This is a genomic window from Sphingobacterium sp. ML3W, from assembly GCF_029542085.1.
GTDB lineage: Bacteria > Bacteroidota > Bacteroidia > Sphingobacteriales > Sphingobacteriaceae > Sphingobacterium.
Genome location: NZ_CP107036.1, coordinates 4,843,324 through 4,958,666 on the forward strand (window position 1 = coordinate 4,843,324; position 115,343 = coordinate 4,958,666).

The 115,343-nt window shown below is 39.2% G+C and carries 93 protein-coding genes and 1 tRNA gene (1 of these 94 running past the window's edge); 63 read left to right on the forward strand and 31 right to left on the reverse strand.

Translation table 11 applies throughout. The features are described from left to right. Positions 1–901: 901 nt before the first annotated feature. Entirely contained in the window at positions 902–1,288 is a 387-nt protein-coding gene (locus OGI71_RS20460) for an SRPBCC family protein (RefSeq protein ID WP_120260523.1), read from the reverse strand. 88 nt (positions 1,289–1,376) lie between these two features. Here OGI71_RS20460 and OGI71_RS20465 point away from each other — a divergent pair, with 88 nt between their 5' ends. Continuing rightward, positions 1,377–2,744 carry an RNA methyltransferase gene (locus OGI71_RS20465; RefSeq protein ID WP_282251538.1) on the forward strand — a complete coding sequence of 456 codons (1,368 nt, stop codon included), beginning with the start codon at positions 1,377–1,379 and terminating at the stop codon, positions 2,742–2,744. A 43-nt stretch (positions 2,745–2,787) separates the two neighbouring features. Here OGI71_RS20465 and coaBC read toward each other — a convergent pair whose 3' ends face one another. The 3 genes from coaBC to bamD are packed head-to-tail and all read right to left on the reverse strand — an operon-like array spanning position 2,788 to position 5,253. Next, entirely contained in the window at positions 2,788–3,996 is a 1,209-nt protein-coding gene (gene coaBC, locus OGI71_RS20470) for a bifunctional phosphopantothenoylcysteine decarboxylase/phosphopantothenate--cysteine ligase CoaBC (RefSeq protein ID WP_282251539.1), read from the reverse strand. A gap of 14 nt (positions 3,997–4,010) precedes the next feature. Then, positions 4,011–4,340, reverse strand: coding sequence for a DNA-directed RNA polymerase subunit omega (locus tag OGI71_RS20475; protein WP_075990346.1), 330 nt, complete (start codon positions 4,338–4,340; stop codon positions 4,011–4,013). Then, a complete protein-coding gene (gene bamD, locus OGI71_RS20480) occupies positions 4,324–5,253 on the reverse strand; it encodes an outer membrane protein assembly factor BamD (RefSeq protein WP_282251540.1) in 930 nt (309 codons plus the stop codon). The genes OGI71_RS20475 and bamD overlap by 17 nt, the downstream gene beginning before the upstream one ends. A gap of 241 nt (positions 5,254–5,494) precedes the next feature. Here bamD and OGI71_RS20485 point away from each other — a divergent pair, with 241 nt between their 5' ends. Both OGI71_RS20485 and OGI71_RS20490 read left to right on the forward strand, forming a co-directional pair. Then, entirely contained in the window at positions 5,495–5,770 is a 276-nt protein-coding gene (locus tag OGI71_RS20485) for a NifU family protein (protein ID WP_028070934.1), read from the forward strand. 57 nt (positions 5,771–5,827) lie between these two features. Further along, complete coding sequence (locus OGI71_RS20490; RefSeq protein WP_282251542.1) at positions 5,828–6,478, forward strand: hypothetical protein; 651 nt, start codon at positions 5,828–5,830, stop codon at positions 6,476–6,478. On the opposite strand, the gene OGI71_RS20495 is transcribed toward OGI71_RS20490, so the two are convergent. The 11 genes from OGI71_RS20495 to polA all read right to left on the reverse strand — a co-directional run bounded on the left by OGI71_RS20495 (position 6,475) and on the right by polA (position 19,955). Continuing rightward, complete coding sequence (locus OGI71_RS20495) at positions 6,475–7,704, reverse strand: FtsX-like permease family protein (protein ID WP_282251543.1); 1,230 nt, start codon at positions 7,702–7,704, stop codon at positions 6,475–6,477. The genes OGI71_RS20490 and OGI71_RS20495 overlap by 4 nt on opposite strands. 3 nt (positions 7,705–7,707) lie before the next feature. After that, a complete protein-coding gene (locus tag OGI71_RS20500; protein WP_282251544.1) occupies positions 7,708–8,349 on the reverse strand; it encodes an MBL fold metallo-hydrolase in 642 nt (213 codons plus the stop codon). A gap of 43 nt (positions 8,350–8,392) precedes the next feature. Next, the gene (locus tag OGI71_RS20505; RefSeq protein WP_282251546.1) at positions 8,393–9,136 is read right to left on the reverse strand and encodes a shikimate dehydrogenase; all 744 of its coding nucleotides are present in this window, start codon (positions 9,134–9,136) and stop codon (positions 8,393–8,395) included. A 108-nt stretch (positions 9,137–9,244) separates the two neighbouring features. Then, a complete protein-coding gene (locus OGI71_RS20510; RefSeq protein WP_282251547.1) occupies positions 9,245–10,657 on the reverse strand; it encodes a tetratricopeptide repeat protein in 1,413 nt (470 codons plus the stop codon). A gap of 181 nt (positions 10,658–10,838) precedes the next feature. After that, entirely contained in the window at positions 10,839–12,215 is a 1,377-nt protein-coding gene (locus OGI71_RS20515) for an OmpA family protein (RefSeq protein ID WP_282256153.1), read from the reverse strand. A gap of 238 nt (positions 12,216–12,453) precedes the next feature. Next, complete coding sequence (locus OGI71_RS20520) at positions 12,454–13,464, reverse strand: inorganic phosphate transporter (RefSeq protein WP_282251549.1); 1,011 nt, start codon at positions 13,462–13,464, stop codon at positions 12,454–12,456. Positions 13,465–13,501: 37 nt separating this feature from the next. Then, a complete protein-coding gene (locus OGI71_RS20525) occupies positions 13,502–14,149 on the reverse strand; it encodes a DUF47 domain-containing protein (RefSeq protein ID WP_104383452.1) in 648 nt (215 codons plus the stop codon). 90 nt (positions 14,150–14,239) lie between these two features. After that, entirely contained in the window at positions 14,240–15,277 is a 1,038-nt protein-coding gene (locus OGI71_RS20530; RefSeq protein ID WP_282251555.1) for an ATP-binding protein, read from the reverse strand. Positions 15,278–15,339: 62 nt separating this feature from the next. Continuing rightward, entirely contained in the window at positions 15,340–15,993 is a 654-nt protein-coding gene (locus OGI71_RS20535) for a phosphatidylserine decarboxylase family protein (RefSeq protein WP_282251557.1), read from the reverse strand. A 24-nt stretch (positions 15,994–16,017) separates the two neighbouring features. After that, positions 16,018–17,148, reverse strand: a complete 1,131-nt coding sequence (locus tag OGI71_RS20540) for a hypothetical protein (protein WP_282251559.1) — start codon at positions 17,146–17,148, stop codon at positions 16,018–16,020. Positions 17,149–17,156: 8 nt separating this feature from the next. After that, positions 17,157–19,955, reverse strand: a complete 2,799-nt coding sequence (gene polA / locus OGI71_RS20545; RefSeq protein ID WP_282251561.1) for a DNA polymerase I — start codon at positions 19,953–19,955, stop codon at positions 17,157–17,159. Positions 19,956–20,061: 106 nt separating this feature from the next. Between polA and rsgA the strand changes: the two genes are divergently transcribed. Continuing rightward, positions 20,062–20,982 (forward strand): ribosome small subunit-dependent GTPase A, encoded by a 921-nt coding sequence (gene rsgA, locus OGI71_RS20550; RefSeq protein ID WP_282251563.1) that lies wholly within the window; start codon positions 20,062–20,064, stop codon positions 20,980–20,982. Between the two features lie 55 nt (positions 20,983–21,037). Here rsgA and OGI71_RS20555 read toward each other — a convergent pair whose 3' ends face one another. Beyond that, on the reverse strand, positions 21,038–23,494 hold the full coding sequence (locus OGI71_RS20555) for a hypothetical protein (protein WP_282251564.1): 2,457 nt from the start codon (positions 23,492–23,494) through the stop codon (positions 21,038–21,040). Beyond that, a complete protein-coding gene (locus OGI71_RS20560) occupies positions 23,454–24,311 on the reverse strand; it encodes a hypothetical protein (protein WP_282251566.1) in 858 nt (285 codons plus the stop codon). The genes OGI71_RS20555 and OGI71_RS20560 overlap by 41 nt, the downstream gene beginning before the upstream one ends. Before the next feature lie 275 nt (positions 24,312–24,586). Between OGI71_RS20560 and OGI71_RS20565 the strand changes: the two genes are divergently transcribed. The 5 genes from OGI71_RS20565 to OGI71_RS20585 all read left to right on the forward strand — a co-directional run bounded on the left by OGI71_RS20565 (position 24,587) and on the right by OGI71_RS20585 (position 32,244). Next, positions 24,587–26,482: a hypothetical protein gene (locus tag OGI71_RS20565; RefSeq protein ID WP_282251568.1), complete on the forward strand. Its 1,896-nt coding sequence runs from the start codon at positions 24,587–24,589 to the stop codon at positions 26,480–26,482. Positions 26,483–26,606: 124 nt separating this feature from the next. After that, positions 26,607–28,397 carry a potassium transporter TrkG gene (locus OGI71_RS20570; protein WP_282251569.1) on the forward strand — a complete coding sequence of 597 codons (1,791 nt, stop codon included), beginning with the start codon at positions 26,607–26,609 and terminating at the stop codon, positions 28,395–28,397. Between the two features lie 109 nt (positions 28,398–28,506). Further along, a complete protein-coding gene (locus tag OGI71_RS20575; protein ID WP_282251570.1) occupies positions 28,507–29,193 on the forward strand; it encodes a TrkA family potassium uptake protein in 687 nt (228 codons plus the stop codon). Positions 29,194–29,197: 4 nt separating this feature from the next. Beyond that, complete coding sequence (locus OGI71_RS20580; protein ID WP_077437339.1) at positions 29,198–29,515, forward strand: YbjQ family protein; 318 nt, start codon at positions 29,198–29,200, stop codon at positions 29,513–29,515. Between the two features lie 248 nt (positions 29,516–29,763). After that, positions 29,764–32,244, forward strand: a complete 2,481-nt coding sequence (locus tag OGI71_RS20585) for a YfhO family protein (protein WP_282251573.1) — start codon at positions 29,764–29,766, stop codon at positions 32,242–32,244. Between the two features lie 30 nt (positions 32,245–32,274). On the opposite strand, the gene OGI71_RS20590 is transcribed toward OGI71_RS20585, so the two are convergent. Next, positions 32,275–32,871: a ribonuclease HII gene (locus OGI71_RS20590; protein WP_282251575.1), complete on the reverse strand. Its 597-nt coding sequence runs from the start codon at positions 32,869–32,871 to the stop codon at positions 32,275–32,277. Positions 32,872–33,094: 223 nt separating this feature from the next. Between OGI71_RS20590 and OGI71_RS20595 the strand changes: the two genes are divergently transcribed. The 3 genes from OGI71_RS20595 to fabD all read left to right on the forward strand — a co-directional run bounded on the left by OGI71_RS20595 (position 33,095) and on the right by fabD (position 38,436). After that, positions 33,095–35,932, forward strand: a complete 2,838-nt coding sequence (locus OGI71_RS20595; protein ID WP_282251576.1) for an outer membrane beta-barrel protein — start codon at positions 33,095–33,097, stop codon at positions 35,930–35,932. 284 nt (positions 35,933–36,216) lie between these two features. Further along, complete coding sequence (locus tag OGI71_RS20600; protein WP_282251577.1) at positions 36,217–37,446, forward strand: pitrilysin family protein; 1,230 nt, start codon at positions 36,217–36,219, stop codon at positions 37,444–37,446. Between the two features lie 99 nt (positions 37,447–37,545). Continuing rightward, positions 37,546–38,436, forward strand: coding sequence for an ACP S-malonyltransferase (gene fabD / locus OGI71_RS20605; protein WP_282251578.1), 891 nt, complete (start codon positions 37,546–37,548; stop codon positions 38,434–38,436). Between the two features lie 221 nt (positions 38,437–38,657). Here the strand turns inward: fabD and OGI71_RS20610 are convergent, their stop codons facing one another. Continuing rightward, positions 38,658–39,389: an RDD family protein gene (locus tag OGI71_RS20610; RefSeq protein ID WP_282251579.1), complete on the reverse strand. Its 732-nt coding sequence runs from the start codon at positions 39,387–39,389 to the stop codon at positions 38,658–38,660. A gap of 29 nt (positions 39,390–39,418) precedes the next feature. On the opposite strand from OGI71_RS20610, the gene OGI71_RS20615 reads away from it, so the two are divergent. From OGI71_RS20615 to OGI71_RS20640, 6 genes are read left to right on the forward strand one after another with little or no spacing between them, the layout of a single operon-like run. Next, complete coding sequence (locus tag OGI71_RS20615) at positions 39,419–40,381, forward strand: stage II sporulation protein M (RefSeq protein ID WP_282251581.1); 963 nt, start codon at positions 39,419–39,421, stop codon at positions 40,379–40,381. Then, entirely contained in the window at positions 40,372–41,283 is a 912-nt protein-coding gene (locus tag OGI71_RS20620; RefSeq protein ID WP_282251583.1) for an ABC transporter permease, read from the forward strand. The genes OGI71_RS20615 and OGI71_RS20620 overlap by 10 nt, the downstream gene beginning before the upstream one ends. Further along, on the forward strand, positions 41,276–42,157 hold the full coding sequence (locus OGI71_RS20625; protein ID WP_282251584.1) for a DUF4129 domain-containing protein: 882 nt from the start codon (positions 41,276–41,278) through the stop codon (positions 42,155–42,157). The genes OGI71_RS20620 and OGI71_RS20625 overlap by 8 nt, the downstream gene beginning before the upstream one ends. After that, positions 42,154–43,347 (forward strand): DUF4350 domain-containing protein, encoded by a 1,194-nt coding sequence (locus OGI71_RS20630; protein ID WP_282251585.1) that lies wholly within the window; start codon positions 42,154–42,156, stop codon positions 43,345–43,347. Before OGI71_RS20625 ends, OGI71_RS20630 begins: the two co-directional genes overlap by 4 nt. Further along, positions 43,344–44,333, forward strand: coding sequence for a MoxR family ATPase (locus OGI71_RS20635; RefSeq protein ID WP_120260493.1), 990 nt, complete (start codon positions 43,344–43,346; stop codon positions 44,331–44,333). Before OGI71_RS20630 ends, OGI71_RS20635 begins: the two co-directional genes overlap by 4 nt. Next, positions 44,333–45,661 carry a DUF58 domain-containing protein gene (locus OGI71_RS20640; protein ID WP_282251587.1) on the forward strand — a complete coding sequence of 443 codons (1,329 nt, stop codon included), beginning with the start codon at positions 44,333–44,335 and terminating at the stop codon, positions 45,659–45,661. Before OGI71_RS20635 ends, OGI71_RS20640 begins: the two co-directional genes overlap by 1 nt. Here the strand turns inward: OGI71_RS20640 and OGI71_RS20645 are convergent. Beyond that, entirely contained in the window at positions 45,654–46,058 is a 405-nt protein-coding gene (locus OGI71_RS20645; protein WP_282251588.1) for a Dabb family protein, read from the reverse strand. The two genes, OGI71_RS20640 and OGI71_RS20645, sit on opposite strands and share 8 nt — an antisense overlap. Positions 46,059–46,143: 85 nt before the next feature. Then, positions 46,144–47,397, reverse strand: coding sequence for a methionine adenosyltransferase (gene metK, locus OGI71_RS20650; RefSeq protein WP_282251589.1), 1,254 nt, complete (start codon positions 47,395–47,397; stop codon positions 46,144–46,146). 307 nt (positions 47,398–47,704) lie between these two features. Between metK and OGI71_RS20655 the strand changes: the two genes are divergently transcribed. From OGI71_RS20655 to OGI71_RS20770, 24 genes are all read left to right on the forward strand, one after another. Further along, a complete protein-coding gene (locus tag OGI71_RS20655) occupies positions 47,705–48,583 on the forward strand; it encodes a diacylglycerol kinase family protein (protein ID WP_282251590.1) in 879 nt (292 codons plus the stop codon). A 5-nt stretch (positions 48,584–48,588) separates the two neighbouring features. After that, positions 48,589–48,939, forward strand: a complete 351-nt coding sequence (locus tag OGI71_RS20660; protein ID WP_259179496.1) for a translation initiation factor — start codon at positions 48,589–48,591, stop codon at positions 48,937–48,939. A 432-nt stretch (positions 48,940–49,371) separates the two neighbouring features. Then, the gene (locus tag OGI71_RS20665; protein ID WP_223581285.1) at positions 49,372–50,196 is read left to right on the forward strand and encodes a MotA/TolQ/ExbB proton channel family protein; all 825 of its coding nucleotides are present in this window, start codon (positions 49,372–49,374) and stop codon (positions 50,194–50,196) included. A 101-nt stretch (positions 50,197–50,297) separates the two neighbouring features. Continuing rightward, complete coding sequence (locus OGI71_RS20670; RefSeq protein ID WP_120260486.1) at positions 50,298–50,960, forward strand: biopolymer transporter ExbD; 663 nt, start codon at positions 50,298–50,300, stop codon at positions 50,958–50,960. Between the two features lie 24 nt (positions 50,961–50,984). Then, a complete protein-coding gene (locus OGI71_RS20675; protein WP_120260485.1) occupies positions 50,985–51,542 on the forward strand; it encodes a biopolymer transporter ExbD in 558 nt (185 codons plus the stop codon). 33 nt (positions 51,543–51,575) lie between these two features. Beyond that, a complete protein-coding gene (locus OGI71_RS20680; RefSeq protein ID WP_223581287.1) occupies positions 51,576–52,466 on the forward strand; it encodes an energy transducer TonB in 891 nt (296 codons plus the stop codon). 331 nt (positions 52,467–52,797) lie between these two features. After that, on the forward strand, positions 52,798–53,724 hold the full coding sequence (locus OGI71_RS20685) for a substrate-binding domain-containing protein (RefSeq protein ID WP_282251592.1): 927 nt from the start codon (positions 52,798–52,800) through the stop codon (positions 53,722–53,724). A gap of 25 nt (positions 53,725–53,749) precedes the next feature. After that, positions 53,750–55,561, forward strand: coding sequence for a tetratricopeptide repeat protein (locus OGI71_RS20690; RefSeq protein WP_282251593.1), 1,812 nt, complete (start codon positions 53,750–53,752; stop codon positions 55,559–55,561). A 119-nt stretch (positions 55,562–55,680) separates the two neighbouring features. After that, positions 55,681–56,055, forward strand: a complete 375-nt coding sequence (locus OGI71_RS20695) for an NADH-quinone oxidoreductase subunit A (RefSeq protein WP_120260480.1) — start codon at positions 55,681–55,683, stop codon at positions 56,053–56,055. A gap of 61 nt (positions 56,056–56,116) precedes the next feature. Further along, positions 56,117–56,668, forward strand: coding sequence for an NADH-quinone oxidoreductase subunit B (locus tag OGI71_RS20700; protein ID WP_046673075.1), 552 nt, complete (start codon positions 56,117–56,119; stop codon positions 56,666–56,668). Between the two features lie 3 nt (positions 56,669–56,671). Further along, on the forward strand, positions 56,672–57,166 hold the full coding sequence (locus tag OGI71_RS20705) for an NADH-quinone oxidoreductase subunit C (RefSeq protein ID WP_282251594.1): 495 nt from the start codon (positions 56,672–56,674) through the stop codon (positions 57,164–57,166). Positions 57,167–57,176: 10 nt separating this feature from the next. Further along, positions 57,177–58,412, forward strand: coding sequence for an NADH-quinone oxidoreductase subunit D (locus tag OGI71_RS20710; protein WP_282251596.1), 1,236 nt, complete (start codon positions 57,177–57,179; stop codon positions 58,410–58,412). Further along, on the forward strand, positions 58,405–58,926 hold the full coding sequence (locus OGI71_RS20715) for an NAD(P)H-dependent oxidoreductase subunit E (RefSeq protein WP_282251597.1): 522 nt from the start codon (positions 58,405–58,407) through the stop codon (positions 58,924–58,926). Before OGI71_RS20710 ends, OGI71_RS20715 begins: the two co-directional genes overlap by 8 nt. A gap of 1 nt (position 58,927) precedes the next feature. Beyond that, positions 58,928–60,283, forward strand: a complete 1,356-nt coding sequence (nuoF, locus tag OGI71_RS20720; RefSeq protein ID WP_282251598.1) for an NADH-quinone oxidoreductase subunit NuoF — start codon at positions 58,928–58,930, stop codon at positions 60,281–60,283. A gap of 30 nt (positions 60,284–60,313) precedes the next feature. Further along, positions 60,314–61,333, forward strand: coding sequence for a 2Fe-2S iron-sulfur cluster-binding protein (locus OGI71_RS20725; protein ID WP_282251599.1), 1,020 nt, complete (start codon positions 60,314–60,316; stop codon positions 61,331–61,333). A gap of 9 nt (positions 61,334–61,342) precedes the next feature. Next, positions 61,343–62,386, forward strand: a complete 1,044-nt coding sequence (gene nuoH, locus OGI71_RS20730; RefSeq protein WP_077437309.1) for an NADH-quinone oxidoreductase subunit NuoH — start codon at positions 61,343–61,345, stop codon at positions 62,384–62,386. A gap of 12 nt (positions 62,387–62,398) precedes the next feature. Then, entirely contained in the window at positions 62,399–62,908 is a 510-nt protein-coding gene (locus OGI71_RS20735; RefSeq protein ID WP_120260474.1) for an NADH-quinone oxidoreductase subunit I, read from the forward strand. Between the two features lie 11 nt (positions 62,909–62,919). Then, positions 62,920–63,417: an NADH-quinone oxidoreductase subunit J gene (locus OGI71_RS20740; RefSeq protein ID WP_120260473.1), complete on the forward strand. Its 498-nt coding sequence runs from the start codon at positions 62,920–62,922 to the stop codon at positions 63,415–63,417. After that, positions 63,417–63,746 (forward strand): NADH-quinone oxidoreductase subunit NuoK, encoded by a 330-nt coding sequence (gene nuoK / locus OGI71_RS20745; protein WP_282251603.1) that lies wholly within the window; start codon positions 63,417–63,419, stop codon positions 63,744–63,746. Before OGI71_RS20740 ends, nuoK begins: the two co-directional genes overlap by 1 nt. A 19-nt stretch (positions 63,747–63,765) precedes the next feature. After that, positions 63,766–65,688 carry an NADH-quinone oxidoreductase subunit L gene (gene nuoL, locus OGI71_RS20750; RefSeq protein WP_282251604.1) on the forward strand — a complete coding sequence of 641 codons (1,923 nt, stop codon included), beginning with the start codon at positions 63,766–63,768 and terminating at the stop codon, positions 65,686–65,688. 15 nt (positions 65,689–65,703) lie between these two features. Then, entirely contained in the window at positions 65,704–67,146 is a 1,443-nt protein-coding gene (locus OGI71_RS20755) for an NADH-quinone oxidoreductase subunit M (RefSeq protein ID WP_282251605.1), read from the forward strand. An 18-nt stretch (positions 67,147–67,164) separates the two neighbouring features. Continuing rightward, positions 67,165–68,541: an NADH-quinone oxidoreductase subunit N gene (locus tag OGI71_RS20760; RefSeq protein ID WP_282251607.1), complete on the forward strand. Its 1,377-nt coding sequence runs from the start codon at positions 67,165–67,167 to the stop codon at positions 68,539–68,541. A gap of 126 nt (positions 68,542–68,667) precedes the next feature. Then, positions 68,668–71,208 (forward strand): DUF5686 family protein, encoded by a 2,541-nt coding sequence (locus OGI71_RS20765; protein ID WP_282251609.1) that lies wholly within the window; start codon positions 68,668–68,670, stop codon positions 71,206–71,208. Positions 71,209–71,212: 4 nt separating this feature from the next. Then, on the forward strand, positions 71,213–71,995 hold the full coding sequence (locus OGI71_RS20770; protein ID WP_282251610.1) for an enoyl-CoA hydratase-related protein: 783 nt from the start codon (positions 71,213–71,215) through the stop codon (positions 71,993–71,995). A 241-nt stretch (positions 71,996–72,236) separates the two neighbouring features. Here OGI71_RS20770 and OGI71_RS20775 read toward each other — a convergent pair whose 3' ends face one another. Next, positions 72,237–73,130, reverse strand: a complete 894-nt coding sequence (locus tag OGI71_RS20775; protein ID WP_282251611.1) for an AraC family transcriptional regulator — start codon at positions 73,128–73,130, stop codon at positions 72,237–72,239. A gap of 126 nt (positions 73,131–73,256) precedes the next feature. Here OGI71_RS20775 and OGI71_RS20780 point away from each other — a divergent pair, with 126 nt between their 5' ends. The 8 genes from OGI71_RS20780 to OGI71_RS20815 all read left to right on the forward strand — a co-directional run bounded on the left by OGI71_RS20780 (position 73,257) and on the right by OGI71_RS20815 (position 89,654). Then, positions 73,257–74,645, forward strand: a complete 1,389-nt coding sequence (locus OGI71_RS20780; protein WP_282251613.1) for a sugar porter family MFS transporter — start codon at positions 73,257–73,259, stop codon at positions 74,643–74,645. A gap of 71 nt (positions 74,646–74,716) precedes the next feature. Further along, positions 74,717–78,085, forward strand: coding sequence for a DUF5107 domain-containing protein (locus OGI71_RS20785; protein ID WP_282251615.1), 3,369 nt, complete (start codon positions 74,717–74,719; stop codon positions 78,083–78,085). A gap of 8 nt (positions 78,086–78,093) precedes the next feature. Then, entirely contained in the window at positions 78,094–80,883 is a 2,790-nt protein-coding gene (locus OGI71_RS20790; RefSeq protein ID WP_282251617.1) for a sugar-binding domain-containing protein, read from the forward strand. A 246-nt stretch (positions 80,884–81,129) separates the two neighbouring features. Further along, a complete protein-coding gene (locus OGI71_RS20795) occupies positions 81,130–81,708 on the forward strand; it encodes a sigma-70 family RNA polymerase sigma factor (RefSeq protein WP_282251619.1) in 579 nt (192 codons plus the stop codon). 83 nt (positions 81,709–81,791) lie between these two features. Continuing rightward, positions 81,792–82,961, forward strand: coding sequence for a FecR family protein (locus tag OGI71_RS20800; protein ID WP_282251620.1), 1,170 nt, complete (start codon positions 81,792–81,794; stop codon positions 82,959–82,961). A gap of 180 nt (positions 82,962–83,141) precedes the next feature. Next, a complete protein-coding gene (locus OGI71_RS20805; RefSeq protein WP_282251621.1) occupies positions 83,142–86,438 on the forward strand; it encodes a TonB-dependent receptor in 3,297 nt (1,098 codons plus the stop codon). 8 nt (positions 86,439–86,446) lie between these two features. Beyond that, positions 86,447–88,288, forward strand: a complete 1,842-nt coding sequence (locus OGI71_RS20810; protein WP_282251623.1) for a RagB/SusD family nutrient uptake outer membrane protein — start codon at positions 86,447–86,449, stop codon at positions 88,286–88,288. 25 nt (positions 88,289–88,313) lie between these two features. After that, complete coding sequence (locus OGI71_RS20815; RefSeq protein ID WP_282251625.1) at positions 88,314–89,654, forward strand: DUF1735 domain-containing protein; 1,341 nt, start codon at positions 88,314–88,316, stop codon at positions 89,652–89,654. A 781-nt stretch (positions 89,655–90,435) separates the two neighbouring features. Here OGI71_RS20815 and OGI71_RS20820 read toward each other — a convergent pair. Together OGI71_RS20820 and OGI71_RS20825 are read right to left on the reverse strand one after the other, a co-directional pair. After that, a tRNA-Glu gene (locus tag OGI71_RS20820) sits at positions 90,436–90,507 on the reverse strand. Between the two features lie 110 nt (positions 90,508–90,617). Further along, positions 90,618–91,259 (reverse strand): 4'-phosphopantetheinyl transferase superfamily protein, encoded by a 642-nt coding sequence (locus OGI71_RS20825; protein ID WP_282251627.1) that lies wholly within the window; start codon positions 91,257–91,259, stop codon positions 90,618–90,620. Positions 91,260–91,427: 168 nt separating this feature from the next. On the opposite strand from OGI71_RS20825, the gene dcd reads away from it, so the two are divergent. Then, a complete protein-coding gene (gene dcd / locus OGI71_RS20830; RefSeq protein ID WP_282251628.1) occupies positions 91,428–91,964 on the forward strand; it encodes a dCTP deaminase in 537 nt (178 codons plus the stop codon). A gap of 1 nt (position 91,965) precedes the next feature. Continuing rightward, entirely contained in the window at positions 91,966–93,075 is a 1,110-nt protein-coding gene (locus OGI71_RS20835) for an MBL fold metallo-hydrolase (RefSeq protein ID WP_282251629.1), read from the forward strand. Between the two features lie 2 nt (positions 93,076–93,077). On the opposite strand, the gene OGI71_RS20840 is transcribed toward OGI71_RS20835, so the two are convergent. Continuing rightward, positions 93,078–94,316: a glycosyltransferase gene (locus tag OGI71_RS20840; RefSeq protein WP_282251630.1), complete on the reverse strand. Its 1,239-nt coding sequence runs from the start codon at positions 94,314–94,316 to the stop codon at positions 93,078–93,080. A 121-nt stretch (positions 94,317–94,437) separates the two neighbouring features. Here OGI71_RS20840 and OGI71_RS20845 point away from each other — a divergent pair, with 121 nt between their 5' ends. The 6 genes from OGI71_RS20845 (at position 94,438) to OGI71_RS20870 (ending at position 101,431) form a co-directional block, all read left to right on the forward strand. After that, positions 94,438–97,032 carry a phosphatidylglycerol lysyltransferase domain-containing protein gene (locus tag OGI71_RS20845; RefSeq protein ID WP_282251631.1) on the forward strand — a complete coding sequence of 865 codons (2,595 nt, stop codon included), beginning with the start codon at positions 94,438–94,440 and terminating at the stop codon, positions 97,030–97,032. 39 nt (positions 97,033–97,071) lie between these two features. After that, on the forward strand, positions 97,072–97,740 hold the full coding sequence (locus OGI71_RS20850) for an AcvB/VirJ family lysyl-phosphatidylglycerol hydrolase (protein ID WP_282251633.1): 669 nt from the start codon (positions 97,072–97,074) through the stop codon (positions 97,738–97,740). A 76-nt stretch (positions 97,741–97,816) separates the two neighbouring features. Beyond that, positions 97,817–98,857, forward strand: a complete 1,041-nt coding sequence (locus OGI71_RS20855) for an Atu2307/SP_0267 family LLM class monooxygenase (RefSeq protein WP_282251635.1) — start codon at positions 97,817–97,819, stop codon at positions 98,855–98,857. A 72-nt stretch (positions 98,858–98,929) separates the two neighbouring features. Further along, positions 98,930–99,511, forward strand: coding sequence for a tRNA-(ms[2]io[6]A)-hydroxylase (locus tag OGI71_RS20860; RefSeq protein WP_120260452.1), 582 nt, complete (start codon positions 98,930–98,932; stop codon positions 99,509–99,511). 108 nt (positions 99,512–99,619) lie between these two features. Beyond that, positions 99,620–100,687 carry a 23S rRNA (adenine(2503)-C(2))-methyltransferase RlmN gene (rlmN, locus tag OGI71_RS20865; protein WP_282256154.1) on the forward strand — a complete coding sequence of 356 codons (1,068 nt, stop codon included), beginning with the start codon at positions 99,620–99,622 and terminating at the stop codon, positions 100,685–100,687. 42 nt (positions 100,688–100,729) lie between these two features. Next, complete coding sequence (locus tag OGI71_RS20870; protein WP_282251637.1) at positions 100,730–101,431, forward strand: phosphoribosyltransferase family protein; 702 nt, start codon at positions 100,730–100,732, stop codon at positions 101,429–101,431. An 84-nt stretch (positions 101,432–101,515) separates the two neighbouring features. On the opposite strand, the gene OGI71_RS20875 is transcribed toward OGI71_RS20870, so the two are convergent. Next, positions 101,516–101,899 (reverse strand): VanZ family protein, encoded by a 384-nt coding sequence (locus OGI71_RS20875; RefSeq protein ID WP_282251638.1) that lies wholly within the window; start codon positions 101,897–101,899, stop codon positions 101,516–101,518. A 155-nt stretch (positions 101,900–102,054) separates the two neighbouring features. On the opposite strand from OGI71_RS20875, the gene OGI71_RS20880 reads away from it, so the two are divergent. From OGI71_RS20880 to OGI71_RS20890, 3 genes are all read left to right on the forward strand, one after another. Continuing rightward, positions 102,055–102,426, forward strand: coding sequence for a PadR family transcriptional regulator (locus OGI71_RS20880; protein ID WP_282251640.1), 372 nt, complete (start codon positions 102,055–102,057; stop codon positions 102,424–102,426). Continuing rightward, complete coding sequence (locus tag OGI71_RS20885; RefSeq protein WP_282251641.1) at positions 102,419–104,089, forward strand: PspC domain-containing protein; 1,671 nt, start codon at positions 102,419–102,421, stop codon at positions 104,087–104,089. The genes OGI71_RS20880 and OGI71_RS20885 overlap by 8 nt, the downstream gene beginning before the upstream one ends. A 149-nt stretch (positions 104,090–104,238) precedes the next feature. Next, positions 104,239–106,647, forward strand: coding sequence for a TonB-dependent receptor (locus OGI71_RS20890; RefSeq protein ID WP_282251642.1), 2,409 nt, complete (start codon positions 104,239–104,241; stop codon positions 106,645–106,647). 79 nt (positions 106,648–106,726) lie between these two features. On the opposite strand, the gene OGI71_RS20895 is transcribed toward OGI71_RS20890, so the two are convergent. From OGI71_RS20895 to uxaC, 5 genes are all read right to left on the reverse strand, one after another. Continuing rightward, positions 106,727–108,346, reverse strand: coding sequence for an NADP-dependent glyceraldehyde-3-phosphate dehydrogenase (locus OGI71_RS20895; protein WP_120260446.1), 1,620 nt, complete (start codon positions 108,344–108,346; stop codon positions 106,727–106,729). Positions 108,347–108,418: 72 nt separating this feature from the next. Next, a complete protein-coding gene (locus OGI71_RS20900; RefSeq protein WP_282256155.1) occupies positions 108,419–109,858 on the reverse strand; it encodes an MFS transporter in 1,440 nt (479 codons plus the stop codon). Between the two features lie 33 nt (positions 109,859–109,891). Continuing rightward, on the reverse strand, positions 109,892–110,536 hold the full coding sequence (locus tag OGI71_RS20905) for a bifunctional 4-hydroxy-2-oxoglutarate aldolase/2-dehydro-3-deoxy-phosphogluconate aldolase (RefSeq protein WP_282251644.1): 645 nt from the start codon (positions 110,534–110,536) through the stop codon (positions 109,892–109,894). Next, positions 110,533–111,558, reverse strand: coding sequence for a sugar kinase (locus tag OGI71_RS20910; RefSeq protein ID WP_282251646.1), 1,026 nt, complete (start codon positions 111,556–111,558; stop codon positions 110,533–110,535). The genes OGI71_RS20905 and OGI71_RS20910 overlap by 4 nt, the downstream gene beginning before the upstream one ends. Before the next feature lie 5 nt (positions 111,559–111,563). Beyond that, the gene (gene uxaC / locus OGI71_RS20915) at positions 111,564–112,964 is read right to left on the reverse strand and encodes a glucuronate isomerase (protein ID WP_282251648.1); all 1,401 of its coding nucleotides are present in this window, start codon (positions 112,962–112,964) and stop codon (positions 111,564–111,566) included. 314 nt (positions 112,965–113,278) lie between these two features. On the opposite strand from uxaC, the gene murF reads away from it, so the two are divergent. Together murF and truA are read left to right on the forward strand one after the other, a co-directional pair. Further along, positions 113,279–114,580: a UDP-N-acetylmuramoyl-tripeptide--D-alanyl-D-alanine ligase gene (murF, locus tag OGI71_RS20920; protein WP_282251649.1), complete on the forward strand. Its 1,302-nt coding sequence runs from the start codon at positions 113,279–113,281 to the stop codon at positions 114,578–114,580. A gap of 242 nt (positions 114,581–114,822) precedes the next feature. Next, positions 114,823–115,343: the 5' portion of a tRNA pseudouridine(38-40) synthase TruA gene (truA, locus tag OGI71_RS20925; RefSeq protein WP_282251650.1), read on the forward strand. The gene runs 235 nt beyond the window's last position; only the first 521 of its 756 coding nucleotides appear in the window; its start codon is at positions 114,823–114,825; the stop codon falls past the right edge of the window.

Here is a 115,343-nt window from a genome sequence, read left to right on the forward strand (position 1 = left end):
CGTTTAGTTACTTCCCAAAAGGTTCCAGAGGACAAGGGTGTCGACAAAGAAGCCACACAAAAGACTTAGCTCAGGAATAGTACTATCTAGTACAAACCTTCAAAAGATTCTAGAGAAACAATGGTTCCCCCACAAAAGCTCCAGGGATCCGGTTTCGAAATGATACTATAAAATACGGTTCTGCCGGGTACTGATCTAAGGTACTGCACTATTATGTTTTTTATATATTTCCCAGGGATTACTGACTCCGTAGCGAAAATGCAGTTCTGGGATCGTGCTCTATCATGACGGTGTATACCTGCTTGCCGCCTAAGCCCCTATCTTAGCCATTTTTATTGCAGCTTTTACCCTAGTGATCTTAAATTGAATATACCTGCTATTATGTGAATCTTTCCTGAATAAAAGTAAACTTAGAAGGCGTCTTATTTTCTATAATAGCTAATCTTGCTATAGGCTGGAAAATTTTTGGAGCACAACTTCGAATATATTCCCAGTCACATGCTATGCGAGGATAAGGTTATAGGATATATTTTTGAGGACTAAAGATATGAGATTAAAATAGGAAATTGATAAGAACCGATAAGATTTGTTGTTACAAATTATTTCTTCGAGCTTAAACCAGGCAAAAAAAAAATGTAACACTTAAACAATGGAAATGCATTACATTATCATATGATGTGAGGATTACTCTGCCGATATATAAATGAAAAACAGCTTCTCTAAATTGTCGTTACGTCTGGAGAAGATTTAATAAAGTTCAAAAAATCTATCATGAAAAATCCCCGCATTTAAGATATGGAATGGTTAATTCAGGGATAATTTAGGAATTCTTTGTTAAATAGCATAACGATTAAGAGCCTAGTTTCTAAAAACTAGGCTCTATGTTGATCTTGTATAAAAATTAATCTTCTTCAGTATAAAAATCAATAAGAGAAGATATATAGGGATCTTCCCAACCTTCAGCAATATTTTCATAATCTTCATCTGGTATATTGGTCTGTCTAATCTCTAATGAAGTTCCTTTTTTGTGTTCATGTAGCTTTAATGTAACAATGGAAGGGCTGTCAGTTTCTCCAAAATACCATTCTTGCACAATTTTGGTTGAAGGTTCCAATTCCAAGAACCGACCAGTAATTGCACCATCCCACAAAGAAAATTCACCATTTACAGTTGCATCTATTGATACAAGATCGCCAGTCCAAAGGCGGGCCGTAATTTCGGTTGTTAAGGCGAGATACAGTTCTTCTGGTGTCGCCGGGATAATAGCGTATTTCTTGAGATCTTTCATAATGCAAATTTACTCTTTCCCGTAATTTACTAGTTATTTTGACTTCATTTTTATTTATATTATTTTTAGCACAAACTATTAGGACGACATGAGTAATTTTCTGCCAAATTCATTAGTGAAAAAATTAGGTGTAAACCCATTATTCGATACTGCTGAATTTATAAAAGTACATGAGGAAGGCAAGCGAGCAACAGCGATACGGTTAAACCCTCGCAAATTGAAGGAATGTCCATTTTCCAGCGGAGGAACGGTGCCATGGTGCGAGAGCGCTTTTTATCTCAAGGAACGCCCTGTATTCACGCTTGATCCTTTATTTCATGCTGGAGGCTATTATCCCCAAGATGCTTCTTCTATGTTTATAGATCACATTATCCATAAGCTGGAAATAGGATCTAAACCAGTTTATGCATTGGATCTCTGTGCAGCTCCTGGAGGAAAGTCTACTTTGCTAAACAGTAGCTTACATCCTGACAGTCTACTTGTCGCCAATGAGATAATCAAGACCCGCGTGAATATCTTACAAGATAATTTAACAAAATGGGGAAACGTAAATACGGTGGTGACAAATAATGATCCTTCGGCTTTTGACCGATTGCCGGGATATTTTGATATCATGGTGGTAGATGCACCTTGTTCTGGATCAGGTATGTTTAGAAAGGATGCAGATGCAATAGATGAATGGTCAGAAGCAAATGTCAAACTTTGTAGCGAAAGGCAACAAAGAATATTGGCAGAAAGTATTGCTTCATTGAAAACAGGTGGATACCTCCTTTATTCAACCTGCTCATATTCGGAGGAGGAAAATGAAGATATTGCAGATTGGCTAATAGAAACGGGAGATTTTGAATCTATTGAAATTGCCATTGATGATAATTGGGGGATTGAGCATACAGAGTCGGGTGGACATGCGGCACATGGCTACCGCTTCTATCCACATAAGTTAGGCGGGGAGGGTTTTTTTATTACAGTTTTAAGGAAAGTTGCAGAGCAAGGTACATTTAATAGAAAAAGGATAAAACCAGAGAAATCGGATGTGCCGAAGGGAATTCTGGACACTTGGATATTGAACGTTGATGAGTTTTTTCCATTTATCCATCATGATGACCTATATATATTCCCCAAAAAGTATGAAAATGATTTGAAATACCTTCAGAATGTACTCTATCTCAAAAATGCTGGAATCAATATTGGAAAACTTAATCGAAAGGAACTCATTCCAAGCCACGCATTGGCTTTAAGTAACGTATTGAATCCTAGCTTCCAAAGCCTTGAACTTTCGCTTGAGGATGCTCAAAACTATCTTAGAAAGGAGAATGTAATACTAGAGACTATTCCTGCTGCTATCAAAGGTTGGACACTGGCGAGATATAAAGGGCTATCATTAGGCTGGATAAAGGTCTTACCAAATAGGATCAACAATTACTATCCCAAGGAACTAAGAATAGTGAATCTCTAAGAGGTAAGAGAAATTACATACCACTTCGAATTCCAAGAATAAATTATTTTTTCGAGGGAATATGCTGTAAGATAATCGAACAAATATCTTTTGCAACATCTTCCTTCGATTTCAAAGGGAATACGTTGCTTTCGCCCGAACGATTGATAATTGTGACTTTATTTGTATCGGTAGCAAATCCTGCTCCCTGATCCTGCATGGAATTGAGAATGATAAAATCAAGATTCTTTCGGACCAATTTGTCTTTCGCATTTTCGAGCTCGTTGTTTGTTTCTAAAGCAAAACCGATCAGTAATTGTTCTTTCTTCTTTTTGCTTCCTAAAGTGGCAAGAATATCTGTCGTTTTCTTTAACGCAATAGAAAATTCATCCTCTTTCTTCTTTATCTTCTGAGATGCGACTTCAATAGGGGTATAGTCTGCAACTGCAGCACTCATGACAATTATCGTAGCATGATCAAAGTATTTTTCACAAGCTTGAAGCATCTCGGCAGCTGAAGTGACAGGAACAACAGTTATTTGATCAGGATTCGCTAGTGCAGTAGGTCCGGAAACTAATGTCACATCCGCGCCAAGATCTTTTAATTGTCGGGCAATAGCATAGCCCATTTTTCCACTAGAATGATTTCCAATAAAACGTACAGGGTCTATTGCCTCGTAAGTGGGGCCTGCTGATACAAGCGCCTTTTTACCTAATAATGGGAGCTTTTGGTTGGAATAGTTTTCCAGGAAGTGGAAAATTTCCTCTGGTTCAGCGAGACGTCCTTCCCCTATTAATCCACTAGCCAATTCACCTTTTTCAGGAGGGATGATAATATTACCATAAGCTCCTAGTTTAGCGATATTCGATTGCGAGGAGGGATGCTTCCACATATCCAAATCCATTGCAGGGGCAAAGAAGACGGGGCATTTTGCAGATAAATATACTGCCATCAGTAAGTTATCACAAAGACCATTTGCCATCTTGGCGATGGTGTTTGCTGTTGCTGGGGCTATAAGTATATAATCTGCATTTAAAGCTATTTCCACATGGTTATTCCATTCTCCTGTATCGGGTTGATAATAGTCAACCAAAACAGGGTTTTTGGAAAGTGTAGAAAGTGTAAGCGGTGTAATAAAGGCTGTAGCTTCCGTTGACATAATCACTTTAACCTGGGCATCCGCTTTTACGAGCAGACGAATTAAAGTTGCAATCTTGTATGCGGCGATACTACCGCATACAGCAATTACAATATTTTTCCCAGCTAAAGCCATCGTTTATTTTGCGATTAGTCTTGCTCTTTCGATGGATTTCTGTAGTACACTTTATCGTGTAAAAACTCATCGATTGCTACCAAAGTAGGTTTTGGCATACGCTCGTAGTGTTTAGAAATCTCTATTTGCTCGCGGTTTTCGAATACCTCTTCTAAGTTATCGTTATTACTTGCAAACTCAGCAAGTTTTCCGTTTAGTTCTTCCTTAATATCTACTGCAATTTGATTCGCGCGTTTAGAAATAACTACAATGGATTCATAGAGATTGTCAGTTCCTTTGTCCAATTGTCTTAAGTCACGTGTAACTGTAGAATTTGGAATTGAATTATTATTTTTTTGACTCATCTTTTTGGGTATTTTCTTTTTCTTTTTTCGCCTTTTGTTCTTTGATATATGCTTCTTGCTCAGCAAGAGCTTTATTATATTCTTTCATGTGCGAAACGGCCGTCTTAATTCCTTTTTCAGAATCTTGACGAATAGATTCCGCTTCTTTTATATGTTTGCTATTGGGATAGTTACTCGCAAAGCTACGGTAGTAATCCAATGTTTCGTCATATCTGCTTTCCTGCTTTTGCAAAATACTTTTTGAAGCAAATATATATTGTGCCTTTAGCGTCAAAAATTCAATTTCTTCAGCATATTTGGTGTCGGGATATTCTTTCAGTACATTTTGTAACGCAATTACAGCTGCTCTATAATCATCATTCAACCCCATATCATAATAGAGCCTGGCATTGGCAAAAGCTTTAAGTTCGAGTTTATCTCTTAACTTTTGAATGAGGTCTGAGGCCTCTTTAGAACGTTCTGATTCTGGATAGAGATTGACGAAAAGCTGTAGGGCATCGATTGCTTTCTTCGTATTTGCCTGATCTAAAGTTGACCGAGGTGAATCCAAATAGTAACAATAAGCATGCATAAAACGACATTCTTCTGCCCGTGGACTGTTCGGATAAACATCTGCAAAGTCCTTAAAGTGATATGCTGCTGAAGTATAATCTTTCAAACGGTAATTGGCAAATGCCAAATAGTAGTAGATATTTTCTGCCTCAGCTTGTCCGCGGAATTTCGTCCGCAAGTCATCAAACAAAACTAATGCCTTTGTATATTTCTTTTTCTCATACAGCTTTACGGCTTCTTCGTACTTTTGAGCGATATTATTGCTTGCGCGCAATTTCTCAAATTTACTCTTGCAACCAGTAAACACCAATAGAAACATCATGCCGGCACAGATAGCCGCTATACGCCTATTTAAAAACATTTTACAAAGATAAGTGAATTTGTTATACTAATCAATTAAATTTTACTGCGCAATATAGTTTAATAATTATTTGATCCCAAAAACAACATTTTTTATTAACATTCTTTAACTCGTTGGATGCAATTTTGTGGCAGTATTGTCATGGACTTGTTGTTTTTCCATTACGCAAGGAGAGGAAAAATATAGATTTTAAAATATTTGATTATCTTTACATGTACAATCATTGAATTTAATAAAGAGTATGACTTTAAAAGAAAAAGTGGAGCAAGCATTGGATACCTTGAGACCTTATTTGGAAACTGATGGCGGAAATGTAAGTGTTGAAGAGATTACTGCAGATAATGTCGTGCGATTAAAACTATTGGGCGCTTGCGCTTCATGTTCAATGAGCATTATGACTTTTAAAGCAGGATTGGAACAAGCTATAAAAAAAGCTGTGCCAGAGGTAACAGCGGTAGAAGCGATTAATCTAACCGATCCAGATTCTCCTGATGCGACCTTGCCGTCGGCCAATTAGTTTATCTATTAACACAATTTAACGGCTAACCCAGCTGCTTTTGTGTAAATTTGTTCTATGAAGTTGCTGATCCCTATATTATTAGTTTTATCTGTATTTTTTGAGTCTTCGACTTTAAAGGCGCAAGAGAGGAAGATTGTCCAATATTCCGGTATTGTAACTACTGTGGGGTCTGGACTTCCTGTTGGTTATGCTACAGTAACCAATTTATCTTTCCGTAACGAGGCCATTGCGGCGAATAATGAAGGCTATTTTTCTTTCGTAGCTCATGTGGGAGACACACTTCGTTTTTCCTCTATAGGATTCGATCCGCTCATTGTAACTGTACCTGAAGTTGCTGGCGACAAATTTACAGCTAGTATCGTAATGCAAAATTTGGTAACTGAACTGCCAATGGTGACTCCGTATCCCTGGGCAAGTATTGAGGAATTTAATATAGCATTTATGAATTTAGATGTATCTGAGGATCATATTGTACGGGCAAAAAGAACACTTTCCAACGAGTCTTTATCAGCAATGGCTGCCGTAGTACCTCGCGATGGCAACGAGATGCGTTCGATCAATAATGCACAAAGCTTCAATACAATGAATAATAAAGTCATTAACCAACGTTATGCAAATCCGCTATTAAATCCTTTTGCATGGGGAAGTTTAATACAGCAAATAACGAAGGGAAGTCAAAGCCGTTCCAAAAGCTCCCGCTATTAATCTGTTGCTTTGAGCTTGTTCAGCTCTTTTACACTTATCTTTGCTGAAAAATAAGATACTAATCCTGAAATACTGGTAACGGTCAGGAATACCAACATGTAATCGCTCCATCTGCTCACCATAGGATAGCTGTCTAAAATTGCATTTGCACCGTCTTCAACACGTATAATACCATAGGTGGATTGGACGTAATTGAATATAGCACCAATGAATAAACCTAAAATGCAACCAATAATTGCAATCATCAACCCCTCATAGAAGAAGATGCGTTGAATTAAGCTATTGTTACCACCTAAGCTTTTTAGGACTGTCATATCCTTTTGTTTATCCAATACTAACATCGTCAATGACCCTACTATATTAAAAATTGCGATGATACTAATCAATGTTAAAATAAAAAACACAACCCATCTCTCTACACGTACATTTTTGTATAAAGTTGGATTTTGCTCCTCTCTATTTTTAACAACATAATCTGTGCCCAGCTTGTGTTGAAGATCTTTTTCAAATAGTTTAGCGTCAGTACCTTCCTTGAGATAGAATTCAATAGCAGAAACTCTGTCATATTCGCCGAGTACTTCTTTGGCAAATGAAATTGGTGTAATAACGAAATTGTCAAAGTCCTGTTGGTATCTGAGAACACCTCCTGGACTGATAGCTCTAATATTAAATTCTTCAGCAGGATTAGATGTGTTTTTGACGCCTTTTCTTGGTGAATAAACTTGGATTAAATCTGGGGTATTCTGCATAGAAATACCGAGATTAGCCTGGACACTTGCTCCAAGTATAGCCAGATTAGTTGAATCACGTAAGAGTTTATATACTCCATCCACAAGAATACTATCACCAATACTCTTATTAATCGATTTGGGCTCGATTCCCTTGATAGTTGAAATATACTGTCGATTTGCATATTGAAGTAATACCTTCTCTTCTAGTACTTCTGTATAATGGATAACATTAGGATTTTTTCTCAACTCATTAAAGACTGATTTATTTGTTGTAAAGAGCTTGCCTTTTTGTGGCTCTATCTTTAGTTCAGGAGCAAATTTGCTATACATAGATATAATAAGCTCCTCCATCCCATTGAAAGAGGACAGGAGTATGATTAATGCGGCACTACTTACCATAACACCTATCACACTAATTGAGGAGATGATATTAATAGCGTTGACCGATTTTTTTGAAAACAGGTATCTCTTGGCAAATAGAAAAGGTAAGTTCATATCTTATCCTTGTATAAATGGATTGGAGTTTTTTTCAAAACCTATTGTCGTTGAAGGGCCATGACCTGGGTAGACAACGGTGTCATCTGGTAAGGTATAAAGTCTTTGCTTAATATTATCTAAAAGCTGCTGATGATTTCCTCCTGGTAGATCAGTGCGGCCAATACTGTTACGGAACAAGACATCTCCACCAATTAGGAATTTTTGAGAAGCGGAGTAAAAACAGATATGCGCCGGTGAGTGGCCGGGTGCCAATATCACTTCCAATTCGTCATTGTCTATTTGTATTTTGTCTCCATCTTTTAGAAATACTTCTCCAATAGGAGAGATGTCATAGCGGAATCCCATTTGCGGAGCATAGTTCTGAACTGCAACCAGCGTAGATAGTTCTCCTTCGTGAAATTGAGGAAGTAGATCAAATTTCTCATGAATAAAATAATTGCCCAAGACATGATCAATGTGACAATGGGTATTCAGTAACAATTGTGGAGTGAGATTATGAAGATCGACGAAGGTTAAAAACTCCACTTGCTCTTTTTCCCCATACATCCCTGGGTCGATAATTAAGGCATTTCCCTCTTCGTTATACAACAAATAGGTATTTTCTTGGTATGGATTGAAAGTGAATGTTCTGATCGTTAGCATAAGGTAAAATTACATTTTTTATTGTTTTCTAAATAGAGAAAGACTAGCTATTCCAAATTTCCCAATTCTTCTCTGCCTGAAGCAGCAACATTTCATACCCATTTTTAGTTCGAGCACCTTTTTCTTTGCCTTTCTTTAGGAATGTTGTCTCTTCTGGATTATAAATAAGATCATAGAATAGGTGCTTGGCATTGATATGTTCGTACGGTAAAGTCGGAGACTCTGCTATATTGGGAAATGTTCCCACTGGTGAACAATTGATAATTAATGTATATTCAGCTAAAATCGTTTCATCTAATTCCTCATACGTGTAGTTGTCCGTTTGTTTGGTTCTGCTGACGAGCTTGTATTTTATCCCTAATTTATCTAATGTATAGATCACTGCTTTTGCTGCTCCTCCGTTTCCTAGGATTAAAGCGTTTTTGTCATTCTGGTTCAAAAGTGGTTTCAGTGATTCTTCAAATCCATATGCATCCGTGTTATAGCCTTTCAAGTATGGAACGCCGTTTGCGAGATGCGTAATGCGGATACAGTTTACAGCTTGTATTACTTTAGCTTCTTCCGATAGTTCGTTTAAATAATCCATGACCTCTATCTTATATGGAATGGTCACATTTACCCCATAAAAGTCCTTGTTCGTAAATATAGATGGAAAATCCGATATACGTTCAATTGGATATAGGTCATAATCTACATGTTGAATATTTTCTTTCTGAAACTTTTCTAAATAATATTTCTTGGAAAAGGAGTGTCCTAACGGAAATCCTATCAGACCTAATTTTTTCATTGAATGGTTTAATACTTCTTTGGGTGAAAAGGTAAGCTTAATCTAAATGCATTTTATACTCCCAGGCAAGTCTGAAAGATTGCCTGGGAGTATAAAATGCCGTCTACTTTAATTTTTTGGTTTGGTATATTTTTTTACAATTTCAGTGATAATTTGATTTCCTTGCAACTGAGGAAGGTAATCAAAGAGAATGTGATGTTTTTCCGGATTTGTAGCTAAGCCTAGTTCTAAGAAGTTTAAAGCTTCATTGTATTGTCCATTTGCAAATAGATAGGCCACTACACGATAATATAGTTCCGCCGCTTCAGGGTTTTGCGTAATTCCATCTGACATGACATTGATGGCTTCATCAATTTTGCTCTGCTCAAATAGGATTGAAGAGTAATCGAGCCAAGCATCTATATCTGATGGATTTAATGCCACTACTTTTTTATATGCTTCTTCAGCCTGATCAATTTGCTGTAACTTATATCGAGCATCTGCGATTGCAAACCAGTAATCCGGATTTGTGTCTTCTAGTTCCAAAGCCTTTTTGTAGAAATGAAGCGACTCAAAGTAACGTTCTTCAAAATCCAATGTAACACCAATACCAAACCATGCGTCTGCAAGCTCGGCGTCTAACTTTACAGCTTTTTTATAGTAGTTTCGAGCTTCTTCCATTTGTTCAAGCTTCTCGTAACACTCACCTATAGCACAATAGGTATCCGCACTGGGTTGTTCGTATTCAAAGGTCTGTTTGTATACGTCCAATGCCTCCTGATAGCGATCTAAGTTGACCAGTGCATTTCCTTTATTGAAATAAGCAGATGAGAAGTCTTCCTTGATTAATATGGCATAGTCATATGCATCTAATGCTTCTTCGAATTTGCTTATTTTATGATAGGAATTACCTAGATTATACCAAGCATAATACGAATAAGGGTCTGAGTCAATATATTTTTTATAGAAAGATATACTTTCTTCTTGCCTGTCAAGTACATCATAGCAATAAGCTAGCTCATAGAGTGCTTCTTGATAGTCCATATTGAGTTCAAGCGCCTTCTTTAAATAGACAATAGCTTTATCATAGTTCATTTGCGCTTGAAAAATCATGGCAATATGAAAATAAACCTCATCTTTATTGTCTAATAAGGGTAATGCTTTGAATAATTGATCTAATGCTTCATCAAATTGTCCTATGCTCCCCAAAATACCGCCTCTAATTAAGAATATATCTCCTTCTGAAGCTTCCAGTAGTTCTGCTTTATCCAAGGCCGCTAAAGCATTCTGATACTGTTGAATTGTTGAAAACAATTGTGCTTGCTTCAACAAAAAAGTAATATCAAAGGGATGCTGGCTGATTGCAAATTCGGTCACTTGTAGTGCCTTTACAGGATCATTTTTTTCAGCATAGTAGTCTATTATTCCTTCGAAAGCCTTGGAGTCAAAAAAATACTGATCCTCGTTTCGAAGCATTTCCTCATATCTGTCCACCGAGATTTTTCTTTCTTCGGGGTTTTCAAATTCAAAATCCTCTTCCATTCTCAAAAGTTTAAAACCAGTATTCTGTTCCTTAAATCAAAATACTAATTTCTTATCTAATTTGCTTTAATAAATTTTCCACAAATTGGATATCATCCACAAAGTTAAGGATAAATACTGTCAAAATAAAAAAGCCGGCTCTAGAGCCGGCTTTTAATATAATGGTATAAGTTATATACGATTATTTTTTGATCTCAACACGACGGTTTTGAACACGACCTTCTTCAGTTGAATTAGACGCGATTGGGTTTTTCTCTCCGTAACCGTTAGCAGTGATGCTTGATGAAGAAACACCAGCATTTACTAAGTATTGTTTTACAGAGTTAGCACGGTCTTTAGACAAAGTCACGTTGTAAGCTTCAGAACCTTCTGCAGATGCATAACCGTCTAAAGTTACAGATGAATTATTGTCACGTACTTCTTTAGCCAATTTATCCAAAGTTGAGTAAGAAGAAGTTTTCAATACTGAGCTATCAAATTCGAATTGAATTGGAGCATAGTAACCGTTAGAAGCGATGTTTTCAACAACTGGCTCTGGGAATTTGATTGGACATCCTGAACCATCTACTGGAGTACCAGCAGGAGTACCAGGACATTTGTCAAATTTGTCAGATACACCATCACCATCAGCATCAGCGCTTAATGTGTTAACAGTACCTTCTAAAGTGCTTACGCGTTGTTTCAAAGCTTCAACTTCGTTTCTCAATGAAGGATCTTTCAACTCATCATACATTGTAGCTACTGGGTTAGCAAAAGTCAAGTTTTGTTTGTCTTTTGAACCTAAAGTGAACTCTAAACCACCGTATACGTTAGAGAAACGTTGTTTTGTAGTATTGTTTCTGCCAGGTCCGTACAATAATGCTTCATCAGTGAAGTTCATTGTGTAACCTAAATTCAAGGCAACAACTTCAGATAATTTGAATTTAGCACCAACACCTACAGGAACGATCATACCTAAACGGTAATCTTTGTCGCGTGGGTTAGAAGGTGAACGATCACCGAATACATCTTCACCCCATTTTTGATCGTAAACAGGTTGTCCTGAAAAGTCATTAGTTCCGAATTGAACTGGGTTGTAAGCAAAAGCACCAATACCTACTTTAGCGTAGAAGTTAACAGCATTTTCTCTTCTTAAGAAATCAATAGTACCCAATTGGAAAACACCGTTTAAGCTAGCTGCCCAGTTTACTTTTGTTTCAGCAGATTGAGCGCCATATTTGTTTTCAACTGCAGGACCAGACTCGTCATGATTGTAAGTCTTGATCTTACCACGGTTTGCTTCAACTTCTAAACCGAATAGGTGCGAGAATTGCTTGCGTACTGTCAAACCATAGTACTCACCCACTTTGTTTTGGAAATAACCAACTTTTTGACCAAAGTTATTGTTACCACCAATTAAAGCATTAGGCGTAGTGATACCACCTTGAACTCCGATAGACCAAGTTCTGTATTGTGATCTACCACCGAATACTTGTTGAGCTTGTGCTGTATCAGCGAAACCTAAAGCGGCAACTAATGTAGCAGCAACAGCTGTTTTTTTAATTGTAGAATAGTTCATACTCTTGTTTTTAAGGTTATTATTAATTTTAATTGTTTTCAAACTTTGTTATCATTTAATATCTGGAACAGTACAATTGCCGTGCCAAAGTCTTAAAATTATGTTAAATTTTTAAATTTCTGATATTTCGTACTAAATTAAGTATTTAATGTGAAACAACAAAACAAAAATTCGGTACGAAAGTACCAAATTTTTGTTTTGTTTCAATAGCTTTTAGAAAAAAATTAAGAAATTCTTTCTAAAGTAAATAATGTACAATGACTAAAGAGAGTCCTCCAAGCAGAGCCGATACTGGAATTGTCAAGACCCAAGCCCATAATAAACTAATCGTTACCCCCCAGCGCACTGCTGAAACACGCTTAACAACTCCGACACCAATAATGGCTCCTGTAATGGTATGTGTTGTTGAAGCTGGGATTCCGAAATGCTCAGTTATACCTAATGTTACCGCTCCTGCAGATTCCGCACAAACTCCTTCTAATGGTGTCACTTTCGTAATTTTAGTACCCATTGTCTTAACAATTTTCCAGCCTCCACTCATTGTTCCAGCTGCAATAGCTGCGTAACACGTTAAGGGAATCCATTCGGGCATATGTTCGGTATTTTGCATGTAGCCACCAGCTACCATAGCTACAAGGATAATACCCATTACTTTTTGTGCATCATTACCACCATGCGCAAAACTCAAGGCTGCAGATGAAACTAATTGCAGTACTTTAAACCATTTTTCAGCAACACTAGGCCGTGAGTTTTTGGCTAAATTGATTACAATGAGTGTAATGATAATAGATATGGTCATACCGATGATCGGTGCAAACACGATGAAAGCAATAATTTTTAATGTTGCATCGATATTGATTGCGTGTATAGGATCTGCACCAAGAATAAAGGCATAAGCCATTCCTGATCCGGCAAAGCCTCCAATCAAGGTGTGTGAGGAACTTGATGGTACTCCATAGTACCAAGTGAATAAGTTCCAGCCAATTGCTGCGAGCAAGCCCGCAAAGATAACCTCTAAGGTAATATATTCTTCCAATACCGTTTTGGCAATGGTGTTGGCTACTTTGTGATCTGTAAAGTAGAAATAAGCAGCAAAGTTGAATATGGCAGCCCATAATACAGCCATTGCTGGTGTTAGAACTTTTGTTGATACAACTGTCGCAATAGAGTTGGCTGCATCATGGAATCCATTGATGTAGTCAAATGCAATTGCTAAGACAATCACAACAACGAGTAATGTTGACATCATAATCTCGTAGAATTTTTATGCACTTATGATCGAATGATTATGCGTTTTTAACTAGAATACTTTCTAATACATTAGCAACATCCTCGCATTTGTCTGTTGCATCTTCCATTGCGGATAACACTTCTTTGTGTTTGATCAATGAAATAGCGTCTTTTTCAAATTCAAAAAGATCGGCTACTGCCTTATCAAAAATATAGTCTGCTTTATTTTCTACACTATTGATACGCACACAAGAATCTGTGATATTGCGAATGTTTTTTAAATCCCGAAGTTCGTGGATTGCTTTTGAAACATGTTCAGTAGCTTCCACCAGTAGATCCGCGATTTCTATCATTGGTTCTGTTGCTTTTTCTACCTTGTATAAGTCCATTCTATTAGCCGCACCGTGGATAAAATCGGCTACATCGTCCAAAGAACTTGCTAAGGAGTGTATATCTTCGCGGTCAAAAGGTGTAATGAAATTTTTACCTAGCTCCAAGTGAATTTGATGTGTGATGTTGTCGCCTTTGTGCTCCAAGTCTTCCATCTTACGTGTGAACTCTTTCTTCTTTTCTGGATTGTTTGAGTTAACAATATCTTTTAACAATTGAGACATTTCGATCAAATTGTTGCCGGCTTGTTCAAACAAAGGGAAGAATTTTTTGTCCTTTGGAACGAAGTATTGAAAAATGCTATTTAAAGACATATCTTAAATTTATTTTTGCAAAAATAACACCCTAATGTTAAGTTAATGTTAACATTGGTTTTGTTTAAACACAAAAGTGTCATCAATTGTTTAATCTCCGACCTGAACTTTTTGCAAAGTAAAGCCAAAAGTGGTTCCAATGCCCTCTGTACTACGGACATTAACATTCTGTTGATGCGCTTCAACAATATGTTTGACAATCGCAAGACCTAAGCCCGATCCGCCAATATCTCTTGAGCGACTTTTATCTGTGCGGAAGAATCGCTCGAATACCCGGCTCAGATTTTTTTCTTCGATACCATAACCGTCATCCGTGATTTCTATGAGTACTTGCTCAAAAAGCGGGAAAATCTTGATTTTCGTTGTCCCGCCCACTTTTCCGTATTTGAGTGAGTTATCGATAAGATTATACAATACCTGATGTATTTTATTGCGATCGGCTTTAACCCAATGTGGTGTGCCGGTTTTAGGTTTGAACTCGATCTTAATATTATGATGTTTGGCTTTGTCTTCCAATGAATATGAGGTGTCTTTGATAAGATCTACAATGTCAAATTTTTCAATATTCAATACCATTTTACCTGATTCCAGTTTGGATATTTCATCTAAATCTTGAATTAGATAATTCAATCTGTCAAGGTTTCGAGCAGCTTTATCTAAGAAATTCTTTGCCATTTCCATGTCTTCTTCCATCAGCCCATCTTGTAATGTCTCGATGTATCCTTGTGTAGCGAAGAGGGGCGTTTTGAACTCATGGGATATATTGGAAAGGAATTCACGCCTAAATTTTTCCTGCGATTTCAATTGTTCAATTTCATTTTTTTTATCTTTTGCCCAGGCCTTTACGTCATTTTCTGCATCTGTAATGGGATCTTCACTGACATGTTCACCAATCGCATCTTTTAGATCTTTGCCAAGTTTGAGGTTATGAATCAACTTATACATGGTATTAAGACGACGGTAGATGTATTTCTCGAATAAATAGTTGAATAGAAGAAAACAGATAACCAGTGCAACAAAAAATATAATCAGTGCAGTCTGGAGATCATGTTTATAATAAAAGCTGATAGTGGATATTGCAATGCCAACTCCAGCAGAGTTTGCCAATAATAATTGTCTGAAATTCATCTGTTGAATAAAAAAGGCCCCTAATTGGAGCCTAAGTTACTTATAATGATATTAATAAATTGTTAAAATTTTCCGATAACGGTTTTAGCTCCGGTAACTTTATCGCCAATATTCACATTGATCTCTGTTCCTAAAGGCAAGAATAGATCCACACGTGAACCAAATTTGATAAAGCCGAACTCGTTGCCTTGAACAACCTGATCATTTTCTTTTACATACCAAACAATTCGGCGGGCCAATGCGCCAGCAATTTGACGGAAAAGAACTTCTCTGCCTGCGTTGTCTTTTACTACGACAGTTGTTCTTTCGTTGTCTGTCGATGATTTTGGATGCCAAGCGACCAAGAACTTCCCTGGATGATATTTGAAGAAAGTTACCAAACCGCTGATTGGATTTCGATTCACATGTACATTGATAGGAGACATGAAAATAGAGACCTGTATCCTTCTGTCATGAAAATATTCATTTTCTTCGGTTTCTTCGATGACCACAACTTTTCCGTCAGCAGGACATAAGATCGTGCCATCTTGTGGAATCACTACTTTCTTAGGACTCCTAAAAAACTGGACAACTGTAATGAATAGGAATGCTGAAAGGGCATAAATAAACCATTTTACAAACTGCGGTGCATCATAATAATCCGCAACAGCATTGATGATAAAGATAAAAAGTACAGCAATCGCTAATGTGGTATATCCTTCTTTATGGAATTTCATATCTATTTATTTCTGCAAAGATAATTATTTACTCGAATTGTCTATTTGTCTTTCGATTTTAATTGAATGGGTATAGACTTTCCCATCACTTCCCGTGGCAATACTTCCAGAAACTTTAATCGTATCGTCTTGAGGTTGATCTTGTTTGTAGGTAGGAAAATAAAAATCTATACTTTTGGCAATTCGATTCAAAATGGTGTGATCATTTTCATTATTGGAGTCTACATTCAATTTCAGACTTCGCAAATTGGCCAAGCCCGTTTTTTTGACTTCAACTTCATAGGAGAAATTTAGTTGGGTTGCAACTTCGAACCCGCTTTTATTGATCCTATCTGTAAACCGTTTAGCAAGGAAGGCATAGAAGTTTGAAAAGTCATCAAAGCTACAAGATTTGCTGTTTAATAGTTCAGCTCGGATAAAATAATCGTAGGGTAGAACGCTTAACACTTGAAAATCTTCACTTTGAAGTTCTCCATTATCATCATAAGTAGCAACTATTTTTCCATCAACAAAGCGTTGTGTCATTGCGTAAATGGGCTGCTGTCCGACATTGTAAAAATAAGTGTTCCAGTTCCCCTGTGGTTTACCTCCTTTTACTTTGCCCTTACGTAGATAAAAATCATAACCGAATTCTGTGAATCCTTCGAATGGAATAGCGAATTCATAGTTCCCTTCACCACCAACGATTTCCTGTTTTCCTCGGTTATCCCAATAATCTTTAATGAAATAACCATAATCACCATAGGTCACCGTTAATAGCGGTTTACCGTCGGGATAATAATATTTGCAATCACCAACTGGATAGTTATCCTTAAAATTTATTTCCCATTTTAACACTCCATTCGGATGAAAAGCTTGAAATACACCTTCTTTTTTACCACCCTTATAATTGCCGATCAGTATACGGTTGCCATTGGGTGCGAAATCACGAAACTCCCCTTCGAAAATTTGCTTTGTGAAATCAAATTTGCTTACACGTTCAATTGATTTGAATTCGCAATCTTTTGCCGCCAGATAATAATACTTATCAAAATAGAAACGAATTAAGCCTTGATCTAATTTCTCGTAAAATACAGGCTTATCCTCTTGCGCTTGAATAGGTTGGCAGCAAAACGAGGATAACAACAACAGTATAGAAATGAATTTTTTAGTCATAACAAAAATTAATGTGCTTCAAGCCAATTTTTACCTTCTCCGATTTCAACAATCAACGGAACATTTGTTTTTATAGCATTTGTCATTTTGTCCAAGATAATTGTTTTGAATGCTTCGACCTCTTGTTTCGGAACATCAAACACCAATTCATCGTGTACTTGCATAATCATTTTACCTGCCAGTCCCTGTTGCTCGATTTCCTTTTGTATTGCAATCATGGCAATCTTGATTAAATCTGCTGCCGAACCTTGAATCGGGGCATTGATTGCATTACGTTCAGCAAATCCCCGAACAGTCATGTTTGCTGAATTAATGTCTCTCAAATAACGTCTACGCTTTAAAATTGTTTCAACGTAGCCTTTCTCTTTCGCGGATTCAACGGCATCGCTCATATACTTTTTTATACCGGTATATTGGTTGAAGTATTCGTTGATGATGTCAGCAGCTTCTTTGCGTGAGATGCCTAGATTTTGAGATAAACCAAAGGCGGATTGACCGTATATAATACCAAAGTTTACTGCTTTTGCATTACGCCTTTGTTCCGATGTCACCTCTTCAAAAGCCATATTATAGACTTTTGCTGCAGTGGCACGATGGATATCATGTCCTTGACTAAAGGCTTCCAACATATTTTGATCTTTGCTCAACTCCGCTATTAAGCGTAATTCGATCTGTGAATAATCGGCTGATAAGATCACATGATCTTTCGAACGTGGGATAAATGCTTTCCTCACTTCACGGCCTCTTTCCGTACGGATCGGAATATTCTGCAGATTAGGATTTGTAGAGCTCAAGCGGCCTGTTGCGGCGACAGCTTGATTATAGGAAGTATGGATCAACCCCGTTTCTGGATTGATCAATTCAGGTAATGAATCTACGTAAGTTGATTTTAATTTCTGTAACTGCCTAAAATTCAAAATATCCTGAACAATATCTGATTTGTGCGCCAGCGCCAATAGAACATCTTCACCAGTTTTGTACTGCCCTGTTTTTGTTTTCTTTGCTTTCGGATCCAGTTGGAGTTTGTCGAATAAGACTTCGCCTAACTGTTTTGGTGAGGCAATATTAAAGTTCACGCCTGCTTTTTCAAATATGGCATTCTCTAGATCCGTGATGTCCTGTTCCAATGTTTTCGAAAATTCGCCAAGAGCGGGGACATCCACTTTTACTCCATTTCGTTCTATTTCTGCAAGCACATATACAAGTGGAAATTCAACATCCTGGGCCAATTTTAAGGTGTCCGTTTCTACCAAAAGAGGGTGAAAAATGTTTTTTAGCTGCAAAGTAATGTCTGCATCTTCTGCTGCGTATTCTTTGATTTTTTCGAAATCAACATCCCGCATATTTCCTTGTTTTTTTCCTTTTTCTCCAATGAGTTCGGTAATGGAGACCGGCGTGTAATTCAGATAGTTCTCTGCAAGCACATCCATGCCATGCCGTGTGTCAGGGTCAATGAGGTAATGTGCTAACATGGTATCGAATAATGTTCCCTGTACCTTAACACCATATCTTGCCAATAGGAGAATATCGTACTTGATATTCTGACCGATCTTTTCAATTGCTGGATTTTCCAGTGCAGACTTAAAGATATCGACGATGCGTTGCGCTTCTTCCCGATTTGCTGGTGTAGGAATATAGTATGCTTTCCCGGTTTCAAACGAAAATGAAAGTCCTACGATATTAGCAAGATTTGCATCTAACCCCGTTGTTTCTGTATCAAAACAAAAGCTGCTTTTTGAATTGAGTTCCTCGGCAAGTTTTTCTTGTTCTTCTGTTGTATCTAATAGTGTATATTCGTGTGTTGTATTGTGAATATTTTTTAGAACAATATTTTCACTTGATACTCCTATTACTGTACTTGTTGTATTTGCTGTTGTCTGGATAGCAAATAAATCCATCTGTCCATTTATAGGTGCATTCTTTTCAAGTATGGAGAAATCGTCTCCAAAAACTCTTTTTCCCAATGTCCTAAATTCCAATTCAGCAAAAAGGGGTTCTAGAATGTCTTTATTTGGATCTTCAAGTTCTAGGGCTTTTTCGTTAAGCTCAACGGGTACATCCAACAAAATTGTTGCTAATTTTTTTGAAATTAATCCCTGTTCTGCAAAATTTTCAACGTTTTCGCGCATTTTTCCTTTTAGCTGATCCGCATTGGCTATAATTCCTTCGACTGACCCAAATTCCTGAACAAGTTTTTTTGCGGTCTTCTCACCGATACCTGGAATTCCTGGGATATTATCTACGGCATCACCCCATAAGCCCAAAATATCGATGACCTGGCACACGTCTGTTACCTCCCACTTTTCGAGAATTTCTTTGACTCCTTGTACTTCAGCCCCATTACCCATACGGGCTGGTTTGTAAATAAAAATATTGTCTGAGACAAGCTGACCAAAATCTTTATCCGGTGTCATACAATAGACTTGGAAGTTTTCTTGTTCTGCTTTTTTCGCTAATGTTCCGATGATATCATCCGCTTCATAACCGTCCATTGTAATAATAGGGATATTGAATCCCTCAATCAGGCGATAGATATAAGGAATGGAAGCTGAAAGGTCTTCGGGCATTTTTTCACGATGTGCTTTATAGGCTTCAAATTCAATATGGCGTGCTGTAGGAGCTGCCGTGTCGAACACTACTGCTATATGAGAAGGTTGCTGATTTTTCAATACCTCCAACAGTGTATTGGTAAAACCCATGATTGCCCCAGTATTCAACCCTGTCGAGGTGATCCTTGGGGTCTTGCTCAAAGCAAAATATGCTCTATATATGAGAGCCATGCCATCTAAAAGAAATAGTTTTTTCACAAAATTGAATTTTAGTCTCCTTACAAAGGTAAGAAATTCATCAAACCGTAAGTTTAATAAATTTTTCCGATTTTTGTGCTATGACACATTTAATGCAACAGGTTCTATGAGAGGATTGGTAACAAAGTCCACAGGTAGTTGGTATCAGGTTTTGGGCGAAGATGACAAGAGATATGATTGCCGAATCAAAGGAAAATTTCGTACCAAGGGAATTAAAACGACCAACCCTGTGGCTGTAGGAGACTGGGTGCATTTTGATGTGGAGCCAGATCTTGAAAGTGCTGTCATTCGTGAATTGGAACCGCGTCGTAATTATATTATTCGAAAGTCGGTAAACCTCTCCAAACAAACACAGATTATCGGGGCAAACCTAGATCAGGCTTTTTTGGTGGTTACGTTGGCTTCTCCGCCAACATCTTTGGGTTTTATTGACCGTTTTTTGGTGACGACCGAAGCTTATGGAATACCTGCGGTACTTATTTTTAATAAACTCGATCTTTTCAGTGATGAAGGTTTGGAAATATTGGCCGACTATAAGGCTATTTATGAACGAATCGGCTATCCGTGCTATGAGGTATCGGCTTTGACGGGAAAGAATATAGATGTTGTCAAGGAGCTACTTCAGGATAAAATTACATTAGTGTCAGGTCATTCTGGTGTTGGTAAATCTACTTTGATTAATGCTATTGTACCTGAATATGGTTTGAAGACAGGAGAAATTTCGGATTGGTCAGATAAGGGGAAGCACACCACTACATTTGCAGAGATGTTTGACTTACCTTTTGCGGGTAAACTGATTGATACACCCGGTATTCGCGAGTTGGGAATTGTGGATATTGAAAAACAGGAACTGTCCCACTTTTTCCCTGAGATGCGTGCATTGATGAACCAATGCCGGTTCAATAATTGTCGGCATATCAACGAGCCCGGTTGTGTGATTATGGAAGCCGTTGAGGAGGGAGAAATTGAATCTTCACGTTACGATAGTTATCTCAGTATGTATCATAATGAAGATAGCAGAGCTTAATACAGAAAGGCTTCCATTTATGGAAGCCTTTCTGTATTTAAAAGGAAGAGAGCGTTCATTTTATGGCTTGTGTTAGATTCATGTAGTCCATTAGATAGGTACATTCCTTTGAAGCCATATTGAAAAAAGGCGTGTCCTTATATTGTGTATTTAGTTCTTTAAAGTACCTATTCTGAAGCGAAAAGCGGTAGAACGGATTTTTCAAGGGGGAATCATAATATTGCCAGCGAGTGTCCTCAGTATAAACAAAATCTTTCTGTTCACATTTTGCGAGCATGAAGGTACATTTGGCCTTAAACTCTTTATCTGAACTTAGTGAACGGGCTTTGTTATACCATTCTTTTGCTGATTTTGTCTGTACGTAATTCCGTTTCCAGTGAATTGTTGTGGCAGCATGATTGTCTGAGGATGACCAATCGTACGACACCAAAGACCATGCGTTTCCGTAAGTGCTGGTTTGATAAATGCCTGTGGCCATCTGAAAGTAATAGTCGGCTTTTTTCTGATTATTTTTTTCGCTTTTTATGGCATTCTCCAATCGGGCCATGCGTTCTGCATATTTTAGTTTGGTCGTATTCTCTTTTCCGTATTTCTTTGGATAGTCATTGATGGTGACGATAAATGGACTGGGGATAACACCCGTTTCATCTTCATTGTACGAATTCCTTATTTCTTTTATTTTGTGATCTTTAGGAAGTGCCTGTAATGTTGTCGCCGCTTTTTGAAAATCAAGCTCCCGTAGATATGCTGTGCCTAGCAGTTCTGTCAAATAATCTCTATTGAAATGCTTGATATCTTGCAATAAAAAACGGGATAATGTATTTTGTTGCGTGTTGTCAGACAGTAGTGCCCTTATTTTTAATAATGTTTTAGGTGTGAGACTATTTTCCCAAAAATGCATGGTGGACCATTGCATGTTGTCTTCAAGAGAATCCTTGGCGATACCGTAATTATAGAAGATATCGGCTTTTACAGCGGCTAAACTCGCCATAGCTGTATCTTGTGTGCTGAGGTAATGTTTGACGACAAGGTTCTGGAGGATATTTCTAGCAATCAGACTGTAATTGCTGTATTCAAAAGCACTATAGCTCCATTCCTTTTTGTTACTTGAATTTTTGCCATCCTGTTTGGCTTTCTGCTCCAGCCACGCTAATGTTTTGACCAGCTTGGGCTGATCAATCTGTTTACTGGTTTGCCAATCTGCTAATTGCGTAAGCAGCACTGTAATCTGATATTGATCGCCCAACCTAGGATTCAATTCATTTTCTTTTACCTGGGCAAGATATTTTTTTGCTAGATCATTTTCTCTATTCATCCAGCTTAAATAAGCCGCTGTAATCAGACCAAGCTGTGGCTGAACGTATTTTTTGTCTTGATAGAGGTTTAATGCGAAATCGCGAAGGGAATCCAAATGTTGTTTAATGGTGCTTTTGTCTTCGTTTCTAGCGTAATAGTTGTAGTTTTCGCCATAACCAATATAAAAAGACTCATTCATATCGCCTTCTATTTTGTTGACTTCCCTTCCCAACAAAACTGCATTTACGGTATTGGCTGGATCAAGCTTATAACAGGCGTTTAGATATTTCATTGTACGGTCTCCAGTGCCGAATCCAATAATGGCATTAATGTTAAAGTTGTCTGCATCAGTGCTGGCATATTGAAAAATCTCTGTGTCAGAAGCTGTGATATAATGAAAATTAGCGTACGCCAAAACCCGTCTTTCGGGGCTTGCTGTAAATAACCTGGAGAAAAGGTATGCCGCTTTAGCCCCATCACCATTTTTACGGACAGCACCAGCGTAGTTGGAAAGTGCCCAATTTAAAATAGCTTCATTCCCTTTTATAGGCTGTAAGTATTTCTCATAGATAGCAATACTTTTGGCATATTCCTGACCGAATAGATATAAGCGTGCGGCCTGATAAGCGTAACGGACAAAAAGGAAACTGTTTTTTTTATGCTTGTTGATCTGTGTTTCGGCCAGTTCGGCATATTGTACAATCTCTTTAAAATTCCGCGTATCGGGATCCCAATAATTGTGTTGAACATTGGTGATGGGCTCTTGCTTTTTTGTAAAAACAAAGTAAGCTCGCTCAGGTTCATGTTTACCATCAATTAAGGTTTGTAAAAATGTATTTCCTTTGATGGAATCCGGAAGATTGCTCCAGGATGATTTTTTTTGATTACTGACCAAATCAGACGTCGCCGAGTCGCTGTAGTACATCAATTGTTGGATATCTTTTACATTTATATCTGACCCTAGGTGTTTTGCCCAAGCTTCACTGTTGACGATGCTTTCCTTGACTGGAGCTTCTTCGGTATAAAGAAATTGATAGGGGATGTATTGAAATGCAGAAAACCCGTTGTCTTCGAGATTCGGAAGATAGTAAGTTGTTTGGTTGTCATAGGGATCCATTTCGGGTCCACAAGCGATATTTGTTGCAATCTCTCCAAAAAAGAAAGCGAGCGTGGTGCTAGAAAGCACGAATAATTTCTTGTAACTCGGCGTTGCCATGATTTGCTAATGTAGCTTGATCTAAATGATAAAAAATAATCTGATGTTTTTTTCCTTTCAGTTCTCCCCTCAAAAATTTTGCCGTTTGCAAAAGATCATCGTGAGTTACCTGCTCAAATCGGACAACATCTCCTTTTTTGAGATTTGCTTTTGGAAGGTCGGTAATTAAAATGAATAAATTACTTTTTGGGTTGCGTGTAAATAAAGCTGTATTATTGATGTCCTGCTCACTAATATATTTTGATATACCAATGTAACTATTGTTTCTAAAAACCACAAACCATTGAAATAAAGGAAGTGCAATATCCATTTGCATTGGATAATTGCGTAGTGTACCACCTAAATAGGTCTTTAGATCTTGTTGATTCAGAATAGAATTTTGGTTTCCAAACTGGCGTAAATTGCCCATGTTGTAGCACATTAAAGTCACTTTCTTTACTGGTGGAATACCGCTTGTAACCGTATTCTTAACTTGATGTAATCTTAAGGTTGAGCTAATAATAACATCTTTTAAATCAGGCAATTCTTGTAGGTAATTGAGCAAGTAGAAGAATTTGTCGCGTGATGTCTGTGTCCAATCACAGTCCAATTGCAATTCGTTGAATTTTTCTTTGCCAGCCTGCTTAATTTTTGCGGCGACAAATGGAACAATCTTATTGGCTAATGCTCTTATTTGTAAACTGTCCATTTCTGAAAAAATTCGTTGATTGATAAATACAACTGGTATTAAAGTCTGTTCTTTAGGTACAGGCTGGGAGAAAGTAATGGGGCTAATGGGGACAGCCTGAACACCCGAGGGATCAAAGTCTATATCCATAATTCGTGTATATATGGACCTAGCAGCGACTTCTTTTAGCGCACGGTGTTCTACGGTATCAAGTTGAAAAACTGTTTTCCAAAAATAGAAGCCTGTTTCGGGTTTGGAATTTGAACAAGAATTGAATATAAGTAGCCAAAGCGGTACAAGAAATAAAAAAAGTCGTATTCGGAGCTGCATATTTTCTTTATTTAGTAGTATTTGAAACAAAAGGGGAATTGATCTTGTTTGCTATTCAATAAATAAAGACTAAATTACAAAGAGATTGTGACTTTATGAAGCCTATTTTTAAGTGGATCATTGGGATTGTTGTGTTTATTATCCTGGCTTTGACCGGGGGGATTATGTATTTTAGCAATAAATGGAAACCACTGTTGGATACCAAAATAAAGCAACTGGTTTTGCAGGCGACAGATAGTCTGTACACTGTTCACTACGATGATATTCATGTTAATCTTGCACTGGGAAATCTAACCATAGATAATCTTCATTTAATTCCGGATAGTGTTGTGTATAAAAAATTAGAGCTTATGAAAAAGGCTCCAGACAATCGATATGCAATAATCATCAACAAGCTTAAGATTAAAAGCTTTGGCATCCGTAAGGTATTAATGGATAAAGAGCTTTTCCTACACGATGTCACCGTAGATACACCAATGATACATGTTATCAATGAGGTGCATAGTTATAACGATACTGTAAGCCAAGGGCCTAAGAAACCATTGTACGAAAAAATAAAAGATAATTTAAAGAAGATTCATGTTGAAGCTGTCAATTTGAATAATATTGATTTTAAATATACGCAGGTACAAAAGGGTGTACATCAGGATTTTGAGATAAAAAAAGTGAAAGTACGGATTGATGATGTCCTTATTGATTCAACTTCGGAGCAAGACAGACAACGTTTTTATCATACGAAGATGATCGATATCGAAGTGCCGGGCTTTACTTATAAAACTCCAGATGGTTTTTATAAAATCAATTTTGATAAACTTAAGATCAATAGTAAAGACAGGAATGTCCTCCTGACCAAGGTCGCTTATCAGCCGACTTTAAACAAAGCCGCCTATTATAAGAAAAAAGGGGAAGGCGGAAGTTATATTGTCTTTAAAATGGACACCTTGCAACTGACTGGGTTCAATTTTGGGCAACTTTCCAGAGATAAAAAGGTTTATGCGCAAAAAGCATTCTTAAAAAACGGGCAACTTTCCATCTATAGCGATAAGCACTATAAGAACCCTGCTACCCGACAAATTGGAAATGCACCGCACATGAAATTGATGCAAATGTCAACTAGAATGGGAATTGATTCGCTGATTCTGAATAATATTGGTATTGCTTATTCGGAGATGAGTGATCAATATAGCCAGATAGGAACCATTACTTTTGATCATACCTATGGTACCATATTGAATGTGACAAATGATTCGACAAAGTTACTCAAGCAAAAGCTTATGCGTGCTAATCTGAGCACTAATTTTATGAACTCAGGAAAGCTATTGACCAACTTTGTCTTTGATATGACCTCCAAAGTTGGGGCTTATACCTATAAGGGTAGTCTTGGACAGATGGATTTAACCGCTGTCAATAAAATGATTCGACCATTGCTGAATGTTGAGGTTAAATCCGGTAATCTAAAACAAATCGTATTTGATGTCTGGGCTAATGACTACAGGAGTAAGGGGACGTTTAAAATGGATTACAACGATTTGAAAGTTAATATACTCTCTGAAACAGGTGAGGACGGACGTCGAGAAAAGAAGGGCTTCCTTTCATTTATGGTCAATCAGGTTTTATTTAATCCTGGAAACCCAGACCTTTATGGTAAATATACTGTGGGGCATATCAACAAGCATCGAGACCCCTATCATCCTTTCTTTAAGGCAATGTGGCAAAGTTTGCTGATGGGAATTAAACAATGTGTCGGTTTAGGACCAGAGCGTGAGGCAAAATTGATGAATACAGCAGATCGTGTAGAGAAGGTCGTGAGTGGAGTGGAGAAAGCGAAGAAATTATTCTCAGGGATATTCAAAAAACATAAAACCGCTGAAGAGCTGCTAAAAGAAGAGAAGGAGGAAGAGGCAAAAGCGGCTGCCAAAATAGAGGAAAAGCGAAAACGGGATCGAGAGAAGGCTGAAAAGGAATTAGAGAAAGAAAAACCTGGGGATTAAAAAAGTGGAGATGTAGCGAAAGACACTGGTAGATTCCGTTTCACGTGAAAATAAAGTGCTTTTAGGGGATAGATGTTGGTAGATTTTTGAATAAAGGCAAATTTACCTTAGTTTGCGGTTTATAATGGTAGATTCTATATTAAGTTTTATTCGATTTGTTTTCAAATATAAAAACGGTCTTGTAGATAAGATCATGTTCTATGCGAGCATGATTTGTGCTGCGATAGTTATTTTCAATGTTGGTTATGTAACAGATCCAACTTTGGGTATTTTACTAGGTAAAACAATCCACTACCTATTTTTCGTGCTTTTCTTTATGATCGCATTGCGGGAATCTTCATCTATCTATGCACTGAAGAAGATTGCTGTTGAACATTATTCAGGCTTGTTTATCCTGATTTATTTTATTTTTATTTTGATTGCTCGTTTCGCTGGGATTGATGCGCTATCGGTCTTTTCACGCGAACAGTGGATTTATTTAGGGATTTATATTATTTTTATCGCCGAATTATCGAAAAGCACGCTCTTTTTTGATAATTTTTATTTTAATCCTACCATACTATTTGTTATCAGCTTTCTTGTGCTTATCCTGATAGGGACAGTTCTATTGATGCTTCCGCGAACAACGATTGAAGCTCCGCTCAGTTTTGTCGATGCCTTGTTTATGGCCACTAGTGCTGTTTGTATAACAGGATTGTCCGTAGCAGATATTTCAACCAACTTTAGCATGTTTGGTCAGACCGTTATTATTGTATTGATACAGGTCGGTGGATTGGGAATTATGACATTTACAGGGTTTTTTGGATATTTTTTCTCTGGTGGATTTTCATTCAAAAACCAACTGATGTTTGGTGAGATATTGGGTGAAAATAAAGTGGCTTCAGTCATTAAGACATTGTTGACCATGATATTTATTACACTGTTGTTTGAATTTCTTGGTGCGTTATTGATTTTTAGTACCTTGGAAAGGACTAACTTCCCGAATATGGGTAGTATGATTTTCTTCTCAATTTTTCATTCCATTTCTTCTTTCTGTAATGCCGGATTTTCTATTTTGTCTGGAGGTATCACCAATGAGGCATATAAGTTCAACTATCCATTTCAATTGGCTCTTTCCTCATTGTTTATTCTTGGGGGATTAGGTTTTGGAATTGTGCTCAACTTTTATACCTACATAAAGGAGTCTATATTGCTGTGGTACCACCGTTTGATCACGAAGAAAAATTACAAACATAAAGCCTGGAGTTTTAGCTTCAACTCCAAGTTAGTTCTACTTTGTAATGCGATTATTATTGTTGCGGCAACACTTTTCTTTTACTTTTTGGAACGGAAGAATACGCTTTCTTTAGAAAAAGGCTTAGATGGCGAATGGGCCACGTCTTTTTTTATGGCAAATGCTGCGCGTTCTGCAGGTTACAATAGCATTGATTTAAGTTTCGTCGGAGCCCCAACTATTTTTCTGATCATGTTGCTGATGTGGATAGGGGCCTCCCCAGGGTCTACTGGAGGCGGAGTTAAAGTGACAACAGTAGCACTTTCTTTTATAAATATTATTTCTTTAGCAAAGGGTAAGGAATATATTGAAATTTTTAAACGAAGAATAGCAAGTGAATCCGTCAATAAAGCTTTTGCAATCATTTTATTGTCGTTTATAGTCGTTGGGCTCAGTTTTTTTGTCCTTATTTTTACTGATCCAGATAAAAGTATGAAAGATTTGTTGTTTGAATCGTTATCGGCATATACGACCTGCGGCTTGAGTTTGGGTATTACCCCTTCCTTAAGTATGGGTGGAAAACTGATCATTGTGGTGACCATGTTGGTCGGTCGTGTGGGTATGTTAACATTATTGGTTGCCTTTATCAAAAATACGACACGTCGGAATATTATATTTCCGGAGGAAAAGATCTTGTTTTAAATGCATTCTTTTTTTAACGTAAATTTGGAAATGAAGAGAAAGAGGTTGATTTAATAGTATAGGGTGTGATTATGCTTGTAAATACAATAAATTTATCTTAGTTTGAGTTATGAAGTATATTGTTTTAGGGTTAGGACATTTTGGGCGTTCATTGGGTGTTCATCTTACTGAACTCGGTCATGAAGTGATTGGAGCAGATAAAAGTCTAACTATAGTGGAGCAGCTCAAAGATAAGATCACACATACCGTATGTTTGGATACAACGGATCGGGAGGCTGTATCTTCACTACCTTTGAAAGATGCGCATGCTGTAATTGTAGCTATTGGGGAAGATGAAGGAGCGTCTCTTATGACTGTAGCACTCCTAAAACAATTAAAAGTAAAGCGTATAATCGGCCGTATCGTATCTGATTTGCAGAAGACAGTTTTGGAAGCGATGGAGATCAATGAGTATATTATGCCAGAAGAAGAGGCTGCAGAGCGTTTGGCGATGCGGTTGGACAATATCGATATCGTTGATTCCTTTAAGGTTTCAGATCGGTATTCTATTGTCGAAACAAAGGTTCCGCAGCGTTATATTGGTATGACGCTACGCGAGGCTAATCTGACGAATCTATATAAAATTATTGTACTGACAACAGTCAAAATTACAGAGACAAAAAAAGACGGAATTACCAAAGAACAAAAGGAAGCATCTGGTATCGCCACGTCTGAAACAGTCATGGCGGAAGGGGATATCTTAGTTGTTTTTGGCGAATTATCCGACATCAATAAGTTAATTCAAAAAGGAGAATAAAATTATGTTATTAACAACAACAAGTGTTATCGAGGGACACCAGATCGATCGTTATTTGGGGATTGTTTCTTCAGAGGTTGTTTTGGGAGCAAATGCCATTAAGGATATGATGGCTGGATTTAGAGATTTTTTTGGCGGTCGGTCCAATTCCTATGAACGGGCGTTTCAGGAGACTCGTGAGGCTGCATTGCGTGAACTAGAAGATCGCGCGAAAGCATTGGGAGCTGACGCAGTCGTTGGCGTACGATTGGATTTCCAAACTGTTGGAACAGGGGGAATGATGATGGTAGGAGCAACGGGGACAGCCGTTAAAATGAAATAAACTCAAGATAGCCCTAATATAATTAGGGCATTTTTTTTATAAATAAGACGGGAATGAATCCATCGTTATTCATTTCCCCTGCATTTTTAGGCTAAACTGTCTTTGATGAATCATGGCAATTTGAGGTTTATTTCTTTTCATCATCTAACAGAACTGTATTTAATAGATTGCGCATAATTATAATTGTATATAAAAACAAATTTATCTAAGTTTGGCTTTTAAGACTTTTAAACAACCTAAGAGGATAAATGAAAAATTGGTTTAAGGCGAATTCAGCACATTTGATCGTTATTGCGGTATTTATTGCGCTCGTATTTTTTTATTTCACACCTGTTTGGCAAGGAAAGACACTTGCCCAATCAGATGTTGTACAGGCGCAAGCTGGACAAAAGGAATTATTTGATTATAAAGCCAAAGATGGAAAGGCGCCTTTATGGACGAATTCTATGTTTGGAGGAATGCCTACCTATCAAATCTGGCAGGCAAATGAAAATAATATTGGTACCTACTTGTTGAAAGCGGTGAAGTTTGCCTTTCCAAGTCCGATGGACACAGTGTTGTTTTATCTATTGGGGGCCTACTTTCTTTTTAGCGTATTACGCATCAAACCCTGGCTTGCTGCGGTGGGCGCAGTTGCAATAGCCTTTACTTCCTACAACTTTATTTATATTGAAGCTGGACATATTACCAGGGCAAATGCAATTGCCTTTATACCGCCTGTTATTGCTGCGGTGATTATGTGTTATCGTGGGAGTAAGTTATGGGGGCCAGTACTGCTGGCGTTATTTCTTTCCTTGGAAATACGTGTCAATCACTTACAGACGACTTATTACTTGTTAATGGCGTTGATGGTATACGTTATTTTTACCTTAGTCGATGCAATCAAACAAAAACAATTAAAGGAATTCTTTATCGCCTCCGGCAGACAGGTGATTGCGGTTATCATTGCTTTAATGGTCAATGCATCCATTTTATTGCCTACTTGGGAGTACAGTAAGCTGAGTACACGTGGCCATGCTAATATTACGAAGGTTGACAATAATAACACAAAAGCAAAAGGACTGGATAAAGAATATGCTTATGAATGGAGCCAAGGTATTGGCGAGACCATGACCTTTATGATTCCTAATGCTTATGGCGGAGCTAGTGGTGGTCAATTGGACGAAAAATCGCATGTTGCCAAATTCTTTATGGAAAAAGGAAGAGTGTCTGAAGTTCAAGCAGGGCAGATGGCACAAGGTATGCCAACCTATTGGGGGGACAAACGCTTTACATCAGGACCATGGTATTTTGGGGCCGGTGTTTTCTTCTTGTTTATATTGGGACTTGTTATTGTCAAAAACCGTTTCAAATGGTGGATATTGACGACTACTATATTAGCATTGCTTTTGTCATTTGGAAAGAATTTCACATTGGTTTCTGATTTATTCTTTGATTATTTTCCGATGTACAACAAGTTTAGAGCTGTGGAATCCATCCTGGTTCTTGTTTCAATCACAGTACCTCTGTTGGCTATTATGACGGTGAATGAATTGCTGACACGGGCCAAAGAAATTCCAAACCTGGATAAGAAAGTGCTTTATACTTTTGCCGGTGTGGGGGGCGTTTGCCTACTGATTGGTTTAATGCCTGATCTATTCTTGAATTTTAGAAATGGGGAACATAATAATTTAATAGAATCGTTCACACAGCAAATTGGTGATAAATCTTTTGCTACGGAACTGGCAAATCAACTGGTTTTGGATCGTAAGGATATCGCGAGTAAAGATGCTTACCGCTCCTTTGTGATTATTTTGCTTACATTCGGACTTGTTTGGTTTTACCTTAAGAAAAAGCTTAATGAAGGTGTTTTATTGGGTACCTTGCTTATCTTGTTCTTATTCGATTTGTGGAGCGTAGATAAACGCTTTTTGAATGATAAATCCTTTATGGAGAAAGGTGCGACTGCACAGCAGGTGTTCCAGCAACGGGAGGTCGATCAATTGATTTTGATGGATAAGGATCTAAGTTATCGCGTCCTTGACTTGACGACTGATCCATTCTCTGATGCCCGCCCTTCGTATTTCCATAAATCGTTAGGAGGCTACCATGCTGCTAAATTAATGCGTTTTCAGGAAATTTTAGAGAACCAATTCAATGGAGCGCTTAATGAAGATGTATTGGATATGTTCAATGTGCGTTATTTAATTACAACAGATCCTCAAAATCAGTCGCAGCGTATTGTGAGACGGAGTACTGCCGCTGGAAATGCTTGGTTTGTAGACAAGGTGACTTTTGTAAAAGGAAATGCGGAGGAAATGCAAGCGATCAGCTCTTTTGATCCACTTAAAGAAGCATTTGTGAATCAACAGTACCAGAATGAAATCAAAGCAAAAACTTCCAGCGCGACTACAACAGGAGAAATTAAATTGACTTCCTATCATCCTGATAAAATGCAGTACGAATATACTACTGCTAATGACGCTTTTGCGGTATTCTCCGAGATATTCTACGATAAGGGCTGGAAGGCTTATGTTGATGGAAAGGAAACGCCAATTATCCGTGCAGATTATTTGCTGAGAGCGTTGCAATTGCCAGCGGGAACACATAAAGTCGAATTTATCTTTGATCCAGAATCACATAAGATGGGTAATTTACTGACTTTAATAGCGTCGATTATCCTTGGATTAGGAGTAGCGGCTGCTGCATATTTCTCATTACGGGATACAAAAAAAGAAACAGTTGCATAGCAAGCTGTTTCTTTTTTAAAGGTTGAAGCTTTAGAATAATTTGAGCTGTGGGTCAGTTATTCTAAAGCTTTTTCTATGATGCGGTGTAGAACCATATTCTAGCACTGCAGTCCGATGCTTTACGGTCGGATAGCCTTTATTATTAAGCCAATCATAAGCGGGGTAATCCGAAGCCAGATTGTCCATGTATTCGTCACGGTAGGTTTTGGCCAAGATGGAGGCTGCTGCGATAGAAAGGTATTTTCCATCGCCTTTTATGATGCAGGAATGGGGAGTTTCTTGGTAAGGAATAAATCTGTTCCCGTCCACAATGATATATTCCGCTTTTATTTGTAGCATATCTAAGGCTTTATGCATGGCAAGATAACTGGCATTGTGAATATTTATGCGGTCAATTTCTTCCGCTGAAACACTCGCTACAGCATAGGCAAGTGCTTCCCGTTCAATAATCGGCCGTAATGCCATCCTTTTTTTTTCGCTTAATTTTTTTGAATCGTTGAGCAGCTCATGATGATAATCAGCGGGGAAAATTACCGCTGCTGCAAAGACCGGTCCTGCCAAACAACCTCTGCCAGCCTCGTCACATCCCGCTTCAACCTGTTGATCTTGATAATATGATAATAGCATTTTTCTAGTTCTGTAAATGAACGAAAGTACAAATAAAATTAGAGTTATGCATTGTAACTTCTGTGTGAATAATGCCCTTTTACATTAATTAACACTAATAATATCTTCTTTTGTAAAGATTTAGAATGCGCTGTTGTGAATAGAAAAGAGAGGAGTTGGTTAAACTTAAACGGGGGCATTCGGTCAAAAATTTGTCAATTATAGAGATAAAAAAATAGGTATTATGAGAGGCTTCATGCTTTTTTTATTGAGTATGTTAACAGGATGGACAGTATATGGCCAGACGAGAAGCGTACAAGGAATGTTGAAGGACGACAAGAACCGAGTTGTCGCAGGAGCAACTGTTAAGTTGACTTCAAAATTGGATTCTATGGTAGCAGGTTCAAATATGGCCGGTATTTTTATATTTGATAGGATCAAGGCGGATACGTTTAAGATTACCGTTTCTAATTTAGGATTTGAACGTTTTGAAAAGGAGTTTGATTTTCCTAAGGGAGAGGTAAAATACATTATCCCAAGTTTGACCTTGCAACAGAATTCGCAGATGCTTGAGGAGGTTGTTGTGGATGGGGTACCTACCGTGGTTGTGAAAAGTGATACGCTGGAGTACACTATGAAGGATCTGAAATTACGTGATGGGGCTGTAGCGGAGGATGCGTTGAAAAAATTACAAGGCGTTGAAGTGGATAAAGATGGGAATGTTACCGCGCAGGGTGAATCTGTAAAAAGGGTCAGAATTAATGGCAAAGACTTCTTTGGAGGCGATGTTAAGACAGCAACTCAGAATCTTCCAGCCAATATTGTGCAAAAAATGCAGATTATTGATGATTATGGGGACATGGCTAACATTACAGGTAACAAGAACGGTGATTCCGAAAAAGTACTGAACATTCAGATCGATCCCAAATATAACCAAGGCCATATGACAACGCTCCGTGCTGGCTATGGAACAGAGGATCGTTATCAGGCAACAGGAATGTGGATGGGGATGCGCGAAGGAGAGCAGATTTCTGTACTAGGAAACTTAAACAATACCAATGCACCCTTGTTTGATTTCAATACAACAGGTGGTGGCGCCCGACGTGGTCAAGGTGGTGGTGGACGCCGTGGTGGCGGTATGTTTGGTGGTTCAGATGGCCTTACTAAGATAGGTTCCATTGGTCTTAATTTTCGCAAGGATTTTTCTGATAAGCTGACTGCTTATGGTAGCTATAGTTATAGCCATAGTAACAATACGACATTATCACAGCGATTTCAGGAAAACACGCTTCCCAATATCATGCAAACGGATAGTGTTACATCTAATAGCAACACGATTGGCGGTAGTCATCGCTTCGAGGCAAATGTGGAGTGGAAACCCTCAGCCAATGACTATATTAAAATCTCACCACAATTTGGTTATGATAAAAGTGATGTAACAACATTTTCAGAATCAACTACCTATCGCAACAACGCATTTAACAATTCACAAAAACAGGATATAATCGCTAATTCGACAGCTCCTCGATTTGGTGTCAGCGGATTATACAATCGTAAATTGAATGATAAAGGCAGAAATGTTTTTGTAAACATGAACTTCAATAATGCAAAAACAGAAAAGGACCAAAACGCAATCTTGGATAGGTTATTGGCAGATCCTAATAATGCAGATGCTCCTTTAAGTTCGATTTATGAGAAAACGATTTTAGAGGCCAGTAATAAAAGCTGGAACGCAGGTGCTTCATTGAACTATACAGAGCCACTTTCAGAAAAAGGAAGATTAGAGTTTACCTATGATTTCAACAAGAATAAATATGATAATTCCAATAGACAGGAAGGTCGTAATATGGCTGGGGAGCTGATTGCTGATGATCCTAAATTGAATTTTGACTATAATTATGATTATTCTTTCTCAACACATAAAGTAGGTGCTAATTATCTATATAATGGCGATAAAATCACCTATTCTATTGGGGCAGCTGCACAACCGTCTCAATTGCGGGGAGATGCAATCAGTTCGGGATTAATTGTTCCGATACATCGAAACAATATGAATTGGATGCCAATTGCGCGATTTGAGTATAAGTTCTCCCGCCAATCCAATATTTCTGTGAACTATTCCGGCACGCCAAATGAACCGTCAGTTACCCAGATTCTACCCTTTGATATGAGTACAAATCGTACGAGTATAGTAATCGGTAATGCAAATCTAAATCCCGAGTTTAGCCACCAATTGAATATGCGTTTTCGCAAAAATGATTTTCAGAAAGGAAATAACTTCTTCGCTTTTGTCAATGCTGGCCTGACAAATAATAAAATTGTGAGCCTTAGCAAGAGTTATTTTGATGATTTAATAGATTATCAGACAGGACAAACAAATTCCACCTTAATTTCCGAAACACGGTATTTGAATGAAACTAATGACAAACCATTTAATGTTAGTTCTTTTTATCATTATGGGAAATCACTGAAAGAAAAAACCTACAATATTATGTTGATGGGAGGAGTTTCTTATAACAAAAACATAGGTTATGTTTCTACGGAGAAAGATGATAATATTGGTCAAAAAAATATTGCCCGTAATATTGTATTTAATCAGGGCTTGATGTTTAGGTATAACCCTTCCGAAAATCTAGAAATAAATCCTGGTGTTCGTTATCAATACAATCATACGGAAAATTCATTGACAAATCGAACAACCAATGTTTCTTCTTGGACACCGACTTTGATTGGTTCAATAAATATTACACCGACAACAATTTTTGGGGCAGATCTTTCAAAACAGTTTAATAGTGGTTATGGTGCGGGAATTAATGCAAATCCGTTTGTTATCAATACTTATGTTGAGCAAAAGTTCTTAAAGGAACAACGTGCTACTATACGCCTACAGGCATTTGATTTGTTAAACGAACAGACCAATGTATCTAGAACAGTGAACGAATCTATGATCATGGATAGTCGTACAAATCGCCTCGGGCGCTATTTTATGCTTTTATTCACCTATAAATTCCAGAAGTTTGCAATGGGGACCCCACAGGGGGGAGATGACTTTCATGGAGGTATGAGAAGACCTCGTATGTAAGCCGAACAAAAAAAGCTAGCTAAAAAACGGTTATAGTGATTTCGCTATGACCGTTTTGCGTTTAAAAATCCCTAGTTTTGCTGAAAATGCACCAAAATGGTTAAGTTTGATCGGTGGTATTCAATATGTTCGAGCTATTGTTGCAATAATGGCTGGACTGTAAAACATATATTTTGGCGATCTTTTCGCTAATTATCGTAAATAAAGGAAGCTTGGTCGGTTTGTGAGGAGGAAATGCGTTAGGGAAGTGAGAATAGATCAATTAAAGAAATTTCATAAACTGAATGGAGTACGAAATCATTAGACTTTCAAATGGAATCCGTGTGGTATTCCAATATCAAAATTTGCCAATAACCCATGTGTGTATGGTTATTAATGCTGGGTCACGGGACGAATCCGAGGGTAAGTTTGGTGTCGCTCATTTTATTGAACATCTTTTATTTAAACGAACCGAGAAACGTTCAACGCAACAGATTATTGATTATCTGGAGTCTGTCGGAGGAGACCTAAACGCTTATACAACAAAAGAGTATACTTGTGTTCATGCCTCCATACTACAGCCTTATCTCAATCGAGCGCTAGATCTATTTGAGGATATTTTCTTTCATTCTACTTTTCCTGAGGTGGAAATGGACAAGGAAAAATCGGTTATTGTCGATGAAATGGCGTCTTACCTGGATAGCCCAGAAGAATCTATCGTCGATGATTTCGAAGATCTTATATTTAAAGGATCGGGGTTGGGGCATAACATCCTAGGGCTTGAAGATCAACTTTTAGCATTGCAAAAAAACGATATTACGGATTTTATGCAATCTAATTATGATACTCACGAAATGGTTATCGGTATTACAGGTAATTATAAGTTGAAAGAGGTCGAAAAGTTGCTGTATAAAGTCTTTGGAGGAATAACGCAAAATACTATTTCGCGTACGAGAAATGATGTTAGTGCAATTATAGAACAACATATTGAGATTCCCAAACCAATCAATCAGGTGCACTATATGCTCGGCTCATTGGCCTATGATTATCGTGACGAGCGTAAAACAGGATTGTTGCTTCTGAATAATATGTTGGGAGGAATGGGTATGGGATCTATCCTTAATCTATCCATCCGGGAAAAATACGGAATTGCCTATACCATCGAATCTAATTACACGATCTTTTCGGATACAGGGTTATTTAGCATCTATCTCGGAACTGATGAAGAAAAGGTTGAAAAAGCAAAAAAGTTGGTGTTTAAAGAGCTATCTAAAATGTGCGATCAATCCCTATCCGATATCAAGTTGAAGAAAGCAAAACAGAAGTTTGTTGGTCAAATTGCTTTAACTGAAGAGAATCGGATGAGTATGATTATTTCAGCAGCTAAAAATGTGATGGATTACGATCGTGTTATATTATTGGATGAAGTGATCGAAAAAATCCAGCATTTAAATAACACTAATCTCCTGGCCATTGCACAGGATGTATTTGACCCTAGGAAGATGCTGTCGTTGAGTTTTGTTCCAGAAGATTAATATTTGATAGAATTCTATATATTTGCGGTTACAGTAATTCTTAAATATGAAACCGAGCTTGCGAGCTCTCATCAGCCATTAAAGAAAAAAATATAACAGATGAAAACAGCATATGTATTTCCTGGTCAGGGAGCCCAATTTGTTGGGATGGGACAAGACCTGTATAACTTAAATGAAGAAACAAAAGCTTTGTTCGAAAAGGCTAATGATATTTTAGGATTTCGTATCACGGATATTATGTTTTCCGGTACGGACGAGGAGTTGAAACAAACTAATGTAACACAGCCTGCAATTTTTCTGCATTCTGTTATTTTGGCTAAAGCTTTAGGGGACTCATTTCAGCCAGATATGGTGGCTGGGCACTCCTTAGGTGAGTTTTCAGCATTGGTTGCAGCGGGAGCTTTGAGTTTCGAAGATGGACTGAAATTGGTATCCCAACGCGCGAATGCCATGCAAAAAGCATGTGAATTGCAACCTTCAACAATGGCCGCAATTTTGGGCTTAGAAGATGCTGTTGTAGAAGAAATTTGCGCTAAAGTGGATGAAGTGGTTGTAGCGGCGAATTACAATTGTCCGGGACAATTAGTTATTTCGGGATCAATAGAAGGTGTAGATAAAGCCTGTGCTTTGTTGACTGAGGCTGGAGCGAAAAGAGCTTTAAAATTAAATGTTGGCGGTGCATTCCATTCGCCATTGATGGAATCTGCTAAAGTTGAATTACAAGCTGCCATTGAAGCGACTGATATTTTATCTCCAAGATGCCCTATTTATCAAAATATTGATGCACAACCACAAACGGAACCCGCTATTATTAAGCAAAATCTGATTGCACAATTGACCGGCGCTGTGCGTTGGACACAGACTGTACAAAATATGCTTGCGGATGGTGCTACTGCATTTGTAGAGGTTGGGCCAGGAAATGTCTTGCAAGGTTTAGTTAAGAAAGTAGATCGTCAGGTACAAACTTCAGCGGCTTCGGTAACAGCTTAAGAATTGTCTTAACTACAAGAGATCAAGGGCCGATTATTCGGCCCTTTTCTTATACATAAAATCTCATGGTATCCTCTTTACAAAACGTGAATTTAGGGCATATAAACCTTTTGCCTTCTAACGGTGCTGATTCGGTTGCTAGCGTTTAAAAGCTGTAACACTTCTGGCTGATATCCATTGCTTAACCAAATAAATGCAAGGCCTAATAGCGAATTATTAGTCTATTTGTCCTTAAACATGCTATAATGATCTTTCATGACCTGTAAAACGAAATCATTAGGTGTCATTTTTTCAGGGTGTTTAACTTCCATAACCGCCTCGAGACGTTGCACCAAGGCTGTCAGTATTCCTACATCTCTCCTGTCAAATGCCGTTTGATAAACCTCTTTGATCGCATTTGCATCTTTGTCGCTCAACTTAATGACTTGGGGGAATAAAATGGGATGATTTTCAAAGGTCTCTTCATAAATCGTATCACTGAGCTTCAAACTAGGTTTCAAACTAATGACAGATGTTTCTCCGGCGATATCTCCAATGCGTTGACCATTTTTGGATAGAACAATAGCGGTAATCGCAATACCACCCATGGTCATCCATATATCTACTATTGATAATGTCCATCGTGATAGATACTGATAAAAGTCGGCACGAGAGCCATCGAGCTTTACTACTTTTATTTTCATGATCTTTTTACCAATGGTCTGACCACCAAATGCCGTTTCGGTAATCAAGGTATAAAAAAATGCAGGTAACGTCATCCCCATAATAATACCGTAGAAAAGATAAGGGTCTCTACTCGTGATATCTAATGCATCCAACAGAAACATACAAAAGAAAAAGTAACACACGATAATAAAATAGTCTATTGCAAATGCGATCATCCTCGAACCTAGGCTAGCAAGATTATACTGGATTTTTACATTTTGTGCTGTGTTTATCTCAAGCTTATTCATATATTTGGTTTAGCCAGTTAAAAAAATTAATGAGAGAAGCATCATTTGTAGAACGAAATAAAGAAAAATGGACGTTAATTGAAAATAATTTGTCAATTAATATGCAGGTTGATCCGGACGAACTGGCTTCAAATTATATTGAGCTGACAAATGATCTGGCTTACGCACAAACATTTTATCCAGATAGTAAGGTTCGCAGTTACTTAAATGAACTTGCTGTAACCGCGCATCAAAAAATCTATAAAGATCGAAAAGCCTCTAACAATAAATTCAAATCTTTTATTAACGAAGAGATTCCGCAGGCAATTTGGTCAATCCGTCGGCAACTTTTTTATTCGCTCTTGATTTTTGTACTTGCCTCGGCTATTGGCTTTCTTTCAGCGGTGTATGATATAGATTTCATTCGGCTTATCTTAGGCGATTTTTATGTTGATTCAACAATAGAGAGCATTAAAGCCGGTGATCCTGCTGCGGTCTATGGAAAAGGAAGTAATTTTGGTTCGGCGATCTGGATTACGATCAATAATGTTCGGGTGGCTTTTATGGCTTTTGCATTTGGATTGTTTCTGAGTATTGGCACGGGTTATATATTGTTTAGCAATGGTATTATGCTGGGTGCTTTTCATCAGATGTTCTTCCAATATGGTGTAATGGGAAAAGCGATGTCGGCTATTTGGATCCATGGAACTATCGAAATCTCGGTGATCATTGTTGCGGGAGGCTGTGGACTTGCGATCGGAAATAGCATCTTGTTCCCAAGATCTTATACCCGGATGGCTTCTTTTGTTCAGACAGCAAAGATTGCCATGAAAGTACTGGTTAGTACAATACCATTTTTTATTGTCGCAGGTACATTGGAGGGCTTTGTAACTAGATATTATGATGTGTCGATATGGCTTAGTCTATTAATCATACTCCTATCGTTGGCCGCCATCTTATTTTTTTATGTTATTAACCCCTATCGATTAGCAAAACGGTTTCAATGGAAGTAGAATTTGAATTTCAGAAAGAGCGAAAAATAGGGGATTTTGTCCAGAACTTTATAGACCTTTTCAAACTGATCTATAAACATTTTGTGACAACAATATTTGGGCTGTCGGCATTACCGCTAGCTGGAATAGCATTAGTATATTATTTCCTCTCAACAAAAATCACCTTTTCTGCAAGCAGTAGCTCATTCGAAGATATTGATGGATTCACTTGGGCCGGATTACTGATTTTAGCATTAATTGGGCTTGGTTTATATGTTTATGGTATTTCCATTGAGTATTTTCTTCTTCTGAAAGAACGTAAAAACACACTATTTACAGGAAAAGAAGTCCTACAAAATTTTAGAGCAAATATAGGTCGCTATTTTATGTTCTTATTTGCGATGGTTCTGGCGTTAATCGTTGTTTTTATACCCCTTGCGATTGTTGCTGCCCTCTCCGTCTTTATTCCGTTTATTGGAAGTTTTGCGATTGGTATACTGATGTCAATCGTGGGAATTTGGTTATTTAGCTCATTCTTATTCTACCGTGAGGGGTATTCCGATCTGGGAAGTTGTTTTACTGATTCCTATGTTATGCTAAGCAAAAAATTGATCCAATATGGTATTGCAACGTATATCGTCAATTTTATCTTCCAAATGGCCGTTATGATGATCTCGATAATTCCCGTAATAATTATTTCCCTTATATCTTACAATTTTTTGGGATTGGACGCAGCTTTCTTTGATTCATCCTGGGGAAAATTGTTAATGACTTTGGGAGGGATGTTTATTACATTGTTTACCCTTTTCTTATATATGGCAGGTGTACTGGCCAATGGTATAATTTATGAAACGGCAAAGGATCTCAAGTTTGGTGAACGCATTTATGGTATAATTGATCAGATTGGAGGCAAGAATGAATAGAATATTATTCGTTGTTTCTTTTGTATTTATGCTGTCACTAAGCGCCTGCGATCCGAAACCGCGAACCGAAGATGCGGAAACCTATAGTGCAGACTCAGTAGCAGTTGACTCTATTGCCCCCTTGTTGGATTCTGTGGGTCTTGCCGTAGATTCTGCCGCAATGGATTCTGTTGCAATGACAAAAGCTGACAATAGTGACGATGCACTTTGGGATCCCTACTTATTTGATTCTATTCCTAAATATAGCCAGGAACGAGTGTTTAAGATGGATCCCTATCCAGAAATTATCAAACGATATGAACGGGATGATTTTGTGTATTCCGAGAATATCAAAGATAAGATAAGTGTATTGCAACGTATTTTATCCCGCATTTCGGAATGGGTGGGTGATATAATGCCTGATAATCCGTATAAATTTAACGAAGAATTTGGTTATGTGTTTGCTTTTTTGGCGTTAATCGCGTTGGCTTTTATTCTCTATAAAGTGCTATATAATAAAAATCAATATTTCATTAAACATGAGCGGGAAGAAGATGCCTTGGATACATTGGCTTATGTCGAGAGAAACTTGATGAACAGCGATATCAGACAATATATTAATGATGCTGTTGAACGGAAAAATTATGCTCTGGGCGTTCGCTATCTACAATTATTGAATATTCAAAAACTAGCGCAAACAGGTCACATAAAGTGGAAGCACAGTAAAACAAATGCTGAATTTGCTAATGAGATACAGAATAATATCCTACGTGAAGGATTCGAGGAATGTACCAGAATATTTGACTATGTCTGGTTTGGGCAATTTGAATTAAATGCATCAGATTTTGGTCAGTATGAACAATTGTTTAACCAATATCAAAATCAAATTACATGAAGGGATCAGTAAAATTTGGGTTGATATTATTGGGAATCGTCCTGTTACTGATTGGTATCATCGACATGACGAGCAAGAAACCGATTATTTGGGATCGGACTTTCGATGTGAAAGATAAAAATCCTTTTGGAGCTTACGTGGTCAGAAATGAATTAAAACATATTATTGATAGGCATAATGAGGATGTCGAGCGTCCATTATACCAATATCTGGATAGTATGAAAGGAACGGATAAGAACCTTCTATTTTACACGTCGTATTTTTCCTTGGGTGAAGCAGCGGAAAATAAATTACTTGACTATGTGTCTCGAGGAGGAAAGGCGATGATTATTGCCGAAACGATTGATTATTATCTTTTGGATTCCTTGGCCATTAAGGTATTTGATTTCTATGGTTATAAAAAGGGCGTTGATATTAAAAGCCATTTAAGAGTCAAGCTGACTAACGATAATAGTAAAATTCATTATGCGAAATCAGATTTAAGTACAGTCTTTAGTAAGCTGCCTAAGAATGCTACCATTTTGGGAGGGATCACTTATCAGGAATATTTACTACCTAATTTTGTTGAGGTACAGATTGGCAAGGGCAGACTTTATTTGCACCTGACCCCCGATTTATTTGGAAATTATTACCTGCTGAATTCAGCCTCTCAATATGCCTATGCTGCAAAATCATTATCTTATTTAAATGATAAACCTATTGCATGGTATGATTTTAAGGCAAACACTGCTCAGTACAGTACCCCATTACGGGTTCTGTTGACCAATTCGGGATTAAGGCAAGCATGGTATGTACTTTTGGGGGGACTTGTTCTTTTGCTTGTGTTTAAGAGTAAAAGGGAGCAGCGTGCAATGGAAATTGCTAAACCGGAACCCAATCTTTCCAAAGAATTTTGTGAGACAATTGCAACATTATATTACGAAAACGGCACACCAGGTAATATGGTTGATAAGAAAATAGACTATTTCTTGCACGATATACGAAACCGTTTTCATATGGATACCTTAGCGTTAAGAGAAGAGAACTTTTGTGAAGAATTGGCAGAAAGGTCTGGTGTCTCACTGGCTGAAACGCAACAGCTAATCAGATTAATAATTCGAATGCAAGGAACACAGCAGAATGATGTGGCCGGATTAAGGCAGATTAATGAAACTATAGAAGATTTTAAACATAAAGCAAAAATGATATGAGTGACTTCGATAAATATATATCTTTTGAAAACCGAATTGATATTTCGGTTTTGTATGATAAAATGGCTCAAGTAAAGTCGGAGGTAAAAAAGGTTATTGTCGGACAGGATCAATTGATTGATATGTTACTGATTTCGATTTTAGCTTCTGGACACTCGCTAATAGAAGGGTTACCTGGTGTTGCGAAGACCTTATCAGCAAAATTGATAGCCAAGACAATTAGCAGTGACTTTAAACGAATTCAGTTCACCCCAGATTTGATGCCTTCAGATGTGACGGGATCATCTATCTTGGATCTAAAAAGCAACGAATTTGAATTTCGAAAAGGGCCTATTTTTGCCAATATTGTTTTGATAGACGAGATCAATCGTGCTCCTGCAAAAACACAGGCCGCACTTTTTGAAAGTATGGCTGAGCATCAAGTTTCTGTTGATGGAAATACCTATATTTTGCCAGTTCCATTTATTGTGTTCGCTACGCAGAACCCGATCGAACATGAAGGAACCTATCGATTACCTGAAGCACAACTAGATCGTTTTCTTTTTAAGATCAATGTGAATTATCCAGAACTTGAGCAAGAGTTAGAGATTTTGAAAGAGCATCATGCACAGAAAGCATCGAATAAAGAGGATCAAGTAAACAGTGTGGTTTCAGCGGAAGAAATTTTTTCATTTCAGCGACTTATCAAATCAATTTTTGTACACGAAGAATTGTTAAGCTATATCGCTCAAGTGATCATAAAGACGCGTACCAATCCAAGCTTAACTTTAGGGGCCTCACCGCGGGCTTCTATTGCATTATTGGAATCTGCCAAAGCGTCTGCAGCATTGAGTGGAAGAGATTTCGTAACACCTGAAGATATTAGAAGGGTTGCATCTGCGGTCTTGGGACATCGTGTCATGCTGACTCCAGAACGAGAAATGGAGGGTTTTACAACTTCTTATGTTATTGATCAAATCATTAATACGGTAGAAATTCCAAGATAATGAAAAAATTAAAGCAGCTTTTTCTAACCAATCAGTTTTTCTATTCTCTATTAGGGATAGCAACACTCTTTGCAATTTCTTTTTTTATTAAGGGATTGTTTACTGTTGCATGGATTGTATTTTGGCTATGGTTGGCTGTGTTGATTTTTGATTTCGTTGTCTTATTTGCAGGCAAGGGGCGTATTGAAATTGCAAGGGTCTATCCCGAGAAGCTGTCCAATGGTGATGAAAATCCGATGAAGCTAATCGTCAATTCCTTCTATCCATTTCCAACTATTATAGAAATCCTAGAGGAATTTCCGATACAACTTCAAATTCGAAACAACGAATTTTCTACCCGTTTGTCTGCGTATCAAAGTTCGGAAATCTCTTATTTGATGCGGCCAACACAAAGGGGGATATACCAGTTTGGTCGATGTATGGCACTGGTGAAACGTTTTGGATTTTTCAAACGGAGATTTGTGACCAACCAGGTTCAGGAAATTCCATGTTATCCATCGTATATTCAATTGAGAAAGTATCAGCTCTTAGCAACGAGCAATAGGTTAAATGAATTGGGTATAAAGCGAATACGCCGTATTGGTTCTGCGATGGAGTTTGACCATGTTAGGGAGTATGTTCAAGGCGATGATTATCGTCATATGAATTGGAAGGCAACAGCAAAAGCCAGAAAGCTAATGGTCAATCAGTATGAGGATGAGAAGTCACAGCCGATCTATTCATTTATTGATTTGGGACGAGCGATGCGGATGCCCTTCGAGGGTCTGACATTATTGGATTATGCAATCAATGCCTCCTTGGTTCTTTCAAATGCAACAATATTAAAGCAAGATCGAGCTGGATTATTGACCTTTTCAAAAGATGTGAACGTTTTTATTCCTGCTGAAAAAAGAAATAATCAGATGCTCAAGATTTCGGAAGCTTTATATCAAGTTGTTACAAATTTTGACGAACCTGAATATGGTAAACTTTATAGTTATGCAAATGCACATATTAATAAACGTTCGCTGATCTTTCTCTATACAAATTTTGAAACGCTAGACTCGCTAAGAAGGCAGATGAATTATCTCTCGATGTTAAACCGGAGTCATCTCATTGTTGTGGTAGTCTTCAAAAATGTTGAAGTTGAAGATTTAGCTAAAAGCTCGCCTAAAAAGACCATTGAGATCTACAATCAAATCATTGCCGAGAAATTTATCTATGAGAAGCAACTTATTGTGCAGGAACTGATACGTAATGGATTTCAAACCATCTACACTGCTCCAGAAAATTTGACGATAAATTCCATCAATAAATATCTAGAAATAAAAGCGCGAGGACTTATTTAATAATGGTTGTGTCTTTCACCATGACTTTTGTCCAAAAGTGTTTGTATTTCTCAATGGCTTTTAAATGGATCGGATGTGTTTCATAAATGGTTATATCTTTAAGATCTTTGAAGGTGACAATCAATGTATAATCGAAGCTATTGTCAACAACATCCCGCGCATTTGTTGGTGCTGGAACGCCATAACTAAGTGTTTTGATGACGTCGATCTTGCGAAGCTCCTCAAAGAATCCAACGAAATTCTTTTTGTCTTTTTCACTGACATCGTCTTTAAGCCAGAAATTCACGACATGGACAATTGTGTTGGGGTGCAGGTCATTACCTAACTGCGCCGGATTTGCCCACGTGGGTGTAGCGGCGAGAACCATAGGTGCGAGTAAAAAATTGCGTCTTTTCATTTATGATGCGGTTTAGAGATCGTAAGGTACAAAAAAAGGGATACATTTGCTGTATCCCTTTTATTATTTTGGTAGGTGAGTTCCTTTATAGACCAAATTCTTCTTTCACCTTTTCGATGTAATCTAACTTTTCCCAAGTGAATAACTCCACCTCGATTTGTTTCTTTTCTCCAGTTGAACTTTCGAATTCTTTGGTTACTTTTCGTGGTGTTCTTCCCATGTGGCCATAAGCAGCGGTTTCAGAGTAGATCGGGTTTCTAAGACCAAGACGAGTTTCAATGCCATAAGGAGTCATATCAAATAATTGGGCTATTTTATCCGCAATCTGGCCGTCTGTCAGGTTTACTTTGCTTGTGCCGTAGGTATTTACATAAATTCCCATAGGATCTTTTACACCAATTGCATAGGATATCTGAACGAGGAGTTCGTCCGCCACACCCGCAGCTACCAAGTTTTTGGCAATGTGACGGGTTGCATAAGCTGCTGAACGATCTACTTTCGACGGATCTTTTCCAGAGAAAGCCCCACCGCCATGTGCACCCTTACCTCCATAAGTATCTACAATGATCTTACGGCCGGTAAGCCCTGTATCTCCGTGTGGGCCGCCGATAACAAATTTTCCAGTAGGGTTGATATGGAATTTAATTTCATCATTAAATAACAACTGAAGCTCTGGTTTCAATTGTGCTTTAACACGTGGAATTAAAATTCTTTTTATATCCTGTGTGATTTTATCTAACATGACCGGTTCACTGTCGAAGTCATCATGTTGTGTCGAAATTACGATCGTATCAATCCTTTTTGGTTTATGGTCGTCGCCATATTCCAATGTTACCTGTGACTTTGCATCTGGTCGTAGGTACTGTATTTCATTGTTTTCTCTACGTAATTCAGCTAGTTCATATAAAAGACGATGGGAAAGGTCTAATGCTAAAGGCATGAAGTTTTCAGTTTCATTATTTGCATAACCAAACATGATGCCTTGGTCTCCAGCTCCCTGCTCTTGTCTTGTTTTGCGGTCTACACCCTGATTGATATCTGCAGATTGCTCATGGATTGCAGATAACACACCACAAGAATTTGCTTCAAACATATATTCAGACTTGGTATAACCAATTTTTTGGATAACAGAGCGGGCTATTTTCTGAACATCTAAGTAGATGTTTGATTTAACCTCCCCAGCAAGAACAACCTGTCCAGTCGTTACCAAAGTCTCAATAGCAACACGTGAGTCTTCATCCCATGCTAAAAAATTGTCGATTAATGCATCTGAAATTTGATCCGCAACTTTGTCCGGATGCCCTTCAGAAACAGATTCTGACGTAAATAAATAAGCCATGCCTTACGTAATTTTAATATTGGATTTGCGCTAGAAATGAAATAACAGCAAAGTGATAAGAGCCGTGATAGCGAAGGGTTTTTAGCACTTTTTTACTGTGGTTGCAATCTCCTTGTCGTTGCTTTGTGTATGCAACAGCACGCAAATCAGTCCACATTCTATTTTTTGTTGCGACAAAGCTACGATACTTTGTGGGATATTTAAAATCAAATTTGTCTTTTAATTTTAAAAAGCATAGAAAGCGATGCTAAAACGGTATAAAGATTACATTATTTTAAGAAATTGGTAATTTCCGCTATCTTTGGATATGTCAGAACGTAAACAAATATTGTTTGTTATTAACCCTATTTCAGGAGGAAAACGTAAAACGTCCTTTAAAAAGCAGGTATTGGATGTGCTGGATTTGCAGAAATTTGATCCTACATTTCAGCAAACAGCGAGACCCAATCATGCCTACGAAATTGGATTAAAGGCTATTCAGGAGGGGTATGATGCGGTAATTGCTGTTGGGGGAGATGGGACGATAAATGAATTGGGATCTGCTTTGGTTGGCTCAGGCATACCTTTGGGCATTATTCCTGAAGGCTCAGGTAACGGTCTGGCACTTTATTTAGGTATTCCGATGAATGAGGCTGCGGCTATCCGCCGTATAAATCGTTTTGAATCCATTGAAGTTGATTGTGGTGTAATTAATGAGCGTCGTTTTTTTAATATCGCGGGACTGGGGTTCGACGCATCAGTAAGTGAGAATTTTGCCAACGAAAATATCCGTGGCCCACTGGGTTATATGAAATCTGTTTTTAATGTGCTAAGCAAATATCAACCAGCGCATTATAAATTAACGATAGATGGCCAGGTTTATGAAAGGCAGGCCTTTATGATCAGTGTTGCCAATTCACCCCAGTATGGAAATAATGCGTATATAGCACCTCAGGCTTCGGTTAATGACGGTATACTCGATGTTTGTATTGTGCATAAGTTCCCTTTATATATCTTGCCTAAGATGATTTTTCATTTGTTTAATAAATCCGCTGACCAATCAAGCTATGTGGAGATTATACCAGGTAGGAATATTGAAATTGAAGTAGACTCTATTTCACCAGTACATGTAGATGGTGAACCAATTGAGCTTGGTGATAAGCTTAATATTTCCATCATTCCAAAAGCGATAAAAATTATTTGTTAAAAATCATGAGTAAAAATAAGAAACAGTCTTACGAAGGCGTTGTATATTCAACGGATGACAGTTATAATTATCAACTTGCTGATTCTTTTCAGGAATTAGAGACATTACCAGTGAACCAGCAAAACCTTAAAGTACAACTCGACCGCAAAATGCGAAAAGGTAAAGTTGTTACCTTAATCACTGGATTTGTTGGACAAATAGAAGATCTGGAAGCCTTGGGTAAATTATTGAAACAGAAGTGTGGAGTAGGAGGGACGGTTAAAGATGGGGAGATTGTGATCCAAGGTGAATTTAAGCAAAAGATCTATGAGTTGTTACTTAAAGAGGGGTATCGCGTGAAATTGGTTGGTGGTTAAACAACTATATCTGTGCTAATCGTAGTAAATCTAATGAATTGTTTATTAGATAAATATGATATAAAAAAGAGATGAGAAGGGGATGAAAAACATGAGTAATCACTTACTTTTTGTCGCTTAAAATCCTCGTTTTTCTTGCATATCAAAAAAAAAATGGTTTTCATTGTAAAATAATTATTGCTAATAAGCGATTTAGCTCAAGGTAATAAGGATTATATAACGGGAACTGCTGAGAAAAATAACACTATGAATGGTGTGTTCAGTTTGAAAAAACAAATTTGATTTTTTTTATATATTTGAGATGAATATTTTAAATTTGACATTAAATATTAAATTTGCTTTGCAAAATTGATTTCGAAAGCGAATAAGAGTGCATATAATTTAAACAACATTATATATTTAAACAACAGTAAAAAACTAAAAATTAGAAAAATGGCAAACGCACCTAAAACTGCTGCAAAACAAGAAAGCAACAACGGAGGATCTTTCTTCGCTCAAGCTGCAATCATCATCTGTTTCATCGTTGGTTTCTGTTTATGGAAATTTGTAATGGGTAATCCAACTAACTTCGTTGATAACAATCCTGAAAATGCTCCTAATCCTGGTAACTATTTAGGAATGGTTTACCACGCTGGGGCTATCGTACCTGTTTTGCTTGGTTTATTCTTGATGGTATGGGTTTTCTCCGTAGAACGTTTTATCGTTATTAACAAAGCTTCTGGTACAGGAAACGTTGGAAACTTTGTTAGAAAAATCCAATCTTTGATTAATGGTGGAAACATCGATTCAGCTATTGCTGAGTGTGACAAACAAAAAGGTTCAGTTGCAAACGTAGTAAAAGCTGGTTTATTGAAATACAAAGCCGTATCAGCAGACCCTGAAGTGAATACTGAAAAAGCGACTATTGCAATTCAAAAAGAAATCGAAGAAACTACAGCATTAGAAATGCCAATGTTAGAGAAAAACTTAAACGTAATCGCAACATTAGTTTCTATCGGTACATTATGTGGTCTATTAGGTACAGTAACAGGTATGATTAAAGCCTTCTCGGCATTAGCAACCGGTGGCGCTCCAGATTCAGCTAAATTAGCGAACGGTATCTCTGAGGCCTTGATCAATACTGCAACAGGTATCGCGACTTCTACATTCGCTATCGTATTGTATAACATCTTTACTGCAAAAATCGATAAATTAACTTACTCTATCGACGAAGCTGGTTTCTCAATCGTACAAACATACGCTGCAAACCACAAATAAGAACTATGATGAAAATTTTTGATTTTATTTTATGGAAATCAAAAATCTAAAGCATCATAGGATAGAAGATTGAGTTTTTAATTTAAAAAGAAGAATTTAAAATGGGTAAAGCAAAAGTAAAAAGAGCCAGTACGTCAATCGACATGACAGCGATGTGTGACGTATCGTTCTTGCTGCTTACGTTCTTCGTATTAACGGCGACAGCGCGCCAACCGGAAGCATTGACGGTGGATACCCCAGCATCAACTACGAAAGATAAATTACCTGACTCTAATGTGGGTATGATTACGATCGGTGATGGTGGAAAAGTTTTCTTCGGAACGACAGATCAGCAAGTTCGCGTGAAAGCATTAGAAAGAATGTCTGCAAAATATGGCATTGGCTTTTCACAAGAAGACTATGATCATTTCAAACTGATGGAAAACTTCGGTGTACCAATGTCTAAGTTGAAAGGATTGTTGGCTTTGGATGGTAGCAAGCGTACTGAAAAAGGTGTACAGACTGGTATTCCAATTGATAGTACAGAAAACACCTCGAATGAGTTGTATTACTGGGTTCAAAATGCACGTTTAGCTGCTGAGGAAGTAAATAAAGAAAAAGAGTCTTCGGATAAGAACTTTGTTCACCCAGGACCTTTGAAAATTGCGATCAAAGCTGATGCAAACGAGAAATATCCTTCTGTAAACCAGGTAATTGAAACATTGCGTAATCAAAAGCAAAACAAATTTAGTTTCATCACTGGCATGCGTGCTGAGGAAAAATAATTGACGATTTAATAAGAACAAAAAATGGCAGAATTAAATCAGGATAGTGGTAAAAAAGGCAAAGGCGGGAAAGTACGGTCTAAGAAGAATGGTGGTAAGGTCGACCTTACAGCCATGGTGGATTTGGCCTTCCTATTGATTACCTTTTTCATGTTAACCACATCTTTAAATAAACCACAAGCGATGGACGTGGCGATGCCAGATAAAAATAAAGTTAAGGATGAGCCTCAGCCAGATCTATTGACAGCTGATAACCGTTCATTGACAGTTTTATTGGGATCTGATAACAAAGTCTCTGTGATTTACGGACAAGTAAAAAATCCTATCGAAGGACCAACTACAGTTGGTTTCGGAGCTGATGGTATTCGCAAGGTATTGATGGAGAAAAAAGCCTATGTACCACGCGTTGCTGGTGGCAAGGATTTGATCGTTATCATTAGACCGAGTGATAAAAGCACGCAACGTAACCTAGTTGATATTCTTGATGAAATGAAAATCGTGGATATTAAACGTTACATGATTGCTAAAATCAGTCCAGAAGAAGTGGAGGTTTTAAAACGTGATAATATCTACAATGATTAATCATTATTAGATAGCACGATAAAGTATAAAAATATGATAGGGTCAAAATTAGATATTTTTAAGAAAGAATGGCTTGAGGTCGTTTTTCAGGGACGTAACAAGGAATACGGAGCGTATGAGCTACGTAAACTTGCCCCTAAAGCGACCAATAGAGGGCTTGTTGTCGTTATCGGCATCGTAGTCATAGCCAGTCTCCTTAGTGTTTATGGAAATAAGCTTTTTCCAAAGAAACCTGTTGAAGCACCTCCAGCGGTAACAGAAGTTACCTTGGAAGACCTTGAAGAGATCAAACCACCAGAACCACCAGAAGAGGAACCACTTCCACAAGAACCGGAAGAGAAACCTCAGCAAGTGGCAATGGATGTGCCGAAAGAAGATTTGATTCGTTTTCCTGAGCCAAAAGTAGCTCCTGCAAATAAAGTTGTAGAAGAAGTTGCTTCGCAGGAAGAGTTGAAGGATCCAAATAAAACTCCGGCGCGTATTACTTTGAAAGGTAGTCCGACAGGTACTTCGGTAGCACGTGGTGAGTTTGGTTCAAAGAAACAAGACGGTGGAATCACTGGTGTTTCAAAAGGAGATCCAAATGGAGATCCAAATGGGGATAAAATCTTTACTGCGGTAGAGGTTAATCCTGAGCCAATCGGCGGTATGAAAGCGTTTATGTCGTGGGTATCCTCTAACTATGATTATCCGCAAGCGGCACAGGAAAGTGGAGTTAATGGTGTGGTGGAAGTTTCCTTTGTCGTTGAGAGAGATGGTAGTTTGACAGATATCAGTGTAAAACGCGATTTGAAATATGGTACAGGAGATGCAGCTGTTAAGCTGTTGAAGAAAGCTAAAAAATGGAAACCGGGTATTCAAAATGGTCGTCCAGTTCGTGTAGCTTACACCTTACCAATTCGTTTGAATCTTCAGACACAATAGAATGACAGATTTTAATTCGAATAATAATTCTAATTATAGACAGAAATCGCCTTTAAAGCGATTTCTGTCTATTTTAGGACTATTTATGTTTGGTTTTTATTTTGTTTTGGGCCTGCTGATTATTTTTTGGGACAATTTTCCCATTGAAATTAATTCAGCTTACAAAACAGTTTTTGGTGTTGTACTGATTCTTTATTCTTTTATGCGGTTTGTACGACTTTGGCAAAACAATTTTTAATTAACTGCTAGCGGTCTTTTTAAATTTCATTCAACTCTCTTCAAAAATTAAACTATTCTTTTATTTTAATTGTCTTATTATATGATGTATCGTATGAGAAAATATAGTGTAATTCTTGTGATGCTTAGCCTTTGCGTGGGACTGTTGTTATCCTGCAAAGATCGAGCAAAGAACAATAAAGGGAGCGAGGATATTCTAACCGGTAAATTGCCCGTCTTGGTTGATCAGACATTATTGCCGATCATTAAGGAATCTGCTGATGTGTTTGAGAGTTCCTATCCGAATTCCAGTCTTGAAATTATGGCGAGACCAGAGATCAAAGCTGTTAATGCTTTATTGTCAGACTCAGCTTATGTGGTTGTATTAACAAGGAAATTAAATAGCCAAGAAGAAGACTATTTTAAGAAGCGTGGGATTCAGCCTAAAATATTCCAGATGGCTTCCGATGCCGTAGTATTAATTAATAATCGTAACAGTGCTGATACTATAATGTCTCAAAAGAACGTTAAGTCTTTGTTGGAGGGTAACTTAAGTGGTCAACGTTTGATTTTTGACAATGCTAATTCAAGTACCTTACGCTTTTTAAAGGACTACTTCAAAATTGAGAAAATTGATCCGAAGGCTGTTTCAGCGATGAGAGATAGTGAGGATGTAATGAAGTATATTAGTGAAAATGCTAATGCAGTGGGGGTTATCGGTTATAATTGGTACTTGAAAGCGGTTGAAAAAAATTCGCAATTATTGGATAAAATTCGTACATTGAGCATCGAAAATGTTAGTGCGGGGGCAGACAAGGCACATTTTTATAAGCCATCACAGTCAACCATAGCCGACGGAGTGTATCCGTTCATCAGACCGGTTTACATCATGAATTACCAACCGAACATGGGGCTAGGCTTGGGCTTTAGTGCTTTTTTGACAGGAGATCGCGGGCAACGGATCGTATTAAAAGCGGGACTAGTTCCTGTGACAATGCCGGGTCGCGAGATCATTATTAGAGATGAGAGTTATATTAAATAGATAATAAATAGTACAAAAATAGATTATGACAAACAGTAAATTATTATTTAGTCTTTTATTGGCTGGATCTGTGGGCACAGTAAGTGCGCAAAGTTTGAAAGATGCTAGAGCAGCTATCGAGGCTGAAAACTATGGTAAAGCGAAAACTATTCTTCAACAATTAGTGACTAAGCAACCTAAGAATGGAGATAATTATTTCTATTTGGGTCAAGTTTATTTGGTAAACGACAGAGCGGACTCTGCGGCTGCGATTTTCAACCAAGGTTTGACTGCTGATCCAAAAGCGACTATCAACAACGTAGGTTTGGGTTATGTTGACTTATTGAAAAAAGATAAAGCTGGCGCTGAATCCAAGTTTGCTTTGGCAACAGCAAAATTAGGTAAAAAAGATTACGAGCCATTATTGGAAATCGGTCGTGCATATATTAAAACACCGGAACCGGATTATGCGAAAGCTTTAGAATATCTGACACAAGCGAAAGCGAAAAATACAAAAGATATTGCGATTCCTTTAGCGTTAGGTGATGCATACCGTGGTTTGAGAGAAGGTTCATTGGCATATACCAGTTACGGTGATGCGATGGACATTGATCAAAACTCCGTTAAAGCAAAAGTTGGTCAGGCAATTATCGTTCGTGGAGCACAGGCTTACGATGAAGCCGTAACACAATTGGAAGCAATCGTTGCTGAAACGCCAACTTATGCTCCGACTTACCGTGAATTGGCAGAGACTTACTACCAATGGTCAAAAATGCCTGGAACGACAGATGAGAAATATGTTGAGTTGAACAAAAAAGGTGTTGAACAATACAAGAAATATCTAGAGGTTGCTGGTGACAATACATTGGAAGCAAAAATCCGTTATGCCGATTTCTTGGTTTATTCGCGTCAATATGACGAGCTGAAAACTGTATCGGAAGAATTGGCAAAAAATCCATCTGTAGATCCAAAAATCTATCGTTATTTAGGATATATCGCTTTCCAAAAATCGAAAGATTATCCAAAAGCATTGGAATATTTAAATCAAATGTTCAGCAAGATGGAGAAAGACCGTGTGATTCCTTTGGATTATATGTACTTGGGTATGGCTGAAATTGCGACAAATAGCCCTAAACCGGCTGCAGGTGCTGATGGTGCAGCTGTTGATAGTACGGCGACTGTAGCTGCTCCAGTTTTGACTCCAGAAAATACCGCAAATATCCAAAAGGGTATTGCTAATATTAAGAAGGCTATTGAGGGTGATAAAGAATTGTTAGGTGAGGTTGCTGAATTGGCCTTTGCAAAATATCAAGAGCAAGAATTGCAGACAGCAGTTTCTTTATTTGGACTTGTAGGGGAGTATAAAGACACTCCTTATTACTTTGACTCCCACTATTATGCTGGCGAAGGTAACTATCAAATTGGTTTCAAAAAGGATGCTCAAGCGAAAGATGCTGAAGGAAATTATGTAAATCAAGACTTGAGAAATCAAGCTATTGCGGACTTTGCTACTGCACAAAAAGAGCTGACAATTATTGAAACAACTGATAACAAAGAGGCTCAAGATAAATACTTGATTAACGCATTGTATTATAAAGCTTTTTCCGCTTTGGGTTCTGACGATATGGCACAGCCAAAAGGTGATTTTGTTGCTGCATTCCAAAAATTGATTGATACAATCAACCAAAGAGGTACGCAAGAAAAGAACAAAGCATATTTAGTTGATGCGTATACTTATATCGGTCTTTTCCATTATTTGAAACAAGATACAGCGAAAGCAAAACAGAATTTCCAAAAAGTATTGGAAATTGATCCTACAAACGAGGATGTTAAAGGATACCTAGATGCTTTAAAATAGGCTTAACTAAAATCATTCTAAATTAGGCGCAGATAGTGATATCTGCGCCTTTTTTGTTTTGATTTTAGTCATGGAATCTCTATATTTAAAGACAGTTACCAATATAAATTTTGATTGAGATGGAGCACGCCAATAGTATGCCGATAGACTACTTACCTATATTCATACAGCTTATCGTAGCGGTAGGATTCGGAGTAGGTACCATAATTATTACACACCTTATCGGGCCGAAAGTCAGGACGGAAAATAAACTTGGGGCATTTGAATCCGGTATTGAAGTCATAGGGAACGCGAGGCAGCCTTTTTCAATTAAATATTTTCTGGTAGCAATCTTGTTTGTCATTTTCGATGTTGAGGTTATTTTCATGTATCCATGGGCTGTCAACTTCCGGGAAATGGGCTTTCAAGGCTTGATCGAGATGTTTATTTTCATGGGAATGCTCTTGTTGGGCTTTATCTATGTCATTAAGAAAAAAGCATTAAACTGGGACTAAGTTGTCCTGCAACATTGGCTGTAATGGCTGATTGTACTTAAACCTTATAAATCGTCTTTTCATGAGTGATATAAAATTGGCAGAAGCTCCTCCGGGAGTAGAAGGCGCAGGTTTCTTTGCGACAAGCTTGGATAAAGCGATCGGGTTGGCGCGCGCAAATTCATTGTGGCCCTTGCCTTTTGCGACATCCTGTTGTGGTATCGAATTTATGGCTACAATGGGTTCCACCTATGATTTGGCCAGATTCGGCGCCGAACGACCAAGTTTTTCTCCGCGTCAGGCGGATATGTTGTTGGTCATGGGAACTATCGCAAAGAAGATGGCTCCTGTCTTGAGACAAGTCTATGTGCAGATGGCAGAACCCCGTTGGGTGATTGCTGTGGGAGCCTGTGCTTCCAGTGGTGGGATCTTTGATACCTATTCTGTATTACAGGGTATCGATGAGATTATTCCTGTGGACGTTTATGTACCCGGTTGTCCTCCGCGTCCAGAAGCAATTTTGGATGGCGTATTGCGTTTGCAGGATATTGTCAAAAATGAATCGTTAAATAGACGAAACACACCAGAATATAAGGCACTATTAGAAAAATACGGTATACATACTAATAAATAGAGGATGGAGAACGGTTTTTTATTGGAGAAACTCCAGGGAAATTTTCCCGCCAAAATTATAGAAGTTCCAGATTCACATGATTTACTAACTATTCTTGTAAATGTGGATGATATAATCGATGTGCTGCGTTTTCTAAAGACAGATAGGGAATTGCAGTTTATTCATTTAACTGATATTACTGCTGTGCACTATCCTCATCTGGAGAAAGAATTTGCTGTTGTATATCATATTCATAGTTTGATCCACAATATCCGTATACGCGTAAAAGTGTTTTTGTATGGTCCAAATCCCGAAATTCCGACCGCAACAGTTGTTTGGAAGGGTGCAAACTGGATGGAGCGTGAGACATTTGATTTTTTTGGGGTGAACTTTATAGGTCATCCAGATTTAAGAAGAATTCTGAACGTTGACGATATGGACGTATTTCCAATGCGAAAAGAATATCCTTTGGAAGATCCAAATCGAGTAGATAAAAAAGATTTGTATTTCGGCCGTTAATTTATATGATATGAGCGAGTTTATAAGCAAGATAACACCTAATCAACCCGTTTTTGATGATAACGATCCACAGGATGAGCTAATCACCTTGAATATTGGCCCCACACACCCTGCAACGCATGGTGTATTCCAGAATGTCGTGCAGATAGATGGGGAGCGTATCGTAAGTGGTGTTTCCACCATTGGCTATATTCATCGTGCTTTTGAGAAAATTGCTGAACACAGACCTTTTTATCAGATCACTCCACTGACGGATCGCTTAAATTATTGTTCGGCACCTATCAATAATATGGGCTGGCATATGACAGTTGAAAAACTGTTAAAAATCGAAATCCCGAAGCGTGTACAATATATGCGTGTCATTGTGATGGAGCTTGCACGCATAGCTGATCATATCATTTGTAATGGAATCTTGGGCGTTGATACTGGAGCCTTTTCGGGATTCTTGTATGTCATGCAGGAACGCGAATTTATATATGAGATCTTCGAAGAAATCTGTGGAGCACGCCTGACAACAAATATTGGGCGTATCGGTGGATTTGAGCGCGACTTTAATGCAGTTGCATTTGAGAAAATTCGCGAATTTCTAAAACGCTATCCGCCCGTATTGAAAGAATTTGAGGAGATGTTTGTGCGAAACAGAATCTTTATTGAGCGAACTTCTGGGGTTGCTGCCGTTACTCCAGAGGAGGCATTGGATTATGGTTGGTCTGGACCTATTCTAAGAGCAACAGGTGTAGATTATGATGTTCGGGTACAAAACCCTTACTGTTCGTATGAGGAGTTTGATTTTGACGTGCCTGTCGGAGCAACGGGGGATGTATATGACCGATTTATGGTCCGGAATGAGGAAATGTGGCAGTCGCTTCGCATCATTGAACAAGCCCTGGAAAAAATCGAGAAAGCGCCCAAAGGTGTGTTTCATGCGGAAGTGCCCGATTTTTATCTGCCACCAAAAGAGCAGGTTTATACCAATATGGAAGCATTGATATATCACTTTAAAATCGTTATGGGGGAAGTAGATACACCTAAAGCTGAAGTCTATTATGCGGTAGAGGGTGCAAATGGAGAATTGGGATTTTATTTGATTCACGATGGTGGCCGCTCGCCTTATCGTCTTCATTTTAGACGGCCTTCTTTCGTCAACTATCAGATGTTTGCCCCTATGAGTGCGGGAATGCTAATATCCGATGCGATTTTAAATATGAGTAGTCTTAACGTTATAGCAGGAGAATTAGATGCTTAGTGTAAAACAACATAATGAAAATGTAACGTTTTCCCCAGAACTATTGGCCAAGTTTGGAGAAGTAGTGAGCCGTTATCCGGAAGGGAAGCAAAAATCTGGTCTATTGCCTATTTTGCATTTGGTCCAAGCAGAATTTGGTTGGGTTAGCGCCGATGCAATGGATCAGGTGGCTGTTTATCTCCATATTTTACCTATTGAGGTCTATGAGGTTGCAACTTTCTATACGATGTTTTTGTTGGAGCCTAAAGGTAAATACGTGCTGGAGATCTGTCGTACTGGTCCTTGTTGCTTAGTTGGGGCGGAACGAATTATGACACATTTGGAACAGAAACTGGGAGTAAAAGAGGGGCAGGTAACCGCAGATGGGCTTTTCTCCTGGCGTGGTGTTGAATGTCTGGCTGCCTGTGGTTTTGGTCCGGTTCTTCAAATTGGGCCTGAGTATACATTCTATGAGAATTTGAATGAAGACAAGGTGGATGAATTGATTGATAATTTAAAAGCTAAAACGGAATAATATGGCACGTAAACTTTTGCTGACACATATCGATGTTCCTGGCATTAATACCTTTGAAGTGTATCGTCAAAAAGGAGGGTATGCTGCTGTTGAGAAGGCAATAAAAACGATGTCTCCTGAGGATGTGGTTGAGGAAGTGAAAAAATCTGGATTACGTGGAAGAGGCGGCGCTGGGTTCCCTACGGGAATGAAATGGTCTTTTTTGGCCAAACCGGAAGGGGTACCACGTTATTTAGTTTGTAATGCTGATGAGTCTGAACCGGGTACATTTAAGGATCGCTATTTAATGACTTATATCCCACACGCGTTGATTGAAGGGATGATTGTTGCCAGTTTTGCGTTGGGTGCACATACTTCATACATCTATGTGAGAGGGGAAATGATGCCACAGATCAGAATCTTGGAACGTGCTATTGCTGAAGCAAAGGAGAAAGGATTTTTAGGTAAAAATATATTGGGATCAGGCTATGATCTGGAGATTTATGTCCAACCAGGTGGTGGTGCATATATCTGTGGGGAAGAAACCGCTTTGTTGGAATCTTTGGAAGGGAAGCGGGGAAATCCGCGTATTAAACCACCTTTCCCTGCAATAGCAGGATTATATAACTGTCCGACTGTAGTGAATAACGTGGAGTCTATTGCGGCAACCGTTCCCATTATTAACTTGGGCGGAGAAGAGTACGCAAAGATCGGTGTCGAGCGTAGTACAGGGACTAAATTGATTTCAGCCAGTGGTAATATCGTTAAACCTGGGGTATATGAAATCGAACTGGGGCTACCGGTAGAGGAATTTATCTATTCGGATGAATACTGTGGCGGTATAGCTAACGGAAAGAGGATGAAAGCTGTTGTGGCCGGAGGTTCGTCTGTGCCTATTCTGCCAGCAAACCTTATCTTGAAAACAGCTGCGGGAAATAGTCGTTTGATGACGTATGAGTCGTTGGCTGATGGAGGTTTTCAAACTGGTACAATGTTAGGTTCTGGCGGTTTTATCGTATTTGATGAGGATCAATGCGTGGTTCGCAACACCTGGAATTTTGCTCGGTTCTATCATCATGAAAGCTGCGGACAATGTTCGCCATGCCGTGAGGGAACCGGATGGATGGAAAAAGTGTTACATAAAATTGAAAGTGGACATGGATCGATGTCCGATATTGACTTGCTTTGGGATGTACAGCGTAAGATCGAAGGAAATACAATCTGTCCATTGGGTGATGCTGCTGCTTGGCCAGTAGCTGCGGCTATCAGGCACTTTCGGGATGAATTTGAATGGCATATATTACATCCCGAAGAGTCACAAACAAGAAATTATGGATTGGCACATTATGCAGATCCATTGCAACCAATTGTATCATAATAAAAGCTGTAACGATAAATTATAAATATCATGGCAGAAGCGGAAGATGTAAAGTTTAAGGTCACAATCGACGGTATACCAGTGGAGGTAGCACCGGGGACGAGTATATTGAATGCAGCAAGGCAAATTGGTGGCGACATCGTTCCGCCGGCAATGTGCTATTACTCAAAATTGGAAGGGAGTGGCGGAAAGTGTCGTACTTGTTTAGTTAAGGTATCGAAAGGCTCCGAGAAGGATCCTCGGCCAATGCCGAAACTAGTTGCCTCCTGTCGGACTACTGTTATGGATGGCATGGAGGTACAAAATATCACTTCGCCAGAAGTCGTGGAGGCGAGAAAGGGCGTTGTCGAGATTCTGTTGATCAATCATCCTTTGGATTGTCCGGTTTGTGACCAGGCTGGGGAATGCAAATTGCAAGATCTGGGTTACGAGCACGGAAGTGCTGATACACGCTATGAATTTGATCGACGGACTTTTGAACGTATTGATATAGGTGACAAAATTCAATTGCATATGAACCGCTGTATCCTATGCTATCGTTGTGTTTATGTGGCTAACCAATTGACAGATCAACGGGTACATGGTATTTTGGGCAGGGGGGATCATTCGGAGATATCTACTTATATCGAAAACGTAATTGATAATGATTTTTCAGGTAATGTTATTGATGTTTGTCCTGTCGGGGCGCTTACTGACAAGACATTCCGTTTCAAAAATCGGGTCTGGTTTACGAAACCGATAGATGCACATTGTGATTGTCCGACTTGTTCTGGTAAAGTGACTTTATGGTATAAGGGAGAAGAAGTTATCCGTGTAACTGCGCGGAAAGATGAATTTGGTGAGGTAGAAGAATTTATCTGTAATACCTGCCGCTTTGATCGCAAAAAAACGAGCGACTGGATTTTGGATGAACCGACAGAAATTGATCAACAATCTGTTATCTCAGCCAATCATTATGAACTATTTAACCCGCCAAAAGTAGTGAAGGAGAATCCGATACTTCAACAGCAAAATCGCGAACAGTTGGCTAGAACAGAAAAATTGAAATAAACAGGAATCATGGAGTGGTCTTTTGTTATCGAAAAATTAATATTGGTGTCTGTGATCTTCGTTATTACCTTGGTGATTGCGATGTATTCAACACTTGCAGAGCGTAAAATAGCCGGTTTTATGCAAGATCGGTATGGTCCGGATCGGGCTGGTATATTTGGAATTTTGCAACCCTTGTGTGATGGTGGAAAATTCTTCTTTAAGGAAGAGATTATCCCTGCAGGCGCACATAAGGTACTTTTTATTGTCGGGCCGACCATCGCAATCATTACCGCTTGTATCAGTTCGGCTGTTATCCCTTGGGGACAGGAATTGCAAATTGGAGATCGTGTGGTCTCTCTACAGGTGGCAGATGTCAATGTCGGTATATTATACATGTTTGGTGTTATCGCATTGGGTGTATATGGCATTATGTTGGGTGGATGGGCATCCAATAATAAATTTTCGTTAATGGGTGCAATTCGCGCGGCATCACAAAGTATTAGCTATGAAATAGCTATGGGGCTTTCCATTATCGCGTTATTGATGGTAACACAAAGTCTTTCGCTTAAAGAAATTGTAGCTCAACAATCAGGTTTTGTAAATTGGAATATTTGGGCACAACCACTTGGATTTATTATTTTCATGGTCTGTGCATTTGCGGAGTGTAACCGTGTTCCCTTTGATTTACCAGAATGTGAAACTGAGTTGGTCGGTGGTTATCATACAGAGTATTCTTCCATGAAATTGGGGCTCTATATGTTCTCCGAATACATTAATATGTTTGTGTCCTCTGCGCTGATGGCATCACTTTACTTTGGAGGGTATAACTTCCCTTTTATGAATGATCTGGGGCTGTCTGCAAATTGGATCACAATTATTGGTGTCATTGTATTCTTCCTTAAAATATTTGGATTTATCTTTTTCTTTATGTGGGTACGTTGGACATTACCACGGTTCCGTTATGATCAATTGATGAATTTGGGCTGGAAGATGCTGATTCCTTTGGCTATTGCCAATATTGTACTTACAGGTGTATTTACATTGATAAAAGATACTTATTTCTCATCATAAGAAAGGATTTTTATGCAACTAAGCAATCGTAAGAAAGTAATCGAACAAAAGCCAATGACCTTTTCGGAAAGAATCTATTTTCCGGCAATTATCAGAGGTTTACGGATTACATTGAGGCATTTTTTTAAGAAAATCCCTACTGTTAAGTATCCTGAGGAAATAAGACCTTACTCGAAGAATTTTAGGGGTCAACATTCGCTCAAACGTGATGAGGAAGGTCGAGAACGCTGCACCGCATGTGGATTATGTGCGTTGTCATGTCCTGCGGAGGCCATTACAATGACTGCTGCTGAGCGTAAAAAAGGTGAAGAACACCTTTATCGTGAAGAAAAGTACGCATCAGTTTATGAAATTAATATGTTGCGTTGTATTTTCTGCGGTCTTTGTGAAGAAGCCTGTCCAAAAGAGGCCATTTATTTGGATGGTCCACATGTGACAGCAGATTACCTACGTAAGGATTTTATTTATGGGAAGGATAAGCTGGTCGAGCCAACCTTTGATATCACCAAATTAAAGAGCTAATTCAAGAAATTATGACAGTATTTTATTTAGTAGCCTTCTTGTCTATTTTCTTTGCGCTGATGACCATCTTTACAAAGAACCCTGTACACAGTGTCTTGTACTTGGTCATTACTTTTTTCACATTTACAGTGCATTACATTTTATTGAATGCCCAGTTTTTGGCTGTGGTCAATTTTATTGTCTATATGGGGGCGATCATGGTACTCTTTTTATTTGTACTCATGTTGCTCAATTTAAATAAGGATACCGAACCGATGAAATCCAATCTGGTCAAATTTATGGGGGTAATTGCCGGTTGTTGTCTATTGGTAACCTTTTTCGGAGTATATCGTGTGTTTGAGATCTCCAACCCCTTGACTGTTGTTAATCCTGAAATAGGATTGGTGAAAAATCTGGGCAAGGTATTGTTTAACGAATTTTTGCTTCCTTTTGAGTTGTCCTCTTTATTATTATTGACAGCCATGATCGGAGCGATTTTATTAGCTAAGAAAGAACCTAAACAAATCTAATGGAAACAGTTGTTCAACAGTTGCAGGGCGTATCGATAAATCATTATTTGATTTTTTGCACTATTATTTTTGCTATTGGTGTGATCGGCGTATTGATCCGTCGTAATGTAATTATTATTATGATGTCCATCGAATTGATGCTTAATGCTGTCAACCTGCTATTAGCAGCTTTTTCGGTGCAACATGGCGATTCATCGGGGCAGGTGTTTGTCTTCTTTATTATGGCACTTGCAGCCGCGGAAGTAGCCGTCGGTCTAGCTATTATTATTATGGTATATCGGAATACGAAGTCTGTGGATATCGATTCCTTAAATAAACTCCGTTGGTAGAACTTAAGAAATAAATACGATGAGTGAATTAATTTGGTTGATTCCCCTTTTGCCCTTAATCGGGTTTATAGTGAATGGATTGGGCAGAAATGCATTTTCCAAAGGTATGATCGGTGCTTTGGGCAGTGCCGTGGTTCTTATTTCTTTTATCTGCAGTTGCATCCTTTTTTCTGAAGTATATCAATCAAGACAGGCAGGACAAGCAGGAGTTATCGAACAACATCTATTTGACTGGATCTCAGTGGGGCATCTCAAAATAAGTTTGTCCTTTTTAGTAGATCCATTGAGTGCGATTATGCTATTGATTGTCACTGGCATCGGTTTCTTGATCCATATTTATTCTATTGGGTATATGCATCATGATAGCGGATTCGGTAAGTTTTTCGCCTATTTGAATCTATTTATCTTTTTCATGCTGCTCCTGGTGTTAGGCTCTAATTACCTTGTCATGTTTATTGGTTGGGAAGGTGTCGGACTCTGTTCTTACCTACTCATCGGATTTTGGTATAAAAATACTTCTTATGCAAATGCTGCGAAAAAGGCATTTGTGATGAATAGAATTGGTGATTTGGGATTCTTGTTAGCAGTGTTTTTGATACTGGGGACTTTCGGATCCCTTGAATTTTCTACTGTATTTGCGGGGGCAAAGAATTTTGCTGTTGGTGACATCGCTGTGGTGAGTATCACCATATTGCTATTTATCGCTGCAACAGGTAAATCCGCACAAATCCCATTATTTACCTGGTTACCGGACGCCATGGCTGGTCCTACACCCGTATCGGCATTGATACACGCGGCGACTATGGTGACAGCGGGGATTTATATGATCGCGCGATCCAATGTGTTATTTGTACTCTCACCGATTACATTGCAGCTTATTTCCATTATTGCGATTTGTACTGCCTTGTTGGCCGCTGCAATCGCAATAACGCAAAATGATATTAAGAAAGTATTGGCTTATTCTACAGTTTCACAATTAGGTTATATGTTTCTTGGTCTGGGCGTGGGCGCATTTACTGGTGCATTTTTTCATGTATTGACGCATGCGTTCTTTAAAGCCTTATTATTTCTTGGTGCAGGATCAGTTATTCACGGGATGAGTAATGAGCAAGATATGCGAAAAATGGGTGGATTAAAGAAAGCAATGCCGATTACTTATGTCACTATGCTAATAGGAACGATAGCAATTGCAGGTATCCCTCCATTTTCCGGATTTTTCTCTAAAGATGAAATATTGGCCAATGCATTTGCGGCAAATCCGCTCTTATGGGGCTTCGGATTTTTGGGAGCGTTAATGACTGCTTTCTATATGTTCAGAATGCTATTCATGACATTCTCTGGCTCATTTAGGGGCACAGACGAACAAAAGCATCACCTTCACGAATCACCAAAAAGTATGACAATCCCTTTAATGGTATTAGCAGTGCTTTCTGTTATTGGTGGAGCGATCAATTTACCCGGAGCGCTAGGTGGAAATCATTGGTTGGAGAATTTTCTTGCGCCGGTATTTGCTGAGGGGAAAGCATTGATTCCTGCGGCACATTATTTGGAGCATAGCACCGAATATATGTTAATGGCGGTTTCTGTAGTTGGTGTATTAATTATGGTTGGCCTAGCCTACAATGTCTATGTGAAGCGTAAGCAAATACCTGCTGGAGATGAAGCTCCGCGAGGCTTTCTGGCAAATCTTTCCTACCATAAATTTTATGTGGATGAACTTTATGATGCGGTGGTTGTACGCCCGATCAACTGGCTATCGACTTTCTTTGGTCAGGTCGTGGATCAACGTGGTATTGATGGTATTGTTAATGGAGCCGGTAAAGCAACATTCGATACAGGAAAAGTACTCCGCTTGCTTCAAAATGGAAATGTTGGGTTTTATTTATTGATGATGGTAATTGGAGTGATTGCTATTTTCGTTTATGGATTTTTGAGTCTTTAATATTTAGTATAATCGATGGATAACCTTTTCTTACTTATTTTATTGCCGTTAATCAGCGCATTGATTTTAGCTTTATTAAAGACCAATGCCGCCAAGTCAATAGCATTGATTTTATCAATAGTATCGCTCGCATTGACTATCCCATTCCTTTGTCAATTTGATCCAAATGGCGGAATGCAATTTGAAAAAAATTGGGAATGGATCTCTGCTTTGCATATTCATTTTCATCTTGGGGTAGACGGGATTAGCTTGCCGCTGATACTGTTGACCAATGGATTGATGCCCTTCATTATTGCGACAACTTTTTCTAAAGACTATAAGGGTAATTTTTATGCGTTGATGGCTTTTATGCAAGCTGGATTACTGCTTGTATTTATGGCATTGGATGCTTTTACGTTCTATGTGGGCTGGGAAATCGCTTTGATTCCGATTTATTTTATCTGTGCGCTATGGGGCGAAGGTGATCGTATTCGGGTTAATCTAAAGTTTTTCATTTATACTTTTTTGGGAAGCCTTTTGATGTTGATTGGGATTCTTTATCTCTATCAACAGGTGCCAAATCACGATTTTGAATGGACTTCTTTTATCGCTTTGGAGCTGGGGGATAACACACAACGTTGGTTATTCTGGGCATTTTTTATCGCTTTTGCGATTAAGATTCCCATCTTTCCGTTTCACACTTGGCAGCCGAATACATATACAAATGCTCCTGCGGCCGGAACTATGTTGTTGGCTGGTATTATGTTGAAAATGGGAGTATATGGTTTAATGCGTTGGTTATTGCCAGTGGTTCCTACTGGGGTTGCTTTGTATGGGCAATTTGCAATGATCTTATGTGTCATTGGAATTGTTTATGCTTCTATCATTGCCATTAAGCAGGACGATGCCAAACGGTTGATCGCGTACTCTTCTATTGCACACGTCGGATTGATCAGTGCGGGGGTCTTCACTTGGAATACAAATGGTCTAAGTGGTGCAACAATACAAATGTTAAATCACGGTATTTCGGTCATTGGACTTTTTTATGTACTGGATATCGTGCAGCAACGTACACAAACACGTAGTCTTTCAGAACTTGGCGGAATTGCGAGCAAAGCTCCGAAATTAGCGATCTTTTTTATGATTATCTGTATGGGTGCAGTTGGGCTGCCCCTAACCAATGGTTTTATTGGTGAGTTTCTGTTATTGAAAGGTGTATTTCAATATGGATTCTGGTTTGCAGTTTTCGGTGGACTAACGTTAATATTAGGGGCTGTCTATACGCTACGCCTTTATCAGCAGACGATGTTGGGGGAAACTACGGACAAAACTATGCAGTTTGAAGATGTAAAAGGGGGAGAACTGGTTGTATTAAGTTTGATCTCCTTCTTGATTCTTTATATCGGTATATTCCCGAATTTCTTATTGAATCTTTCTGCGGGTTCAGTGGAAGTTTTAAGCACATTTTTAGGCAGATAAATAGATATATCAATTTGTATGGGAGCTATAATTACACTTTCAATATTAGCATTAGTTGTTCTTTATCTTGGCTTGTTCAAAGCGAAAGCCTTGCTTTTGCCGGTTTCCATCCTTGGATTCTTGGTAGCGATTGGTTTTCTATTGAACGATTGGACAGCTGACAAGGGACCTCTTTTCAGTGGGATGGTTCATTTCGATCATTACGCGATTGCTTTTTCGGTCTTATGCATCGTCGTTACTTTGTGCATATTTATTATCTCCAAAGGGTATTTTGATGAAGGGGGACAGGTTGCAGAATATTATTCATTACTGATATTTTCGTTGACGGGAGCTGTTTTGGTAAATAGCTATCACAATTTCTCCATGCTCTTTTTGGGTATAGAAATTATGTCCGTGGCGCTTTATATTTTAGTCGGTATCCGTAAGCGGGATAAAGCGTCAAATGAGGCCGCACTGAAATACTTTTTAATGGGCGCATTTTCGACCGGATTTTTACTGTTTGGTATAGCGTTATTATATGGAGCCACAGGTTCATTCAATTTGGATGAGATAAAAGCCTATGTTGTGAATAATCCGCATGCGATCTCGCCCTTATTTTATGGTGGTATCCTATTGCTTATTGTTGGCCTGACTTTCAAGGTTGGGGCAGCACCATTTCACTTTTGGACGCCAGATGTGTATGATGGGGCTCCTATTCTGATAACAAGTTATATGAGTACTGTGGTCAAAGTAGCTTCTTTTGCAGGTTTATTACGGTTATTTAGTTACAGTCTACTTCCTTTACAAGATTTTTGGGAGCCTGTATTCTTGATTATAGCGATTATCACATTGTTTATTGGAAATATTTCAGCTTTAATGCAATCGTCTTTCAAACGCATGCTGGCTTATTCCAGTATCTCTCACGCTGGTTATATGTTGTTTGCAATTATCGCCGTTGGAGCGAGTTCTGCCAACAGTATCTTTGCTTATGGGCTGGCCTATTCACTCGCAACGATTGTAGCATTTACAGGGCTGATCCTTGTAAAGAAGACAACAGGATCCGAACATTTTGAGGCGTTCAATGGACTAGGAAAACGAAATCCGATGTTAGCATTTGCTATGACAGTGGCTATGCTATCACTTGCAGGTATTCCTTTAACCGCAGGATTTATTGGTAAGTTTATGATGTTCTCTTCGGTTATGGAGGATTACCACATTGTATTGCTGATTTTGGCCGTGATTAATGCTGCTATCGCAGTTTACTATTATTTGAAAGTGGTGGTTGCGATGTATTTCAGAGATAGTGAAGAATCTTGTGTCAATGTGCAGTGGAACTATTCATTTGTTCTACTACTTGCAGTGGGATTGACAATTCTAATTGGGGTATATCCAGACTGTCTTTTAAAATTAATATAAAGTTTCTGTTAAAATACTTGTTGTTTAATAAAGCATAGCGATTTCGTTATGCTTTTTTTATATTTATTGATATAACTCTTGAATACAAATTGTATATTGTAAAAAAGAAATCCTATCAGTTTGCAGATGGTGTTTAAAGTGTGTGTTAAATCTTTTTCAATAGGCTTTTTGAGTGTGTTGCTATTCCTACTGATAGGAGGAGAAGCAATTGCGCAAGAATTTATCCGTGGAAAGGTTGTTGATGCACAGACAGGGAAGGGGATTAGTCGCGTCTCCATCAACTGGGTTGGGGAGGATGGCGGCGGCGTTAGCGATACACTCGGCTATTTTAAAATTCTGGATAAAAAGCAATATAAGCAATTGGTATTTGGGGGGGTGGCTTATGAACGAAGGACAGTTGATGTACGTCGTGGACGTGATTCTGTAATGACTGTTCGGTTGACAGCGAAAGATAATACCTTGGATATGGTTGTTATTAATCGAAAAAATAAGAAGCCGAAGGATCCTGCGATTGCTTTGATAGAGCAGGTAATTGCCCATCGCTCACAAAATCATTATAGCCGTATTCCTGAAATTCGTTTTGACGAATATGAGAAGACGCAATTTGGGTTTGTGAACCCAGAAGATAAAGCAAAAAAATTTCCGAAACCATTTCGGTTTCTTTTTGAGAATATAGATTCAGCTGTATTTAGGGGAGTAACGATTGCACCATTCTATTTGGAGGAAAATTATGCGAATGTTTATTCTTCATATGATCCTAACCGAAGCAAGAAGATCGTCATCAGCCATAATCAAACCGAACTAAATCCCCGTTTTTTTAATAATGACAATTGGCAGACCCGTTTTCAAACAATACTTCGTGATGTCGATCTCTACGACAATACCATACAGGTTACGAATAAGGGTATATTGAGTCCAATAGCCACAGGCGCAACAGCCTTTTACAAATATCGTATACAGGATACCATTCAAATAGCGGGTAAAGACTATATCGAACTTCATTTTGAGGGTAAGTCTAAGATTGATTTATTGTTCTATGGTGTACTTTTGATATCAGATGATACGCGTTACGCTGTTCATCAGGCGACACTGAATATTGGAAAGACTGCAAATATCAACTGGATCAATGACGTACAGATTGATCTGGGATACAGCGAATTTAAAAATGGTAGTATGCTTCCGGTACATACTGATTTAAAAATGTTGTTTGGAGGAAGTAAATCGGACGTTTTATATGGGCGACGGGAAACGCGGTATCTGGGGCATCGGACAGATTCAATCTCAAATGAGAATTTTGTTGGTGTCCCTGTTGAAAAAAAGTACCTGCTGCAGTCTGCAACAAAAGTCCCAATAGTTCAAGTCAGACCAACACCATTAAGCAAGGCAGAATTGGGAGCCTATCAAAAAGTTGACTCCGTTCAAAACATGCGATCTTTCAATCAGTTAGTTGCATTAGGCTATCTATTGGCTAAGGGATATTATAATGCGGGGAAGGTTGAGTTCGGACCATTAGAGTATCTCTATAGTCGTAATAACTATGAAGGCAATCGTATTCGATTGAGTGGTCGGACAACGCGTTTATTTTCCGAGAAAGCATTTATAGAGGGTTATACCGCCTATGGAGATAAAGACAAGGAAATAAAATATTATCTGAGTACAGCATTCACATTAAATGGAGAACGTATTGTTCAATTCCCAGCGAACTACCTGCGTTTTACCGTCCAGCACGATGTCATGGAGCCGGGACGCAATTTAGGTTTTCTAAAAGGTGACGGATTTTTCAGGTCCTTCGGAAAGAATAGGCCGAATAAATGGCAATTCAATGATATCTATCGCCTTGATCATCTGATCGAATTTGGTAACCATGTGAGTATTGGAACAGCATTTACACATACCCGTAGACAGCCTAGGGGCGATTTATTTTATGTCAATAGTTTACCTAGTCCAGACACTATCCGTCGCGTAAATACCAACGATCTACAAGTCATCTTGCGCTGGGCTCCAAATGAAGAGTTTACTTATCATAATCTAGATCGTGGGACAGTAGAGAACAAATATCCAATTTTTACACTTCAATATAACAAGGGCTTGAAAGGCTTTTGGGGAGCAGATTATAGTTATGATGCTTTGCGATTTAGTGTGTTCAAGAGATTATTTTTATCTCCGGCTGGTCAGGCCGATCTTCAGTTTTCAGGTGGAAGGATCTGGGGGAAACATTTGCCATACACCCTATTAGAGCTTCCTGAGGTCACTAGAGATAAATCGGGGCCTTTGGTAAATTTTGACTTGATGGCCACTTCGGAATTTGCATCGGATCAGTTTTTAAAATTGACCTATTATCACAACTGGAACGGTTTTTTCTTCAATAGAATCCCTTTATTTAAAAGACTGAAATGGCGTGAAGTTACTGGCTTCAAGGCTTTCTATGGAAAATTAAGCGATGTGAATAATCCGTTTGTTACCCCTGAAAATATTCAATTTGAAGCGGATAAAGATGGTATCATTCAAACTAAAGCGGTCCGCGATAAACCTTATGTTGAAGGTTTGGTAGGCGTGGATAATATATTTAAATTACTTAGATTAGAGTATAAAAAGAGATTGAGCTACAAAGGTGGAGAAGGCGTTCCTTCAGATACCTTCACGGCATCCATACATTTTAATTTTTAGCTTTATGATCCAATATTCGAACTTAAAATATGAGGTTAAAGATAGCATTGGCTATGTAATAATCGATCGCGAGTCTCAAATGAACGCACTGAATCAAGAAACACTTGATGAACTGCAGGACATTTTCAAGAACTTTAATGCAGATAATAATGTGCGGGGTATTATATTGACCGGTGCAGGGCATAAAGCATTTGTTGCCGGTGCGGATATCAAGGAGTTTACCGACCTGACTGTCGTTCAAGCACGTTGGTTGAGCGAGCGCGGCCATATCATATTTACAGATCTTATTGAGGCAGCTCCAAAACCCGTTATAGCCGCTATTAATGGTTATGCGTTAGGGGGGGGGCTTGAGATGGCATTAGCCTGTCATATACGTATCGCTTCTGAAAATGCAAAAATGGGACTCCCGGAGGTTTCACTGGGATTAATACCGGGTTACGGAGGTACGCAGCGCCTGCCCGCATTAATAGGAAAGGGGCGAGCGATGCAGATGATCTTGACCGGCGATATGATTGATGCGCAAAAAGCTTACGAAATGGGCATGGTTAACGAGGTCGTTCCGCAGGAAAAGCTAATCGCTAGAGCAGAGGAGATCCTTCAAAAAATATTTACGCGGTCACGTGTTGCGGTTGCCAATGCCATAGATGCCATCAATGCCGCCGGAGATAAAAAGCGGGATGGTAGTAAGGTGGAGATGGATGCATTTGGTCATTTATTCGGAACGGATGACTTCAAAGAAGGAGTTTCCGCTTTTCTTGAAAAAAGATCACCCAAATTTCCACTGTAAAAATAGCTTTACCCTCGAGATTACACGAAGTAGGGGAATTATAAATTTGGTCTGACAATCTTCTTTCATCGAGGAGTGAATCGCAGGCAAAAACCTATCTGAAATAGTTGCTGTCTAAATAGGTTGCTATAAAAAAACTACTGCTGCAGACTATTGTGCTTAAAATATGCCCCTTCAGAGAATGCTATTTTTTGTGGTGTCTGTGCCCTCTGAATTGAGAACTTGTATAATTTAACCAACACTATTTCTGATACTTTTTCCGGTAATCTTGTGGGGACATCTTCATTTCTTTGGTAAAAGCTTTTGAAAAATGAAATGGATCATAGAAATTCAATTTGAAAGCGATCTCTTTAATTTTCAGTAACGTAAATTGTAAATACGAACAGGCTCTTTGCATGCGTAATTGATTGTAGTACACCATGGGTGGATAGGATGTTTTCTGCTTGAAGAGGTTAATCAAGTGCGACTTTGAATAATTGAAATGAGTTGAAATTTCATCTAAACTAATGTTATTTTCTAGATTGTCCTTCATAAACATGATGATATCCTGAATGATATTATCTACCTTAACTCGATTGTTTTCCTCGTATTGAGTGGAATATTTGATAGAGGCCAAAAAATATTGAAGGCAGAAGCTCGTGTATTCTAAATTCTCTGGACTATAGCCCATTTCCAAGTTTTGGTAGATACTTTCGAACAGCTGAAAACGATCAGTATGTTTATTTGAGTCCGTATCATTGATATGAATGATCTGCCCGATTATGTTTTCAAAAAGGGAAGCCTCAGTGCCTTGAAAGTGAATCCAATAAATACTCCAGGGATCATTGGTCTTGGATCCATAAGAGTGTGTTGTGTTTTTGGGAATGATATAAAGGTCGTTCCTAGAGAGATTATATAGCATTTCGTCTTGTTTGATCCAACCGCGGCCTTTCTCACAATAGATCAAAATATATTCTGTACAGCCTTCCTGCCGATCGCGATAATGCTTTTTTGCAGTCGGATAGTAGCCGATATGTGTGATATGCAATTTTGAAGTGATATTATTCTGTGCTTGATAGTTGCACACAGAATAAGGAAGCACAATAGCCTTCTCTCCTTTGAATCCTTCTGCAATTACATCTGTGTCTCGAATCATAAGTTAGGAAATTTGGTGTATGCTGTAAAAATAATAATATTTTACATGTTTATCGTGCTCACTTACATGATTCTCATGCAGTAATCCTGTAATTTTACGTCAATAAATCTAAATATGTAAATTCTTATGCAAAAGACCGCGACGACGTATTTGCTGTTAATCACTTTTGTGGCCGCTATTGGTGGGTTTCTTTTTGGCTACGATTGGGTTGTCATTGGCGGGGCAAAACCTTTCTATGAGGCATATTTTCATTTGGAATCTGACCCAGCGCTTCAAGGTTGGGCGATGTCGTCAGCGATTGTAGGCAGCTTTATCGGCGTATTACTTTCAGGAGGTTTGGCAGATCGTTTTGGCCGCAAACCATTGATCTATACCGCCGCAATTCTATTTATTATCTCTGCAGTAGGAACGGGTATGGCTGCTGACCTTAACATCTTCATTATCTATCGAGTGCTAGGGGGGATTGGTATAGGTGTAGCTTCCAATTTGGCGCCGATGTATATTGCTGAGATAGCTCCTGCGGAGAGCCGTGGAAAATTTGTTTCGATCAACCAACTGACAATTGTATTGGGTATACTCGCCGCGCAAATTGTCAATTGGCTGATTGCAAAACCTGTGTTGCCTGACGAGGTTATTGCTGCAACATGGAATGGACAGCAGGGCTGGCGATGGATGTTTTGGGCCGGAGCGATTCCGGCAGTTATTTTTTTACTGTTGCTTTTCCTAATCCCGGAAAGCCCCAGATGGCTATACAATAAAGGAAAACATGAAGAGGCCAGACGTATCTTTTTGCGGATGGGTGGTGATTATTATGCTAACGAAAACATGGCTTCCATTGATGCCGCCAATAAAAACCATGATAACCTAAAGAAAAGGAACCTATTTAAGGGGAAATTATTGCAGTTGTTGCTACTCGGAAGTTTTATCGCAGTCTTTCAACAATGGTGTGGTATCAACGTGATCTTTAATTATGCGCAAGAGATTTTTACAGCTGCGGGATACACGGTTTCGGGGATGCTCTTCAATATTATTATAACCGGTGTGATCAATGTCATATTTACCTTCGTAGGCATGTATATGGTCGATAGGGTTGGACGCCGCGCATTAATGTTGTTCGGTGCTGCAGGACTTTTTGGTATTTATGCGGCTTTAGGTGCTTGCTACTATTTCAATTGCAGCGGCATCTTTGTACTTCTTCTGGTATTAGCTGGAATTGCGGTTTATGCGATGACATTGGCGCCAGTGACCTGGGTTATCATTGCTGAAATTTTCCCTACGGCGGTTAGAGCCCAAGCTATGGCTATAGCTACCTCGCTGTTATGGATAGCATGTTTCGTACTTACCTATACCTTTCCGATGTTGAATCAAAGCTTGGGCGCAGCGGGCACATTTTGGCTGTATGGAATAGTCTGCTTGATTGGCTATGTCTTTTTGTGGGGGCAATTGAAAGAGACCAAAGGTAAAAGTCTTGAGGAAATTGAACAGGAATGGTCTGATGAAGCCATAACACCCTGATTTTTGCATATAGGAATCCATTTTTATAATTAAATCAACTTACAATATATAACCTAATAGCTCTTTAGAACATGACAGAATTGACACGTTACCTGATTAAGTCTACAGTCGATCAGCGCGGCATAGTAAAAGTTTGGGAGGAACCTGTGGCGATACCGACCTATGAGGTCGGTACGATGGAAAAAAATCCGATTTTTGCTGAAAAACGTGTGTACCAAGGTAGCTCAGGTGTGGTATATCCCTATCCGATTATTGAAAAAATTAGTGACGAGAAACAGGATAAGGTCTATCAGGCGCTATTTATTGAAAATGAATATATCAAGGTGATGATTCTGCCTGAACTAGGCGGAAGGATCCATATGGCCTATGATAAAGTCCGAGAACGGCATTTTGTTTATTATAATGAGGTGATCAAGCCAGCTCTGGTAGGGCTTACAGGACCTTGGATTTCTGGGGGGATCGAATTCAATTGGCCTCAGCATCACCGTCCGACGACCTTTATGCCAACAGAATATTTAGTTGAGCATAATACAGATGGTAGTGTGACCGTATGGTGCAATGAAATCGAACGTATGTTTCGGATGAAGGCCATGCAGGGATTTACACTTTATCCTGACAGAGCTTTTATTGAAATAAAGGTGCAGGTTTATAATCGCACGGCTCTACCGCAGACTTTCCTCTGGTGGGCCAATCCAGCTGTTGTCGTCAATGATGATTATTACTCTGTTTTTCCACCTGACGTAAATGCAGTGTTTGATCATGGCAAAAGAGAAGTTTCAACATTTCCGATCGCGACAGGAACCTATTATAAATACGATTATTCAGCTGGAGTTGATATCGCACAATACAAGAATATTCCTGTTCCGACATCCTATATGGCTATTCAATCAAAATATAATTTTGTGGGGGGGTACGAAGCCGGAGACACCAATGCGGGGATGTTGCACGTTGCGGATCACCACATTTCTCCGGGAAAGAAACAATGGACATGGGGTAACGGTGATTTTGGTGTGGCTTGGGACCGGAATCTGACAGACGAAAATGGTCCTTATATCGAATTGATGGCAGGTGTTTACACCGACAATCAGCCCGATTTTGCTTGGTTGCAGCCTTATGAGGTGAAATCATGGTCACAATATTTTATGCCCTACGCGGCTGTTGGTCATGTGAAGAATGCAACAAAAGATCTTGTCCTCAATATGGGGGTCCATCAACAGCGTGCAGACATTATCCTATACGCAACAGCGGTATTTGAAGGGCTTCATATTGTTCTGAGGGATAAGCAAGGGAGAGTTTATCTGGAAGAAAAGATCCATTGTTCGCCCCGTGATATTTATAAACAAACTGTTTCCGATTTGCAGAGTGATCCATTTGATTTGATTCTGTCGGTTTATGATAGTGATCAAAATGAAATGCTGCATTATCAATTGGAAAAACAAAAAGATATTACAGATATCCCAGAACCGGCTCAAGCTGCGTCAATACCAGAGGACATTCAATCCGTGGAGGAATTGTTCCTGACAGGACAGCATCTTGAACAATATCGGCACGCAACCTATAACCCTGTAGATTACTATCTTGAGGCACTGCGACGGGATCCGCATGATGCACGATGTAATAATGCAATGGGTGCTCTTTTATTGCGGAATGGAAAGATAGCAGAATCCATCCCTTATTTCCGTACCGCAATTGCGCGACTTACCGAACGTAATCCAAATCCTTACGATGGCGAGGCCTACTATAATCTAGGCTTAGCTTTACAATTATCCGGTGAACTGGAAGTTGCCTATGCCGCTTTTTACAAAGCAACCTGGAATGCTGCCTGGCAGGATGCAGGTTATTTTGGTCTTGCACAGATAGATGCAACGCGTGGACAGTGGGACGTTGCTCTGGAAAAAATAGAACGTTCAATAAACCGAAATTGGAAGCATCATAAAGCCCGGCAATTAAAAACCTCGATTTTAAGAAAACTGGGGCGGGTAGATGAAGCGTTGGGTTACATTAAAGATTCTTTGGAAATAGATCCATTTAATATGGGCTGTCAATTTGAATGGTACCTGCTGACAAAGGACGAGACTATATTATCGCCTATTCTAGATTTATGTAAAGTCAATGTACAGAGTGTGGTGGAATATGCGCTGGATTTTGCTCAGGCTGGTCTATATGAAGAAGCCATCCAGTTATTGGAAAAAACAATCGATGATCCGCAAACAGTATATCCAATGATATATTATGCGCTGGGTTATTTTAACGCCTGTATCGGACAAAATGATCAAACAACAGCCTATTATGACAAAGCTCGTATCATGGACCCGACTTATTGCTTCCCAAATCGGTTGGAAGAGATCGTTATACTTCAGGATGCAATCCTGCACAATAATGATGATGCAAAAGCCTATTACTACTTGGGGAATCTATGGTACGGTAAGAGACAGTATCAAGATGCGGTAGACTGCTGGGAGCAAGCCATACAATTGGATCAACAATTCCCTACCGTTTTCCGGAATCTGGCTTTGGCCTATTATAATCGTATGGACAAAAAAGAGGAGGCTGTTGCTTTGCTAGAAAAAGCATTTGCATTGGATGAGACCGATGCACGGCTGCTGATGGAACTGCACCAGCTCTATAAGAAACAAGGGGGCAATTACACGGAAAGATTGGCGCTATTGGATCGCTATACAGATCTTGTTGTCAGCCGAGATGATCTTTTCTTGGAACGGATTACACTTTTCAATCTTCTGGGACGATACGAAGAGGCTCGACAATTACTGGCTTCCCGACAGTTTAAACCTTGGGAAGGCGGAGAAGGGAAGGTGTCCCGTCAATATACAATCTGTCATCTGGAACTGGCAAAAGAAAGATTAAAAGCCAATGATCCGAAGAGTGCCTTGGTACTGTTAACAGCTATTGACAGCTATCCGCATAATCTTGGTGAGGGTAAACTGATTACAATGGAGGAGAACGATATTTATTACTACAAAGGCGTTGCATACCGTTCATTGGGAAATGAGGAGGAAGCAATAACTTATCTTATCAAAGCTACGCTGGGGGCTCAGGAACCTCAACAGGCTCTTTTTTATAATGATCCACAACCAGACAAGATCTTTTTTCAAGGATTGGCTTGGCTTGAGCTCAAACAAGAAGAAAAAGCGGAACAATGTTTCCAAAGTCTAATAGATCATGGTAAAACCTATCTGGACAAACCTTTTAAAATCGATTATTTTGCAGTTTCACTGCCTGATATGGATATCTGGGAGGACGACCTTGACCATAAAAATAGGATTCATTGCTTATATGTAATGGGGTTAGGTTACTTAGGTAAAGGAGATTTGGATCTGGCCAAGGATTATCTTGCACAGGTGAGGCAATTAGAACCCAATCATCAGGGCTGTTTATCAATACTACGCTCTTTTATAGCGGAAGTCACCCTAAATAATTAATTTCAGACATGCATCGTTATCTCATTTTATTGCTTGCTCTTCTACAGAGTTACTGCGTTTTGGCAGTGGGAGGGTCTCAGCTCAATCTTGCCGGACAATGGAGTGTACAACTTGACCCAGAGAATGTAGGTGTGAAGAATGGTTGGACGAATAGCTCTTTCACAACATCCATCAAATTACCTGGAACAACTGACGATGCGGGATTGGGAACTGCGAATAGTTTAACACCGGCGCTCACAAAACCTCAACTTTCACATCTGACAAGGAAACATCGGTATGTGGGGGTAGTCTGGTACAGCAAGGAGCTGTTGATTCCGAAAGGCTGGGCGGGTAAAGAAATGATCCTGAAACTGGAGCGGATTATATGGGAGTCCAATGTCTGGGTTGACGGAGTAGAAATTCCGCAAAAACAGCGCAGTCTTGTAGGTTCACATGAATTTGATTTAAGTTCTTTTTTAAAGGCTGGAAAAAAGCATCGTCTGACTATCCGCATTGATAACCGCAAAAAGTTGGCAATCAGTGTCGATGATATGGCACATGCTTATACGGATCATACCCAGATTATGTGGAACGGAATGATCGGTTCGATGTACATTGAAGCAATGGATCGAGTTCATATCAAGCAAGTAAGTACTTTTCCGATTTTGACAGCAAAACGTGTAGACCTAAAGGTAGTCCTTTCAAATAAAACACAAAGAAATACCCGTAGTACACTTCGGTTAAGAGCCAAATTTAAGAGTGAGAAGAAGTTCCTTCCAACAATAGAAAAAGAGGTTTTATTAGCTCCTGGTGATTCCACTATACAATTGAGCTATGATCTGGGCGCGAATATCCGGTCATGGAGCGAATTTTCACCAAATCTCTATGAGGTAGAAGTGGTGTGCCACTCGAGTGAGGGGGTAAATGTGATGAGTACATCGTTTGGTATGCGTGAATTGTCGAAGGAGGGAACCGTGATGAAAATCAATGGGCAACCCCTGTTTCTTCGGGGGACATTGGAATGCAGCATTTTTCCGTTGACGGGGCATCCCCCAATGGATAAAGCGGGATGGAAGAAGGTATTTTTGACAGCAAAGGAATGGGGACTCAACCATTTACGGTTTCACTCTTGGTGCCCCCCGGAAGCAGCCTTTACTGTAGCTGATGAAATGGGATTCTATCTTCAGGTCGAATTGCCTATTTGGGAGAATAATGCTGGTAAGGATGATGCAGTACTACGTTTTTTATATGAGGAAGCTGATAAGATGATCAGGCAATATGGCAATCATCCATCGTTTTGCTTTTGGAGTATGGGAAATGAGCTGAGTGGTGACTTCGATGCCCTCAACGCATTGGTAAAAAACCTAAAAGAGAAAGATAAGAGACATCTATACACAGCTACATCATTTACTTTTCAACAGGGACATGGAATTGTCGGCGAACCCTTTGACGATTTTCTGATTACACAGTGGACGGCAAGGGGATGGGTGAGAGGGCAGGGGGTCTTTAATAGTGAACCTCCTGTCTTTAATAAAAATTACAGCGCTTCATTGGATGGCGTTTCGATTCCTGTGGTTACTCATGAGATCGGACAATATGCTGTTTATCCCAATTTGGAAGAGATTAAAAAGTATACAGGTGTTTTAAAGCCGTTAAACTTTATTGCTGTAGCCGAAGATCTGAAACGCAAGGGCTTATTGCATAAAGCGAAGGCATATACCATGTCGTCAGGCAAGTTGGCAGCAATTCTCTATAAAGAAGAGCTGGAACGGGCCTTAAAAACACCGGGCATCAGCGGTTATCAACTATTGGACCTCCATGATTTCCCGGGCCAAGGTACTGCTTTGGTGGGACTATTAGATGCCTTTTGGGATAGTAAGAACATTCTTTCAGCAGCTGAATTTAGACAGTTTTGTGCGCCAGTAGTTCCCTTGCTCCAGTTTTCCAAAGCCGTATATACCAATGATGAAGTATTTGAGGGGATTTTAGACATCAGCAATTATGGTGCTGCAGCATTGAGTGATCAGTTGGTCGAGTGGTCTATGAAAGATGGTACGAAAACTGTTGCAAAAGGTCACTTTCAAACAGTCGTAGCTCAGGGGTACAACGGGAATATAGGCAGCTTTGAAGTGCCACTGCAGACGATACAACAGGCCAAAAAGCTGACAGTTCATGTTAATCTCAAAGGCACGAACTATGAAAATAATTGGAATATATGGGTGTATCCCAAAGAAAATAAAATTGATTTTGCTGATGTAAGTTATACAAGAGAGGTAGACGAAGCTTTACGGCTGTTGCAGGCAGGTAAAAAGGTTCTTTTAAATCCTGATTGGAAAAAAATTACAGGTATCGAAGGGAAATTCGTTCCGGTATTTTGGAGCCCGGTACATTTTCCCAAGCAAGCTGGGACAATGGGATTGCTCTGTGATCCAAAACATCCTGTATTCGCTGACTTTCCGACAGCGGGACATACCGATTGGCAGTGGTGGGACTTACAGATCAAATCAACAACAATGTTGATGGATCAGATCAAAGGCGGCGAAACCCTTGTAGAGATGATAGATAATTTTGCAAACAATAGAAAATTAGCCTCACTATTTGAGGGGACAGTGGGGAATGGCAAACTGATGGTAGCTTCATTTGATCTAGCGACTGATTTAGCGCAGCGACCTGTTGCAAAACAGATGCTGCAATCCATACTCACCTACATGAAGAGTTCGAAGTTTGCGCCAAAAGTTATCGAAAATCCTGAGGTATTGCAGCAGGTTTTACACTATAAAGAATTGCAGGAAAAGGCTGCTCCCGGTGCTATTTATTAGTTTGATAGATTCAGGTTAAAATCTGTATATCAATAAGTTTAATAAAAAAACGAGGCTGCAGAACTTAGGCGAATCAAAACGTTTAATATATATAAGCTGATGCGCAAGTAATTTTATTTTTATGAGAAAATGAAAGTTTAAACAAAAAAAGCAGTGCTATTGAAATAATTGCTAAATTGTCTCAATAAACTGATTTTTAACGGAAAAGAAAAACGACCAATATACTGAAGTGTTGGGACTTGGGTTATGAGAAAAGAATTTTATGAAGCTAATTTGATTCAGGATCTCGCTATGGGAAGTGAGGCCGCTTTGCTGCAGTTTTACCAGCTGTATGCAGATCGAATTTTTGATGTTTCCTTTTATTTGTTGAAAGATACGGGTTGGAGCGAAGATATTGTGCAGGAAGTATTTGTTAAGTTGTGGACCAATCGTATGAGCATAAAACAAGATGTAGATCTTTGGCCATTTCTATATGTTTTGGCCAAAAGAGAGTGCTTTAACAAACTAAGGAGTATTAAGCGCTCGCATGCTGCTTTTGAACTATTAGCCTATCACATCGAAGGCCAATCAGAGACCGCTGATCGAATGGTCGAACGAAAAGAGCTGTCCGAGGAAATTGAGGGTTACCTTTCCCAGTTGCCGGCTCAACAAAAACTTATATTTACCTTGAGCAGGGTAGATGGAGTTCCCTGTCAACAAATAGCTGAGGAACTAAACCTCTCTAAAAACACGGTAAAAAATCATCTTGCCAGAGCGTCGAAATCCCTGAAACAGGTCCGATCAGGAAGAAACCTGTTATTATCCTTATTTTTTTATTTTTATTAAAAAAAGAATATTTTATGTAGTCCTTTTTTGCTTTTGTGGTGTACTGTCTAAAATAAACTTAGAAAGTACGAACCAATTTGACCATGCAAGAAGAAAGACTACGCTATTTGCTGACCAATTATTTCCGAAATACAATCTCGCGGACTGAGTTAAAAGAGATGTTAGATAAATTGGATGATCTGGATGAATCCCAGTTTTCATCTCTGTTTGAGAGCCTGGAAGAGAAGATTCCAGTTCGTTCAGAACTATTTGACAGAGATAACGTAGCCAAGCAGCTTTCTCATCGTATTCAAGAAGACAAAGAAGAATTAGCATACAATGGAAGAAATAGAATAAACTATGTCAAGTGGGGTAGTTTAGCTGCTGCAGTTGTTATTTTTTGTTTTTCAATCGTATACTTTGTAAAGCGCGAAACGGCGCCGATAACACATTCTAAACAGGTTTTAGCGAATGAGATCGCTCTCCCTGATGGGAATGCACCCATACTTACACTGTCTACAGGTGAGCAATATTCGATTTCTGCCGATAATCCCGAGTCATTGGACAAAGGTAATCTGACTATTGTTAGAGACAAAGATGGAACGTTGTTATATCAGCTGAAACATGGTGAGCACGGTTCTGAAAAACGGACATTTCATAGCCCCAAAGGGAGTGCCTTGACGCTACAACTGATTGATGGGACAAAGGTACATTTGAATTCAGGATCCAGTTTAACTTACCCCGTACATTTTGAGACAGCCAATAGATTAGTTTTCTTAGATGGTGAGGCCTATTTTGATGTCGCCCATGACCCCGCCAAGCCCTTTATCGTAGAAACAAAGCAAACACGGATCAAAGTTCTGGGAACACAGTTTAATGTATCATCCGATTTAACCAAGACCAAAACGCTGACAACTTTGATCAAAGGTAAAGTAGAAGTCAGCTTGGGCAGCACCCGTAAAATTCTAGCCCCCGGTATGCAAGCAGAGTCAGATCCGGAACAAAAGCAGATTGTGTTGAAACAGGCTGATCTAAAAGAAATCTTGGCATGGCGTGATGGTTTTTTCCGCTTTACAGAAGATGATATAGAAACTGTGCTTCAAAAAGTAAAAGATTGGTATGATATCAAAGAGATCAAAATACAATCTACTTCAACAGACACATTTACTGCTATGGTTAAAAGAACTAAGAAGCTTTCAGATTTACTCAAGCAGCTCGAAAAGATATCCAATTATAAATTTAAAATTCAGGATGGGAGGGTCCTTGTTATGTGACAATACGAGATGAAGCTAAAAGTAATCGGAAGTGCTCGTAACACTCCCGATCGATGCTTAGCAATTAAATAGACCTAATTGAGTTATGAACCATTTAACACCAAACCTATACAAATGTATAAAAGGAATAGCAAAAGTTGCTTTTTTAAACAGAAATTCTTTGTAAAAGCATTAATCAGGATGAAAGTATGTATACTAATCCTCATCATCTCCATGGTGCATGTCCATGCGGCTAGCTTTGGTCAACAAGTAACCTTGGATATAAAAAACGGACATTTGGTGGATGTCCTGGATGAGATCCAAAAACAAACGGGGTACGAATTTTTGTACAATAATAAATTAATCAATAAACAGAAGCGGGTGACCATTAAAGCAAAGAATAGAAACTTTAAGGAGGTCCTGCAGGAGTTTTTGACCGAAAGAGATCTTGCTTATGAGCTAAATCTGAATACGGTATTGATCGTTGCAAAACCGACATCGTCTAACCTGCCGCAAAATTTTGCACGGGTACAGAAAAAAAAGATTACCGGGGTCGTTTCAGATGCAAAGGGGAATGCATTGGAGAGTGTCACCGTTGCGGTCAAAGGGACAAGTGTAGCAACAAAGACCGATGCACAGGGACGATATACCCTGGAAGTAGAAGATCAGCATAAGATACTTGTATTTTCCTTGGTGGGCTACCAGTCCGTTGAACATACGATAGGTAGCTCCAGCCAAATCAACATGACCTTAGTGGCGGCAGTAAGTGATTTGGAGGAAGCAGTAGTTGTTGCTTATGGAAAGCAGCGAAAAATAAGTGTGATTGGGGCTATTAGTAGTGTCTCACCACAACAGTTAAAAACACCCGTAGCCAAAATTAGTAGTTCACTCGCAGGGCAAATGGCGGGTGTTATCACTGTGCAAGGTTCAGGAGAACCGGGATCGGCGACGTCGTTTTGGATACGAGGCGTCAGTAGTTTTGCTGGAAGTAACAGTCCATTGATTTTGGTTGATGGAATCGAAAGACCCATGGATTTAGTTGATCCTGAAGATGTGGAGTCTTTTTCTGTCTTAAAAGATGCGACAGCGACAGCTGTATATGGTGTAAGGGGGGCCAATGGCATTGTGATCATCACCACGAAAAGAGGAAAGAAAAGCGCCAAACCAAGCATCAATGCTCGCTTCGAACGTGGTATACTGGAACCCATACGACTACCAAAACTGGCCAATGCCACACAATGGTTGGACTATTATCACGATCTTAATTATGAACAATCTGGTATGGCTCCGTTATCGCCAGAGGAGATCAACAAACATATCAATAAGTTAGATCCGGATGTATACCCTAATGTGGATTGGATGCAGGAAATATTTAAGAAAAGAACGTCCAATGGCCGGCTCAACATGAACGTAACTGGAGGTGGAGATTTTATTAAGTATTATGTGTCAGGTTCCTATATGAAAGAAAATGGGATTTTTCAACCTCGAAAGACATCCAACTATGATCCTTCTGTGAATTTCGACCGAATCAATTTCCGGTCAAATGTAGACATTAGACTTTCGCCTTCGACTGAAGTCAATTTAAATCTTTCCAATCAGTTTGAAACAAAAAATCGTTTAGGAGTAGATTTAGGAACCATGTATGATATCATCTTGCATACCACTCCCGTGGCAACGCCAACACAATTTTCGACAGGAGCCTATGCAATGAGTCCCTATTATTTTCTAAATACAACAGGATATTCGAAAGATTTTTGGAATAATGCACAGTCCTTGGTTGGGGTAACACAGGACTTTTCTGAATTAATAACGCCTGGGCTGAGAGCCAATGTCAAATTCTCCTGGGATGCTAAGAATTGGACCGCACTGGATCGTCGTAAGAATCCCGTTACTTATTATGTAGACAAGAAGAATGCACGGGACAGCGATGGAAATCTAATTTTTATAGATAATGGTGCGGGAAGCGACTATTTCGAACTGGATGACAAGCATTCGGGCGAACGGGCGATTAACTTTGAAAGTTCACTGATGTATGACCGCTTATTTGCCGACAAGCATCGCCTAGGTGGGCTATTCTTATTTTCTATGCGCGAGCGAACAAATAATTTTCCTGAGAAAAATTATATCGCTGCGCTCCCATACCGAAATACGGGGATCGCTTCACGTCTGACTTATTCCTATCAGGACCGCTATTTTATCGAAGGAAACTTTGGTTATAATGGGTCGGAAAATTTTGCCCCGAAAAAACGTTTCGGATTCTTTCCATCCTTGGCAATGGGTTATGTGTTGAGTAATGAGACTTTCTTTAAACCGTTATTATCTGTAATAAATTTCCTAAAGATACGGGGATCCATTGGTAAGATCGGTAGTGATAAGATTGATGGCCGGCGCCGATTTGCCTATAACTCGGAGATGGAGGATCGTGGTAGTTATTCTTTTGGTATCAATGGAAAAAAATGGCTGCAGGGAATTGCTACAGGTTATCCAGGGAATCCATTGGTCGCCTGGGAAAGTGCTTTGAAACGCAATATTGGCGTGGAATTAACCATGTTCAATAAGTTGACGATTCAGGCAGATTATTTTGCGGAGAAACGTGAAGGGATCTATATTCCACAAGAAAGTGTTCCATCCATCGTCGGGGTTAATATAAAGCCGTTAGTAAATATCGGTAAAATGGAGAATAAAGGGATAGAAGGCTCCTTGGAATTTAACCATCGTCAAGGAGATTTCGGCCTTCAGGTTCGGGGTAATATCACTTATAATCGCAACAAAAAAATATTTGATGATAAACCCACGCCTATATGGGCCTACCAATCCGATATAGGACAGCGTTGGGGGCAGCAACGTGGTCTAATCGCAACGGGTTTGTTTCAGTCGGAGGAGGAAATCGCACATAGTCCGGTGCAAAAATTTAGCCCTCCACGTCCCGGAGATTTGAAATACCGGGATATCAATGGTGATGGAGAAATATCTACGGAGGATATGGTGGCTATTGGTGATACCGATATGCCGCAGTTGACCTATGGTTTTGGAACAAGTGTATCTTGGCGAGGATTCGATATTGCAGCATTTTTTCACGGTGTGGGAGATATCACCCGGATTATTGCGGGAGGACCTTTGTACGGACAGACGGGCAATATCTGGAATTCAGGACAAATTTATGCAGATGTGGCCGATAATCGCTGGAGTGCCGATAATCCAAATCCAAATGCGCTCTATCCACGCCTGTCGCTCAATATTGCGAATAATTCCCAGGCATCAACATGGTGGCAGCGGGACATGAGTTTCATGCGCTTAAAGAATTTGGAGTTTGGCTATACATTGCCCAAACAATGGACTGAAAAATGGAAGCTGTCTACTCTGCATGTGTATGCACAAGGAGTGAATGTCTTTACATTCAGTAAATTCAAGTTATGGGATCCTGAACTGGAAACTGTGTCCGGAAGTAGTTACCCGCAAATGCGCGTATTTAATATTGGTCTAAGTGTGATATTCTAATTGAGAAAATGATGAAAAAATATATTTACCTCCTGTCTTGTCTTCTGGTGCCCTTTGTCTTTGGGGCATGCAGCAAGTATTTAGATGTAGATCTTGCCAATCAAAAAACGCTTGACGAGACGTTTATGAAGCGTATCACAACAGAGCGATATCTGGCCCAAGTCTATGGTTATCTGCCTATTGAACATGATTTGTTTAATAGTGAGGGGGGCAATGTCCCGCTGAGTGATGAAGCACTGTTCTCCTGGGTGGCTTGGGTACCCTGGCTCAACTTCGCGAATGGAGGCTGGGGTGTTACCACAGATGAGTATGCTACTTGGGTACATAATTATCAGGGTATTAACCAGGCGACCGTTTTTATTAATAATATTGATAAAAACGTGGAATTAAATGAGCCTACCAAAAATGTGATGAAAGCCGAGGCTAGGTTTTTACGGGCCTATTTTTATTATTTATTGTTGCGACGCTATGGTCCGGTATATGTCTGGGGTGATCGTGCCGCAGATGATAAGATTGATGCGAAGACCGTAGATAGAATGCCTTTGCAAGCCAATGTCGATTTTATTCTCTCCGAATTTGATAAGTCAACAGCGGTGTTGCCTCAGGAGATTACAGATCAGGCATGGTATGGTCGCTTGACAAAAGGTGCGGTCATGGCTGCAAAATCGGAACTTTTATTGTATATGGCACGTCCCTTATTTAATGGCGCAAAATTATATGTTGGAATGAAGAATAAAAGCGGAGAATTCTTGTTCCCTCAGACTACCGATCTCACTAAATGGGAGCTGGCCGCCACAGCGGCCAAAGATGTGATCGACTTGAATCTGTACATGCTATACCAAGATAATAAGGAAACAAACCCGTTTCGTCGTGCGATAAAATCGTATATGGGAGTTTATTTTGAAAAATGGAATTCAGAAATTATTTGGGGTCGCTGGTCTGATGATGGCTTTAATTATAATGTCCGTACAGCCCCCCCTCGGGTGGTGACAACGGGTTGGGGTGGATATGCGCCATCATTGAAATTGGTAGATGCTTATCCCATGGCAAATTCTGGACGATATCCGGTAACAGGCTATAGCGCCAATGGCCAACCGATTATCGATGAGAAATCGGGGTATCAAGAAACGGGATTTACGGATAACTATGTTCATCCATTGGACAATTTTGGGAACTTCAAAGCGCATAACAGTTGTGTGGGACGTGATGCCCGCTTTTACGCCTCTATTTTGGCCAATGGAATGTACTGGATCAACACATTACATGGCACGAAGAAGGTTACGTTTTTTGATGGCGGAACATCGACCTATACTACCACGGGGGACTGTGTAAAGTCTGGATACCTTTGGCGGAGAATGAGTGACCCGACAAATGATATCGAGTCGGGAAACTGGGGACAGTTTGCGTGGCCCTATTATCGCCTGGCTGAGATATACCTCAATTATGCGGAAGCATGTAATGAAAAACCAAGCCGGAATGAAGCCGAAGCCTTAAAATATGTCAATCTCGTCCGCCAGCGTAGCGGTTTGAATAAATTGGAAGAGGCTTACCCAGAAGTATTGGGAAATAAGGAGTTGCTTCGCGCACTCCTCCGCAAAGAACGGATGGTGGAAATGGCTTTTGAGGGGCATCGTTATCCAGATCTAAGAACATGGATGATCGCAGAGCAGGAAATGAACGAACCTTATTATACGCGTAATGTTGCCGCCAAAACCTATGAAGCCTCATGGGAAAGGACGAAGGATGTTTTTCCTGGAAAACGAGTTTTTCAGTCAAAGCATTATTTCTTTCCGATACATCAAAAGCAATTGAGTGAGATGGTCAACATTACACAGAATTATGGATGGTAGTGCAAATTTACTAATACTGAAGAAGATGAAAACTTGTATTTCGTATTGTGTCTTCCTGTTGGCATTTGCCCTGATTCTTGGGTGTCAGAAGGATGATCGAATGAATAATATGGTCGACGATACCATTTATTTCAAAGACTTTAAAGAAAATAAAATAACTGTATTTGACTGGGGGAAGTTTGATTACAATGTGACTGTTGTCAAAGCTGGAATTGGGCAGAAGGAAGCGAAGGTGAATTTTAAGATTGATGAAGCATATCTGGCTGATTATAATGCCCGAGAAGGGACAAATTATAAACTGCTTCCTGCGGACTGCTATAAAATTGACAAAATAACGTTGACTTTTGAGAAGAAGGATTATTTACATGACATAGCAATTGTGTTTGATAGTGAACGGATAAAATTATTACAGGGGAAGTATAAGGAAATGTATGTCCTTCCTTGCCGAGTTGAAACCCAGGATGACATATTACATTCCTTGAAACCAGAAATGGCAACAACTTTGCTTATTCCGAATGTTAAAGATCCTTTTTTAGAATTCACGTCACCGGGTTTGCAACTTGAGCAGATTAAATTGACACCAACGGGATCAGAACAAATAAAGGGGCAGGCCTCGGTTATAACAAATTATCCTAATCAATGGGATCTTACATATGAAATTGAAATCGACCCACAGATTCTGGATACTTATAATGGAACAGTTTCTGATGACAAGAAACTGAAATTGCTTCCGAAAGCAGCATATCAATTGTCGGATATGCCCTACAAAGTCAATGCCATGAAAAATAAGGGAAGTTTCGAATTTACGATCCTTAAAAAGGGGCTCACCAATGGTACGACAAATTTATTTGGTGAATATGCCTTGCCTTTACGGATTAAATCTGTTTCAAAAAATAGTGTTAATCCAGAAGCGTCAACCATATTGGTTCCGGTTTCATTTCAACCACCAGATATTGCCCGTACAGGCTGGAAGGTTATTCAGGCTTCATCCGAATGGATTGGTGGGGGTGAAAAAGAAAACATTTTGGACGGCAATGTAGATACCTACTGGCATAACATTTGGATGGGGGGAGAACCGCCACTACCGCATTTCTTAGTCATTGATTTGGGTAAAGAGCATGAAATGATGGCAATTGAGCTCATAAGACGGGCAAATAATGATCTGAAGACTGTCCAATTTGAAGTGAGTACTGATAATAAAACCTATATTCCGGTAGGCAAAGTTGACTTTGGTGCCAATAATCCAAAACATACACTTATGGCCAATATTCCAACGACGAAAGCACGTTATTTGAAATGTATTGTTACCGAGAGTAACCGTCCACCTTCATCTGCTATCGCCGAAGTATATGTAAAAGGTCTGTAGCGATATTTGATATTTATCGTATTATCTGAAGGTAGATTGTTAGTATAGGGCTGTTCGAAAAAAATCGAATGGCCCTATTTTTCTTTAAGAGGAAGGTGTGAACTAATAACTTGAATAGTCACTCGATAAAGTCCTTAAGAAATTACTTTTGGGTATAGCAGAAAAAGAGATCGACTTTCTGCTGGCCACTTATGACGAGTAGGATGCAAGGGAGAAACGCAAAGAATATGCCGCAAGGTGGCCGAAATGTAGAACACTCAAAAAAGATGGGGTAGTTTGACCAAAAGGCTTTCAAGCAGTCCAGTGAAATGCAAACAGCCCATTAACGCTTTTTTTGATGATTACTATAATTAAATGATAGGTTATAGGTAATCAAGATACACATTAAAGCTGGAACACGCTATTACCAAATTATAACAAGTGACAATTTTCAATCAATTTTTAAACAGTAATCAGTCATTGTTTATTCAGTTCATACTGAATCATCACTGAGCAAGCACTGAACAAACACTGAATAAGTACTGTCAAAAAGTATAAGTTGGTTACTATTTGATGCTTCGTTTGCTGCACCTAAAAATTAAAAGAAAAAAAGCGAAGGCAGGACCCTTGTTGTAACTGTTGAAGATTGTACAGCTCCTTTGGTACCCTTTACACGGTTAGCTTTGGAATTTCATTTCGATGGTTCGTATTCACGTCCAGAGACCGGTTCAATATAGGTATCTGTAGATACTGAAAAACAAAAAATCCTGCAATTTTGATTTGCAGGATTTTTTGTTTTTAGTAGCCCGTAGGGGAATCGAACCCCTGTTTCAAGAATGAAAATCTTGCGTCCTAACCCCTAGACGAACGGGCCATTTTTTTGTGATGCTGCAAATATAGAAGCTTTTTCAATAAGCACAAAAAAAAAGTGTTCTTACATTGCTAATTCGCTGAAATTGAGAAAAATTATTTTTTTAGACAACCTTAACCAACGGCATATGCGAGCATATATTCATTGAATTTTTCATAATGTACCTCAAAAGTCTGCTGGAGAGGGCTGCTGTCGAGTACGAGTTTCAGTATGCCTTGTTTTTCGTATTCAAATGGCTCAATGGTCATATTGTTTAGAAAGGATACACCTGAATTACCTTGTAGTTTATAGATCGCCTCTTTGGCACACCAACAGGCATATAATTGCTCATATCGTGTTTCAGCTTTCGTGATAAAAGCAAGTTCAGCGGGCTTAAGAAACTTGTGTTGAATCCGTTCCACTTTGGTTTTAATAATTTCCATATCTATCCCCACTTCTCCTTTGGTACTTATCATCGCCGCAGCATAGTCAAAAGAGTGTGAAAGTGAGATTTTTTGTGGAAAATTTGCAAGATAAGGCTTGCCGTTGGCGTCGGACGGACAGTCAATGTAATGTGAGGTATTTAATAAAGTACGCAATAGAACACGGGTTGCTAGCCAATGCAAACGCCTTTTGCCTTTGTTAAATGAACCTAATTTGGCTTTTTCACGCTCATCCAACTGCAGTTTGGATAATAAATCATCATCCGATTCTTCAATCCGCCAAATGGCAAATTTAGTTTGATTATCTATTTCACGTAAATACACTAGACTCATACCCAAATTTAAAAAACAAATCACAAATTATCGCACACTCAATGCCGAGCGATCTGAAAAATTAATGGATTTGTTTTTTTTACATAAAAAATAGCGTAAAAATTTGTGTGAGAACCGTATTTTTGAATTTATATAGCATGGCCTGATGCTCTTGCTATCTTGATACACATGATTTTATCGGATAAAAGAATTCTTGAAGAGATTGAAAATGGCAGTATTGTCATTCAACCATTTGATCGTAAGTGCTTGGGAACAAATTCCTACGATGTGCATTTGGGTAAATATTTGGCAACTTACGCGGATCGCGTTTTGGATGCCAAAAAGCATAATGAAATTAATCATTTTGAAATTCCAGACGAGGGTTTTGTATTGGAACCTAATACCCTTTATTTAGGCGTCACTCAGGAATATACAGAAACGCACAAACACGTTCCTTTTTTGGAAGGAAAATCGAGTACTGGTCGTTTGGGAATTGACATCCATGCGACAGCTGGTAAAGGTGATGTGGGCTTTTGTAATACTTGGACATTGGAGATATCTGTTGCGCAACCCGTCAGAGTCTATGCCGGTATGCCAATCGGTCAATTGATTTATTTTGCTGTAGAAGGTGAGATAGAGACGTTTTACAATACAAAAGGTAATGCAAAATATAATGGCAAGACTATCCGTCCTGTCGAATCCATGATGTGGAAGAATAGTTTCTAAAATGAAAAACGTTGGATGGATTATTTTAGGGATGCTATTGATTGTCTTAGTCAGTGGGTTGCTCTATTACTTTGTCCATCCAATGTTTGGCGGAAGCTTTAAAGGTACACGATTGGAGCGGATGAAGCAATCGCCGAATTTCAGAAATGGTGTATTTCATAACCTAGAGGTGACACCGTCCTTGAAGAGTGATGTAAACGTCGTCTCTTTAATGTGGGATTTTCTTTTCAATAAAAAACCGGGGCTGAAGCCATTAGGTGTATTACCAGCCCTAAAATGTGATCTAAAAAATCTGCCATCACAAGATCTTCTGATATGGTTTGGCCACTCATCCTATCTACTGAAGATCGATGGTAAATTATTGCTTGTAGACCCTGTATTCAGTGAAAATGCTTCACCCGTTCCGGGGAGTAACAAAGCGTTTAAAATCGCAGTGGATTATACAGTAGCAGACTTCCCCAAAATAGATTATCTATTTATTTCCCATGATCATTATGATCATCTTGATTATGAGACCATCATCAAACTGCGTGAGAAGGTAGGTCAGGTCATCTGTGGTTTGGGGGTAGGCGCGCATTTCGAATCCTGGGGTTATAAAACAGAACAAATTGTCGAAGGCGATTGGTATGATCAGGTAAATCTTGTGCCTGATTTTCAGGTAACTTTCACCCCTGCTAGACATTTTTCCGGACGCAGAATCACGAGAAACAATACCCTTTGGACTTCCTTCGTGCTAAAGACTTCAAAGTATAATTTATTTTTAGGAGGTGATAGTGGTTATGGAAAACACTTTAAGACAATCGGTGAACGGTTTGGGCCATTTGACCTGGCTATTTTAGAAAATGGGCAGTATAATGATGCTTGGCATTATATTCACTCTTTGCCTGAAGAATGGGGACTTGAAACCAAAGATCTGCAAGCTAAAGTCACTATGCCTGTCCACTCTTCAAAATTTGCTCTGGCCATGCACGGGTGGAAGGAGCCGATGGAGAAGTTCTATGAGACCGCTCAAAAGGAACACAGTAAACTTATTACCCCGAAGATAGGGGAACTGGTTTCTCTGAATAAGCTGGATACCATATATTCCCCTTGGTGGCGGGACGTCAATTAAATTTATTGCTTGTTCTTTTCAGCAATCCACAGCGACATATATTTTGTGCTCTGTACAGTATGATGCAGGAGTATCTGGCTTATAAAATTCTGTTGTCGATGTTTATCCAGCTGAACCTTGAGTAAAGATAGATTGGTCATAAAATCCGCTTGATATTTCCGTTTTTCATAACGCTCGTTGATAATGCGAATGCCATTGGTCTGTGCTGTTTTCCAGGCGATCTCATCGTTATAAAGCTCTACTGTTTTTTGACAGAATGTTTCAGGCTCATCTTCGATAAAGCCATTCCAGGCTAGGTTACCTCTCATCGCCTCGGCACCAATGGATGTTGTGATGGAGGGAGTCCCCGTTTGCATGGCATCGATAAATTTGCCTTTTACACCAGCGCCAAATTGTATCGGCGCAACCAATAGTCTGTAATTGGACATGGTGAGCTTTGCAGAATCAGCCCGTCCCTTGATATGAAAATTCTCCCTGGGATTATGCAGCTGAAGTACTTTTTGGGTAGGATAGGCCCCATAGATATGTAATTCTACTTTCGGAAGCATTTTCCGAAGAATTGGCCAAATCGTTGTCTTTAGATATTGCACGGTATGCCAGTTCGGCTCATGGATGAAATTACCAATAAATAGTAGGTCTTTTCGCTCTTCAAATGGTTTCCAGGCATTAATATCGGTAGCAGTAATCTCATTTTCAAGAAAAGGGAGATAATAGAGAATATCGGGTGAAATGCGGAATACTTCCGTTAGAATTTTCATTTCGGACTCCGAAATAATCAATGATAAATCGCATCGTAATATTGAAGCAATTTCTCTTTTTGCAGTGTCGGTAAATAATTCCTCGAAAGAAAAATCGTCCTTGTTTTTAATACAGGTTTGTCGTGCCTGTCTTAAGAAATGGAGATCCTCGGTGTCAAGTATCCGAAGTGCATCCGGGCATTGTTGGGCCAACCGCCAACCATATTGTTCCTCCACCATAAAGCGGTCAAAGACAACAATATCAGGTTGCAGCTCTGCAATAAATCCGTCAAAACTGTCAGAGTTTAATACAATGGACTGTTCGTCAACACCTAGGGGCTTTAAGGCTGCGCTATAGGGCGACTTCGCCGCTGCGGAAGCAAATGTAATTTGATAAGAACGATCCAGGAATGTCTCGATCAGTTGCATCATCCGAAAGCCGGCAGCTGAGGATGTTGGCTCTGGCCATACCAGTCCGATAAACAAAACCCTTTTCTCTTTCATGGGCGAAAATTACAGATTAATGTCAAAAGAATTGATGAAAACTTAACAATTTATCATTTTCAAACGATTAGCTTTATTTCGTGTTTATATACGGTATGGTTATTATACAATAAACGATAATATGGGCAAAACTATTGTTCAACGCATTCGACATTTTTCGCCAAAAACCTATTGGAAAGAACTAATAGCTGTTTTGGTCATTTTGTTAGCCTTTGTTTTTTTTAGAAATGAAAGAAAAGAGCTGGCTGCCATTATTCCCCAGTTAAAGGCGGCAGATCTGACTTGGGTTTCGGTCGGCATTGGTATAACCCTGCTCTATGTCCTATTGCAAGGTCTGATGTATGTACAGAGTTTCAAAGCCATTGGTCTTTCGATCAATTTGAAAATTGCCATAGATCTATTCTTAAAAAGAAACCTGCTCAGTGTATTCCTCCCCGCAGGCGGTATTAGCTCACTCGCCTATACCACCACGCAGTTGCGAAAGAGGAATCTAAATACGACACAGATTCATCAGGCTGGTGCGCTCTATGGTTATGTGGGACTGCTAACTGTCTTTCTGATCGGTGTTCCCGTGATATTATATACCATTTGGGACAATAAAAATTTTGGGGATGCTTGGATTTCATTACTGATTTTGGGTGTGCTTTTGGCCGTTGTATTCTGGTTGGTATGGTCCTTTCGTACCCATAAAGGGATCTATCGGTGGGTGGAATTAAAATTTCCGGCAGTTGCCTCCAATATTGACGAGATATTTTCTGGAGAAGTGAAGATGAAATATCTCTTAGGGACAGTATTGGCTTCAATCGTCGTGGAGTGCTGTGGGATAGCCCATGCTTTTGTCAGTATGTATGCTTTGGGCTTGGATCACTCCTTTGAGGCGGCAGCTATAGCCTACACGGTTTCGGTAGTTTTGATGATTGTATCCCCTTTTTTGCGAGGATTGGGGGCGGTGGAACTAACCATGTTATATATCTTCAAAGCATACGGTTACGGTCAAGCCGAAGGTTTGGGCATAACCATTCTTTATCGGGTATTCGAATTCTGGCTGCCGCTATTGTTAGGATTAATCGCTTTTGCTTGGCGCGGTAGGCAGCTTTTAGCGCGTGTAGGACCAGCCTTGCTGATCTTCTTTTTGGGTATGGTCAACATTGTTTCGGTACTGACGCCACCATTGGCAGATCGCATGAAGCTAGACCGGTTTTATTTACCTCTCGAAGCTATTCATGCATCAAAGTTTATGGTATTCGTTTTGGGAGTAGGTTTGTTGGTTACCTCGGCCTATTTGATCAAAGGCTTTCGCGTGGCATTTTGGATAGCTGTTGTGTTCAGTGCGCTTTCTTTATTTGGACATGTGTTTAAAGCATTGGACTATGAGGAAGCATCAGCAGCCCTGTTGACCCTTATCTTTTTGGGGATTAGTTATAAGCAGTATCGGATTAAAAGTAATATTCGCTGGGTAAGGATCGGATTTGTAACCTTTGCTGTCGGATTGATTGGGGTCTGTTTATTTGAAATATTAAGCTTTTACTTTATTGATAAACAGCATTTTGGTGTTGAGTTTACTTGGCGGCAGTCCATTTACCATACCATAAGAAGTTTTTTGTTATTCGCTGATGATGATTTGATGCCACAGACCAATTTCGGGCAGGAATTCCTGCGGATTACGCAAGTTTTGGGGATTTTTTGTTGGTTTCTACTCATCTACGCGCTCGCCCGCCCGCGTTTGATTACCGACGAGGATTCGAGTAAGTCTGAACTAGAACGGGCGCAGCAGCTGTTGGACGAATTTGGGCAATCACCGATGGATTTTTTCAAATTGGGGAAGGACAAGTATCTTTTTTTCTCTGAGGTTTCAGAGGGTTTTACAGCTTATCGACTAGCAAATGAGTTTGCCATAGTATTGGACGAACCAGTCTGTGAACAAGGAGATAAAGAAGAACTGGTTGAAGAGTTTGACCGGTATTGTTATGCAAATGGGTTAAAAGCGATTTACTATCGGGTTGATGAAAATAGTTTGGTTCATTTCTCGTCGCTTCGAAAACAGAAGATAACAATCGGTCAAGAGGCTGTTTTGGAATTAGCGGCATTTACACTGGAAGGGAAAGACCGTAAATCACTGCGTAATGGACTTAATGCAATTCAGAAAAAAGGGTTTACCACAGCGGTATTGAAAGCGCCGCAGCAACTAGAGACCTTGGAAGAGCTTAAGGCAATTTCTGATGAATGGCTGAGGGAATTTGATAAAAAAGAAATGGTCTTTTCCCAGGGAATGTTCAGCGCCGAAACCCTCGTTGAGCAGGATATTATTGTTCTTAAAAATGATGGTGACAAAATCGTGGCCTTCCTGAATATTATTCCTGATTATGCCAAGGATGAATGTACTTATGATATGATCCGAAAGTCGCTGGAAGCACCGGGCGGTAGTATGGATGCACTAATAGTTGAGATGATCAGCTATGCAAAAGCTCAGAATTATAGCTATTTGAATATGGGAATGGTTCCCATGACTGGGTTGGAAACAACGGATAGTCCGGCAGAAAAGATTATGAAATTTGCTTCCACCCGCTTGGGAAACTTCAAACATTATCATAGTCTGCGCGATTTTAAAGAGAAGTATGCGACCTTTTGGGAAAACAAATATCTTATCTTTGATAATGATTTTGATCTGATACAGCTCCCTGTTGCATTAGTTAAGGTGATGAAACCTAATGATTAATATACTTTGGAGCCTTATTAAGCAAGCATTACTGATCCTATGAAGAAGTTTACCGTTTTATTTATCATCGGTTGCATGGCATTTCATGCACTCGCCCAACAACGTTTGATCGAAATGAAATATTGGAATAATAAATCAGTATTACCTCTGGTACTTTACTTGAGTGGAGATGGTGGATTCAATTCTTTTTCAAATAAGATATGTCAGCTGATTGCTGATGCGGGTTACGCTGTGGCTGCTATTGACTCAAAGAGCTATTTTTGGAAGAAAAAGACCGCCAAGGATATCGCCGCGGATATCTCGAATACGCTCAAAAACCTTATTTTGGCAAGACAGAATCGGCAGCTTTTTATTGTGGGATATTCTTTTGGAGCAGATGCAGTACCTTTTATCATAAACCGTATTGATCCCTTGGTAAAGAAAAATGTGCGAAGCATCGTACTGTTGGAGCCCTCAGTATCCACAGATTTAGAGATTCATATCGCCGACATCTTAGGGCGGAGTAGTACCAAACGTAGCCTTGACGTTGTTGCCGAGATTAATCGGATAGAGGGGATTAAAACGAGCATTGTTTTGGGAGATGATGAGGCCGAATTTCCGGTAGAAAAGATTCGATTGAAAAACTTTAACAAGAAATATCTTTCAGGTGGACACCATTTTAGTGGCAATGCAGATAAAGTGGTTAAGACAACCCTGTCTCTTTTTTAGTATTTCTTATCCTAGATCAAATAAATTGATAAAAAGACCCACTATTTTTGAATTAGTTTTTAAATAGAGAAGACACATGGAATTAGGAATAGGAATGTTTGGTGACTCCAGGATAGATCCCACTACAGGTCAGATCCAGGCTGCACAGGATAGAATGAAAGAAATTATTGAAGAAATCAAACTGATGGATCAGGTTGGGTTGGATTTCTTTGGTATCGGCGAGCACCATCGGGAAGATTATGCTGTCGCTGCGCCCGAAATTATACTGGCCGCGGCTTCCACAGTTACCCAAAACATCAAGTTGGGTAGTGCTGTTTCGGTATTGAGTTCGGCTGATCCGGTCAAATTGTTTCAAGATTTTGCAGCGGTCGATCTGTTGTCCGACGGTCGGGCAGAGCTTATGGCAGGTAGGGGCTCGTTTATTGAGTCATTTCCGCTATTTGGATATGATTTGAAGGATTATGCGGATTTGTTTGAGGAGAAACTGGAACTACTACTACGGTTGAATAAACAGAATCCAGTGACTTGGCGCGGAAATTTTAGAGCTCCTTTGATCAATCAGGAAATTTTTTCGCGACCAAAGAATGGATCTTTGCCAATCTGGGTTGCAGTAGGGGGGACCACTTCATCTGTTATCCGCGCCGGAAAATTGGGTTTACCTGTCATGTTTGCAATTATTGGGGGGATGTATGAAAGTTTCGACCATTTGTTTGAAATGTATCGCCAAGCTTATGAAGATAATGGACACGATATGTCAAAATTTCAAGTTGGTGTTCACATGCATGCCTTTTTTGGTGATAACAGTGCGCAGATTGCGGATTATTATTATCCGATCTACTCGGCACAGATGAATCGGATCGGAGCAAGTCGCGGATGGCCACCCTATCAAAAGACACAATATGACTTTGGCAGATCGTCTCGGGGGCATCTTATCGTTGGTGATGCAGAATATGCAGTTGATAAAATTTTGGAGATCCATGAGAAATTTGGATTGACCCGTTTCTCGGCACATATGGACGTTGGGGCACCCGGACATAAAGAAATGTTGCGGTCTATTGAGATCTATGGCGAAAAAATAGCACCTAAAATTAGGTCGGTACTTAATAAAGATAGCTAAAAGGGCGTATTATCATTTTTTTTAAGCAGAGATATTACCTACCTTTGTCAGTAAATTATTTTAGATAGTAGAATGCTTGGACTTAAGTTGTTGACAGATCCGCGATGGGCAAATATCGCTGAAGGAAATTTGGAGGAGATTCTGACAGATCATGCTTGGTGTGAACAGAAAGCCGCTTCAAATGCAATATCCTTGATCACAAACAACTCAGAGCATGAGGATTTGGTTCATGAATTGACGGCTATAGCTATTGAAGAAATGGAGCATTTCAAAATGGTTATTGACATTATCAAAGAACGGGGCTACACATTGGGGCGTGAACGGAAAGATGACTATGTCGGTCAACTGATGAAATTCTCCAAAAAAGATGGCAGCCGGAATATGGCTTTTATAGACAGACTACTATTTGCTGCGATGATTGAAGCGCGTAGTTGTGAGCGGTTTAGGGTTTTGTCACAAAATATTCAAGATAAAGATCTGGCGCAATTTTATTACGATCTGATGGTGTCCGAAGCAAACCATTATACCACATTCCTGAATTTTGCAAGGAAATATTCCGTGGATGTCGACGTAGACAAACGTTGGAAAGAATGGTTGGATTTTGAGGGTAAACTGATCCAGTCTTACGGAAATAAAGAGGCCATACATGGCTAAAGGATAGCGAATCTACCTATTTTAAAACACATACATAACAGTTGTCCCGTTCTATTTTCTTTAGAACGGGATTTTTTGTCACTTAATTATTCTTATCTTTGTACCGTGATTGAAAAAAGTAAAATAATAGATATCAGGAGTTTGTCTTTGAGTCAGATCAAAGATCAACTGACCGCGTTGGGTGAGCAAGGCTTTCGTGCAAAGCAGATTTACGAGTGGCTATGGGAAAAATCCTGTGTAGATTTTGATCAAATGAGTAATTTGAGCAAGCCCCTACGCGAAAAGCTGAAAGAAAATTTTACAATTAATGCTGTCAAAGTTAAGGAGTCGCAAATCAGTTCAGACAAAACGATAAAAAGCAGTTTTAGACTTTATGATGGCAATATCATAGAAGGTGTACTTATTCCTGCACCCGAACGTATGACAGCCTGTGTTAGCTCGCAGGTCGGTTGTAGTCTGACCTGTAAATTCTGTGCGACGGGTTATATGGATCGAAAACGTAATCTTAATGCGGATGAAATTTATGATCAAGTTGTACTAATCAGTAAACAAGCTGAAGAAAATTACAATCAGCCGCTGACGAATATTGTCTATATGGGTATGGGCGAACCGCTGTTGAACTATGCCAATATGATGAAGTCCGTTGAACGTATCACAGCTGCAGATGGTCTTAATATGGCTGCTAAACGAATCACTGTATCTACAGCCGGTATTGCGAAAATGATCAAAAAATTGGGTGATGATCAGGTGCGTTTTAACCTGGCTCTTTCGTTACATGCAGCCAATGATAAAAAACGGAATGAGATTATGCCGATCAATGAGCAGAATTCCTTAGCTGCATTGGCGGAAGCACTGAAATACTTTTATGCGAAGACGAAGAGCCCAATAACATTTGAATACATTGTTTTCAATAATTTCAATGACGAATTGGAGGACGCAAAGGAACTTGCTAGATTCTGTAAGCATGTGCCTTGTAAAGTAAATTTGATTGAGTACAACCCAATTGCTCTTGCCGACTTCCTGAATGCGGAAGCTGATAAGATCGATGTATTTGCCAACTACCTCAAAAGCCAAGGAATCATTACGAACGTAAGAAGAAGCCGAGGAAAAGATATTGATGCCGCTTGCGGACAATTGGCAATAAAAGACAAGGATAAGGAGACTTCAGAGGCATAGTTTACAAGTTTGTTGGTATCTTTAACTGAGGGAGTTACCTGTATGCAATTTGATCTACGAAATATTCTGGGTGATTTTGCCGCCATATTCTTTCCCAAGGAATGTGCGTGTTGCGGTTGTGTGCTTAAATATCAGGAAAAATATATCTGTATTGCCTGTGATTTCCATTTGCCTTATACCAATTTTCATACTTACTCGGATAACGATACTGCCAGGCAGCTTTGGGGGAAAGTCCCTATCGAAGAGGCTTGCTCTTTTATGCTCCTACAAAAAGGGAGCCGTGTGGAGCGTTTAATTTACCAGATTAAATACAATAATCAACCCTTTTTGGCTGAATATCTTGGTTATCAGTATGGCCTCAAACTGCTTGAATCGGAACGATATCGCGGTTTATCAGCGATTGTTCCAATTCCCTTACATGCGAGTAAACTCAGGAAAAGAGGATATAATCAATCAGCATATTTTGGGCAAGGCCTATCTCGGGCAATGAATATTCCTTTACGGGATGATGTACTGAAACGTCAACGGGCGACAATGACACAAACAGGTAAAGACCGTCTATCACGTTATGAAAATGTAGAAGATATATTTGTCTGTAGACAGCTTTCACAACCGCTGGGAGAACATGTTTTACTTGTTGATGACGTTCTAACAACCGGTGCGACAATCGTTTCGGCTGCACTTACGCTACAGGAATCGTTAGGATGTAAGGTGTCTGTCGCAACTTTGGCTCGTGCCCAATAGTTGTATTGACAGCCCATGATGAAGCGATAGTTGATCCGAGCGGTATGAAGTAATAAATAGTTCTGGGTACATGAAGAAGATCTTCTAAACTCTTCTGTTTACATAATTCAATAGATAGGCAAATCCCGCCATACCAATACCTACAGAGTCAGCAAATAAATCCCACCAATCACCACTGCGGTAAGTAAAAATATAAAGCTGAAGTAATTCGGTCAATCCGGCAAATGAAAAGCCTAGGAAAGATACAATGAAAATAGGAAGCCAACGTGTTGGTTTTCCTCTAAATTGCTGTATAACACCATTATACAAGAGCGTGCAGAAAACGAAAAACATACCTGCATGAACAAGTTTATCCATGCCGGGGTAGCTAGGCACTTTATCAAAATTATTTCCGGGAAGCGTACACAAAACAATAACTATGATGGCCCAAATAAAACACCATTTATAGTCCAGTAGGATTTTAATCATGGGGATAAATATCCAAAAATTTCCTGATAGAAATGAAATTTAAATAATTTTAAAAAATTATTACACTGATAATCAGTTGATTATTGTATTTGTTTTGTTTTATATGGTACTATGTATTGCATGGTACCATAAAATACATATATCTTTGTATTGTTATGATAGCTGAAAATACACAAATCCAAATGAGGAAGGGGATACTTGAATATTGTATCCTATCCATAATTTCTCGAGGAGAAATTTATGCCTCCGATATTATCAGCGAACTGAAGAAAGCCCAATTGTTGGTTGTGGAAGGAACCTTATATCCGCTTTTAACACGTCTAAAAAATAATGGCTTGTTGAGTTATATATGGAAGGAATCGACTTCAGGTCCGCCTAGAAAATATTATGAAATTACCCAAGAAGGGCTCGATGTCCTTGCAAGATTGGATGTTACCTGGAATGAATTGGTGTTTGCTGTAAACACATCATTGGTAGGTAGAAACAATGATTCAACTAAACCAGTTAAAGACAATAGCGATGAATAAGACAATAATTATCAATATAAATAGCATCGTCTTCCATATTGAGGAGGATGCCTATGAGGTACTGCGGTCGTACATGATTGATATACAGAAGCATTTTGGTCAATCGGAGGATAGCCGCGAGATTTTAGAGGATATTGAGAACCGTATTTCTGAGATGTTTACAGAGAAGATCCAGGCAGGAAGTAAAGAGGTCCTCAATATGGAAGATGTAAATGCCGTTATTGATCAGATGGGCAGGGTGAGTGATTTCGAATCGGAGGATCAGGACGACTACGCTTCTTTTCGCCGCGAGACGAATTCCGATGGTTTTAAGGTCGGCAAAAAGCTGATGCGTGATCCCGATGATCGAGTTTTCAGTGGTGTCTGTAGCGGTCTAGGTCACTTTTTTGGTATTGAGGCCAAATGGGTTAGACTACTTTTTGCACTGTTTGTCATCATCGGAGGATCGGGGCTGTTGGTCTATGTCATTCTTTGGATTGTAATGCCACCTGCTATGACCAGGGCTGATAAAATGGAGATGCGGGGCGAAGCGCCGAATATCCAGAATTTTAAACGTTCTTTTGACGAGGAAATGAGCGGTGTGCGGGATACGTTTTCACGCGGATTGGATCGGACAGGAGATGGCGTGACAAAACTATTGCAAATCATTGTAAAAGCCATTGGTGTCTTTTTTGTCATCCTTGTTGGGGCAACACTCATTGGATTGATTATCGGATTAATATTCTTTGCATTAGCTATTGTAAACGTGATCCCTGATGTAATGGACGACTCTGGACCATTCTATTTAATGGAGCCTAACGATGTGCCTTTTGCTTTGATAGCTGGTTTTTTGTCTATATTCATTCCTCTTGCGGGATTATTTTACTTACTTCTACGTGTTCTTTTTGAAAAGAAGCCGATGAATAATTATCTGACAACAACGCTCTTCGTAGCGTGGTTGGCATCGATAGGAGCGATTATCTACTATTCAACTTCGATAGCAAAAGAATTTAGAGAATCAAGTACCATTGTCGAAGAAAAGCCTTTGCAAAAACAATCCGTGTATTTTTTAAGTGAAAATGATATTCGGGTAATCCGTTTAAAAAATGGTGTTAAAAGCGGTGTCGGCATAAAAAGCGATAACTTTTCGTCCTATCTGAAACGTGATATCCGGATCCGGATCGAACGTATAGATTCATTACAGGAACCTTATGTACGCTATGAATATTCTGCTAAAGGAAATACCTATAAAGTGGCTACCGACAGGGCTGCCAAAATCAATTATGTCCTTAAACAAGATTCAACTGCACTGATTTTTGATAATGCATTCCAGTTGAGTGAGGGTGAACGTTATCGGGACCAAGAGGTAAATGTTACATTGTTTTTGCCCGTAGGTACCAAACTGGTGATCAATGATAATCTGGAGGATAAGTTACGTGACATCTCATTTTATGATTGCCGCGACCGATACAATAAAGATTTAAGGGATGTAAGAGATGTCGAATTTGTGGTGACCTCGCTTGGTGTAAAATGTGCTTTGCCAGAAAAGGAATCTGCAGAAGAGGAAACTGATGATTCGGATAGCAACCATATTGTTATTGCTGATACATCCATTGTAATCCGAAGGGATACGATCATCAATGCGAAAAAAGATGGAGTGTCTGTTCAGATAAAAAAGAAATAAATCTTTAGAAGTCTTCCGCTCCTATGGAGTGGAAGACAAATTATACAAGCCAATACCATTATGAAACCCTTATGAGCTTATTGAATCTGCAAAACCAGATGAATATCTCCCTCATAGGAACTTCATTGCCTTAAAAAATGATTAACCTAATGAAAAAGTGTTTTTACTTCTTACTGTTAAATTTGTTGATTGTCTCCTTTGTCCAAGCGCAGGTGAAGGTTACGGGAAAAGTGCAATCTGCAGATAGTGTGCCGCTGCCTTTAGCAACGGCCTACCTGATGAAAGTCAATTCTGCTGTTGTTCTAAAAGCTGTCGTGACGAATGAATCGGGAGAATACCAATTTACAGATGTGGGGCCGGGGAGCTATCTCGTCGAGGCAAAGATGGTGGGGTATGCTTCAAATCGAAGTGGTACCTTTGCTATCAACAAGTCCGATCATTCACTTGAGGTAATCCAGCTTAATGCTGATAACCGAAAATTGCAGGAAGTCACGGTGGAAGGAAAACGCCCTATGGTCGAGAGTAAGCCCGGCAAACTGATCCTAAACGTAGAGAATTCTCCATTAGCAGCGGGCAACAATGCATTGGATATTGTCCAACGTGCACCAGGTGTGAGCCTCGACAACAACAATAATTTGCAGTTAATGGGGCAGTCGGGTGTAGCGGTTACCATTGATGGACGACAGACTTACATGTCTGGTGAACAATTGCTTAATTTTCTGAAAAGTACAGATGGCAATCAAATTAAATCTGTGGAAGTGATTACGACCCGAGCTGCAAAAGATGATGCCGAGGGAGCGGTGGGAACGATTAACATTGTCCTTAAAAAGAATCGGATGGAGGGGTTTAACGGAGCCCTTAATCTGACGGCGGGGCATGGTGAAAAGTTCCGGGGAAATAGTTCCCTTTCATTGAATTACAAAAGGAATAATACCACGCTATTTGGATCATATGCTTATTCTAATGAAAAGTCTTATCGAAGACTTTACATCGATCGTGTCATACAGAATGGAGGTAAAAAGAAATATTTCGAGCAAAAGTCTACATTGGATGAAGATGAGCGCAATCATTCTTACCGTTTCGGTGTTGAACAAAAGACATCTTCAAGAAATACGTTGACCCTGCAATTCAATGGATCTAACAATACCGAATACAATGACAATAATAGTAAAACCAACATTGGTACAGCTGTATCCGTTTATGATACAATATTAAGCTCTTCGTCTTCTTTCAAAGAATTGTTCGACCGTTATTCGGCTAATCTTAATAATGAGTTTAAGATAGATTCCAATGGACGGAAACTGACCGTTGACCTGGACTGGAGTAAATTTAGGAGCAGTAAACGTGTTACTTATCTCAATCAATATGCTGATATCAATAGTAAACCAATTGGTCCTGCGGAAAATGAACGTAGTGGAATGCCAATTGGTATTGATATCTATGTCGCAAAATTCGACTATGAACATCCCTTATCAAAAAAATCAAAGCTTGAGATGGGGGCTAAATATTCGAATGTAAAGTCCGATAATGACCTTCTTTTCGAAAAGCTGCAGAATGATTCCTGGGTAAACGATACGACACGGACAAACCATTTTGTATACAAAGAGCAAATCGTGGCTGCCTATCTAGATTATAATACCAGTATCGGAAAGTGGAGCCTTAAGGCGGGTGTGAGGGGAGAATATACGATTTCGGATGGTAATTCTCTTACGACAAGTAAACGTGTGAAACGTGATTATTTTCAACTTTTCCCCAACGCTAACTTGACCTATTCGCTCCATGAGAATCATATCTTGTCATTAGGTTACACCAGAAAGGTCACACGTCCTAATTATCGACAATTGAACCCATTTGACTATTATATTGACAAGTTGACCTTTGAGCGTGGCAATCCGTATTTAAATCCTCAATTTTCAAATGAATACACATTGAACTATACGCTATTGCAACGTTATAATATAACACTGGGGGTCAATGATGTGAAAGATGCAATTGTGGAAAGCATGGGACAGGATTCGGTCAAAGGTGAAACCTGGGTCATTCGGGAGAATTTGGGACGGAATCTGAATTCCTATTTAAATCTCAATATTCCTGTGACTGTGTCGAAGATCTGGAGTATGAACAATAACATCACAGGAATCTATTTTGATTTTGATGGTATGATTTCAGGTATTCCGGTCAAAAGGAAATCATTTCTGCTTCAAGCGAATTCCATGCATAATCTAAAATTAAGTAAGAGCCTTACTACCAATGTCAATTTACGCTATTTTTCACCTTTTAAATATAGTGTGTATGATCTAGAAGGGCGATGGGATATGGAAGTCGGTGCGACCAAAACATTTAAGGATCAACGAAGCTCATTAAAACTAGCCATTAGTGATTTGTTTAATACAGGCAATCAAAATTTACTCACTACTTTTGGCGAATTTGATTCTAAGATCAGGCAGCGTCAAGATCGGAGGGTAGTACGATTGACCTACTCGTACAAATTTGGTAACCTTAAAAACAATTACCGTAAAAAGGATACGAGCAACGAAGAGAAAGACCGGGCTCAATAGAAAGCTTAATAAAATATATTGTAACAAAAAAGAGGGCAGTTCAATTAAATGGACGCCCTCTTTTGGTTTATACTAACTACTAAAAAATATACTTTGTACTCAGGAAGTTGGACTCATTTTCGCTAACAATCTCATTTAAGAGTTTTTTGTTTTCCTCGGTAAATTTGGCTGCGACCAATGAACGGATAGAGAACGAGCGCAATGCATCTACCACAGACAGTGTTCCCTCAGCGCTATCTTTTCTTCCGGTGAATGGGAAGGTATCTGGACCGCGCTGACATTGGCAATTGATGTTGACACGGCTAACCTGATTGACCAATGGGTCGATCAAAGATGAGACTACAGCCGCGTTATTGCTGAAAATGCTCACTTGTTGTCCATGAGATGAACCGATGAGGTATTCAATAGGCTCTTCCAGATCATCAAAAGGTACAACAGGGATGACAGGTCCAAATTGTTCTTCTCTATAAAGCTTCATCTGTGAATTTACAGGATAAACAATGGCAGGATAGAAAAACGATTCGGCAACCTGACCGCCGTTCTCGTTTACTACTTTTGCACCATAAGCTTTCGCATCTTCGATACATTCAGTCAGATAAGCTGGTTTGTTGACTTCTGGAAGTGGTGTCAAGGAAACTCCTTTCTCCCATGGCATTCCATATTTAAGTTTGCTCACTTCGGCAGAGAGACGTTTTAAAAATTCTTGTGCTAAACTGCGGTGTACATAGATTATCTTCAATGCTGTACAACGTTGTCCGTTGAAAGATAACGAACCCAATACAGTCTCAGAGACAGCTAGATTTAAATCCGCATCTTTTGTAATAATTGCTGCATTTTTGGCATCTAACCCTAATATTGCACGCAATCTATTCACCTTTGGATGTAACTTTTTAAGTTCGTCAGCTACACGGCTAGAACCGATTAAGGTCAACACATTGATTTTGCCAGATTGCATCAAGCTAGGTACGATCTTGTTGCCTCGACCATAGATGGTATTAACTACACCTTTTGGAAAACTTGTTCTGAAGGCTTCTAATAAAGGATAATGTAATAGCGTTCCGTGTTTAGGTGGTTTGAACAACATCGTATTCCCCATGATCAATGCAGGGATCAATGTTGTAAAAGTCTCGTTTAATGGGTAGTTGAATGGTCCCATACATAAGACAACACCTAAAGGAGATCTTCTGATCTGTGCAATGATACCTTGTTCAATTTGAAAACGTGATGAATCGCGGTCTATATCTTTTAGTGCATCGATTGTCGCATAGATATATTCTACTGTGCGGTCAAATTCCTTTACAGAGTCTGCATAGGACTTGCCGATTTCCCACATAATAAGCTTGACAACAATGTCCTTCTTGGCAATCATCTTTTGTGTGAAATTTTCAACACATGTAATACGATCGGCAACACTCATTGTTGGCCACTCTCCACGTCCGTTGTCGTATGCTTTTACAGCAGCGTCAAGGGCTTCGATGGACTCTTTTTCTGTACAAACAGGAAAGCTGCCGATGCGCTTACGTTTCAAGCCATCCTTAGTCTTCACACAAATCGGTGAAAATACCTCGTTTACTTGACCCGTCCAAGAAATCATTTCTCCATTGGAAAGGAACTCTCTTTGATCGACCTGTTCGTCCAGTGTAAATTCTGCGGGAATGTCTTTCTCCTCGTAGAAGATACCTTCTAAGTTTAAGCTCATTGTTTTTAAAAAATGGTTTAGATTGATATTTGTAATGATACTGCTAATATACTATAAATTTTACAATATATGTTAATTTTTTATTAAAATAAGTTTAGGTACTAGTGTTTTCATTACGATCCATGCAATCAGGTAGGCAATCGCACAAAAGGAGAAGATGATAAAATATCCTGCTTCCTCGCCTTTAAAACCCATAAAGGTCATTTGCGTTTCCTTCGCATAATCGAATAACCATCCCGATGTTTTATTGATGATAAAAGCACCAACGCCACCCGCAAGTCCACCGATTCCTGTAACCGTTGCAATGGAACGTTTTGGGAATGCATCTCCGATTGTCGAAAAAATATTAGCGGACCATGATTGGTGCGCTGCGCCTGCAAAACCGATCAAGATTACAGGTATCCAGTAGGATATATGGCCCAATGGCTGGGCAAACAGGACCACCAATGGAACAAAAGCGAATAAAAGCATGGCTTTCATGCGACCTTCATAGGCATTCATGCCTTTTTTCTCAACGAAATAGGTTGGTAACCAGCCCCCGTAAATGGAAAGCATTGTAATTGCATAGAGTACGAATATAGCCAGCTGTCCTTCAGTATCGGACGATTTTATATCGTATACAGCGGAGAGGTAGGCCGGCATCCAAAATAGGAAAAACCACCAAACACCGTCTGTCATAAATTTTCCGAAGACAAAGGCCCAGGTTTGTTTGTATTTAAGGCATTCAGAAATTGTTGTTCTTGGAACTTTTGTATTCCCCCGTAGTTCCGGCTGCTGCTCGTGATCATCCTGATTGATATAGGCTAATTCCGCAGCATTTACTTTCGGATTTTCATCTGGTTTTTTATAGAGAAAGATCCAGAATCCCATCCAAACAAATCCTAGGGCACCAATAATGATGAATGACATTTCCCAGCCCCAATGAGCAGCGATAACAGGGATGGTCAAAGGAGCAGCCAGGGCACCTATTGTTGCACCGGAGTTGAAGATACTTGTCGACAGTGCCCGATCTTTCTTTGGGAAGTACTCCGCAGTAGCTTTGATTGCCGCAGGGAAGTTTCCTGCTTCTCCAACTGCGAGGATAAAACGGGCAAAGATAAATAAGTTGACACTGACGCTAATGACAAGGCCAGCATTGTTAACATGAGAAATCGCTTCTTTTGCACCTTCAAAGCCTACAAACCATTCGCCAGCGACAATGCCGGAGGTTGCGATGCCACAGAAAGCGTGCAATATGGCGCCAATAGACCAGATGCCAATAGCCCATAAAAATCCCTTTTTTGTGTCCATCCAGTCTACAAACCGACCTGCAAAAAGCATGCTGATGGCGTAGAAAATAGAAAATAAGGCAGTAATATTTCCGTAGTCTGTATTTGTCCAATGGAATTCGGGGCTAATAAAATCTTTCCAGGTCAAAGAGAGTACCTGACGGTCTAAATAATTGATTGTAGTAGCAAAAAATAGTAAGGAGCAGATTACCCAACGGTAATTTCCCTTTTTCTCCGTATTCATCATAATAGGTTTATAAAGTTTGTTTTTTTAAGTTTATCGTGCTTTCGACACGAACTCGAGTGCCAGCTTTGTATTTTCAGCTAATTGGTCGGTATTTTTTGGATCGATCAGCTTGCTGCCCATACCGACGGCACATACTCCTGACTTGAACCATGCTTTTAAATTTTCCATTTCGATTTCTACACCGCCCGTAGGCATAAATTTTTGACCTTTAAAGAGATCGCGTATAGATGACATAAAGGCTGGCCCTAAGATATTCGCCGGAAACAGTTTGATGAGTGCGGCTTTTTGCTGTTGAGCAGTATAAATCTCAGTAGGTGTCATACAGCCTGGAATCCAGAGTTTATTTTGTTCATGTACGAGTGCTCCAACCGCAGGATTGACCAGTGGTGCAACAATAAAATCTGCACCGATTTGGAGAAATTGTGTTGCGTCTTCGACGGATTTAATGGTGCCTATACCCAGATAGAGATCTGGCATCTCAAGGTCTCTTACCGCTAGCAAGCTTTCGAAGACGCTTAGTGCTTCAGGCCCACGGTTCGTAAATTCAAAGACACGTATGCCCCCCTGATATAAAGTACGGAGAATATCAATGCTCTCTTCTTTATCATGATGGAAGAACAAAGGAAGCATCCCCTGTTCAATAATCTTTTCTAATACTTTCTCTTTCAAACTCATGCTATCATTCTATTTTTTATATCGTCAACTGTACTTGTTGTGGCATCGCTGGGAATAAACAGTTTGTCAAATGCAGCGAGCGTTGCAAACTCCAGTGTCTCCGTTGGCGAAAGGTTGGAATATAAGCCATAGATCAGACCTGCCATAAAACAATCTCCACTACCTACTTTATCCAAAATCTCTGCCGAGCGGAATTCCGTTGATTTAATTAAATTATCCGTATCAAATAGGGTAGTATAATATTTTATTCCTTTGGATTCATAGTCAAATCGGAAGGTATTGGCCACATATTGACACAGCGGATTGTTCGCTATGATCTCCTTGCTTGTTTGCTCTGCTTGCCGTAATAATCCCTCTTCTTCGTATCCCGCTGACTGTGTGATGAACTTACTGTCGAGCTGTGTGCCAAGCATTTGATGTGCAGCCCATATGTTGCCCATAATTAGATTACAGTATTTCGCAATCTCTGGCATAATGTCTTTGGGATCCTTGCCATATTTCCAGAGCTTTGAACGGTAATTAAGATCTAAAGACACAAAAATTCCTTTTTCTTGAGCCACTTTAACAGCTTCAAGGCAGAGGTCGGCAATGTCTGCATTGATCGCAGGACAGATCGCAGAGAAATGGAACCATTGAACATCCGAAAATGTTTGATCCCAGTCTATACTGCCTACTTTGAGGCTAGCAAATGAGGAGTTGGCCCGGTCATAGATTACCCCTGCGTTTTTCAGGTCCTTTCCTTTAGGTAGGTAATAAATTCCTAGCCTATCTCCCGTCCATTGCATGGGAGAGGTGTCTATATTTTTTCGTTTTAAATAGAGATCAATTGCTTCACAGATTGCATTTTGAGGAATGGCCGATAGATAAGACGAGGGCACTCCCCAAAGTGCCAGTGCAGTCGCCACATTTAATTCTGCTCCTCCAATATAGAAGGGTAGTTGATGCTGTTCAATCCAATCCTGCTCTATGTCTGGACAGATCCGCAGCAACAATTCTCCAAAGCTTAATACTTTACCTTGCATTTTCATTAAAATTCAAAATATTCTTTTGCATTATTATAGCTGATATCCTGTACAATTTTTCCTACCCACTGGATATCATTTGGGATTTCGCCATTTTCGATATCCTGTCCGAAGATGTTACAGAGTAATCTCCTAAAATATTCATGCCGTGGAAAGGAAAGGAAGCTTCTAGAATCAGTCAACATACCAACAAATCGACTTAACAGGCCCATATTTGATAAGGTATTGATTTGTTTTGTCATGCCATCTTTTTGATCCAAAAACCACCAAGCCGAACCAAACTGTATTTTCCCTTTTACGGAACCATCATTGAAATTTCCAATCATTGTCGCAAAGAGTTCATTGTCTGCAGGATTCAGATTGTATAAGATTGTCTTGGTCAGTTTATTCTCATTATCTAATTTATTCAAAAATTTTGACAAAGCGCGCCCTTGACTGAAATCACCAATCGAGTCCCAGCCTGTATCTGGACCGATCAAACGGTGCATGCGGGCATTGTTGTTGCGCAGTGGACCAATATGATACTGTTGCACCCAGCCCTTTTCATAATCCCATTCGGCAAAATAGATCAACATAGCCGATTTGAATTTTAGATTCTCAGTAGGACTAATTTCTTTTTCACTTCTGATCTTACCGAATATATCTTTAATCTCCTGTTCCGTATAATCCTCTGCATAAATTTGCTCTAACCCGTGGTCAGAAACCTTACAACCATTGGCAGCAAAGAAATCATGTCTCGATTTCAATGCATTCAGGTAGTCTTGTAAATTACTGATTTGCCGATTGCTTACCCTTTCAAGTTCGTCAATATACTGATTGAGCGCTGCGATGTTGTCCGCATACAGGGCTTTATCTGGACGGAATGCCGGAAGCATTTTGAAAGATTCCTTTTCTTGGGCAAACTGTTGATGATATTGGAGGCTATCGATCGGGTCATCGGTTGTACAGACGACCTCCACATTCATCATCCGAAGCAGCCCGCGTACGGAATGACTGTCTTGTTGTAGTTTGGCTTGCGTGTCTGCATATATTTTGGATGCGGTTTTGGGAGAAAGCAAATCCGTTATACCAAAATAGCGCTGCAGCTCAAGATGGGTCCAATGATGAAGTGGATTCCGTAATGTATAAGGAACAGTTTCGGCCCATTTGATGAATTTTTCTTCATCCGATGCGTCTCCAGTAATATAGCGCTCATTGACCCCATTTGCTCGCATAGCCCGCCACTTGTAATGGTCTCCATGAAGCCAGGCTTGACTGATGTTGTCAAACTTGATATCGTTGGCTATTTGCTCTGGAATCAAGTGGTTATGGTAATCAATGATGGGTAGATCTTTTGAATAATTGTGGTACAGCTCTTCTGCTGTTTTGTTGTTTAATAAAAAATTCTCGTCTAAAAAAGCTTTCATATATATAATTTATAAGCTTGTATTCCATTTTACTACAGTACCGTTTTTGCGATTACAAAGCATCATAACTTTCGCTGTTGAGACGAAAGGAAAGAAAAATTGCAAAAGAGTTGAAAGTTTGGTCGTCCGCATTTCAAACTGTTTAATTGGTCAATGAAATTACCAATATTAAAGCCTTAGTTAAAGGAAATTGATTAAAATAAATGCGCAAACGTTATCGGGGATTGTATTTGGGATCCAATTATTTTAGATGTGCCTCCCGATTTATCTGAAATCAGGCAGAATGGTTATATTTGCTCATCAAATTTCTAAACATGGACATTCAATCGCTATATCAGATTTATAAACAGTATCCAAATATTACAACAGATACACGTAAAATTGAGAAGAATAGTATATTCTTTGCACTGAAAGGCGCAAATTTCAACGGGAATACCTTTGCGGAACAGGCTCTTGAAATCGGAGCGAGGTATGTTGTCATTGATGAGGAAATTTATAAAAAAGGTGAACAGTATATCCTGGTTGAAGATGTGTTGACAACATTACAGGGACTGGCAAATTATCATCGGAAACAGCTAAATATTCCCGTTATCGGTATAACAGGAACGAATGGAAAGACAACAACAAAGGAATTATTATATTCGGTTGTCTCTCAGAAATATAAGACCTATGCCACAAAGGGGAATCTAAATAATCATATTGGCGTTCCTTTGACCTTGTTGGCCATTGATGCAACTATCGAAGTTGCCATTATAGAAATGGGGGCAAATCATCTCGGAGAAATAGCCTTTTTATGCGCAATCGCTGAACCGACACATGGATTGATCTCCAATGTGGGGAAGGCACATCTGGAGGGATTTGGTTCTTTTGAAGGTGTTAAGAAAACAAAAGGGGAACTATACGATTGGCTTCAGGATCATCAAGGAACACTTTTTTTGCAGGGGGATAACCCACATCTTGGCGAAATTGCAGCAGCCCGTCAAATTGCTGAAATTGTGACTTACGGATTTTCAGAGAGTAATGATGTCATCGGTAAATTGATGAAAGCAAATCCGTTATTGCAGATTTCCTGGAAGACAAAAGAAGATCCACAGACCTATGTGATAGATACACAACTTACAGGTTCATACAATACAGAAAACTTTTTAGCCGCTATTGCAGTGGGCCTACATTTCAATATCTCTCCGCAGGAAATCAATTCAGGGATTGAAAGTTATACGCCGACCAACAATCGCTCGCAGATCATGAAAACAGCGCAAAATACAGTGATCTGTGATTATTATAATGCCAATGCAACGAGTATGGCTGCTGCATTGGATAATATTCGGATTATTGAGGCCGATAAGAAGGCGGTTATCTTGGGGGATATGTTTGAACTTGGAGCAGAATCTTTCGAAGAACATCGGAAAATCGTGGATAATGTAAGAAGTATGTTCGCTGATCGTAAGATTTTTGTCGGAAAGGCATTTTTTGAACATAGAAATGATGATGCCGAGTTTTATGAAACGACCATAGAAGCGAAGGTTGCCTTGCAAGAAAAACCGATTATTGGAGCTACAGTATTATTAAAAGCTTCCCGTGGTATGGCTTTTGAAAATCTGATAGACATACTGTAAGTTCCTTTTATTTTTCTTAGGGTCAACCAGGTATTAAGGTTGGACTTTGTCCGACCTACCAGCGCAATGTTTTCATGCTGTGTGTACTTAAAAGGGGCACTTAATGCGGACGCAAGATGGTAAGTTAAATCTAAAAGCGACTTAAGTTTTGTCATGTGAGGATTAAATATTGACCAAAATGAGCAAAATAGTCCTTCGGGGAAATGTAGCTCATTTGGAAAAATGTACCTTTGTATCGTATAATGGACAAAAAACGTTTTTTTTTAGAAATAGCCTACTTTGGGCAATCATATCATGGCTGGCAGGTTCAAAACAATGCAATTTCTGTACAGGAAGTATTGAATGGTGCTTTGGAGACCTTGTTACGTGAGCCTATCGAGACTACCGGAGCAGGAAGGACAGATACCGGTGTACATGCGAAGCAATTGTATGCTCATTTTGATGCAGCTCCTGTAGGGATATTAGCAAAACCAGAGCGTTTTATTCATTCACTTAATGCCCTATTACCTTTTGATGTTGCGGTTAAAAGATTGATTGAAGTTGCCGATGATGCACATGCCCGATTCGATGCGACGCATAGATCTTATGAGTATCGCCTTCATTTCCATAAGGATCCGTTTATTTATCCCTATTCTTGTTTCATGCGCGACCGTCCTGATGTCGATAAAATGAACGAAGCTGCCCAGTTTTTGTTGGGTAGGCAAGATTTTGAATGTTTTAGCAAGTCTCATACGCAAGTGTTTACAAATATTTGTGATATTCG

Bases quoted from the DNA above. Each gene is read 5' to 3' on its own strand.
- metK (WP_282251589.1), bottom strand. From the start codon at position 47,397: ATGGCTTATTTATTTACGTCAGAATCTGTTTCTGAAGGGCATCCGGAC.
- OGI71_RS20625 (WP_282251584.1), top strand. From the start codon at position 41,276: ATGAATAGAATATTATTCGTTGTTTCTTTTGTATTTATGCTGTCACTA.
- OGI71_RS20580 (WP_077437339.1), top strand. From the start codon at position 29,198: ATGTTATTAACAACAACAAGTGTTATCGAGGGACACCAGATCGATCGT.
- rsgA (WP_282251563.1), top strand. From the start codon at position 20,062: ATGAGAGGATTGGTAACAAAGTCCACAGGTAGTTGGTATCAGGTTTTG.
- OGI71_RS20875 (WP_282251638.1), bottom strand. From the start codon at position 101,899: ATGATTAAAATCCTACTGGACTATAAATGGTGTTTTATTTGGGCCATC.
- OGI71_RS20700 (WP_046673075.1), top strand. From the start codon at position 56,117: ATGAGTGATATAAAATTGGCAGAAGCTCCTCCGGGAGTAGAAGGCGCA.
- OGI71_RS20880 (WP_282251640.1), top strand. From the start codon at position 102,055: ATGATAGCTGAAAATACACAAATCCAAATGAGGAAGGGGATACTTGAA.
- OGI71_RS20855 (WP_282251635.1), top strand. From the start codon at position 97,817: ATGGAATTAGGAATAGGAATGTTTGGTGACTCCAGGATAGATCCCACT.
- OGI71_RS20675 (WP_120260485.1), top strand. From the start codon at position 50,985: ATGGCAGAATTAAATCAGGATAGTGGTAAAAAAGGCAAAGGCGGGAAA.
- coaBC (WP_282251539.1), bottom strand. From the start codon at position 3,996: ATGGCTTTAGCTGGGAAAAATATTGTAATTGCTGTATGCGGTAGTATC.
- OGI71_RS20795 (WP_282251619.1), top strand. From the start codon at position 81,130: ATGAGAAAAGAATTTTATGAAGCTAATTTGATTCAGGATCTCGCTATG.
- OGI71_RS20510 (WP_282251547.1), bottom strand. From the start codon at position 10,657: ATGGAAGAGGATTTTGAATTTGAAAACCCCGAAGAAAGAAAAATCTCG.
- OGI71_RS20840 (WP_282251630.1), bottom strand. From the start codon at position 94,316: ATGAAAGAGAAAAGGGTTTTGTTTATCGGACTGGTATGGCCAGAGCCA.
- OGI71_RS20710 (WP_282251596.1), top strand. From the start codon at position 57,177: ATGAGCGAGTTTATAAGCAAGATAACACCTAATCAACCCGTTTTTGAT.
- OGI71_RS20485 (WP_028070934.1), top strand. From the start codon at position 5,495: ATGACTTTAAAAGAAAAAGTGGAGCAAGCATTGGATACCTTGAGACCT.
- OGI71_RS20585 (WP_282251573.1), top strand. From the start codon at position 29,764: ATGAAAAATTGGTTTAAGGCGAATTCAGCACATTTGATCGTTATTGCG.
- nuoK (WP_282251603.1), top strand. From the start codon at position 63,417: ATGGAAACAGTTGTTCAACAGTTGCAGGGCGTATCGATAAATCATTAT.
- OGI71_RS20860 (WP_120260452.1), top strand. From the start codon at position 98,930: ATGCTTGGACTTAAGTTGTTGACAGATCCGCGATGGGCAAATATCGCT.
- OGI71_RS20760 (WP_282251607.1), top strand. From the start codon at position 67,165: ATGGGAGCTATAATTACACTTTCAATATTAGCATTAGTTGTTCTTTAT.
- OGI71_RS20645 (WP_282251588.1), bottom strand. From the start codon at position 46,058: ATGAAAAGACGCAATTTTTTACTCGCACCTATGGTTCTCGCCGCTACA.
- OGI71_RS20540 (WP_282251559.1), bottom strand. From the start codon at position 17,148: ATGACTAAAAAATTCATTTCTATACTGTTGTTGTTATCCTCGTTTTGC.
- dcd (WP_282251628.1), top strand. From the start codon at position 91,428: ATGATTTTATCGGATAAAAGAATTCTTGAAGAGATTGAAAATGGCAGT.
- OGI71_RS20555 (WP_282251564.1), bottom strand. From the start codon at position 23,494: ATGGCAACGCCGAGTTACAAGAAATTATTCGTGCTTTCTAGCACCACG.
- OGI71_RS20615 (WP_282251581.1), top strand. From the start codon at position 39,419: ATGAGAGAAGCATCATTTGTAGAACGAAATAAAGAAAAATGGACGTTA.
- OGI71_RS20515 (WP_282256153.1), bottom strand. From the start codon at position 12,215: ATGAACTATTCTACAATTAAAAAAACAGCTGTTGCTGCTACATTAGTT.
- OGI71_RS20570 (WP_282251569.1), top strand. From the start codon at position 26,607: ATGGTAGATTCTATATTAAGTTTTATTCGATTTGTTTTCAAATATAAA.
- OGI71_RS20715 (WP_282251597.1), top strand. From the start codon at position 58,405: ATGCTTAGTGTAAAACAACATAATGAAAATGTAACGTTTTCCCCAGAA.
- OGI71_RS20575 (WP_282251570.1), top strand. From the start codon at position 28,507: ATGAAGTATATTGTTTTAGGGTTAGGACATTTTGGGCGTTCATTGGGT.
- OGI71_RS20560 (WP_282251566.1), bottom strand. From the start codon at position 24,311: ATGGATATAGACTTTGATCCCTCGGGTGTTCAGGCTGTCCCCATTAGC.
- OGI71_RS20835 (WP_282251629.1), top strand. From the start codon at position 91,966: ATGAAAAACGTTGGATGGATTATTTTAGGGATGCTATTGATTGTCTTA.
- fabD (WP_282251578.1), top strand. From the start codon at position 37,546: ATGAAAACAGCATATGTATTTCCTGGTCAGGGAGCCCAATTTGTTGGG.
- OGI71_RS20890 (WP_282251642.1), top strand. From the start codon at position 104,239: ATGAAAAAGTGTTTTTACTTCTTACTGTTAAATTTGTTGATTGTCTCC.
- OGI71_RS20490 (WP_282251542.1), top strand. From the start codon at position 5,828: ATGAAGTTGCTGATCCCTATATTATTAGTTTTATCTGTATTTTTTGAG.
- nuoL (WP_282251604.1), top strand. From the start codon at position 63,766: ATGAGTGAATTAATTTGGTTGATTCCCCTTTTGCCCTTAATCGGGTTT.
- OGI71_RS20495 (WP_282251543.1), bottom strand. From the start codon at position 7,704: ATGAACTTACCTTTTCTATTTGCCAAGAGATACCTGTTTTCAAAAAAA.
- OGI71_RS20765 (WP_282251609.1), top strand. From the start codon at position 68,668: ATGGTGTTTAAAGTGTGTGTTAAATCTTTTTCAATAGGCTTTTTGAGT.
- OGI71_RS20705 (WP_282251594.1), top strand. From the start codon at position 56,672: ATGGAGAACGGTTTTTTATTGGAGAAACTCCAGGGAAATTTTCCCGCC.
- OGI71_RS20905 (WP_282251644.1), bottom strand. From the start codon at position 110,536: ATGAGTTTGAAAGAGAAAGTATTAGAAAAGATTATTGAACAGGGGATG.
- OGI71_RS20690 (WP_282251593.1), top strand. From the start codon at position 53,750: ATGACAAACAGTAAATTATTATTTAGTCTTTTATTGGCTGGATCTGTG.
- OGI71_RS20630 (WP_282251585.1), top strand. From the start codon at position 42,154: ATGAAGGGATCAGTAAAATTTGGGTTGATATTATTGGGAATCGTCCTG.
- OGI71_RS20520 (WP_282251549.1), bottom strand. From the start codon at position 13,464: ATGATGTCAACATTACTCGTTGTTGTGATTGTCTTAGCAATTGCATTT.
- OGI71_RS20725 (WP_282251599.1), top strand. From the start codon at position 60,314: ATGGCAGAAGCGGAAGATGTAAAGTTTAAGGTCACAATCGACGGTATA.
- nuoF (WP_282251598.1), top strand. From the start codon at position 58,928: ATGGCACGTAAACTTTTGCTGACACATATCGATGTTCCTGGCATTAAT.
- OGI71_RS20885 (WP_282251641.1), top strand. From the start codon at position 102,419: ATGAATAAGACAATAATTATCAATATAAATAGCATCGTCTTCCATATT.
- OGI71_RS20850 (WP_282251633.1), top strand. From the start codon at position 97,072: ATGAAGAAGTTTACCGTTTTATTTATCATCGGTTGCATGGCATTTCAT.
- OGI71_RS20755 (WP_282251605.1), top strand. From the start codon at position 65,704: ATGGATAACCTTTTCTTACTTATTTTATTGCCGTTAATCAGCGCATTG.
- OGI71_RS20735 (WP_120260474.1), top strand. From the start codon at position 62,399: ATGCAACTAAGCAATCGTAAGAAAGTAATCGAACAAAAGCCAATGACC.
- OGI71_RS20695 (WP_120260480.1), top strand. From the start codon at position 55,681: ATGGAGCACGCCAATAGTATGCCGATAGACTACTTACCTATATTCATA.
- OGI71_RS20670 (WP_120260486.1), top strand. From the start codon at position 50,298: ATGGGTAAAGCAAAAGTAAAAAGAGCCAGTACGTCAATCGACATGACA.
- nuoH (WP_077437309.1), top strand. From the start codon at position 61,343: ATGGAGTGGTCTTTTGTTATCGAAAAATTAATATTGGTGTCTGTGATC.
- OGI71_RS20635 (WP_120260493.1), top strand. From the start codon at position 43,344: ATGAGTGACTTCGATAAATATATATCTTTTGAAAACCGAATTGATATT.
- OGI71_RS20785 (WP_282251615.1), top strand. From the start codon at position 74,717: ATGACAGAATTGACACGTTACCTGATTAAGTCTACAGTCGATCAGCGC.
- OGI71_RS20530 (WP_282251555.1), bottom strand. From the start codon at position 15,277: ATGAATTTCAGACAATTATTATTGGCAAACTCTGCTGGAGTTGGCATT.
- OGI71_RS20900 (WP_282256155.1), bottom strand. From the start codon at position 109,858: ATGAATACGGAGAAAAAGGGAAATTACCGTTGGGTAATCTGCTCCTTA.
- OGI71_RS20590 (WP_282251575.1), bottom strand. From the start codon at position 32,871: ATGCTATTATCATATTATCAAGATCAACAGGTTGAAGCGGGATGTGAC.
- OGI71_RS20810 (WP_282251623.1), top strand. From the start codon at position 86,447: ATGATGAAAAAATATATTTACCTCCTGTCTTGTCTTCTGGTGCCCTTT.
- OGI71_RS20680 (WP_223581287.1), top strand. From the start codon at position 51,576: ATGATAGGGTCAAAATTAGATATTTTTAAGAAAGAATGGCTTGAGGTC.
- OGI71_RS20825 (WP_282251627.1), bottom strand. From the start codon at position 91,259: ATGAGTCTAGTGTATTTACGTGAAATAGATAATCAAACTAAATTTGCC.
- OGI71_RS20870 (WP_282251637.1), top strand. From the start codon at position 100,730: ATGCAATTTGATCTACGAAATATTCTGGGTGATTTTGCCGCCATATTC.
- murF (WP_282251649.1), top strand. From the start codon at position 113,279: ATGGACATTCAATCGCTATATCAGATTTATAAACAGTATCCAAATATT.
- OGI71_RS20620 (WP_282251583.1), top strand. From the start codon at position 40,372: ATGGAAGTAGAATTTGAATTTCAGAAAGAGCGAAAAATAGGGGATTTT.
- bamD (WP_282251540.1), bottom strand. From the start codon at position 5,253: ATGTTTTTAAATAGGCGTATAGCGGCTATCTGTGCCGGCATGATGTTT.
- OGI71_RS20895 (WP_120260446.1), bottom strand. From the start codon at position 108,346: ATGAGCTTAAACTTAGAAGGTATCTTCTACGAGGAGAAAGACATTCCC.
- OGI71_RS20525 (WP_104383452.1), bottom strand. From the start codon at position 14,149: ATGTCTTTAAATAGCATTTTTCAATACTTCGTTCCAAAGGACAAAAAA.
- OGI71_RS20475 (WP_075990346.1), bottom strand. From the start codon at position 4,340: ATGAGTCAAAAAAATAATAATTCAATTCCAAATTCTACAGTTACACGT.
- OGI71_RS20740 (WP_120260473.1), top strand. From the start codon at position 62,920: ATGACAGTATTTTATTTAGTAGCCTTCTTGTCTATTTTCTTTGCGCTG.
- OGI71_RS20505 (WP_282251546.1), bottom strand. From the start codon at position 9,136: ATGAAAAAATTAGGTCTGATAGGATTTCCGTTAGGACACTCCTTTTCC.
- OGI71_RS20910 (WP_282251646.1), bottom strand. From the start codon at position 111,558: ATGCAAGGTAAAGTATTAAGCTTTGGAGAATTGTTGCTGCGGATCTGT.
- OGI71_RS20805 (WP_282251621.1), top strand. From the start codon at position 83,142: ATGAAAGTATGTATACTAATCCTCATCATCTCCATGGTGCATGTCCAT.
- OGI71_RS20600 (WP_282251577.1), top strand. From the start codon at position 36,217: ATGGAGTACGAAATCATTAGACTTTCAAATGGAATCCGTGTGGTATTC.
- OGI71_RS20660 (WP_259179496.1), top strand. From the start codon at position 48,589: ATGAGTAAAAATAAGAAACAGTCTTACGAAGGCGTTGTATATTCAACG.
- OGI71_RS20595 (WP_282251576.1), top strand. From the start codon at position 33,095: ATGAGAGGCTTCATGCTTTTTTTATTGAGTATGTTAACAGGATGGACA.
- OGI71_RS20610 (WP_282251579.1), bottom strand. From the start codon at position 39,389: ATGAATAAGCTTGAGATAAACACAGCACAAAATGTAAAAATCCAGTAT.
- OGI71_RS20460 (WP_120260523.1), bottom strand. From the start codon at position 1,288: ATGAAAGATCTCAAGAAATACGCTATTATCCCGGCGACACCAGAAGAA.
- uxaC (WP_282251648.1), bottom strand. From the start codon at position 112,964: ATGAAAGCTTTTTTAGACGAGAATTTTTTATTAAACAACAAAACAGCA.
- OGI71_RS20780 (WP_282251613.1), top strand. From the start codon at position 73,257: ATGCAAAAGACCGCGACGACGTATTTGCTGTTAATCACTTTTGTGGCC.
- OGI71_RS20655 (WP_282251590.1), top strand. From the start codon at position 47,705: ATGTCAGAACGTAAACAAATATTGTTTGTTATTAACCCTATTTCAGGA.
- OGI71_RS20770 (WP_282251610.1), top strand. From the start codon at position 71,213: ATGATCCAATATTCGAACTTAAAATATGAGGTTAAAGATAGCATTGGC.
- OGI71_RS20790 (WP_282251617.1), top strand. From the start codon at position 78,094: ATGCATCGTTATCTCATTTTATTGCTTGCTCTTCTACAGAGTTACTGC.
- OGI71_RS20565 (WP_282251568.1), top strand. From the start codon at position 24,587: ATGAAGCCTATTTTTAAGTGGATCATTGGGATTGTTGTGTTTATTATC.
- OGI71_RS20845 (WP_282251631.1), top strand. From the start codon at position 94,438: ATGGGCAAAACTATTGTTCAACGCATTCGACATTTTTCGCCAAAAACC.
- OGI71_RS20685 (WP_282251592.1), top strand. From the start codon at position 52,798: ATGAGAAAATATAGTGTAATTCTTGTGATGCTTAGCCTTTGCGTGGGA.
- OGI71_RS20465 (WP_282251538.1), top strand. From the start codon at position 1,377: ATGAGTAATTTTCTGCCAAATTCATTAGTGAAAAAATTAGGTGTAAAC.
- OGI71_RS20815 (WP_282251625.1), top strand. From the start codon at position 88,314: ATGAAAACTTGTATTTCGTATTGTGTCTTCCTGTTGGCATTTGCCCTG.
- OGI71_RS20665 (WP_223581285.1), top strand. From the start codon at position 49,372: ATGGCAAACGCACCTAAAACTGCTGCAAAACAAGAAAGCAACAACGGA.
- OGI71_RS20775 (WP_282251611.1), bottom strand. From the start codon at position 73,130: ATGATTCGAGACACAGATGTAATTGCAGAAGGATTCAAAGGAGAGAAG.
- OGI71_RS20535 (WP_282251557.1), bottom strand. From the start codon at position 15,993: ATGAAATTCCATAAAGAAGGATATACCACATTAGCGATTGCTGTACTT.
- OGI71_RS20800 (WP_282251620.1), top strand. From the start codon at position 81,792: ATGCAAGAAGAAAGACTACGCTATTTGCTGACCAATTATTTCCGAAAT.
- OGI71_RS20500 (WP_282251544.1), bottom strand. From the start codon at position 8,349: ATGCTAACGATCAGAACATTCACTTTCAATCCATACCAAGAAAATACC.
- OGI71_RS20640 (WP_282251587.1), top strand. From the start codon at position 44,333: ATGAAAAAATTAAAGCAGCTTTTTCTAACCAATCAGTTTTTCTATTCT.